Consider the following 115,343-nt stretch of genomic DNA (forward strand, 5'->3'; position numbering starts at 1 on the left):
ATCCTCGGGCAAGGGCCAGTTAAGATTTAGGGCATCGGCCCGGGACAGCAACTTCTGGATGGCCCCGACACTGGTCTTGGTGCTGGCGCTGATTTGCCGGATCGAGAGCCCGGCTTCCAGCCTCAGGCGAAGCACCTCTCTGATTTTACGCATTGGAATTCTCTTTGCTGGCACAACTCCGCTCCCCAGAAAAAGGAGTCAGAGTAGCAAACACTTGAATAAACAATGCGTTAAGAAAGATTCCGGTTGAACGTGAACACCGTTTCCGGGAACGTGAACGCGGATTCCGGCATCGTGAACACCGATTCCGGAAAATCCTGAAAAGTGTTCACCTTCGACCAGAATGGTTGTTCAAGTTGAACCAGAATCGGTGTTTACGTTCGTCCGGAATGAGTGTTCATGATGGGCCGGAATATGCAGAGTCAATATGTAGACTAGTAATTCTGCTCAAATCGGAAGGGGTGACCCATGTAATTGGGCCATCCCAATTACATGGGTCAGAGGTTGGGGTAGACCCACCTTGAATACTAAAAAATCTTTTAAGGGGCTGGACCGTCCAGTTTACCGGAACCTCTCCGAGCCACCCAACACCAGAGTCCTTATAATCGGGATACGCTGGATACTGCCCGCTCACGAATGCACCTCCGCCAACAACCCCATAATCTCCCGACTCACCGCATCCAGATCCGCGTCGATCTCTTTCAGTGACCGGGGTGGCTGGTACTGGTAGAAGTGGCGGTTGAAGGGGATCTCGTAGCCGACGATGCCCATCTGGCCGTCCTTGTCGTCGCACTTGCCTTCGTCGATCCAGGCGTCCGGTACGTGGGGCAGCACTTCGCGGGCGAAGTAGTCCTGGATGTTTTCATTCAGCGGTACGTTTTCGTTGTCCCGCAGGTCCGGGTTGGGTTCGGGTTTACCTTTTGACGTGCAGACTTCGGCGTCGTCGTCCTGCTCGCCGAGGTGCTTGCACAGCAGCTTGAACGCCGGGGCGGGGAGTTTGATGTCCCCCAGCCAGGCGGTGAGCTGTTTCTTGAAGGTGTTGCGGGACAGCAGTTTGCTTTCTCGGAAGTTGCCGAGCACGGTGAGGATGGCGTCTTGCAGATCTTCATCCAGCTTAGCCCAGGCCTTGTCCGCCTGCAGGGCGGCGAGGCGTTCCGGATCCTGCGGGTAGAACGCCAGCTTCAGGGGGCGCTCGACTGTGATGCGGCGGTAGCCGAAGTCGGTGGTGTTGAACACCTTGGCGATGCCGCTGGCTTCCAGTTCGGCGCGGTCGTAGCGGCTGTAGAGCTGGACGATCTTCGCCAGCGCCTCGTCGTTGAGGTATTTGCGTTTGGAGCCCAGGGACTTGCGCATGGGGCTGTGCAGGTCGGCGGCGTTGATCAGCAGCACCTTGCCCTTGCGTTCGCTGGGCTTGTGGTTGGACAGCACCCACACGTAGGTGGCGATGCCGGTGTTGTAGAACATGTCCGTGGGTAGGGCGACGATGGCGTCCAGCAGATCCTGCTCCAGGATGTAGCGGCGGATCTCGCTCTCGCCGCTGCCAGCGCCGCCGGTAAACAGGGGCGAGCCGTTGAGAATGATGCCGATGCGGGAGCCCGGGGTCTCGCTGGTGGGCGCCTGCATCTTGCTGATCAGGTGCATCAGGAACAGCAGCGAGCCGTCGGACACCCTTGGCAGGCCAGGGCCGAAGCGACCGTCGAAGCCCTGTTGCTGGTGTTCGTCCTTGACGATCTTCTCCACCTTCTTCCAGTCCACGCCGAAGGGCGGGTTGGAGAGGCAGTAGTCGAACCGGTTGCCCCGCAACTGGTCGTTGGAGAGAGTGTTGCCCAGCTTGAGGTTGGAAATGTCCTGGCCCTTGATCAGCATGTCCGCCTTGCAGATGGCGTAGGACTCGGGATTCAGCTCCTGGCCGAAGGTGCGCAGGGTCGCCTGGTCGTTGAGTTCGTGCAGGTATTCCATACCGCAGGAGAGAAAGCCGCCGGTGCCCGCTGTCGGGTCGTAGATGGTGCGAATGGCCCCCGGCCGGGTCAGTGCCTCGTCGTCGGCGGAGAACACCAGGGAGGTGGTCAGTCGCACGATGTCCCGCGGGGTGAAGTGTTCCCCGGCGGTTTCGTTGGAACTTTCGGCAAAGCGGCGGATCAGGTCTTCGAACACCAGGCCCATGTGGTAGTTGTCCACCGCCTGCGGCGACAGGTCGAAGTGGGCGAACTTCTGCACCACCTTGTAGAGCAGGTCGGCGTCGGCCAGCTTGGCCATGCTGGTGTCGAAGCTGAAGTACTCGAAGATCTCCCGGGCGTCGGCGGAAAAAGCCCGCACGTAGCTGTCCAGATTGTCGAGGATGTGGGTCTCGCCCAGCTTGGACAGATCCAGTTTGGAGGTGTTGTAGAACGACTGGCCGGCGGCGTTGAGCAGCAGCTTGTTGCGGGCTTCCTCCGGCATGGACCCGCTGGTTTCCACCATCGCCAGCACCTTGTCCTTCGAGTTGGCCAGCACGCATTCCAGACGGCGCAGCACCGTGAAGGGGAGAATGATGCGGCCATACTGGGATTGCTTGAAGTCGCCACGCAGCAAATCGGCCACCGACCAGATCAGCCCGGCCAGGGAGGAGGTGTTGGTGTTCATGATGGAATTTGAGTTCTCTAACAACATGCGGGGGCGTCCTTGCTGTTCGGAGGCTCGGCTAACCTGTTGAAAGATTTAGGGGGAGCATTTGCCGAGCATAATTTTGCCCGATACTACCGCAGTACGTCCATTGGGGCCAAGGCTTCAGGCCAGGTTCCTCGCCGCCGTCCTTGAGTGGGCGATTTCCCATGGAAGAGTGACAAGTGTGTTGCCAAAGTCCCAAATTGGGACTATTGTGTGGCGTATGAGAATCATCGCCTTGTCGACGCTGAAAGCCTTCTGGGAAGAAAACCCGGAATATCAGGATGCCAAAGAGCCAACCCTGGCCTGGCATCGTCATACCTTGCATGCGGATTGGAGTTCACCTGCCGAGTTAAAGCAGGACTTCGGGAATGCAAGCATCCTCAAGGATGGGCGGGTTGTATTCAATATTGCGGGGAACAAGTACCGGCTGGTTGTGTGGGTGAACTACGCATACCGAGTCGTATACGTCCGTTTTATTGGCACCCATGCGCAGTATGACAAGATTGATGTGCAAACCATTTAGTTGTCGGAGGATTCGTGATGAATATCAAGCCGATTAAGACCGATGCCGACTACCGTGCGGCATTAAAAGCCGTTGAAAGCCTGATGATGGCCGCGCCGGATACGCCAGAAGGCGAAAAACTGGATGTCATGGTTACCTTGATTGAGGCATATGAGGCCAAGCATTTCCCGATGGATTTGCCTGACCCGGTTGAGGCCATTAAGTTTGAAATGGAACGCAAGGGCCTAACCGTCAAAGATCTGGAACCCATGATCGGCAAAAGCAACCGCGTATACGAGATTCTGAATCACAAACGCTCGCTAACGTTGAAGATGGTCTGGAAACTCCACGAAGGTTTGGGCATTCCGGCGGAGTCGTTAATCAAGCCGCCACAAGCCCATGCCTGATTAATCTCGCAGCCGGGAATCAAGCCTCATTCCCCGCCGCCACCCCCGACGCCCAGGCCCACTGGAAGTTATGCCCGCCCAGATGACCGGTCACATCCACCACCTCGCCGATGAAGTAGAGGTTGGGGTGGTCGTTGGCGGCCATGGTCTTGGAGGATAGCTGGCGGGTGTCGACGCCGCCCAGGGTCACCTCGGCGGTGCGGTAGCCTTCGGTACCGCCGGGTTTGATGGTCCAGCGTTGCAGGGTGTTGGCGGCGGCCTCCAGATCGGCGTTCTTGTAGCTTTGCAGCGGACCCTGCCAGCCCTGCAGCTCATTGAAGGCCTGGGCGAAGCGTTTGGGCAGATGCTGGTTGAGATGCTTGGCCAGGGTGCCTTGCGGACTGCTCTTGCGCAGCCCGAACAGTTCTTCCTGTACATTCTGGCCGGGCAGCAGGTTGATGGCCAGCTCGTCGCCAGGTTGCCAGAAGCTGGAAATCTGCAGCATGGACGGTCCGCTCAGGCCGCGGTGGGTCACCAGCATCGGTTCGCGGAAGCTCATGTCATTACAGCTCACTTCCACCGGGCAGCTCACGCCGGACAGCGGCGCCAGTTGCTCCTTCAGCGCCGGCTGCAGGGTGAACGGCACCAGGCCGGCGCGGGTGGGCAGCACTTCCAGGCCGAACTGGCGGGCGATGTCGTAGCCAAAGCCGGTGGCCCCCATGGTGGGGATGGACAGGCCGCCACAGGCCACCACCAGGGATTGGCATGCCAGCGTGCCGCCACTGGTGGCTAGACGGTAGCCGTCCGCCGTGTCGCTGATGCTCCGGATTTCGGTATTCAGCCGTATCTCCGCACCGGCCCAGTCGCATTCCGTCAGCAGAAGATTGAGGATGTCCTTGCTGTTGTCGGCGCAGAACAACTGACCGGCCGCTTTTTCCACATGCTCCACGCCGTGCCGCTCCACCAGCTCCAGGAAATGCTGGGGGGTGTAGCGCTTGAGGGCGGAGATGCAGAAGTGCGGGTTATCGGACAGAAAATTGGCCGGAGTGCTGTTCAGGTTGGTGAAATTACAGCGGCCGCCCCCGGACATCAGAATCTTTTTGCCCGGCTTGTTGGCGTGGTCCAGCACCAGCACCCGGCGTCCCCGGTAGCCGGCGGTGGCGGCACACATGAGCCCGGCGGCGCCGGCGCCAATGATGATGACATCGTAATGTTGAGACTTGGAGAGTGAGGGTGTGGGTGTCATATCATGCCAGTCAGCTCGAGTAGCACGGAAGTATACCGGCCAGGCGGGGCATTTACATGGCCTATAGCGTCAGGGTTGGTTAGAATATGCACGCTTTTTGCCTGCCCATACCTATCTTGGAAAGAGATGTGTCCCGAATTTGTCTGACGGCCCTGCTGCTATTTTTACCGGCGTTCAGCTGGGCGTTTACCGTTACCTTTATAAACCCCGGCAAGCACGACGAACCCTACTGGGTGGATGCCGCCAACGGCATGAAAGCGGCGGCTCGTAGCCTGGACATCGAGCTGGAGATCCTGTTTGCGGAGCGAGATCCGCTGCGACAGATTCAGTTAACCCGCGAGGTGGCTGCCCGCTCCCCACTAACCCGACCGGATTACCTGCTGTTATCGGTGGAAAAAGGCACCTTTGGCGAGCAGATGAGCGTTGCCGTGGACGCCGGTATTCAGGTGTTTCTGGCCTATAACGGTTTGTTGCCGGCGGAGCGGGCTCGTTTTGGCGGCCCGCGGGAGCAATTCAGCGAATTGCTGGGTTCGTTGATCCCGGTGGCCGAAACCGCCGGCCAACTGACGGCGACGGCGCTGCTGGATGAAGCCCGCCGACGGCGGCTGCAGGCGGCGGACGGCAAGATCCACATGATCGCCATCTCCGGCGACCGCTCAACCGATAGCTCCATTCGTCGCAATCGCGGCATGCAGTCGGTGGTGGATGCCAACGATGACCTGGTCCTGCATCAGATCGTTCATGCGGACTGGCGGCGGGATATTGGCGAACTCAAGGCGGCTCAGCTGCTGGAGCGCTATCCCGAGGTGTCGGTGATCTGGTGTGGCAATGACCTGATTGCCTTTGGCGCTATTGAGGCCTTGAAGGCACGGCAGCAGCGCCCCGGCGTTGAGGTTCTGGTGTCCGGCGTCAATACCTCCGAAGAGGCGATGCAACGGCTGATTGCGGGCGAGCTGACCGCTTTGGCCGGGGGCCACTTCATGGCCGGCGCCTGGTCACTGGTGATGTTGTACGACTATCACCACGGCATCGATTTCGCCGGCAGCGAAGGCCTTGAACTGCAGCGCCCGATGTTTTCCCTGTTCACCCCGGTGCTGGCCCAGCGCTACCTGGAGCGTTTTGCCGAGCCGGTTCCCCGCATCGACTTTAGCCGTTACAGCAAGCACCGGAATCCGGGGTTGGACCGCTATCGCTTTGATTTCGGGCAGCTGTTGGAACCATGACCGTGCAAGCCGACGCGCGGCCGATCCAGTCCATTTCCCGGGACATCCTGCGGCGAATGGTGTCGATTGCGGCACTGTTCGTGGTGCTGGTCAGCGTGGTACAGAGCTGGGTTCAGTATCGCAGCGAGATCGAGCGGGTTGATGCCCTGGTGGCGACACTGGCGGGCAGTCATGTGCCCTTGCTGACGGTGGCGCTGTGGGACATCGAACCGGTGGTGGCCAGGCGCCAGGTGGCGATGATCGCCGCGCACCCGGAAATCGCTTCGGCCCGGTTGACGACGATGATCGGCATGACCTTCCGGACGGGGGCGGGCCGCGCCGGCGATGGCGCGGATTTTGCGGCCGCCATTCCCCACCCTCGGGGTGGCGAGGAGCCCCTGGGCGAACTGTCGGTGAGCTACAACTGGCAACAGATTCGTCAAAACATCCTGGTGTCGGTGGCGATGGCGACGGCGAAGCTGGCGCTGTTCATTCTGTTCATCTGCGTGCTGGTGTATCGGGTGATCGTCGCCCGGCTGAAAAAACCGTTGCGCCAGATTGCCCGGTACAGTTTGCGGCTGTCCCCGGATCGGGACAATCCGCCGTTGCGGATCCAGCGCCCCGAGCGCCCCTGGCGAGACGAGATCGACCTGATGTCGGAAGGCTTCGACACCCTGCGGGAAACCATTGCCCGTTACCGTTCGGAGCGGGACCGGGCCATGGCGGCGCTGGCCATGGAGCGGGATCAGCTGGAGCAACGGGTGCTGGCGCGTACCGCGGAACTGGAGGAACACCGGCGGGAACTGATTCGCCTGACCCGTACCGATCCGTTGACCGGCCTGGCCAATCGGCGTTACTTCGACGATGCCAAGCGACTGGAAGAGCGACGGGCCCGCCGTCAGGGCACGCCGATTTCTTTGGTGATGATCGACGTGGACCACTTCAAGGCCTATAACGACCGCTACGGACATGCCGCTGGCGATCGCTGTCTGGTCCGGCTGGCACAGTTGATGCGGGAGCATTGCCGGCGGGCGGGAGAACTGGCGGTTCGGCTGGGGGGCGAGGAGTTTGCCTTACTGCTGCCCGGTCAGGGCCGACTGGCGGCCATCGAGCTGGCGCAGAAACTGCGCCAGTCACTGTATGAAGTCAACCTGCTCCACGAAGGCTCGCCCATTGGCCGGGTGTCCGTCAGCATTGGCTGCGCCACCTGGGAGCCCGGCTGCGACCTGCCTTTGGATGACAAACTGTTCGACCGCCTGCTCAGCCTGGCGGACCGGCGGCTCTACCAGGCCAAGCATCACGGTCGCAACCGGGTGGTCGCGGAAGACCGGGACTCGCTCGGCGTACCTTGGTAGCGTCTTGATCGAACCTTGATAGCGTCTTGGCAGCGCCCCGCTAGCAGGGGGCAAGCCACTCAGTCCAGGCGCACCTGACCCTCCATGTAGAAGGCGGCCTGGCCGGCAATGCGCACCCGGTCGCCCGCCAACTGACACTCCAGCACCCCGCCACGGGCCGACAGTTGGCGGGCGGACAGCTGATTTTTACCCAGGCGCTGTGCCCAGTACGGCGTCAGCACGCTGTGGATGGAGCCGGTCACCGGATCTTCATCGATGCCCACCGCGGGCACGAAATATCGGCTCACGAAATCGCACGTGTCTCCCGGGGCGGTGATGATCACGCCCTGGCTGCCGATCTTCTTGAGCAGCCCCAGATCGGGTTCCGCCGCCCGCACCTCAGCCTCGTTATCCAGTATCACTAAGTAGTTATTGTCATTGGCGGCGTAGTACACCCGGTCGGAGGCTTGCGGCAGCGCCTGGCGCAGTAACTCCGGGGTGGCGCGTTGCTCGAAGGCGAGGTTCGGGAAGTCCAGCTCCAGCCAGCCGCCATCGCGACGGGTCACGCCGAGGGGGCCGCTTTTGGAGCGGAAGCGCACGGTGTCACGGTCGAAATCGAGCCGGTAGAACAGCACCCAGGCGGTGGCCAGCGTCGCGTGACCGCACAGCGGGACTTCCGCGCCGGGGGTAAACCAGCGGATGTGGTAGTCGCAGTCGCTGCCTGCCGGCTCCGGCACCAGGAAGGCGGTCTCGGAAAGGTGGTTTTCCAGCGCCAGGTTCTGCAGCAGTTCGTCCGGCAGCCAGTGCTCCAGCGGCATGACCGCCGCCGGATTGCCGCCAAAGACGTCGCTGGTGAAGGCATCCACCTGGTAGATCGGTAATGTGGTCATGCTGTCTCCTGAGGGTTAGGGTGAGGGAGGTTGAGTCGGCCCGCATAGTCGGTTGCCCGCAGGGTCAGGAAGCGGAACAGCTCTTCGGTACCATACAGGTGCAGTTCGGGCAGGCCGCCAAATGCGTTCAATACCCAGTGTTGTGGCGCCATCTCCGTGACTTTAAACCCCAGAGCCCGAAGTTGCCGGACCAGGCTCGCCTGAGTTCCTCCCAAGGGGAGGCTTGCGGGCGCGCTGCCGGCCAGTCCCAGCAGGTCCTTGCGGGATCCCCGGGGCGCGATGGCGCGGGGGCTCAACGGTTGTGATGCAAAGGCGGTCATGGCGGTCACTCCTGGTCCGTGGATCGTGAAACGATTATCACGCCCTGCCGCTCACCATCACAGATTCAGCTGGTATGGTTTTGAACCGGTACAGATGATTTAATGGGGCATCTGTACCGTGAAAGTCGGCGGGCAACTGTACCGCCCCCTGAGTCGGGGAATCTGGCAGGATAGGACTATGGGCATTCTCTACAATCGCGTGGCCGACCAGTTGCAAACCCTGATACTCGAAGGCGTGTATCGGGAAGGGGAGCGTTTGCCCGGCGTCCGGGTCCTGAGCCGCCAGTTTAGTGTCAGCGTATCGACCATTCTGCAGGCGCACCAGACGCTGGAGGGGCGGGGCTATCTGCAGGCCCGCGAACGCAGCGGCTACTATGTCCGACTTCCCAAACTGGACACTCCGGAACCGGTGATGAGCCAACCCCGCTCCGAGCCGCTGCCGGTCAGTGCCCGGGACATGGCGCTGGAGCTGTGCAGTGACGAGCAGAAACGAATGGTGCCCTTGGCGGCGGCGATTCCCCATCCCGACTTCCTGCCGGTGCGACAAATTCAACAGGCCACGCTGTGGGCGGCACGCCACGGTTACGAGACCCTCGACTACGCCTTTCCCGGCAAATCCATCTACCGTCGGCAGGTGGCCCAGCGCATGACCGCACTCGGGTGCCTGGTGACCCCGGACGACATTCTCGCCACCAATGGCGCCCAGGAGGCGATCATTCTGGCCCTGCGGGCGGTGACCCAGCCTGGGGACATCGTCGCGGTGGAGTCGCCGTCGTTCCCCGGCATCCTGCAGGCACTGGATGTGGTTGGTCTGCGGGTCATTGAGATTCCCACCCACCCGACCGAGGGGCTTAGCCTGGAGGGCCTTGAGCTGGCACTGGAACAGTGGCCCATCAAGGCCTGCGTGGTGGTCACCAACCACAGCAATCCGATGGGGGCCCGGCTTCCCGACGCGCGCAAGCAGGCGCTGGTCAACATGCTGGAACGGGCCCGGGTGCCATTGATTGAGGACGACATATACGGTGACCTGTACTTTGACGGCGAAAGGCCGCGCCCGGCGAAGGCGTTTGATCGTACCGGCAACGTGATCTATTGCAGCTCGTTCTCCAAGACCATCTCCCCCGGATTGCGGTTGGGCTGGATGATTCCCGGTCGTTACCAGGTTGAGGCACGGCAACAGAAGTATTTCAGCAACCTGGCCACCGCCAGTATTCCCCAGTTGGCGGTCGCCAGGTTCCTGGAGCAGGGGGGCTATGATCGCTACCTGCGCTCCGCCAGACAACGCTATCGCGAGGCCATCGAACGCATGCGTTCGGCCGTTGGCCGGGCCTTTCCCGAGGGTACCGCCGTCAGCCGGCCCAGTGGCGGCTTCGTGCTGTGGGTACAGCTGCCAGGAACCACATCGGGGACCCGGGTTTACCAACTGGCTCGTGAAGACAATATTAACGTCGCCCCAGGACGGATGTTCTCCACCACCGACAAGTATGAGAACTGTCTGCGACTCAACGGCGCCAACCCCTGGTGCCCGCGCATTGAGTCGGCGATACAGCGGCTGGGCGTGCTGGCCCAGCAGGTGGCCTCAGAATCCACATCAGGATGACGGGGTTTCCCGTAGGTTGAGCGGATTCACCAATCCGGCGGCGATTGCCAGACCGGTCACGTCTGGCAGCCGATCCGCCCCCAGTCGCTTCATCACCCGGCCCCGGTACAGGTCGATGGTTTTGACGCTGACGTTCAGCTGCTCCGCAATCTCCCGGCTGGTGTAACCCTGGGCCAGGGGCAGGAACACATCCCGCTCCCGGGGCGTCAGGCTGTCCAGCAGGGCCTGGGTTCCGGGCGCACCGGCTGTTGTCTGCGGGGACAGCCGCCGGTCCTGCATCGCCTGTTGCACGCTGTCCAGCAGCAGCTGTTCGTTGAACGGTTTCTCGATGAAGTCGAAGGCACCGGACTTGAAGGCCCGCACGGCGATTGGCACATCGGCATGTCCCGACACGAAAATGATCGGCAGGTTCAGTCCTTGTCGCTGCATTTCTTCCTGCACGTTCAAGCCACCAAGCCCCGGCATCCGCACATCCAACACCACGCAGCCGGCGGCGTCCGGGTCGACGGCGTCCAGAAACTGGCGTCCGTCCGCATAGCCCCGCACCGTCAGGCCGACGGATTCCAGCAGCCACTGGGTGGATTCGAGCATGCCGCTGTCGTCGTCCACGACGTAGACGATGGAAGATGGCGCGTGTGTCATGGCTTGGTTCTCTTGCGTTGGGGTTGGTGTGGATGATGCCTTGGTTGGCTTTGTGAATGGTGCTGCGAATGGTGCGTCCGGGCTGGCGTGCCGCCGTCAGGGAAGCGACAGGTCAGGCGCAGTCCGCCCGCTGCTGCCGGGCTGGCATCCAGGAAGCCGCCAAAGCCCTCGATGATGGAGCGACTCATGGACAAGCCCAGCCCGAGGCCATGGGGTTTGCGGGTATAGAATGGCGTGAACATCTGGTTCAGTCCGTCCTCATCCAGCCCCGGGCCCTGGTCTATGACGTCGATACAGATCTGGCCTTCGCCAGTGGTGGATGTTTCCCGGCCAGTGGCGATGGTGATTCGCGAGGGCTGCTCCGGGCGCTGCTCCCGGTTGGCGTCGATGGCGTTGCGAATCAGGTTGACCAGCACCTGCTCCAGCAACACTGGATCAGCGGCCAGCGTCGGCAGATGGTCCGACAGTCTCTGCTCGATGCCCACCTTATACTTGTCGGCCTCCCATTGGCACAGGCGAATCGCAGTCAGCACTGTGTCGTTGAGCTGGATCGTGGCACTGCGTTTCTGGCCCTTGCGGAGGAAGGCGCGAAGCCGTTTGATGACCTCCGCGGCATGGTTGGCGTGTTGGGTGATGCGTTTGAGGCCATCCTGGACCTTACCGAGCGCCGCCGGATTGTCCCCGGCCTGAGCCAGATAGCGCTGGCTGGCGCTGGCGTAGTTAACGATGGTGGCCAGGGGCTGGTTCATCTCATGGGCAATGCCGGAGGCCAGTTCACCGAGGGTCGCCAGGCGGGCGGCGTGGGCCAGTTCGTCCGCCAGCCGGCGGTTCTCTGCTTCCGACCGCACCCGGGCGCTAATGTCGCGGGAAACGCTGATCACCTCAATCACGGTTCCGGTGTAAGTTTCGCGAATAGCGCGGCTGGCAATCTCGAACCAACGCCGGCTACCGTCCCGGTGCAACACCTGTAGGGTCAGGGTGGCATAACCGGTGTCGCGAAGCTGGGTGCGGGCGGCGTCCATCTGGCTGTCGTGGGTATCCGGCAGTACGATCTCTTCCAGCCGCTTGCCCCGCAATTCCTCCGGCCAGTATCCCAGCAGTCGCCAGGACGCCGGCGAGGCATCGAGAAAGCGACCATCCGGGGCGTGACGGGAGATCAGGTCGGTGCTGTTTTCGGTGATCAGGCGGTAAAGCCGGTTGGACCGGGCGGCCTGATCGAGGGACGCCACGGTTGCCGTGGCATCCCGGCCACGAATCACCACACACTGGCTGCCAATGTTCGGGATAAAGGTCCACAGCAGGATGGTGTTGCCCAGGCGGCGCTCCACATCCTGTATGGTCCTGCGCTGCCGCAGGCTGGCCTTGACCAGCGCCTCTAGGTTGACGGGCAACAGGTCGAGGGGGCTTTTCAGCTGCAGGCGCTCACATAGCCGCTGGGTGGCCGGGTTGCTGGCGTTAATTCGGGCGTCAGCATCCACCAGCAGGCAGGCTTCCGGGTCGTGTTCGAGCAGGGCGGGGACCGATTCAGGGAGACTCATTGGCATGTTTTAAATTCGTATAGATAAATTACTATAATACCTTGGGGCTATTGCTAGATAATTTTGTCGAATTTAGTATGTCTTTAGTGAAGAGTATAGCTTTAGTAGCCAGCTCTCAGAAGCCATCACAAGAACAACCGAGTTCTGGAGAGGAAAACCACCATGACCTCTATCTTCGATGCCGGCCTGGATCCGGTTGCCGCCAACCAATCCGCCCTGTCGCCGATTGATTTCATAGCCCGCACCGCCAGCGTCTACCCGGAGTACCCCGCGGTGATCCACGGCGCTGTCCGCTACAACTGGGCAGAAACCTATGCCCGCTGTCGTCGCCTGGCCTCGGCTCTGGCTGGCCGAGGCATTGGCAAGGGCGATACGGTTGCAGCCATGTTGCCGAATATTCCAGCCATGGTGGAATGCCACTTTGGTGTGCCCATGATCGGCGCGGTGCTGAATGCCCTGAACGTCCGCCTGGACGCCGAAGCCATCGCGTTTATGCTGGAGCATGGCGAGGCCAAGGTTGTCATTGCCGACCGGGAGTTCGGCGTGGTGATCCGGGACGCGGTGAGTCGTCTGCAGCAGCCCCCGCTGGTTATTGATGTGGACGACCCGGAATACGGCGAGGGTAGCGCCGTCAGTGACCTGGACTATGAGGCCTTCCTGCAGGAAGGCGATCCGGCCTACGAGTGGCCGTTGCCCGCCGACGAGTGGGATGCCATTTCCCTCAATTACACGTCCGGCACCACCGGTAATCCCAAGGGGGTGGTGTATCACCACCGCGGTGCCTACGAGAACGCCTTGGGCAGTCAGGCGGTGTGGGGCATGGGGCAGCACCCCGTGTACCTGTGGACTTTGCCGATGTTCCATTGCAACGGCTGGTGTTTCCCCTGGACGGTGACCGCCATGGCGGGCACTCATATCTGTCTGCGCCGGGTCGACCCGGAGCGGATCCTGCAGATGATTCGCGAACACCGGGTGACGCACCTGTGTGGCGCGCCCATCGTGCTCAATGCGCTGCTGAATGTGCCGGAGTCCGCCAAGGGCGGTATCGATCACACCGTCAACGCCATGACCGCGGGAGCGGCGCCGCCGGCACAGGTCATAAGTGCCATTGAAGAGATGGGATTTCGCATTACCCACGTTTACGGCCTGACGGAAGTCTACGGCCCGGTGACCGTGTGTGCCTGGAAGTCGGAATGGGATGCGCTGTCGCTGGAAGAACGGGCGGTGATCAAGGCCCGGCAGGGCGTACGCTATCCGACCCTGGCGGGCATGATGGTGGGCGACCCCAGCACCCTGGAGCCGGTGCCTAAAGATGGCAAAACCATTGGCGAGATTTTCCTGCGGGGGAACACGGTGATGAAAGGGTATCTGAAGAACCCCAAAGCCACCGAGGAAGCCTTCCGTGGCGGCTGGTTCCACACCGGGGATCTGGCGGTATGGCATGAAGACGGTTACGCCGAGATCAAGGATCGCCTCAAGGACATCATTATATCCGGTGGAGAAAACATCTCCACCATCGAAGTGGAAGACGTCCTTTATCGTCATCCCGCCGTGCTGGAGGCCGCGGTGGTCGCCCGTCCCGACGACAAGTGGGGCGAAACCCCGTGCGCGTTTGTCACCCTCAAGCCGGAAGCGGACGCGTTGACCGAGGACGAGCTGATCGCCTTCTGCCGGGAGCGCTTGGCTCGCTTCAAGGTGCCCAAGACCGTGGTGTTTACCAAGCTGCCCAAGACATCCACCGGCAAGATCCAGAAGTTTGTGTTGCGTGACCAGGCCCGGGAACTCGGCTGAGCACGACTCTCCTCAAACCCTGACAAAAACAACATCAGGCGCTCCACCCGGAGCTGCCAGGAGGACTCTGTATGCAAATTTATCACCGTAACCAAGGGCAAGAGCAGCCGTTCTGGGCGGCGGGCCCCTTCAAGATTCGCTTGCCGTTCGTGCATTACCGCTGGGAAATGGCGGAGATGGTTCAGGCGCTGATCATGTTTGTGGTCAGCCTGGCGATGATTCCACTGCTGGAAACGTACCTCGGCGTTCCCTACGACGTGGCGCTGGCCTACGTGGTGGTGTGCGGCATCGGTTTCATGCTGCCGGCGCTGTTGGGCGTGCCCTTGGTGCCGGGCTGGATCACCCCGGGAATACCGGTGGTGCTGTTGTTCCTTGGGGATTTTGAGCCGGGGTCTGAGGCCATCCAGGCGCTGTTTGCCCTGCAGTTCCTGGTATTCCTGATCTTCCTGGCGTTGGGGCTGAGCGGCATGGGCAATAAGCTGGTGCAGCTGATCCCCCGATCAATGAAAGGCGGCATCATCATCGGCGCGGGTATTGCCGCCCTGATGGGTGAGATCGAGGCCGGTGGACGGCTGGCGGAGACCCCGATTTCGCTGGCCCTGGGCGGGCTGGTGTGTCTGTACCTGATGTTCTCGTTGTCGTTCAAGGGCTTCGTGGCCAGTAACCCGATCGCCCGCAAGATTGCCAACTACGGCATGGTGCCTGGCATGGTGGTGGCCATTCTGGTGGGCTTCGCGACCGGCGAGTACAACGTGCCGGAGGTACAGTGGGGCGTCACCCAGCCAGCATTTGGCGAGCTCTGGAACTATTTGCCCTTCACCGTTGGCTTTCCCGATGCCTCGGTATTCCTGCTGGCGATTCCAACCGCAGTGATTGCGTACATCATTGCCTTCGGCGACATTATCGTGGGCAAGTCGCTGATGGACCGAGTGGACCATCTGCGCAAAGACGAAGCCATCGACAGCAGCATCGACCGGGTGCACCTGGTGACCGCCATGCGCAACGGCATGCACGCCTTCTTCGCCCCATACCCGGGATTGGCCGGGCCGATCTGGACGGCGGTCACCGCCACCATGGCGGAGCGCTACAAGTATGGCCGCAAGGCCATGGACTCCATTTACAGCGGTGGCGGTACCTTCTGGATTACCGGATTCATCGCGTTGTTCATGCTGCCGCTGGTCAGCTTCTTTCAGCCTGTACTGCCCATCGCGCTGTCGCTGACCCTGCTGCTCACCGGCTACATATGCCTGATGGTGGGGCTGGAGCAGCTGGAGAACAACACCGAGCGGGGCATCGCCGGCACCATGGGAGTTGTTCTGGCGGTGTACGGAGCCGGCTGGGGGCTCGCCAGCGGTGCCATCCTGTATCTGCTGATCGAGCGGACTCAACGGCTGGAGTCGAGCTCCGAGCCGCGGGCCGTCGCTGGTCAGACGGTTGGGGAATCCTGACCCTGCCGACATTCTTCCCTAAATGTGTCCTTGGGAGCCTGACTTCGGTCGGCTCCTTTTTTTAGGCTTTCGAAAACTGACTCGACACCGCTCAGGGCATGATCTGTCCATTGATCTTGGGTTACAGGTAGAGGGAGGGGCGGCAGTCAGATCGGGACTAATTTCGATTAAATTGTGTACAAGGTGAAGCGGTTGCTTTAATTTGGCAGTAGCACACGCATTTCTGTGAACAACCAAAATAAGGCAGGAGGCAGTGATGACGATCAGCTCGACCCCCGAGGGCGTATCGGTTACCCCCCGTCACCTGGATTTCGACGTGTCGGCGGATCTGAAAACTGACTGGCACAGTAACGATGCGTTCCGTACCGCGTTCTTTAATGCACTCTCGCTGCAATTTCCCGAGGGCGAGCAGCAGTTTATCGATGCGGTTCGCCACTACCGTGACCGTATCGGCGATCCAAAGCTGCAAGCGGAAATTCGTGGCTTCATTGGTCAGGAGGGGCTGCACGGTCGCGAGCACCGGGCCTACAACGAGGCGCTGAAGGCTCGCGGCTACGATATTGATGCCATAGACGCCCGCTTCCATCGACATGTTGCCTGGGTGGGGCGGTTACCGGCCAGTCGACGCTTGGCCGGCACCTGCGGGGCGGAGCACTACACCGCGGTACTTGCCAATGCGCTGCTGTCCCATCCGGAGTGGATGGCGGGGGCAACACCGGCCATGCAGGCGCTGTGGCGCTGGCACGCCATAGAAGAAACCGAGCATAAGGCGGTGGCCTTCGACGTCTATCGTCATTGCATCGGTGATGAGCGCCTGCGGCGGATCGTGTTTTTGTACGTGACCTACAACTTTTTCAAATTCACCTTCCTCAACACCTGCAGCCTGCTCAAGGCCGATGGCAAGCTGTGGAGTCTGAAAACCTGGCTCGGGGGGCTGAATTTCCTGTGGGGACGACCGGGGATCATCCGCCGCTGTCTACCGGACTTTCTGGCCTATCTGAGAAAGGGCTTCCACCCCTGGCAACAGGATAATCGGGAGTTGCTTCGACACCAACTGGGGGCGTTGAGCCCAGGTTCGATGAGGGATGGCGTGGCACGCTGAAAATTCACAAATAGGCGGGATTGTCGATCAAAAATTCCTGACTATGTGAATTAATTCACGAACTGTGTTAAAAATGGCTGCCGATACAACAATGATAATAATGGCAGCCGGTAACGCGGCGCCAACACCTCGGAGACACCCCCATGCGAGTTGGTCTGATCGTAGACTCAGCCTGTGATTTGCCTTACGAATTTACCCGTAAACACAACCTCTTCATCCTGCCGGTCACCGCGCACATTGATCGGAAAACCTACATCGACGTACACGACCCGGTCCAAACCCAGGAGTTTTACCAACGGGGCCTGCTGCAAAAAGGCCTCCACGCCGAGACCGAAGCATTCACGACCCAGCAGATTCACGATCTGTTCATGGAAAAAATCGTGACCCAGTTTGACGTCGCCATCTGCGAGACCGTCACCCGCTCCCGTTCATTGATTTATCAGAACGCCACGTTGGCCATGAACAGCGTCATGGCGAACTACCATGAGGCGCGGGAGGCGGCGGGGCGCAGCGGCAAGTTTTCCATGCGGGTGATCGACAGCAAACAGATCTTTGCCGGTCAGGGCCTGTTGGCGGCCCATACCCTCAGACTGATCGAGCAGAAATTGTCAAAGAACGCCTTGCGGCAAGAGGTGGAGACCTTTGCTGACAAGATCCATACCTGCGTTATTCCCCGTGACCTGCATTACATCCGCGAACGTGCCCGGCGCCGGGGCGATAAGAGCGTATCGGCGCTGGTGGCCTTCCTTGGCAAGGCGCTGAACATCACGCCGGTGATCTTCGGCCAGGGCGCGGAAGGCCAGCCAGTGGCGAAAACCAGGCATTTTGACGTGGCGGTGGAGCGGGTGATGAACTATGCCATCGGTCGGGTCGAGGCCGGGTTGCTGACGCCCTACGTCAGTTTGTCCTGTGGCATGTCCTGGACCGAGATTGAAGCGCTGCCGGGCCTCAATCGGCTGCGGGATGCCTGCGAACAGCATGGCGTCGAGCTGCTGTTGTCGCAAATGGGGATTACCAGCAGTATTTACATCGGTCCGGGGAGTCTGTGTCTGGCGCTGGGAGCCGAGCCGCACGCCTTTAGCGACTTTCAGTAGTCCAGCGCGCAGTAGTCCAGCGCGACTGGGGCTTGGCCGACGGGCATAGTGAGCGGTGTGTCTTGGGCAAAGCCCCTGCCGCCACCACCGTGTTAGCCTCGCGGGTATAAGGCCTTGTTCATTGACCAAGGCTGCGACAATAATGGCCCAGACACCGTTTAGGAACACCGCTCATGACAAAGTTTCCCTCAGATCTCGCAGCTACGCTGCTGGAACAGCACGTTAAGCACGAAATGTCGTCCTTGAAAGGCGCCAAGCTTCGCAAAGCCATCGAGCGCGAAGTGGAAGAGCTGTTTGGGTACGGCGAAAAGCTCACCCTTAACCGGGTCTGTTCCGTCGATCAGGTGATGGGGGTGATCCGGCGTCTGGTGGTGGACATGGATCTGGATGCCGGTATTCCGGAGCTGGCGGCCGAAATGGCCACCGAGGTGCTGAACGCTGATGTGCAGTCCGGTACCTTGCTCAAAGACGTCCTCAGTCGGGAGCAGACCACCGCCTTCGTTGAAGAGATGCTGGAACTCAAGCATCACCGGGAACGCTTGATCAGCAGCATCATGTCACACCCGGTGTACCAGGAGCTGGTGTCCAACGTGGTCTATCAAGGGCTGGTGAACTACCTCTACGAGGACAATCTGATCACCAAGTCCGTACCCGCTGTCGGCTCGATGATGAAATTTGGCAAGCGAATGGCCAACAAGGCTGTGCCAGGATTGGATGAAACCTTCGAGCGCAGGCTCAAAGCCTGGTTGTCGGACAGCTTGCCGGGGTTGATCAGCCGCAGTGAGAAATTCTTGCACCAGGCCCTGACGGACGACGAACTGCGCGATACCGTGATGGCGGCGTGGTTGACCCTGGAGGATCGCAGCATTGCCGAACTCCAGGAAGGCCTGGGGGATATCCAGCTGCAGGAGTTCGTGGTGCTGGGGTATGAGTTCTGGCTGAGCTTCCGCCAAACCGAGTATTTTGATGGCTGTTGTCAGGCCGTGGTGGATCACCTGTTCGCCAAGTACGGCGATCGACCACTGGTTGATCTGCTGGCGGATGTGGGTGTCGACCAGGCGATGGTGATGGAGGAGGTCGATGCCTTCGCGTTACCCCTGGTGGACGTGCTACGGGAGGAAGGGTATCTTGAGGAGGCGTTGCGTCGGCGGCTGTCCGCTTTCTATAAGTCGGCGGCCGTCAAGAAAATTCTCCAGCCGGAAGCCTGACCCGACCCGCTTTATCTGGTCCCCAGGCCGCCGGAGGCGTTGTCTGGGGACATTATGCCTACCTTTGAGCTATTCTCCGCGTATTTGATCGCCATTGTCCTGCTGACCATCACTCCGGGCGTGGATACCCTGCTGGTGGTGCGTAACTCCGTCCGTTCCGGTGTGCGGGCCGGATCGGTGACCAGCCTGGGCATCTGCAGCGGCCTGTTTATTCATGCAACCCTGTCGGCGGTGGGGATTTCGCTCATCCTGGTACAAACCGCCTGGGCCTTCACCCTGTTAAAGTGGGCCGGGGCCTGTTATCTGCTGTGGTTGGGGCTGGCAAGCTTGAGGCTGGCTTGCGCTCGCTCCGGGAATGCCGGTCCTGGGATCACCCCAGCCCGGGTCCCGCCGCGGTTTGTTCGGGATTTCAGGGAAGGCCTGCTGTCCAACCTGCTCAACCCCAAGACCGCCTTGTTTTATATGGCGTTTTTACCCCAATTCATTGATCCGGCGGGGAATGTGTTCCTGCAGTCCATGGGGCTGGCGGCCATTCACTTCCTGTTGGCGATGGTTTGGCAGTGCGCGTTGGCGGCGATGGTGGCCCATTCCCACACACTGGCCTCTCCGGCCTGGCTCAAGCGGGCGCTGCATGGGGTGACCGGTGGCCTGTTTGTCGGCATTGGGGCCAAGGTGGCGTTGAGCCAGGGGTAGGTTGCGTTTGTCTGGTCCTGAGAAGAAAAAAGGCGAGAAAAAAGGGGTCAGAACCTAGGTTCTGACCCCTTTTTTCTCGCCTTTTTTCTTGCGCTGCAGGCCCAGCCTTAGCGCTCCAGGTACTGAAGCTTGTTGGGCTTGCCGTCCCATTCTTCGGCGTCCGGCAGCGGGTCTTTCTTCTCGGTGATGTTGTCCCACTTGGCGGCCAGGTCGGCGTTGATTTCGATGAACGGCTCCTGGCCGGCGGGTAGTTCATCCTCCGAGAAGATGGCTTCCGCTGGGCATTCCGGTTCACACAGGGCGCAGTCGATGCACTCGTCCGGGTCGATGACCAGGAAGTTGGGGCCTTCGTAAAAGCAGTCCACCGGACATACTTCAACACAGTCGGTGTATTTACACTTGATGCAGTTATCAGTAACGACAAATGTCATAGTTGGATTCCTGGGTCGGTGGTCAATCTCATCAGTACGGAGGTCGAGCAGGTTCAGGGCCGGCAGGGCGCGTCCGAACGAAAAAATCGTCACTCCTAATATTTGTAGCGCGATATTGTAGGGAGCGGCCCTTACGGTCGCAAGCACCTGGCCGCTATAACCATATACCTAGATCAAATTTTTGAGTTCGTAGAGCTGATTTAGCGCTTCCCTGGGGGTCAAATCGTCCAGATCCAGTGCCTTTAGGACCTGTTCCACCTCACTCGGTTCCAGGCTGGCGAACATATCACCCTGAACCACCGAAACTTCGGCTTGCCTGATAGCCGGGGCTGGGGCGTCGCCGGGTTGGCTCGGTGTCGGGCTGGCCGATCCTTCGAGTTGCCGGAGTTGGGACTTGGCATTGCCAATGACCCCCTGGGGCACGCCGGCCAGCTTGGCCACCTGCAGACCGTAACTCTGGCTGGCGGGGCCGTCGTGGACGCTGTGCAGGAACACGATGCTGTCATCATGTTCGGTGGCGGTCAGGTGCACATTGACCGCGTGTTCCAAGCTGTCCGCCAGCTGGGTCAGCTCGAAGTAGTGGGTGGCGAACAGGGTGTAGCAGCGAATCTCCCGGGCCAGATGCTCGGCGGTGGCCCAGGCCAGGGACAAGCCGTCGAAGGTGCTGGTGCCACGACCGACTTCGTCCATCAGTACCAGGCTATGCTCGGTGGCGTTGTGGAGGATGTTGGCGGTTTCGGTCATCTCCACCATAAAGGTGGAGCGGCCACCGGCGATGTCATCCGAAGAGCCCATGCGGGTGAAAATGCGGTCCAGCGGTCCCAGCACCGCCCGGTTGGCGGGCACAAACGAGCCGGTGTAGGCGAGCAGGGCGATCAGCGCGGCCTGGCGCATGTAGGTGGACTTACCGCCCATGTTGGGGCCGGTGATCACCAGCATTCGGCGCTGGTTGTCCATCAGCAGGTCGTTGGGTACATAAGGCTCGCTGAGCAGTTGCTCCACCACCGGGTGGCGGCCCTCCTCCACGTCGAAACCGGGCTCGTTGCGGAACTCCGGGGCACAGAACCGCAGGCTGGTGGCACGCTCGGCAAAGTTGGCCAGCACATCCAGTTCCGCCAGGGCCTGGGCGGTGTCTTGGAGCTGGGCGAGGTTGTCGGCCAGGGTTTCCAGGATCTGTTCATACAGCGCCTTTTCCCGCGCCAGCGCTCGGCTCTTGGCGCTCAGGGCCTTGTCTTCGAACTCCTTGAGCTCCGGGGTGATGAAACGCTCGGCGTTCTTCAGGGTCTGGCGGCGAATGTAGTCCACCGGCGCCTGATCGGATTGGGCCCGGCTGATTTCGATGTAGTAGCCATGCACCCGGTTATACCCCACTTTAAGCGTGCTAATTCCGGTGCGCTCCCGCTCCCGGGTTTCCACGTCCAGCAGGAACTGGCCGGCGTTTTCACTGATGTTGCGCAGCTCATCCAGCTCCGCGTCGAAGCCCTCGCAAATCACGCCGCCGTCCCGAATCACCACCGGTGGGTTGTCGAGGATGGCGCGCTCCAGCAGATCGGCCAGTTCCGGGTATTCGCCAATGGTGGTGGCCAGCGTGCCGATGTGCTGGGAAATCACCGCCGCCAGCGTCTGTTGCAGCGTCGGCAATGCCACGAAGGCGTCACGCAGCCGGGCCAGATCCCGGGGACGGGCGGATCTCAGTGCCACCCGGGCCAGAATGCGCTCCATATCCCCCACCGCTTTCAGAACATCGTGCACCGGCTCGTTATGGAAGCCCTCCAGCAGTGCGGCGACGGCGTGCTGGCGCAGCTCTACGGTGTGGACATCCCGCAGGGGGCGGTTGAGCCAGCGCCGCAGCAGGCGGCCGCCCATGGCGGTGGCAGTGCGGTCCATCACCCAGGCCAGGGTGTGTTGGTGTCCGCCCATCAGGTTGGTGTCGATCTCCAGATTACGACGGCTGGTGGCGTCCAGAATCACCGCCTCGTCCCGGGTCTCGCGGGTCAGCTTGCGAATGTGGGGCAGGGCGGTGCGCTGGGTTTCCCGGGCGTATTGCAGCAGGCAGCCGGCAGCGCAGATCGCCAGTTGCTGGTCCTCGCAGCCGAAACCGGTGAGATCCCGTACCTGCAGCTGCTGGGTCAGGGTACGCAGCGCGGTGTCCGCCTCGAACAGCCAGGGACCCTGACGACGCACACCGGTAAAGCCCTCCAGCACTTCTTCATAGGGGAAATCCTCACTGATCAGGATTTCCGCTGGCCGCAGCCGCTGCAATTCGCTGCGCAGATCTTCCAGCTCGTCCAGTTCCGCAACCGCGAAGCGACCGCTGGAAATGTCCAGCGAGGCGAACCCGAACCGTTCCTTGTGGCTGTAGATGGCTGACAGCAGGTTATCCCGCCGGTCCTCCAGGAAGGCTTCATCACTGAGGGTGCCCGGAGTGACGATTCGAACCACTTGCCGCTCCACCGGTCCCTTGCTGGTCGCCGGGTCGCCGATCTGCTCGCAGATGGCGATGGACCGGCCGGTGCGCACCAGTCGGGCGATGTAGTTCTCGGCGGCGTGGTAGGGAATGCCGGCCATGGGAATCGGCTGGCCACCGGACTGGCCGCGGGCGGTCAGGGTGATGTCGAGAATGTTCGCCGCTTGCTTGGCGTCGTCATAGAACAGCTCGTAGAAATCCCCCATGCGGTAGAACACAAGCTCATTGGGGTGCTCGCCCTTGATCTTCAGGTATTGCTGCATCATCGGGGTGTGCTTGGGGATGTCTTTCTGGGCTGCTGACATGAAGGCTTCCGCAATCGGTGGCTGCTGTTGGGGGGTGAATTGTAAAAAATTAACGCTCCGGATGAAACGTAGCCTGCATGGCTAATTTCCCTCCCGAGCCGGAAAACTGATAGCCGACAACCGCTTCCGTTCATTTACCCGTCGCCGGATATTTCGGCACTGCAAGATAGTCCTATAGCCCTGCAACAGAGTCCAAGAATTACTCCGGTGTGGGGACCATGCTGAACGTGGGATGCGATCCCGAGGGCGGTGAGAGTAGCCCTGACTCGTAAAACATGACGGAGAACCAACCATGAAAAATCTACAAGCAGCTGTAAAGCGCTTCCTGCGCGAAGAAGAAGGTACCGAAGTTGTTGAATGGGCACTGCTGGCTGGTTTGGTGGTAGCAGTCGGCGCTGCCGTTCTGGCAACCATTGGTACGGAAGCCAAGGCAAAATTGGACGAGCTGCTTGCGTTGCTGCAGTCCTGAAACGGAGGCAATGCAGCTCGATGCTCGAACTCAGGCAGTCGGGGACACCGGGCCCGCTCGGTGTCCTTCCCAACACAGGACGTAGTATCCAATGAACCCCGAGTTACTCCCCATAAGTCTTCCGGTGTTTGCCCTGATCTGGAGCGCCGCCTGCTGGGATCTGCGCTGCCGGCGTATTCCCAACGGCTTGGTGCTGACCGGTGTGGTCGTGGGCATGGCAGTACACCTCGGACTTGGCGGGTTCGCCGGTTTGCTGGATGCCCTGGCGGGTTTGGGAGTGGGGCTGGCGATTCTGCTACCCGGCTATCTGGTAGGAACAACCGGTGCTGGCGACGTCAAGCTGATGGCAGCCGTTGGCACTTTTCTCGGGCCCTTCTACGCAATGCTCGCCGGTCTGGCGAGTATTGCCGTGGGTGGTCTGATTGGATTGGGCTTTCTGGCCTTGGCCGGCCTTTCTAGCCGTGCTCCGGCACCCTGGTCGCGCTACGGGCTGATGCTAAAAACCCTCTTTGTTACTGGTCGGCCGGTTTACCTTGCGCCCGAAAAGGGCGAGGTGATGGGCCGCAAGTTTCCTTTCGCCGTGTCCATCGCGGTGGGAACCAGTTCACTGGTGATCTGGCAGTTCTGGCTGTCGTCGCAGATTGGAGTGAACGCTTAATTACAGCGGTCCGCCGCGGGATGGTGGCAAGATGAACAATAACATCCAGAGTTCCGGCGCAGTGGCTGATCTGGCCCAGGTGACGGAATCATCACTCCCGAACAGCCCCGACGTGGCTGTCTCCGGGGGCAGCATCCCGGCCTTGCGTCCTCGCACGTTGGAGGAGTGTGGCCTGACTGAAACCTACGCTGCCGATTTAGTGTCCAAGCACCTGTTCGAACGGGGTGTGCTGGACCTGGAACAGATAACCCGTTACACCGCACTGCCCGGCAGTCAGGTGGAACGGGTTTTTTACTTTTTACGGGAAGAAGGCCGTGCCGAGATCCGCGGTACGGCGGCCAATGGCCTACTGCGTTTTGCCCTGACCGACCGGGGCCGGGCGGCCGCCCAGGAGGCCCTGTCTCGGGACGGCTACATCGGCCCGGCGCCGGTGCCTTTGGAGCAGTATACCGGGATGGTGGCTCGCCAGACCCTGCAGTCCCGGGGCTTGAGTGGCGCCGAGGTGCATGCGGCGTTTCAGGATATTGTCGTTCGTCCCGATGTGTTGGACCGGCTGGGGCCGGCGATGCACTCCGGCCGCGCCCTGTTTATCTACGGTGACTCGGGCACAGGCAAGACCTACATCGCCCGCAAGCTGTCCCGATTGATGCTCGGCGAGGTGTTGATTCCTTACGCAGTGTTGGTTGCGGACAAAGCCGTGCGGCTCTACGACCCGGAAGTCCATGAAAAGCTGGATCCGCATCCCGGTGAGCAGGCGGTATTTCTGGACCGTGGCCACGACCCACGCTACGCGCTGTGCAAACGGCCAGTGGTGATGGTCGGTGGTGAGCTGACCATGGACATGCTGGAGGTGCAGTTCGACGCGGCGACCCGTATTCATCACGCTCCGGCGCAAATGCGGGCCAATAACGGCATGCTGGTGATTGACGATCTGGGACGCCAGCGCATGCGCCCGGACGAGCTGTTCAACCGCTGGATCGTGCCCATGGAGGAGGGGCAGGATTTTCTCAGCCTGTCCACCGGGCAACATTTTCAGGTTCCGTTCAAGGTGGCGCTGCTGTTCTCTAGCAATCTCCATCCCCTCGAGTTGGCCGACGAGGCTTTCTTGCGGCGTATTGGCTACAAAATCCGTTTTGAACCCCTGACCCCGGAAGAATACCGCGCCATCTGGCACCAGGAGTGCCAGCGCCAGGGAATTACTGCGGACCCCGCCCATGTGGCGTTCATGCTCGAACAGATGCATGGCCCGTCCGGTGTGCCTCTGCTGCCCTGTCATCCACGTGACCTGATCGGCCTGGCGACGGATTACCTGCGCTATCGGGGTGAGGCAGAGCTCACCCGCAAGGCCTTGATTCGGGCCTGGCAGAACTACTTCGTAGAGTCCGGCGGTGCCGGAGAGGAGAGTGCGTCATGAAGAAGAAGGGGATAGTCGCAATGCTTGGGGTTTCGCTGTTGCTGGCGATCGGTGCCGCCGGTATGGCGAACAGCTGGGTACAGGAACGCATCGGTACGACCGATAGTGAGGAGCTGACCAGTGCGGTCGTGGTGGCGGCGGTGGAAATTCCATTCGGCCGCACGGTGGAAACCACCGATTTACGGATGATGGAACTGCCGCCCCATGCCGTCCCGAAAGGCAGTTTCAATAGCATCGACCAGGTCGTGGGACGGATCAGCTCGCAAGCCATTTATGCGGATGAAGTGATTCTGGAGCGCCGGGTGGCAGAGCACATGGCCGGCAGTGCCCTGGCGGCGGTGCTGGAGCCCGGTATGCGGGCGATCACCGTACGGGTGGATGACGTGGCGGGCGTCGCGGGATTCCTGCTGCCGGGCAACCAGGTGGACGTGGTGTCCAGCAAGCGCAGCGGCAGCAGCCGGGACTTCGAATCCACCACCATTCTGCGGGGGATAACCGTGCTGGCGGTGGATCAGCACGCTACCCAGGAGCGTGATCGCCCGATGATTGTACGGGCCGTCACCCTGGCGGTGACCCCCCCTCAAGCCGAGCGTCTGCTGGAGGCCACCGAGGAAGGCAAGGTTCAGCTGACACTGCGAAACCCGCTTGAAGAGGTGGAAGAGCCGGTGGAAGTGGCAAGCGAGCCAGAACCGGTAGCGGCGCCGGCGCCAGCACCGGCACCAAGACGGGTTTATCGGCCGCAACATGTACGCGTCAGTGTGATTCGGGGTACCGATCTGAGTTCAACCACTGTTAACAAGTAAGTCGCTACGGCTGTCTGCCAGCCCAGTGCGGCAATAACGTGAAAAATGGGGAAGCATCATGGAAAAGGTCACGTTGAAAGGGCTAACCGGCGTCGTGGTAGTGCTACTGAGCCTGGGTTGGCCACTGAACGCATTCGCCCAGTCGAATGAGGGCGCCATGCTCGCCATGCCTTACGGGGGCGAGCCGATATCGGTCAATGTACCGATGAATCAATCCCAGGTGTTGGACTTTCCCAATCCGGTCAAGCGACTGTCGGTGGGAAATCCTGAGATTGCCGATGTGGTGGTGGTTCGTTCGCGGCAGGTCTATGTCTTGGGCAAGTCCCGAGGGACCACCAATGTCATGCTGTGGGACAACAACGATCAGTTGCAGGGGGTGCTGAACATCGCGGTGACTCACGATCTGCAAACCCTGAAGGCCAACCTGCATGACTTGCTGCCGTCGGAGAGCATACAGGTGCGTTCTGCCAACGACACTATTGTGCTCAGTGGTGAAGTGACCAACGCGTCCAGCGTCGATGCCGCCATGCGCCTGGCCAGCAGCTTCTCCGGGGTTAACGAGGATGGCCAGGGCTGGCCGATTCTCAACATGATGCAGGTGGGTGGTGCCCAGCAAGTGATGCTGGACGTCAAGGTGGCTGAGGTGTCCCGCTCGCTGGTGAAACGTCTGGACGTGCAGTTCGATGTGCTGAACATGGCCAGTTCCTCCCTCAAGGTGGGGGCGGTCAAGGGCGGCGCGCTGTTCCCGGACGCCTTTTTCCAGCAACCCGGCGTGGGCGAGGTTCGCATTCCTGCGCTCCCTGGCATCCGCACGCCCATCGGTCCGATGATTGACGAGTTCGCTCCGGTGACCAAGTCCATTGAGGATGCCGGCATCTTCGCCAGCTACCAGAATGGCGACTACCTGCTCAATTCGGTTATTGATGCGGCCAACCGGGAGGGCACCGCCAAGATTCTGGCCGAACCCAACCTGACCACCCTGACCGGGGAAGAAGCCAGGTTCCTGGCCGGTGGTGAATTCCCCATTCCGGTACCGCAGGGTGACGGCGGAATCACCATCGACCATAAGGAATTCGGGGTCAGCTTGGGCTTCTTGCCAGTGGTGCTGGACTCCGGCGCCATCAATCTGAAGGTGGATGTCGCGGTGTCCGACCTGGTCAATGACAACAGTATCGTCGTTGGCGTTGGAGAGGCCGGGCAGGTTTCGGCCCAGTTCTTCGTGCCCGCCCTGGTCAAGCGCAGTGCCAGCTCCACCCTGGAGTTGGGCAACGGTCAAACCATCGCAATTGCCGGCATGTTGAATGAGAGCCTGCGGGAGAACGTCAGCAAGTTCCCCGGGCTGGGTGATATCCCGATCCTTGGGGCGCTCTTCCGCAGCCAGGAATTCATCAAGGATCAGACCGAGCTGGTGATTTTCGTCACCGCCCGTCTGGCCCGTCCCATCACCCCCGAGGAAATCCGGCTGCCGACTGGCAATTTTGTGGAGCCGAGCGACATCGGGTTTTACCTGCTGGGCCGGCTTCACGGTGAGCCCGAAGAACAGCCCCGGCGCGAGACCGTTGATCCGCTCCTGAACCGTAACGACGGCGGCACGGAAGGACGTTTCGGCCATGACCTTTAACCGTTGCTCATCGAAATTCCTAGGCGGGAGAAAAAACATGTTTATTTCACGAATCGCTCTGATGGTCGCCGCAGGTGCTCTGCTCACAGGTTGTGCTTCATCGCCCGGTGACGACCTGGGCCCGTTTGGCGCCAGTGTTCGGCACGCCATGGCGTCCCAGACCTACCGCGAAGGTGACCCCATCCGCCCCATGGCTGGGGAACAGGCTGTCAAGGCCATGAAAGCCTACCGTGGCCCGTCTGAGACGCCGCCAATAGTCCTGGATGCCACGGCTATGGGCATGGAATGAGTAGGGAGGGGCAGCTATGCGTTATCGACTGGAAATATTACTGGCGGGCCGTTCCCCAGAGGGGTTGGAGCTCCTGAAAGCCCAGCTGGGCGATCGCAGCGATGTCCATGTGACCACCCGGCTCATGGTGAATGGCACGACCGATCCACTGAGTGACACAGCCCAAATGCCCGATGCTCTGGTGCTGATGGTTAGTCAGAATTGGCGAGCCGAATTGCAGGCCCTGATTGACCGCCCGGCCAAAGTCCGTCCCCCGGTGTTGGTGATTGGTGAAAAGGATAACGCCGAGGTTATTCGGGTGGCGCTGCGTGCCGGCGCCAGGGACTTCCTGTCCTTGCCGCTGGAGGACGGTGAAGTCGCAGCATTTGTCGGCCAGTTGCTGCGAGACAAGTGTGCCGAATCCAGCCGCAAAGCTGCCCGCATGACCGCGGTCATCAACGCCAAGGGGGGATCTGGCGCCAGCATGGTGGCGGCCAATTTGTCGCACATCCTGGCGGACTCTCTCAACCAGCGTACGGCACTGATCGATATGGATCTGCAGTTTGGTGCCCTACCCATCTATTTCAACCTGTCTCCCCATCACGGGCTGGTGAGAGCGTTGGAGCTGGTCGACAGCCTGGACCTGTTGGCATTGGAGGGTTATGTGCTGTCCCACGCCAGCGGTCTGGACTTGTTGGCCTCAACACCCGAGGACCGGGTCACCATCGCTGAGGTGCCGGAAGAGCGCATGGAAATGCTGCTTAAAATCCTTGGTGAGGCTTACGACGACATTGTTGTGGATTTGCCAAGGTGGGTCAGCGGCGCCACCGCCATGACCCTGGAAAGTGCCGATCATGTGCTGGTGGTGATGGAGTTAGGCGTGGCTCACCTGCGGGATGCCCAACGTCTGGTCTCCATTTTGCGTAAGGAACTGGGGGTGGCGGATTCGCAGATCACCGTGGTGGTGAATCGCTTCAGCAAGAACAGTCCGGTGTCCCTCAAAGACATCAACAATGCACTCACCGGTCTCCGGGTGGTCACGCTGCCCAACGATTACGGCCGGGTCAGTGACAGCATCAATATGGGCAGCCCATTGTTTGAGTCGGCGCCCAAGGCTCCGATCACCCGAGACCTGGTCACCTTGGCCCAGTCGTTGAGTGACCAGGAATTGCCGTCGCCAAGCGTGGGGTCCCGCTGGAACCCGCTTGAATGGGTCCGGCAGACCCGAGGAGTATGAACATGAACCTACGTCATAAATTGGGTAGCAGTAACGGAAATGGGAGTGCCGGCTCGGTCGGTTGGAGTGCCCCGGTCGCCAGGGAACCCGAGGACTTCGGGAACCTGTCCGACGAAGAACAGGCGTTCAAGGAGTCGCTCTTCGATCGGATGGTCAAGACTCTGGATCTGTCCCTGCTCGGCGGCTTGGGCGACCGAGAGGCCCGCAGCCAGATCCAGCAAGTCTGCGAAGCGATGATGCGGGAGGAAAGTCTGCCGTTCAACGCCAGCGTACGCCAGCGCATCATTGCCGATCTGCAGGATGAAGTGCTGGGCCTGGGACCTCTGGAAGCCCTGCTCGCAGACAAGACGGTCGCCGATATCCTGGTCAACGGCACCGCCCCCATCTACGTGGAGCGGTTCGGCAAGCTGGAGCAAACCAAACTGAGTTTCAGCAGCGACCGGCACTTGCTGACCATCATTGACCGAATTGTTTCTGGTGTCGGGCGACGGATCGACGAATCCTCGCCCATGGTCGATGCCCGCCTCAAAGATGGTTCCCGGGTCAACGCGGTGATTCCGCCGCTGGCGATTGACGGTCCGATGCTGTCCATTCGCCGGTTCTCGGTCGATAAACTGACCGCCCAGAACCTGGTGGAAATCGGCGCAATGTCCGCCGAAGTCGCGAGTCTGCTTGAGGCCGTGGTCCGCGCCCGGCTCAATGTGCTGGTCTCCGGAGGGACCGGCGCGGGCAAGACCACCATGCTCAATGTGCTATCCAGTTTTATTCCCCACAGCGAGCGGATCGTCACCATCGAGGATTCCGCGGAACTGCAGCTGCAGCAGCCCCACGTGGTGCGTTTGGAAACCCGGCCTCCCAACATCGAGAACCGGGGTGAGGTGAGTCAGCGCGACCTGCTCCGCAACAGCCTCAGGATGCGTCCAGACCGGATCATTATTGGCGAGGTTCGTGCCGGCGAGGCGTTGGACATGCTGCAGGCCATGAACACCGGTCATGATGGCTCGCTGACCACCATCCATGCCAACAGCCCGCGAGATGCCCTGACCCGGATCGAAAGTATGGTGGCGATGAGTGGCGTGAACCTTCCCGTGAGCCCGCTGAGGGCGCAGATTTCCTCCGCCATCGACATAGTCCTGCAACTGGAGCGGCAGGAGGACGGGCGGCGGCGTCTGGTCAGTGTGCAGGAGGTCAACGGCCAGGAAGGCGATGTCATCACCATGTCGGAAATCTTCAGCTTCCGTCGTGAGGGGGTTGATGAGCAGGGCAACATTATCGGCAAGTTCTCGGCAACGGGCGTGGTGCCTAATTTTTACGACCACCTCAAGCGCCGTGGCATGGACCCGGGACTGGAGATCTTTCAGGCAGAGCGGGGGATATGGTGATGAACTGGAACATATCAGATGAAGTCATCTTTGTTGGCATGGTCTTCGTGGCTGTCTTCCTGCTGGTTCAGAGTTTTATCATCCCGGTTTTTGGAGAAAACCGACAAGCCCAGAAACGGCTGAGAAAGCGCCTGCAGGCGGTGGCTCGAAGTGCAGACCAGGACGAGCCCATTTCGCTGGTGCGACGCAAGCACTTGAGCCAGTTGTCCAGCTTCGAACGGGCCCTGGAATCGCTGCCGGGTATGGAGCGCCTGGAACACCTGATCGAGCAGGCGGGTCAGAAAACCCTGGCCTACCGCTTGGTACTCAAGGCCCTGATTTTTGGGGGGGCAATCGGCGTGCTGGTTGGCCTTTTGCTGTCGTCGATGTTGGTGGGCCTGGTGGTCGGTGTTGCCATGACTACGCTGCCGGTATTTCGCCTGCGCCGGGCCCGGGCAAATCGATTGGCGAAGTTTGAAGAGCAGCTGCCGGAGGCGCTGGTGGTGATGTCCAGAGCCCTGCGGGCTGGTCATCCATTCGTCGATGCCATGCAACTGGTGGCGGATGAGATGCCGGATCCTATCGGAGCGGAGTTCCGTACCACATTCATGGAAATCAATTATGGCGGTGATGTCCGGAACGCCCTCAACGGCCTATTGGGAAGGATTGGCAGCATTACGGTCATGGTGTTTGTCAGCTCGGTACTTATCCAGAAGGAGACTGGGGGCAATCTGGCCGAACTGCTGGAAAACCTTGCCTCGATCATCCGTTCCCGCTTCCGTTTCCACCGCAAGCTGCGGACGCTGTCCGCTCCGGGGCGTCTCGCCGCTTGGATTCTGTCGTTGCAGCCGTTTGCGATGGCCGGTCTGTTGACCGTGGTAAGCCCAAACTTCTTGCCCATGCTGACGGACAATCCCATCGGCCGCCAGCTGATTGTGGTGGCCTTTGTCCTGACGGTCGCTGGTATTTTCTGGATGCGGCGTATTGTTCGCATCGATGTATAGGGGGAAGCCGAGATGGAATTCCTGAGTCGGTTACAGGTGTTACTGAATGAGTTGATCAAAGATCCGCAACTGGCGCAGTTGAGCTTTATGGTCTTGCTGGGGGCTGCCGCCTTTGCGCTGATGCTGGCTTTGATTCTGATTTACCTTGGGCTGAGCGACCCGATCCGGCGGCGAGTCCAGCAGCTCGACACCCAGGCGGCAGGCGGCGGCACGATTGCCACCGAGAAGGGCGAAGCCGGGAAGCCAGCCGGGCAGGCCCTGCGTCTGGCGGAATCTATGGGATACCGGCTCCTGCCAGCCGACAAGAAGGTGCGCAATCGAACCTATAACCAGCTGCGGCACGCAGGAATCTACACACCGGGCGCGGTGAACACCTTCTATGGTGCCAAGCTCGGCTTGACCCTGTTGTTGCCCACGGTGGCCATGTTCTCGGTACAACTGCTTGGGGCTTCGTTTGCCACCGTCATGCTGGTTGCTGCCTCAGCGGGCATTGTGGGCTATGTGCTGCCCAGCTACTGGCTGAATCGGGCGGTTCGGCGGCGCAGCACCAGCTTGCGGCGGGGATTGCCGGATACCCTGGATTTACTGGTGGTATGTACCGAGGCCGGGCTGGGTTTGGTGGCCGCCATACAGCGGGTGGCGCGGGATCAGGAAATCAGTCAGCCGGAACTGGCCGAAGAGCTGAACCTGTTTGGCATGCAAACCCGGGCCGGGATGGATGTCCGATCAGCCCTGCGGGATATGGAAGAGCGCACGGGGGTTGAGGAGGTTCGCGGGCTGGTGACCAGTCTGATTCAGAGCATGCGCTTCGGCACCAGCATCGGCACCACCCTGAGGATCTATGCCGACGAATTGCGGGACAAGCGCACCCAGGACGCCGAGGAACGGGCCGCCAAGGTCAGTACAAAAATGCTGTTTCCGCTAGTGTTCTGCGTACTACCGAGCTTCTTCGTGGTGGCCCTTGGGCCACCATTGCTCGGGGCGATGGAAGCCATGGCAGGTAAATAATGACGCGGTGTGTGACCCAGGGGAGAAGACAATGATCAGACAAAAGGCAGTACTTCCGATTTTGCTGGCCGCTGGCATGCTGGCTGGCTGCGCGAGCACACCGTCAACCGGCGGTGGGGACGAATACGGGGTGTTTTACGAAGGGGAATCGGAGGCAACCTATTCCACCGCTTTCCCGGTCAGTTCGCCCGAAGAAGCCTATCGCAATGGCGACTCGGCCGCCCAGACCGGCGACTACGACCGGGCCTTGTACGAATACATTCGGGGACTGAGGCTGGAAGAGGCGCCACCCACCGAGGTCTTATACAAGATCGGCAGCATCCATCACGCCAGGGAGAACTACCGCCTGGCCAGTCTGGCCTATCGCTGGGCGCTGGAAATCGAGCCCAATCATGCGGCGGCGGGTACCGGCCTGGGCGTGCTCTATCTGGAAGCTCGTCAGTACGAGGCCGCCAAGGCGCAGTTGGAGCCCGTGGTGAACGCGACCGAAGCAGCGCCCTGGCGTGCCTATAACGCCCTGGGCATCCTGGCGGACATGGACGGCGATCCGGTCAGCGCCGAGCAATACTATCAGCAAGCGCTGACCGCAAACCCCCGTTCGCCTCAGATTCTTAATAATCTGGGTTACTCCCGCTACCTGGTGGGGGACTGGGTCGGTGCTCGTAACGCCTTGCAACAGGCCCTGAACGCCGATGCCGGTTACGAGCTTGCCTGGCGTAACCTGGGGTTGGTGCATGCCCGCGAGAAAAACTACCGCTCCGCGCTGGAGGCCCTGGGCCGCACCGGCGAGGAGTCCGAAGCCTATAACGACGTTGGCTATGTTTCGATGATGTCGGGCGACTACGCCCAGGCCCTGGCATTCTTCAATAAGGCCATGCACCTGTCGCCGGCTTATTACGTCACAGCGAGCGAAAACGCGCGTAATGCGGAACGCATGATGCAGCGCGGTCCGGCTATTCAGTAGGGGGGAATGTCATGAGGATGAAATCACTGCGACATCAGCAAGGCACGGAGGTAGTGGAGTTCGCCATTACCGCCAGTCTGCTGTTCCTGATTCTTTTCGGCATCATCGAAACGAGCGTGGTGTTGTTCGACAAGGCAACGCTGACCAATGCCAGTCGTGAAGGTTCTCGTACCGGCATCCTCTGGCGCCCGGACCCAAGAAATCTGGCGACGGAAGATAACGAAATCACCCAGGCCATTGACGATTATGCCTCCGATTACCTCATCTCTTTGGGGGGCGCGGCGAGCATGTCCACGGACGTCCAGCGGGTGGATGTGGACGGCGACGGCACCTTCAACAGCGGCGATCAAGTGGTGGTCACCATCACCTATCCCTACCAATTCCTATTGCTGCCAGAATTCCTCGACACTTCGTTCGGGAATTTTGAGCTGTCTGCGACCACCGTGATGCGAGCGGAATGACCATGAACACATCAAATACAAACGCACGAAGCCGGTTTGCACAGATGCGTTACGCTCGACCGGGACCCTACCGGCAGCGGGGCGTCTCCTTGATCCTGGTGTCTATTTCCTTGCTCATGCTGTTGGCGTTCGCTGCCCTGGCGGTGGATGGAGGTAATCTCTACGTGGCCAAAAATGAACTGCACAATGCCGCCGATGCCGGCGCCCTGGCCGGCGCAAGCGAGCTGTACCTCAACGATGGCAGCGCCGTCAATCCGGGAGCCGATGCCACAGCGCAGCAGGTTGCCATGGCGAACGCCAGCCAAGGCGATGCGGTGGAAGTGGCGAGCGTGCGACGGGGCCACTGGAGCTTTACCACCCGAACCTTTACCCCCAACGACTCCCTGGAGCCGGTCGACCTGTTTTCCAGTTCGGCGGCGGAATTGGACCTGAACACCGATTTCATCAACGCTGTCGAGGTTGTGACCCAGCGCGAGACAACCCCTGTCGAAGCTTTCTTTGGCACCGTGCTGGGCTTTGATCATTACGATGTGTCGGCGCGGGCGGTCGCGTATATCGGCTTTGCCGGGACGTTACTGCCAACGGAGGTGGACCAGCCCATCGCAATCTGCGAGGACGCTTTGTTGAATGCCTCTGGCGAGTACGAGTGCAGCGTCGGTCGGTTTATTCCGGCCAACGGAGACACCGGCGGCTGGACCAACTTCCAGCAAAACGGAGAGGGGGGTGCCAACGCCAGTGAAATCAGAGACGTCACCTGCGCCGGTGGAAATCCCGAAACGCTACACTACGGCCAGGATATGCAGACCTCCAATGGTCAGGTCGAGTCGGCATTCCAGAAGCTTTACGATTGTTGGGAGGAGGCCACCAATAAAATCGAACCGTGGAACCTGACATTACCGGTAATCGAATGCCCGGCGGGCGGCGTCGGTCCGAGCAATAAGCTGATTGGGGCCGTGAACCTGAATGTGATCTGGATTGTTGATCAGGCCAACCAAATTGATAATCGGGCCCCCAGTGAAATGGCGCTGCCAGCCGAGGACAGCGGTGGTGGGTCGCCGGGAACCTGGAGCAACAGCAGTACCGATGGAATCACCCGTTGGAACGATTTCGTCGACACACTGGACGTTGAAAAGCCGGATTTCACCCCGGCCCACTGGGATGATAATCCCCAGGAGAACGGTTGGCGCCAGAAAACCATCTACTTCTCGCCGGACTGTTCCTTTCATGACCCGGAGGGGCTGACCGGGGGCGATAATTATGGCGTATTGGCCAGGATCCCGGTGCTGGTGGACTGAGCCATACCCGTCATGTCTGGAGATCGGCCCGGGCCTGACGGGGCTGTCATAGGGTAAGCCACTGAAAACACCCGCAGTGCCTTTGTCGGCAAGGCTCTGCGGGTGTTTTCAGTTGTTCCCCGGAGGCTGTGAATGCCACAGGTGAGTCAGGTTTGAGGCAAAGGCTCCCTAGCTCTTGGCGGTGACGAATTCGGAAATACGACGCGATTCCTTGGCACTGGCAGCCGCTTCTGCAGCCGCAACCTGCTCGGCCTGGGCCAAACGGTATCGTGACGGTGGCAGCCCCACGTGGCGCTGGAAGATCCGGGTAAAGTACGACAGGTCATGAAAGCCGACGGTAAAGCAGACATCGGTGACCGACACCTTGGGGTTAGCGAGCAGCCGTTTGGCTTCCTCGATCCTGCGGGTGAGCAGGTAGGCCTGGAAGGTGACATCGCCGAGGCGCTTGAACAGCCGGCTGAACTGGAACGGGCTGAGGCCAAAGCGTTCCGCCACTTCCGCCTGGACTATTTTCTTGTGCAGATTGGCATTCAGGAAGGTGAGGATCTGGTCCATGATGGCGCGTTCTTCACCACCACCGTTGCAGCGTAGCCTGGCTTCGGGAGGAATGGCGTTGTTGGCGTCGAGCGCCGCACGGGCGGCCTCGGCAGGCTGGCCGTGGCGGATCGCGCTCAGCGTATCAATGACATCGATATAGCGCGCGGTGTCCACCGGCTGGACGAAGTAATCCCAGACGTGGGAACGAAACGCCCAAACCGCCAGTTGCTCGGAATGGGACTGGGTAATCATCAGCAACGGCACCGAAGGCAGCAGTTGCTTGGTCAGCCGCAGTTCGACCAAGCCGGACTGGTCCGGGTAATCGAATTGAAAACAGACGGCAACCGGAGCATGCTGCTTGATGGCCGGAATGGGATCCTGGCCAACCGCGACATACCTGACCTGATAGCCATGGGTTTTGAGAGTTTCAGTGTATTCGTTGGTGGTGCATGCTTCCAGGTTCCTGATGACAATAACAACACAGCCAGGGTGATCCATCTCACTGCCTCTACGGTTACTCTGGCACTGGATACTACTGGGTCTGCGGGGTTGTATGGATACTGATACACCGCGACCTAACTTGCCAGAAACTGCGCCTGCCCGCTGAATGGATCTACTTCGCACTTAATGCTAACTATTGATCTTCCATGATCTTTTATTGTCATCGGAACAAGGCAAAATGCAGGCCAGGCCGTATAACTTTATGATTTATCAAAAGTACATCATTTTGATGTTACATTAAAAACAATTAATGTAATTTTTTCTGACAGTTTGAGAGGGGCTTATGACCATTTCCGATCAGCAGCTGGCCGATGCGGGTGCCGATCTGGGGGCGCAGTTGGTGAGCCGGGGAATGACGATTGCCACGGCAGAGAGCTGTACTGGCGGTTGGTTGGCCAAGGTGCTGACCGATCGTGCCGGTTCATCCGCTTATGTGGCGGGCGGACTGGTCACCTACAGTAATCGCGCCAAGCAGCTCCTGCTGGGTGTTACAGAACTGACACTTCAGCAGCATGGCGCTGTCAGTGAACAGGTTGTCCGCGACATGGTCGCCGGCGCCCTGAGGGCAACCGGGGCGGAGGTGGCCGTGGCCATCAGCGGTGTGGCGGGGCCAGGGGGCGGCAGTGCCGAGAAGCCGGTGGGCACCGTCTGGTTTGCCTGGGGCGCTCATTGTAAGGACACCGTAGCCCGGCACAGACGCTTTGAGGGCGACCGGGAGGCAGTGCGGCGACAGGCGGTAATGGTTGCATTGCAAGGGGTTAGCGACTTTCTGGATTCCTGATCAGAAGCAGGGGTTGGTCTGTTGTGCGGCTTGTGTTTTAATACTGGTCAAATATACAGTTCGGTTCCTGTGGGAACTTGACCCGGGCAAGACCATTCAGATAAAGCGAATAGCGAATAGCTTGCAGCAAATAGCTAAACGCTGAAAGTTAGAAACTTATAAGCAAAGAGGGCATGGCAGCAATGGAAGACAACCGCAAGAAGGCACTCGGTGCAGCTCTGAGTCAGATTGAGCGTCAGTTCGGTAAAGGCGCGGTGATGAAAATGGGCGATCAGCCGCGAGAAGCCATTCCGGCGGTGTCTACCGGCTCGCTGGGGCTGGACGTGGCGTTGGGTATTGGCGGTTTGCCTTACGGCCGGATTGTTGAAATCTACGGCCCGGAAAGTTCCGGTAAGACCACGCTGACGCTGCAGGTGATCGCCGAAGCCCAAAAGCAGGGCAAGACCTGTGCCTTTGTCGATGCCGAGCACGCCCTGGACCCGATCTACGCCGAGAAGCTGGGCGTGAACGTGGATGAACTACTGGTGTCCCAGCCGGATACCGGCGAGCAGGCGCTGGAAATCGCCGACATGCTGGTGCGTTCCAACGCGGTGGACGTCATTATCGTCGATTCGGTAGCCGCGCTGACTCCGAAGGCGGAAATCGAGGGCGAGATGGGGGACTCCCACGTCGGGCTTCAGGCGCGACTGATGTCCCAGGCGCTGCGTAAGCTGACCGGCAGTGTCAAGCAGGCCAACTGTTTGATGGTGTTCATCAACCAGATCCGAATGAAGATCGGGGTGATGTTCGGGAGCCCGGAAACCACCACCGGTGGCAATGCGCTCAAGTTCTACGCCTCCGTCCGTTTGGACATCCGCCGCATTGGCTCGGTCAAGGACGGTGACGAGGTGGTGGGTAACGAAACCCGGGTCAAGGTCGTGAAAAACAAGGTCTCGCCGCCTTTCCGTCAGGCTGAATTCCAGATCATGTACGGCAAGGGCATTTACCACATGGCCGAAGTGCTGGACATGGGGGTCAAGGAAGGTTTCGTAGACAAGTCCGGTGCCTGGTACGCCTATAATGGCGACAAGATTGGCCAGGGTAAGGCCAATGCCTGCAAGTTCCTCGAAGAAAACATGGACATGGCGAATGAAATCGAAGCCAAGGTTCGTGACAAGCTGATGCCGAAACCGACCAGCAAGAACGCCGAAGCTGCCCAGCCGGCAGAGACCAACGGCGAGTTGATCTAAGCCGCCGCCGGTCACCCGGCCGGGGGGATGAAGCCCCCGGCCATGGGTGTCTTTCCGCAGGAGTCAGTCATGCCTGAAGCTAAGCGTTTACTGATTGTTGCCCACGCCCCCTCTCCCAATACCCTGACTCTCCGTAACGCCGTTGCCGACGGTGCCCGTCACCCGGAAATCGAGCAAGTGGATGTGACCGTGCTGGCACCGCTGGACGCCGGTCCGCAGGACGTTCTAGCCTGCGATGCCATTATCCTCGGGACCACTGAAAACCTCGGCTACATGAGTGGTGCCCTCAAGGATTTTTTCGACCGCAGCTATTACCCCTGCCTGGAGAAAACCCAGGGCCTGCCTTTCGCGTTCTACATCCGCGCCGGCCACGACGGCACCGGCACCCGGCGGGCTATCGAATCCATCACCACCGGGCTGCGTTGGCGCCTGGTTCATGAGCCGTTAGTGTGTCGGGGCGAATACCACGCTGAATTTGAAGAGCAGTGCCGCGAGTTGGGTATGTACGTTGCCGCGAGCCTGGAGGCCGGACTGCTTTAGGCCGTCATTTGGCCAGGAAGTCTGAGGCACGGACCAGCGCTCAGCCGTCTTGCCCCCGCAGCTCTGACAGCGAACCGCCGCTGGACAGCCGGTCGATGGCTCCGGCCAGCAGCGGCGCGACGGACAGTACGATCAGCTTGTCATCCGCAGCCGGCGAAAACCGGGCAGGTAGGATACTGTCTGTAATCACCAGGCCATCCAGCTCCGGCGATGTCAGGAACTGCTCTGTATTTCCGGAAAACAGACCGTGGGTTGCCGCACCATGAATGGCCCGGGCGCCATGCCTGCGACAGGCCTTTGCAGCCTGTAACAGAGTGCCGCCGGTACTGATCAGATCATCCAGGATGATCACCGTCTTGTGCTCGACATCGCCGACCAGGGTTCCCCCGGTGATGTGTCCCGAGCTGCGGTACTTTTCAACGTAGGCATTGGATACGTTTCGGCCCAACTGGTGTGTCAGTTGCTGGCGAAACCGTTCCGCGCGTTTGATGCCGCCGATGTCGGGGGAGACCACGGCCACGTCCTGGTCGCGGAGGCTTGAGGCGAAATGGTCGGCCATGAGTTGGCAGCCTTCCAGGTGCTCCCGGGGGCAGCGGAAGGCGTTCTGGTAGGCGGCGGGGTTATGGGCGTCCAGGGTCAGCACCCGCGACACGCCGACGGCCTCGAACAACTGGGCGACGTAGCGGGTGATGACCGGATCTCTTGATTGGGTTTGCCGGTCTTTGCGGCCATAGCAGAGATAGGGCAGCACTGCGGTAATGCGGTAGGCCGAGGCATCGGCCAGGGTGGCGATAAAGAACAGCAGCCGGCAGAGCCGGTCGTCCACGCTCAGGTGGTGATCGCTCACCAGCGATTGCACAATGTACACATCTTTGTCGCGGACGCTTTCAAGCGGGCGACATTTGTGCTCGCCATCATCGAACCTGCGTTCTTCGTGCGGGCTCAGAGGGAGGCCCAGGTACCGGGCAATCCCGATAGGCAGTGGATCGTCCTCGTCGAGGGCAAAGAGGCAAAGACCCTTGTTGATCATGTCGCCTTCCTTATTGAAGTCAATGAATGATCGGGTGGGGACTCAGGCCTGTTGAGCGCAAAACGGCGAAAGGCTCGCCCCTGTATGGCAGGGTTCCCGGATAACCACGCGTCCTTACCAATATGGTGGGTAACCTGGCTATTGGTCAAAGTTTGATGTGCCCGGACTGTTGCGTGGGTATCGACGTCAGCGGAGTTCCTTGAGCAGCCAGTCCCGGGCCAGGCCGGCGACGGTTTCAAGCTTACCGGGCTCTTCAAACAGATGGCTGGCGCCGGGAACGATGACCAGCTCGTGGCGTGCGCTCAGGCTCTGTGCGGCCTGGCGATTGAGTTCAATCACCACGGTATCGTCACCACCCACGAGCAGCAAGGTCGGAGCCTGAACCTGCGCCAGGGCGCTCTGTGCCAGGTCTGGTCGGCCGCCGCGGGAGACCACCGAGCGAATCAGTTCGGGTCTGGCCGCAGCGGTGTTGAGGGCCGCCGCAGCTCCGGTGCTGGCGCCGAACAGGCCGAGTAAAAGCCCGTGGAGGTCGGGTTGTTGTCGCACCCAATCCACCGTGGCCACCATGCGCTTACTGAGCAGCTCGATGTCGAAGCGCAAGGCGCCAGAGCGCTGGTCTCGCACCTCTTCTTCTGGTGTCAGCAGATCGAACAGCAGTGTCGCCAGACCCGCACGATGGAGCACTTCCGCCACGTACCGGTTGCGTGGACTGAACCGGCTGCTGCCGCTGCCGTGAACGAATATCACCACAGCGGAGGCGAATTCCGGCAGAGTCAGGGTGCCGTTGAGTTCGGCGCCTACCGCGCTGATCAACAGGTCTCGCGATGGGCATGAGCGGGCTTGGGCCATGACCTTACCTCCCAAAATCGAGGTGCTATCCCCATTATCCCCGCTTGTCAGGGGAGGGGGAAGTCAGCAGGAACGTTGGTGATGGTCGTTATCCTCGGCCTGAGTGCTAAGCTGTTAGATACCCCCAAAGCGCAGGATGAAACCGCCCAACACCGGTAGCAAACCAGAGGATTAGCCATCATGGACGAGGATGAACAGTCTTTGTACGCAGGATTGCAGGCCCTCTCTAACGACGCATTTCCCAAGAAATGTAACAACTGCGGGCGTAGTTTTGACTCACCGGACGCCTTTATCCGCCAGTCGGAGGCCGTGTTCTCTGGCAGCGGACTACAGAAATCGACGGACGATGACGATCAGCCCGTCGTCATGTTGTTCCGCAATTGCCTGTGTGGATCGACCCTGATGGATCTCTTTTCCGACCGGCGGGTGACCACCCAGGCTGGTGCTAAACGCAGGGCGCTGTTTGACCGGTTGGTGCAGGTGCTGCAGCACCGGGGGCTGGAGCTTGAGCCGGCGCGCATAGAGCTGCGCCGGTTAATCAAGGGAGAACGAAGCACCCGGTTGGAAGCGATGGGTATTCATCTGGAACTGAAGAAGTGAACACCGGCGACCGGTCACAGAATGTCATCGGCCTCATCGCTGAGGTCGATCAAACCATCGGCATCCCGCTCGATGTGGGTGATTCCCGGCATCTCCTGCTCCAGCCGGATCAGCTCCGCCTGCTGCCGCTTCAGCCGGTCGCGCTGAATCCGAACTGTTTCCGCCAGCTCGGCGTTCTCCCGTAGCAGGTCGTTATACCTGAGGGCGGTTTTCAGCGTGTGCAGCAGCTCCTCATCCTCCCAGGGTTTGAGCATGTAACGGTAGACCTCCGACTGGTTGACGGCGTTCAGTACGCCTTGCATGTCCGCCTGACCGCTGAGGATGATTCTCAGGGTGTCCGGATGATGCTCCTTGAAGCGGTTGAGAAACTCCACACCGGTCATCTGGGGCATGCGGTAGTCCGAGACCACGATATCGATCGCCCGGTCCGCGAGCCTCTCCAGGGCGTCCGCGGGATCGGCGAAGGGGAGTACTTCCCAGTCTGTTTTGCGCAGTAGCCGGTTCAGTGACTTTAGAATCAGTTCTTCATCATCGATCAGGGCTATGGTAGGCATGGGGTGGCTACTCCTCGTGCTTGGGCTTGGCCACGTAGACCGTGACCCGACGGCTATCGATCTGTTCCAGTTCACGCAATCTGTTGATCATCTGTTCATTCAGACTGGCGCCGGCGACCATCAACAAAATGCCGCAGCGGTTGACCAGGTCGCGGGTCAGCACCATGCCGGGCTGGAGTTCGGACGGCTGGCAGATCTTTTCGTGGTCCTGGGTGAGGGCGATCGCAAAGTCGTGGATCAGCGGATGCAGGCGCCCAACGATGTCCGGGTCGTAGCGCCGACCGGTGTACTCTTCGATGTAGCGGTAGGCTCGTTCCGCGTCATAGGGCGTGGTGGTCAGCAGGCCACTTTGAAGACCGACGAAATCATGGGCGACCCTGAGTATGCGGGCGCCCAGCTCAATGCCGTGACCCTTGAGCTGATCTGGATAGCCGCTGCCATCGTACAGCTCCATGTGCTGGCGAATGATCTTGGCGGTGGGGGCCAGCGCGGGAATGGAACTGAGGAACATCTCACCCATTTGCGGGTATTTCTGGTACGCGTCCCGGTCCCGGTAGGTGAGGTGAGCTTCGGCCCGGGTGAGGATGTCGTCAGGTAGGTTCAGTTTGCCGATTTCGTGCAGCAGGGCGGCATAGTAGACATGGGCCGTCTGGGCCTTGTCCAGTGATAACTGGTGGGCCAGCGCCTTGGCCAGGTCGGCGACCTGGCGGGATTGGCCTTTCTGCAATTGCGGCCGGCTGCTGATGACGGTGGAGAACACACGAACGAAGGCGTCATAACTGCTTTCGATCTGCTGAATGGCCTTCTTCAGCATGTCCGATTTTTCCCGGGTTTCGCGGGTTCGTTCGCTGACCCGCGCTTCCAGTTCCTCGTTCAGTTGCCGCAGCTCTTCATTCTGGCGGCGACTTTTATCAATCAGGCGTTTCTTCTCCCGCTCCAGGCGACGTATGCGCAGGCCTTCTTCTATGGCTTCGAGTAGGGCGTCCTCGTCCCAGGGCTTGTTGATGTAGCGGTTGATACCGCCTTTATTAAGCGCATTGATGGCGGCGTTCATGTCGGCGTATCCGGTCATCAGGAAACGGACGCTGAACGGCCAGCGTTTCTTGACCTCGGCGAGGAACGCCGCGCCGTCGATTTCCGGCATCCGCATGTCGGAGACGATCAGGTCGATGGGAGACGAGGCCAGCACCTCCAGACCCTGGCGAGCACCCTCGGCAAAGAAACATTCGTAGGGGTGCTTGCGCATCAGCCGACGCAAGGCGGTCAAGATTGAGGGCTCGTCGTCCACAAACAGAATGCGGAACATCGGTGGGGATTCCGGCGGCTTTGACTCCACGGCGGCGTTGGTCATGGTGTGCTCCTTAGGGCGGAAATCGCCGGATCAGGGCTAGTCATGAGAGGGCTCTGGCTGCTCGGTTTGGCCTACCGACTGGTGTATGAACGCCTCGCGGATGTTTTGCCGGAGTTGGTCGTCCTCCCAGGGCTTGGTAAGGAATTTGTAGATGGCCCCCTCGTTGATGGCGTCAGTCACCGACTCCAGATCGGTGAAGCCGGATAGCACGATGCGGATGGTGCCCGGGTATATGTCCTTGACCTGGCTGAAGAACTCGGTGCCGGAGATTTCTGGCATGCGCTGGTCTGAAATGATGACCTGAACGTCGTTTTCGGCAAGCAGTTGAAAGGCTTCCTGCGCCTCGGTGGTGGCCAGGATGCGGTAGCCATCGCGTCGCAGCAGACGGCTGAGGGCCCGAATGATGTTGGGCTCATCATCGAGGATGAGCAGCGTGGGCCGAGCCTGGGGGTCCTTCGGCGTTGACAGGCTGGGTGGCCCTGAGCGTAGCACGCCAGTCAGATCCGACAAGGGCAGGGGGTGACTGAAGAACTGGCCCTGCAGCACATCGCACTGGTTGCGCTTGAGGAAGATGGCCTGGGCTTCGGATTCCACGCCTACAATCACCACCGGCAGCCCGAGGTGATGGGCCAGTGAGATAATACCCTTGGTGATGGAGGCATCTTTCCGGTCGCTGATCACACTCTTGATGAATTCACGGGTGATTTTCAGTTTGGTGGCGGGCAGCTCTTTAAGATAGCTCAGGCTGGAATAGCCCTTGCCAAAATCATCGATAACGATGCCGACCCCCAGCTGCCGCAATGTCTGCAGATTTTTAATGCCCAAGCTGGAGTCTCCCAGCAGCACGGATTCCGTCACTTCCAGAATCAGGTTGCCGGCTGGCATCTCCGATGCCTCAAGTGCGGCTTGGACCATGTCCGGGAATCCGCTCTGCTGGAGCTGGATGGAGGACACATTCACTGACACGGTGTGATCACGCAGGCCGGATTCGATCAGAACCCGATTGTCGTGGCAGGCTCGCTCAAGAATCCATTGGCCCAGCCGGATGATCTGGCCGGTTTCCTCCAGCACCGGGATAAACTCGGCTGGTAGCATCAGACCCTGGTCTGGATCCTGCCAGCGGATCAGCGCCTCTGAGCCGATGTACTTACCGGTCTGGCAGCTAACCTGGGGCTGATACAGCAATTGCAGGTGTTGGGCCGCGATGGCCCGTTCCAGATTGTTTCTTAAGGCCGCCCGCTTGTTGGCTTCCTGGCGCAGATGGGCGCTAAACCAATGGTAGGTGTTCTTGCCGGATTGCTTGGCCCCCAACATGGCCATGTCCGCTTGCTGCACCAGATCCATGGCGTTGGCGAGCCGCTTGTGGGACACCGCGATGCCGATACTGGTGGTGATGTGCAAGGTGTGTTCTTCGATCTGATAGGGCTGGGCGAGGGCGCTGAGTATTTTGTCCACCATGGTTACGGCGTCTTTGGCCGCGGCAAGGTCCGGTAACAGAATGGCGAATTCGTCGCCGCCCAGGCGGGCCACGGTATCGCCCGGGCGGACCACCGATTGCAGACGTTCCGCCACCGCTTTAAGCAGTTGGTCTCCCACCCGGAGGCCGAAGGAATCGTTGACCAATTTGAAATGATCGAGATTGAGCAGTAGCACGGCCAGAGTCAGCCGGTGGCGCTCTATCAGATTGAGTGCCTGCTCGATCCGGTCCGCCAGTGGGGAACGGTTGGGGAGGCCGGTGAGGACATCGTGGCTTGCGTTGAAGGCAATGTCGGACTGCGCCTGCTTATGCTCGGAAATGTCGTTGATGATGCCAACGTAATGGCTGGCTTGGCCCGTCTCATCCGGCACGGGGGCAAGGTAGAATTCGTTCCAGAAGGGAGAGCCATCACGCCGGAAGTTCCGCAGTACACCTCTGAATTCGCTGTTGGTCGACAGCGCCTCCAGAATCCGTTTGCGGTTGGGGGATTCCGAATCGGTGTCCAGCAATGTCCGGCAGTCGCGGCCGATGGCTTCTGCCACCGTATAACCGGTGATCCGTTCGAAGGCAGGGTTGCCGTAGATTATGCCGTAATCCTTGTCCTGGCCGGTGGCAATGACTACCCCGTTGGAGCAAACGTCAATGCTGCGTTGGAGTAGCTGCAGTTGTTCGTCGGTCCGCTTGCGCTCGCTGATGTCTCTGAGGGACAGCAGGGTTCTGGTGAAGCCTCGCCAGTGGATCGGTGTCGACAGTATTTCAAGCCATCGCGGGCTTTGGTGGTCCTGATCCAGCTTGACCTCCAGCGCATGGCCGGGCTGGATCGCGGACAGGTGTTGGACCAGCCGGTAGAAGTCCTTCAGTTCCGGCCCGAGCAAGGTCTCCGAGGCTGGATTGGAGTAACAGAGGCGTTGATGGCCATCCACCACCAGCGCACCGTCTCGCATATCGCCCAACAGGTTCAGATAGGCCTGCTCACTGCTGCGGGCTTTGTTCAGGGCCATGATCCGGTCGGAGACATCGGTCATCATTAACAGGGTGAGGCTGCCCCGCGCCACTGGGATGGCCTGACTGAATACCTCTACGTACAGCAAGGCGCCATCTCTGCGCCGGTGTCGCTCAAGTTCACAATCTTCCGGGGGGCGGTAACCGGCGAGCAGGGCATCGGCAACAGGAGTCTTGGCATCATTGTCGATGCGCAGATTTCCCAAATAAAGGTCGGCGGCGTGCAGCGACGGCAGCCAGTATAGGGCCTTGGCGGCTTGATTCAGGGCGACGATCCTCTCGCTCTGCGTTTCCATCAGGCACATGGGCTGCGGATTGGCCTCAAACAGTGTGCGAAAACAGGCCTCGCTGTGAATCAGCTGATCCACATAGCGGCGGCGCCCCTGCAGACGGTTCAGGCACTGGGTCAGAGCGTCTTCGGTGAGCTGATTGGCGGACAACTGGGCCATGTGTTCCAGCGGCGGCAAATGGGGCGTGAGTTCGCCGCTGCTTTGATGGGTGACTAATACCGCCGGGGTGGTGTCACCGTTTGCTCGCGCCTGCCTGACCAGTCGCAGCGCCTGACCGGGGTCGTTCAATCCCACCAGCATGGCGTCAAAGGTGGACGCGTTCAGCGCCTGCAGTCCGGCCTCGGGGCCGCGACAGACGGTCCATACCTCCTCGGAGTAGCCGTCCAGCCGGCCCTTGATCTGGAGGATCGTGTGCTCGCACTCGCTGACCAGAAGCAATCGCTGCAAGGTCTGAGAGTGTCCGGGATCGGATTGCATGGGCCTTTTACCTCCGTCCTGGCTGGTGGTAGCTGGCAAAGCGTGATCAACTCGCGGTGGCGACTCAGAGCACTTCTGAGTCGAACCGGGCGAGCCCGAACACCGACTGGAAATGGATTGCCGGTACTGCCAGGACAGACCCGTACACGTGGTCTTCCATTACCTTGGCTTTTCCCTGTCCGGTTGTTACCAGCATAGTCGATAACCGAGGATTCAGCGGGGAAGCTCCTGGGGGCCGAGCACCCGCAGGATCTCCGCCGGTGTGGTGAGGCCGGCCTGAACCTTTTCCACGGCGTCATCGATGAGCAGCTTCATGCCGTGCTCCCGGGCGATCGCTTCCAGTCGCAGTTCGCTGGCCCGGTCGGTAATGGCTTGTCGCAAGTCTTCGTTGACCGTCAGTACCTCATGCAAGGCAATGCGTCCCTGGTAGCCGTTGTGGCACTGCTCGCATCCCCGGCCGTGATAGAACGTCTGGTGATGGCCCAGAAATGGCGGGCCCAGTTGCTGCAGCAGTTCCGCTGATGGCGTGTGTTCTTCTTTACAGTTGGTGCAGATGCAACGCACCAGCCGTTGCGCAATGATGGCTTCCAGAGCCGAGGCCAGCACATAGGGTTTGAGATCGAGGTCCAGTAGCCGTGCGATGGTGGCGGCGGCGGAGCTGGTGTGCAGAGTGGAATACACCAGATGCCCGGTCATTGCGGCGTGAAAGGCAACGTCTGCCGTTTCCTCGTCGCGGATTTCCCCCAGCAGGATGACATCCGGGTCCTGGCGCAGGATCGCCCGCAGGACACTGGCAAAGTCCAGACCAATTCGCTCCCGGACGGGCACCTGGCCAGCCATGTCGACGTAGTATTCCACCGGATCTTCGATGGTGATGTAGTTTCGTTCCGAGGTGGCATTGTGCTGCAGCAGGGCATAGAGCGAGGTGGTTTTGCCACTGCCGGTGGGGCCGGTGGCAAGAATGATGCCCTGGGGTTTGCTGATCACCCGCTTGAGGCTGGCGAGGTTGTACTGGGACAGCCCCAGGTCTTCCAGGGACTGGACCGAGGACTGGCGCTCCAGCACCCGCATTACCACCTTCTCGCCATTGATGGTGGGCAGGGTGGAGATTCGCAGGTCGACGATCCGCAGCGGTGTCTTGACGGTGATACGACCATCCTGGGGGCGCCGGCGTTCGGTGATATCCAGCTCGGCCATGACCTTGATGCGGGATACCACCGACATCAGCAGCTCCGCCGGGATCTGGATCTTGTCCTGCAAGACGCCGTCGATGCGATAGCGCACCACCACGGCCTTGGTGCGGGGATGGATGTGGATATCGCTGGCGCCCAGGCGCAGGGCCTCCAGGATGACGCCGTTCACCAGGCGGATGGCGGGTGGCTCCTCCGAGCTGCCCAGTAGCTGCTCCAGACTCTCCGAATCCTGTTCCTCATCCAGCAGGATCTCGATGCCTTCATAGGGGGAGTCCAGTCCGACCCGGGTGGCCAGGTCCTCCAGTTCATCATTGTTGGCCTCGCCAAATATCTCCGCCAGCTTGCGCTCCATCTGATCGAGGCTGCACACCAGGGGTTGAATGGTGTACCCGGACACAAACGCCAATTCATCGATCAGCGAGATCTCCAGGGGGTCCACCATGGCCAGGTTCAGGCGCTTGTTCACCACATTCAAAGGCAGCAGCAGGTGGCGGTTGCAAATGTTTTGGGGAATCAGCGACAGCAGGCTGGAGCCGATCTGGGCGTCGCGGATATCCACCTCGTCAAACATCATGTCGGCTTTCAGAAGTTCGAATACCTTGTCCGGATTGACCCAGCTGTGTTCCATTAACAGCTTAATGACCGGAGCCTTGCGGGTTTGCATCTCGCGGTGCAGTTGCTGGATCTGGCGGGCGTTCAGCCAGCCTTTCTTGTGCAGCATGATGGCGAGTTGACTGCGGTTGGAGACCCCCAGCTTGGCGATGGTTTCCAGGTCCTTGCTCTGTTGTTGGTTCTGTGCTTTCAGGGCAAGATTTTTCTGGATCAGCTCGTACTGCTCCAGAGCCAGGGCGATGGTTAGCCGCAGGTCGTCTTCGTTCCAGGGCTTGAGCAGGAATCGGTACACCGCGCCGGCCTTGATGGAGCCCATCACCGCGTCGGTGTTGGCATGGCCGGTGAGCATCAAACGGATGGTCTGTGGCCAGCCTTCGCGGACCTCCTTCAGCAATTCGGCGCCGTTCATGCCCGGCATCATGAAATCGGTCATGATCAGCTCCACCGGCTGCTGTTTCAGCATCGCAAGCGCTTCTTGCCCGGAGGTGGCGAAATGGAGTTTGTAATTCTCCCGGGCAAACACCCGTTTCAGGGCCGACAGGATATTGGGCTCGTCATCCACAAACAGTAAATGATAGGGCGGTCTGGTCGGAGCTTCCTCCATCGGAGCCGACGGGGTTGCTGCCGGGTCGTGTTGTTCGAGAAACAGGGCGCCGTATTTTCCACTCATGGCTCACTCCGACCGGTTGGCAGGACGATGCTGACCCGCGTGCCTTTACCTGGCGCACTCTCCAGACGAATGCGGCCCTGGTGGGCCTGGACGGTGTCCCGGGCGACGGTCAGCCCCAGTCCCGTGCCTGAGCCCACTGGCCGGGTGGTGAAAAACGGGTCGAATACTCGATCCTGAATGTCACCGGGAACGCCACCGCCCGTATCCATCACGTGAATGAGGATCTGGCCATGCTCGTCCGACCCGCTTTCGACGCGAATCACCCCGGCCGTGTCGATGGCCTTGGCGGCATTGTCGAGCACGTTGTAGATCGCCTGCGACAGTCGGGCAGCGTGCCCGTGCAGCGGGGGCAGCGACGTCAGCCGGGTCTCGATCGGCAGGGGCGTAGCCTGGTTGGTCTGGACCAGGTGAATGGTCGCCTCGATCAGGGCATTGACCGAGCAATCCGAGTAGTCCGCCTGGTCGATGCTGGAGAAGGTCTTGAGATCGGCGACGATGGCCGCGATGCGCTGAGCGCCGGTCAAGGATTCTTGCAACAACGCCTGGAAGTCGGTCAGGGTGCTGTCAAGCCGGTGATCTGCGGGCAGGGCCTCGGCCAGTTCCGCCACGTAATCCCGGGCCACGCCAAGGTTACTGCGGATAAAGCCAATGGGGTTGTTGATTTCGTGGGCGACCCCGGCCGCGAGCTGGCCGACTGCCCGCAGGCGCGCGCTTTCGTAGAGCTCCTGTTGCGCGGCCTGGATCACTTCCACCTGTTGGTTGACCCGTTGCTGCAGGGAGTCTGCCAGGACCTGCAGTTGTTTCTCGGAGTGCCTGAGCGCGATGTTTTGCTGCTGCAGGGCCTGGTAGGTTGTTTCGGTGGTGTTGCGGTGAAGGTTCGCCGCCCAGCGATACTTGGTGACGAAGTAGGTCAGGAATGCCGCGAGGTCGGCCGCTGCCGATCTGGTCGCGGCCGGGGCCGAGCCCTGGACCCAGCCCACGGTATCGAGGTTGAAGTCAACGGGCGTGGCTTGTTCTTCCACGGTGGGCGCGCTGACCAGGGACAGTTCGCACCCCGCCAGGGTTGAGAGCAGGTTTTCGAGCCTGTCGAGCTGGTCGGGCGTCAGCAGTTCCGTCAGGGCCACCTCCTCGTCAAAGTCCAACATCGCCTGTCTCCGTGTCGGCACGACTCAGCAAGGCAACGAAGGTCGCCTCGTCTATCTGGAATCGATCGGCAAGGCCGTACCGTGGGTTGATCTGGACATACAGTCGCCGCAACAGCAGCTGGAAGGTTTCCAGAACGCCTTGCCCACGGATGGCGCTGGCCATGATCACCGGCGGCCAGGGGGTGGCCTGCCAGCGCTGGTGGAGGGCGGCCTCTTCGATAATGTCAGTGAGATCCCGTTTGTTGAACTGGATGGCGAGCGGGATCTGGGCAATGTCGATCCCCACCTTCTGCAGGTTCTGGTCGAGGTTTTCAAAGGTGGACGCGTTGTTGTGCTGCTGGCTGTGCTGGGAGTCCGCGACGAACACCACGCCGTCGGCTCGTGAGAGCACCGCCTTGCGCGTACTGTCGTGCTGAACCTGGCCGGGCACGGTATAGAGCTTGAGCCGCAGGTCCAGTCCGGAACCACTGCGAAAACCGATGGGCAGCAGGTCGAAGAACAGGGTACGGTCATCCTTGGTTTCCAGAACCATGAGCTCACCCTTGCGCTCGGGAGCCAGCAGGGTATGCAACTGCATCAGATTGGTGGTTTTGCCACTCAAAGCGGGCCCATAGAACACAATTTTGAAAACCAGTTTTAGATGCTGCTTGTCGAACTCGGCCATGGTGTCGCCTGCGTTCCTTGCGAGTAGGTGAGCGATCCTTCGGTTGTGGTCGGCGGTTGGAGGCTAGTCGTCCTCGCCTTCGGGTTGCTGGATCGGCAAGCAGACCCTGAAGCAGGTGCCTTGCCCCGGCTGCGAGCGGACTTCGATCGTCCCCCGATGCTTGTCGATGATGTTCTTGGACAGCGCCAGCCCCAAACCAGTCCCCTTGCCTACAGGTTTGGTGGTGAAGAAAGGATCAAACAGGTGCTGCAGGTGGTCCGGATCGATACCCGCACCATTGTCCTCCACTTCGAACCAGACCCCAGTGTCGGTGGTGCCGGTGCGGATATCGATGCGACCAAAGTGCTCCATGGCATGGGCGGCATTGACCAGCAGGTTCATGATGACTTGATTGATCTGGGGTAGGTTGCACTCCAGCAAGGGCACCTGGCCCAGACTGAGGTTCACCTGGGCCCGGTATTTCAGTTCATTGCTGACCACATTCAGTGTGGACTGGATACCCTGATGCAGGTCGTCCGGCTTGAAACCATCGTCATCCTTACGGGAGAAGTCCTTGAGGGCGGCAATGATCTTCTCGATCCGGGCGATGCCCTCAAGGGACTCGCCGAGCAGGTCATGAATATCGGACTTGAGGAAGTCGTACTCCACCTCCTCGCGGCGACTTTTCAGGGTGGCAAGCGAGTCCGCCTGATCGATCGCGTCCATTACCCCAAACAAGTCAAGTAGATAGGTGCGGAGGGTTTTCAGATTGGAATGGATGTATCCGATGGGGTTGTTGATCTCGTGGGCAACGCCAGCGGCCAGTTGGCCGATGGTCGCCAGTTTCTCCGACTGGAGCAGTTGCTTGTTCGCCTGGCTGAGCTGCTTCTCCAGCTCAGCTGCATGATCGTCCTGAGTTAGCATCGCGGCGGCCTTCATCCTAAAGTGGCTATAGACACCAGTGTAGACTACCCCGGATGAATGGTGGGGCGCCCAGGGCGTAAAGCCGCCACTCAGGGCGCCGGCCGGTGGAGAGAGATGACTAGCGAAATTACCTATCATATTGAACTTCACGATGGCGCCGTCTGGAGCCATTCGGTGCCGATGGCGGAGCAATCGGCAAGCGCATTGGCCGCCGAGGACGATAGCGGCGAAGACTGGACCCGTCTGGATCATCATCAATGCGAGCACTGCCCCCTGAGCACTGACCAGTACCGCGACTGCCCATTGGCGCTGGCGCTCAAGCCGGTATTGGCCAAAGCCGGGGCCGCCGCGTCTCACGACCAGGTGCGGGTTCGGGTGTCGACCGAAGCGCGGGATTACGCCAAGGAGTGCAGCATGCAGCGGGCTGTGGGCTCGTTATTTGGCGTGGTCAGCGCTTTTTCCGGATGTCCGCATACTCGCTTACTGCGCCCTTTGGCCCGTTTCCACCTTCCATTCAGCGTCGCCGAAGAAACCACGGCCAGAGTGCTAGGGATGTACCTGGCTGGGCAGTTCGTGCGGGCTCAGCATGGGCGGACGGCGGACTGGTCGCTCGCTGGCCTGAGAACGCAATATCAGAACCTTCGCAAGGTTAACCGGGGGATCAGTGCGCGGCTCAAGGAGATCACGATGCAGGACGCCGCGCCTAACAGCATGGTCTTGCTGGATGTGTTGGCGGCGGACGTCGAGTATGCGCTGGACATGTACGAGGGGGAGCTGGATCGCCTGTTCCGGGAATTTCTGGATGAGCCCGAGGCTTCCTAGCGCTTGCGACGACTGTAGAGGCCCTCAATTCGGGACAGGGCATTATCCACCGTACGGCAGTAGCTTCTTTTATCGCTGCAATAGCTGAATCGGATGCCAACCCTGAAGCCGGTCTGGAAGGGCCGGCAGTTCACAGCGCGTGCCGCCACACCGGAATGGGAAATGTACTTGCCGTCAAAATCCAGAAGGAGGCGAGCACCGGGATCGAGCGGCCTGGGAGAGAGTAGCGCCATGCCGTAGCGGTTCATGTCCAGGCAGCAGACGGTGGTTGGCTTCCGGCGGGTGCCAAAGAACGCCTGTTCCCGGACGTTGACGCTCAGACAGCGGGCTGAATAGCGGGTTTTGATTCGGCGATCCGCGACGACCGGCAACATTGGCGAATCCATGCTTATGATTGTTGTTGTGCGGTATTCGGTGCCTGGCCGTCAAGTTGGCATTCGATCCGCCCCCAGCCAGGACAGCAAGTCTAGGTCCTGGCTGGGGGCGGTGAAAGGGGCGATCGCAAGATTGTGATATCGGTCTCAGTTTACCGGCCGGTGGCGTCAGGCACTGGCATCCACCAGGCGACCGCGACGGTCCTCCAGCGGTGCGGATTCCCCGGTCTTCGGGTCGAGCAGTACTGGCCGACGCCGACTCTTGCGCTTGCGGCGGTCCGGGCCCTCGAACGGGTCCTGACGCCGGCGGCGGTCGGGTTGCAATCGTCGGTCCGTGACCCGGTCCGGTGGTGGAGCGCTGGCGCCATCGGCAGGGGGGGGGCGCTTGCCGGTGTCAACTCGGGGGCGATCAACAGTGCTTACGGGTTGGTAGGTGTTTCGATAGATGTCCAACTGCGGTGGTCCTCTGTACTGCCGGAATCCGGGCGGAGCCCGCGACCCGTGGCCGTTGTCTGATCATATCAGCTTGCTGATCAATTTATCGGCAATTCGCGGCAAAACTTGAGCCTGGGCGAGACAGCGGGGCGGGCAACTTCTACAATGTCGGGCCGGTTGCGTGGCCTTCGCTGTAAACCTTTGATAGACACGCTATTCTTTAGGGAGTTGTTCGAGACTTCCTGATTAACCAACCAACGCTCCAAACAGGACCGCACCTTGAAGGCATTGTCCCTGCATCAGCTTTACAAAGCCTGCGTACTTAAAGAATTTCCGTTTCGATCCACTCGCCAGCTTGAACCGTTGGCGGAAATCGTAGGCCAAAACCGTGCCCAGGAAGCGGTCCGCTTTGCCCTGGCCATGCCCCATGGCGGCTATAACGTTTATGCCGTGGGCAGGAACGGGCTTGGTAAGCGCACCATGATGCTGCGCTACCTGGAGCACCATGTGGATACCCGGCAGCAATGCCACGACTGGTGCTATGTCGCCAATTTTGAAGAGCCAAGGGTTCCCCGGGTTCTGAAATTGCCGCCGGGGCGGGGTAATCAATTGCGCCAGGATATGGAGCGGCTGATGGGGCGGTTGATGAAAATGGTGCCCCAGACGTTCGACAGTGATGCTTTTCTGGAGCGGGCGGAACAGCTGAAGGACGAGTTTGGTAAGAAGCAGGAAGAGGCGCTGGAAAAGGTCGCCAGTCAGGCTCGTCGTCACAATATCAGCCTGACCGTCACCACACCGGGCGGTTATCGGTTGGTGGCGATGAACGGTGAAGAGCCCCATACCGCTGAGAGCTTTGCGGCACTGCCTGAGGACAAGCGCGATAAGTTCGAGGAGCAGATCGACAAGCTCGAGAAAAAGCTGCGTCAGGTGTTGCGCAAGGTGGCCGATTGGGAACAGGAGTACGCCGAACGACAGCATGCGCTCAATCAGGAGACCCTGAATAGCATCTCCGGTCACCAGCTCGATGAACTGATCGAGAAGTATCGGGATCTTGAAGACGTGGTACGTTACCTGGAGTCGGTGCGGGAGGATTTGGCTGACAATCTCGACATCTTCCTGGAAGAGAACGACGAGCAGGCGGCCATTGCCTATGCGTCTCTGGACAAGAAGTTGCCACGGCGCTATCTGGTGAACCTGCTGGTGCATCAGAAGACCAATGAAGTGCCTGTGGTGGTGGAGGACAATCCCACCTATCACAACCTGTTTGGCTATGTGGAGAACGTCACCTTCAAGGGTTCGGTGTTCACCGATTTTTCCCTGGTTCGCCCCGGCAGCCTGCATCGGGCCAACGGTGGCTACCTGTTGATGGATGCCATCAAGGTGCTTGAGCAGCCATTTGTCTGGGACGGGTTGAAGCGGTCGTTGCGCGCCCGCTCCATGCAGATCAACTCCCTGGAACGGGAAATGACGCTGTCCGGCACCATCTCGCTGGAGCCGGAACCGATCCCGTTGGACGTGAAGATTGTTTTGTTCGGCGATCGGGAAACCTGGATGCTGCTGCAGGAGTACGATCCCGAGTTTTCCGAGCTGTTCCGGGTCACGGCGGACTTCGAGAACGAGATGGACCGCACCGCGGATAGCCAGCTGTTGTATGCCAAGTTCATTGCCAGCCTGTCCATCGACAAGCAGCTGCTGCACTGTGATCGCCGGGCGGTGGGGCGGATCATTGAACACAGTTCCCGGATGGCCGAACATCAGGACCGGTTGTCTCTACATGCCGCGGATATTGCCAACCTGCTCCGGGAATCAGACTATTGGGCCCGGCAGGCGGGCGGCACCATGATCGGAGCGGAACATGTGGAACAGGCCCTGGCCAGCGCCCGGTATCGCAGCAGCCGGATCCGGGACCAGTTTTACGAGTCATTGCGGGACGGCAGCACCCTGATCTCCACCACCGGCAAGCAGGTCGGGCAGATCAATGCGCTGTCGGTGGTGTCCACCGGCGGCTTCGAATTTGGCTTACCCAACCGCATTACCGCCACCACCTATTACGGCGGTGGCGATGTCATCGACATTGAGCGGGACGTCAAACTGGGGGGGAATATTCACTCCAAGGGCGTCATGATCCTCAGCGCCTGGCTGGCCTCCCGATTTGCGGTAACCGACCCCATGCATTTGTCAGCCAGCATCACCTTTGAGCAGAACTACGGTGAGGTGGATGGCGACAGTGCCTCGCTGGCGGAACTGTGCGCGTTGATCTCGGCGATTTCCGGGATTCCGATAAGGCAGGACCTGGCGATGACCGGGTCGGTCAACCAGTTTGGGCAGGTACAGCCAATCGGTGGCGCGAATGAGAAGGTGGAAGGGTTCTATCAAACCTGCCAGCTGATACAGAGCGTATCGACGCAGGGTGTGATTCTGCCCGCTGCCAATGTGCAAAACCTGATGCTCGACAAAGAGGTGCTGCAGGCGGTTCGGGAACGGCGGTTTTCGGTTTATGCGGTATCGACTGTCGAGGATGCGGTCGCCCTGTTGATGGGCAGACAGGCGGGGGAGCCGGACAAAAAGGGGCGCTTCCCGAAGAATTCCGTCTACGGCGCCATCCAGCAGCGGCTGGACAAGTTGCGGGAGCATGAGCGGCAGGAGCAGGCCGCCGTTCATGACAGCAAAGAATCAACGGTTCACTAGCGAGCCCGGGTATCAGACACACCCGACGGAACTCAATAATTGGAGACAAATCCATGAGCGACATCCAGCAAATCGTATACGTGGTGGAAGACGACGAGGCGGTCCGGGACTCGCTGGAGCTGCTTCTGAAATCGGATGGTAAGGCGGTGGCTACTTACGAGGGGGCAGCGGCCTTTCTGGCGGATTACTCGGAGGACATGGCTGGTTGCATCGTGCTGGACATCCGAATGCCAGGTATGGACGGCATGGAGTTGCAGAAAAAACTGAATGAACTGCACGCGCTATTGCCGATCATCTTTGTCACCGGGCATGGCGACGTACCCATGGCGGTGGATGCCATGAAAGAGGGGGCGGTGGATTTCATCCAGAAGCCTTACCGGGAAGAAGCCTTGCTGGAGAAAATCGAGGCGGCGCTGACGCAAGACCGGGAGCAGCGCCAGACGCTTGGCGAGCAGCAGGAAATTCTGCGCCGGGTTAAGACTCTAACGCCACGAGAATCGGAAATCATGGCGCGAATGATCGCCGGGCAAGCCAACAAGGTCATCGCCATTGAGCTGGAGATCAGCCAGCGCACGGTGGAAATCCATCGTTCCCGGGTCATGCACAAGATGGGCACCCATTCGCTGGCGCACCTGGTCCGAATGGTGCTGTCCGTAAAGGACCGTATCGACGTCGGCTGAATTCGCCGTCATGATGCGTCCATCTTCTCGACTGGTTGTGGTTTTATGAGTGAACAGGTGAGTGCCAGCACAGGTGCGACAGTGCTGCTGGTCGATGACAACCCCCAAAACCTCAAGGTGCTGTACGAGACCTTGAAGGACAAGGGCTATCGGCTGCTGATCGCCAATGACGGTGCCAAGGCGCTAACCCTGGCCCGGCGGGACAAGCCGGAAGTCATTCTGCTGGATATCATGATGCCAGAACTGGATGGTTACCAGGTGTGCCAGCGCCTGAAAGCCCATCCCGCCACGGCCGACTGCGCCGTGGTTTTCCTGTCGGCGCTGGACGATGTGGACGCCAAGGTCAAGGGCTTCAGCCTGGGCGGGGCGGATTATATCTCCAAGCCGTTCCAGGCCCAGGAGGTGATCGCCCGGGTAGGCACCCACGCCCGGGTCATCCGCCTGGAACGCGAACTGCAACAACGCAATCGTCAACTGGAAAATGATCAGAGCCGGATTCTCAATGCCATCAGTGAAGGCATCTATGGCCTCGATGCCTCTGGCGACATCATCTTTGCCAATCCCGCCGCGGAGCAGATTGCCGGCAGCAGCGCCGAAGCGCTGGTGGGGCGCAACTTCTTCAAGCTGCATTTCGGTTACGATTGCCAGTGCCCGGAGGTCTTGCAGAATGGAGACGTTCCGGTGAAGGCGACCTGCGACCTGGGGGTGCCGGAGCATCGTCGTGGCATCGAGATGTTGCGAGCCGATGGTTCCCGGTTCCGCGCAGAATATCGCTCATCGCCCAAGCTGGAACGCGAAGCGCTGTTGGGAGCCGTCGTGGTGTTCCGGGATATTTCCGACGAACTGGAGCGCGAGCGGGAACTTGAGTCGGCCCGCGAACTGGTGTCCCAGCAGCGCGAGCAACTGGCGCACGCGTCCCGCCTCACCGTGGTGGGGGAGATGGCTGCCGGCTTTGCCCATGAAGTTAACCAACCCCTGACCGCCATCACAAACTACGCCCGTGTTGCCAATCGCATTATGTCCGGCGAGCATGCGGATGAGGTCTTGTTGCAGGAAACTCTGGCAAAAATTGAAGCGCAGTCCCATCGGGCCAGCGAGGTCATAAGGCGCATTCGCCAGTTTGTTAAGAAACCGGTGACCGGAAAAGAGGTGGTGTCCATTGCCACCCTGCTGGAGGACACCCGTCAGTTTGCCGAGGTGGACGTGCGCAACAACGAAGGCGGTATTGAGATTGAGGTCGAAGAACCGGTGCCGGAGGTGTCCGCTGATCCGGTCCAGGTCCAACAGGTTGCCCTCAACCTGATCCGCAATGCGCTGGAAGCGACCCGCGCCGCGGGGTCATCGCAACCGGTCATGGTCTCCGCCAGATTGACCGGGCAAGGGTGTGTTCGAGTGGAGGTCACCGATCACGGTATCGGTCTGCCGGAAGACGCCGAGGATCAGCTGTTCCTGCCGTTTTTTACCACCAAGCCCGATGGCATGGGCATTGGCTTGCCGATGTGTCGCTCGCTGATTCAGGCCCAGGGGGGCGATATCGGCTTTGAGCGTCCCGCCCAGGGCGGAGCACGCTTCTTTTTCACCCTCCCGTTGGCCGTCAACAGCGCGCGGGCGGTCTCAGGGGCCTCGTGAGAGAGGCCCCGGTGTTCCTTAAGCTTTAATCCTTCAGCCAAATGATCTCGCCGCTCAGGTGCGGAGCGTTGCCTTGGCTGTCCAGCAGCTGGTAGTCCCACTGGCCTTCCGCCTGGCGCCAATTCAGTTGCGCATTCCCCGGCAAAAAGAACGGCTTCTTGAAGTTACAGGTCACGGTGACCGGCCCTTTCTGCCAGCCCGGTTGTTGTTCCAGTTGCGCCACCGCGTGGGCCTTGCTCCACATACCATGGGCGATGGCTCTTGGGAAGCCGAAGGCCTTGGCGGTCAGGGCGTGAAGGTGAATCAGATTAAGATCGCCCGAGACCTTGCCATAGCGGCGTCCCAGATTTTCCGCAGCAGAGACGCTCAGGGTGTTGGGGTAGCGCTCCAGCTCCGGTTTCTTGTCTGCCGGTTTCCGAGCGGCCCCGGCTGAGGCCTGGCGGAACAGGTTGGTGCTCACTTCTTCCCACACCAGGGTGCCGCCCGAACGGGCTTCGGTAACCAGATCGAACTCCAATCCGCGACTGGTGTGGTTTTCGCCATCAAGCCGAACATGAATATCCAGGCGCTCTCCCACGCCAATGGGGCGATACTGGGTGATTCGGTTGCGCAGGTGCACCAAACCAAGCAGTGGCAGCGGGAACTGTTTATCCGTTAACAGTTTCAACTGCAGCGGGAACGCCAGAATGTGGGGCCAGGTGAGCGGTACGGAAGTATGGGGGGCGAAGCCGCAGACCGCGGTGTAGCGTGCCAGGTTGGCGTTGTTGGTGGCGACGCCAATCAGATCCGCGGTCAGGGCGGGTAGCGCCTTGCCGCCGGTTGGGCCGGATTTTGGCATGACGGCCCGGCTGTACATCGGCCACAGCCCTGGTGGTTGGTTCTTGAAGGTGTAGGTGTTTGTCATCCTGTCCCGTCTCCTGGGTTGAGAAGCATTGGAAATCTGGTACAACTGTGCGAATGTGGCCTGATATGCGCTAAGATACTTGTGAAAGCGCCTGAGTCTGGCAAACTCGTTTTTACTGGGCAATGACTTGGCGTACTGACCCCAGAGTCGGAAAGGCCAAACGATTTAACCAAGGAGCCTCTGAGCACGACCAGACAAGCCTCTGGCGACGCGTCGGAAAGACGCTCTAAACCTGCCAGGCGCTCGCTGTAGCGCCTGGCAGGGGGCAAGGGTTTTCCTGCGGGATCGCCGGCGCTTACGGGCTAAGGCCACGTAAAGGCGCTCCAGAGGATGACAGAGACTCCATAACAACTACAAGCGGGATAATATGCAGGAACTTCGCGATGCGGGTGTGATGTTGCGCCTGATTTACGAGGCGATGAAGAAACAGGGAATTGATACGGATGCCATATTTACCCGGCTGGGTGTGGATGAGGAATACGTATACACCGAGCAACTTCGAACACCGCACAACGCGCAGCTGTATTTTTGGCAGGTTGTTGAAGATGTTTCCGGCGATCCGGATGTCGGTCTGACGCTGGGTCAGTTACTGCCGCCTTATAAGGGCCAGGTGCTGGAATATCTTTTTCTGAGCAGTCCCACCTTTGGTGAGGGGCTACGGAGGGCCTTGAACTACCAACGTCTGTTGAGCGACGCAGCCAACACGGCATTCCTGATTGAGGGCGACGAAGCCTGCCTGGTACTGGATACCGCATCCGAGGAGGTCCGACGGCTCAGGCATTTCAACGAATGTTTCGTGCAAGGCATGGTGACTTCCTTCAAGTCCATCACCGATAACCGCTTCCACCCCTCCCGTATTGAGTTTGAGCATGAGCGGCAAGGTGGCCACTCTAAGGTTCGCGATACCCTGGGTTGCGACGTGGTGTTTGGCGCCGAAGAGAATCGGCTGTATTTCCCGGTTGAAATGCTGTCCTACGCCTCGCCTCATGCCGAGCCGGAGCTGCTGGATCTGCACGATCGTTTCGCCAGCGAGCAAGTGGCCCGGCTGGAAAAGAAGGACATCGTCGGGCAAGTGGAGCGTATCGTTGCCGAGCTGCTGGACAGTGGCGAGGTCACGCTGGACGCGGTGGCCGAACGGTTGGAAATCAAGCCACGAACTTTGCGCACCCGCCTGACGGAAGCGGAAACCAGCTTCAACCAGGTGCTGGCGGACTTCCGTTACCGGCTGGCGAGGCAATTGCTGGCCACCACCGACGAGTCCATCGATGAGATTGTCTACCTGACAGGCTTTTCTGAGCCCAGCACCTTCTACCGCGCCTTCAAGCGTTGGTCTGGGATGACGCCAATCGAGTATCGCAAGACCGCACAGGGTAAGGATGCGATGGTTGACACCATGTGATGGTGGCGACCGTTGGCGGTGAGGGCGAGGAGGGATTTCGGTTCTGCAAAGCCTGATTTTTGAGGTGCGAAGCCGGGTTATTAAAGTGCGAAGTGGGTTTTCTAAAGCGCGAAGTGAGTTTTCTAAAGAAAGTTGCTAAAAAACGTTGACACTTTGGGAGCCGGCTTTATAATGCGCCCTCGTTGTCACCAAACAGTCATCGCCAGATGGCTTGCGATCCAGACGGATTGCAGTAGCAGAGGTGGCAGCACAGCGCGGAGCGGTAGTTCAGCTGGTTAGAATACCGGCCTGTCACGCCGGGGGTCGCGGGTTCGAGTCCCGTCCGCTCCGCCATTTTTTCCTTCTTCCCGTGTTCCCATTCCTGTACTAAATTCCCATATCAGCTTCTCGTTATTAAAACTCCTGAACTGTTCTGGTCGTGTGTTGTCGGTCGGGCGTTGTCATTGAATTGTCATGCAGATGTCATAGTCTTGGTAGTGTCTGATGCCGGCGAGCCATTCGGGCTCCATGGCGACACAAGGAGGATCTCCGTGATGCTGGACTACGAAGAAGAGCTCATCGAGCGTTGCAACGAAGAATACGACGATGATGATCTGCCCGATGACGCCACGGAATTGTAAACGGCCGCAGTGACTTTACTCTGAGCCGGTTTGGCGGACTGCGCGCCGGTGCTCCCCGGGTGGGGTGTTGAACCAGCGTCGATAGGCCTTGTGAAAGGCTGCCGGCCCTGAAAAGCCCAAGAGCCAGGCGATTTCCGCCAGTGACAGGTGGGTTTCGCGAATGTAATCCAACGCCAGTTCCCGCCGGGTCTCATCAAGCAGTTCGCGGTATCCGCTGTGCTGCTCCGCCAGTTGCCGCTGCAAGGTCCAGGGCGTCAACCCCAGTTCTGCGGCAATCGCACCCAACGTTGGTGGCGCACTCTCCAGCAGTGGGGGCAGCTTCTCTTTCACCCGGTCCTTGATGGACCAGCCCTCACGTATTCGTTTCAAGCTCTGTTCACATTCCGCTATCCGCTGCCTGTGAGTTGCCGGCTGCGCTTGCAGCGACCTCAGCGCACTGATGCCTGGGGCCAGCTGGAGAGCATTCTCGCTGGCGCCAAAGAGCACCGGGCAATCGAACCAGGTCTCGAAGGTGGATTCCAGCCCTTGAGAAGGGTATTCAATCGTTACCCGTTCCAGCACCCGGCGCTGCCCACTGAGTTCGCGTAGCAGCTGAGTCCAGCTGGCCAGCACCGAATCCACGACAAAGTAATTAAAGGCGTTGTAAGGGCGAATCGAATAAAACTGTGCCCGGGCGTCGGCCAGGTCCATGCTGGGGTGGCCCCGGCTGTTCCGGCTGTTGAGCAGGGAGAAGCGGATCAGCGTTGCCAGGGCCTGGCCCGTGGTGGCTGCAGTCATCGCCGCAAACCCGGCGTTGCCGGCATCAACAGCGCGTGTCATGGCGCCCATGGTCAGGCCCAGGGCCGGATTTCCAGTCAGTTCGATGGCCGCGTGCCCCAGGCGCATATAACGCGGGATGCTGATTCGCGCGTCCGCTGAGGTCATCAGTGTGTCACCCAGACCGAACTGCTGTTGCAGCAGGCTGGCGTCCTGGCCTTCGGCCTGTACCGCCCGCAATAGCACGGAAACGTAAAGGGTGCTGATATCGCCCAGGGTATTGCGGCGTTTTGGGTTGGGAAGGCTGGGAGTCATCTTGTCCGACAAGTCGTATTTGGATAATAAAATGTTATTTCAGGATATTGAGCGGGGCAAGTATGCGGGGTTAACGTATCTCCTCTAACGATAACGGGCCAGGCCCAGCAAGTGGAGAACACGATGAGCGAGATCAAGCCAACCCCCGGATTGACCAAGTACCCGAACCTGCTGGAGCCTCTGGATCTGGGCTTCACCAAACTGCGCAACCGGGTGCTGATGGGGTCGATGCACACCAATCTGGAAGAAGCCAACAACGGTTTCGAGCGTTTGGCGGCGTTCTACGCGGAGCGCGCCCGCGGTGGAGTCGGCCTCATCGTGACCGGTGGTATCTCGCCCAACGAAGAAGGCGCGGTGTTCCAGCACGCCGCCAAGATGGAGACCGAGGCCGAATCCGATCAGCATCGGGCGATCACCGAGGCGGTCCACCAGGAGGGCGGCAAGATCTGCATGCAGATTCTGCACGCTGGGCGTTACGCCTATGCGCCGACGCTGGTCGCGCCATCGGCGATCCAGGCCCCCATTAACCCCTTTACCCCCAAGGAGTTGGACGAGGCCGGCATCGAGAAGCAGATTTCCGACTACGTGAACTGCGCCGCACTGGCCCAGCGCGCCGGCTACGACGGTGTCGAGATCATGGGCTCGGAAGGCTACTTCATCAACCAGTTTATCGTCTCCCACACCAACCATCGGACCGACGGCTGGGGCGGCAGTTATGAGAACCGGATTCGCTTGCCGCTGGACATTGTTCGCCGGGTCCGTGAGCGGGTCGGTGAGGAATTCATCATCATCTACCGCCTGTCGATGCTGGACCTGATTGAGAACGGCAGCACCTGGGAGGAAGTGGTTCACCTGGGCAAGGCCATTGAGCAGGCCGGAGCCACCATCATCAATACCGGCATCGGCTGGCATGAGGCCCGGGTGCCCACGATTGCAACCTCGGTGCCCCGTGGTGCCTTCAGCGAAGTGACCGCGCGTCTTAAAGGCGAAGTCAGCGTTCCGTTAATCACCACCAATCGCATCAACATGCCGGACGTGGCAGAGCAGATTCTGGCTGAGGGCCATGCCGACATGGTCTCCATGGCGCGGCCGTTCCTGGCCGACCCTGAGTTGGTGAACAAGGCCGCCGAAGGTCGGGTGGAAGAGATCAATACCTGCATTGGCTGCAACCAGGCCTGTCTGGATCATACTTTCGAGGGCAAACTGACGTCTTGTCTGGTGAACCCCCGGGCCTGCCACGAGACGGAGCTGGCCTACATCAAGACTGCCCAGCCCAAGTCCCTGGCCGTAGTGGGTGCGGGACCGGCCGGTCTGGCGTTTGCCACCGTTGCCGCGGAGCGCGGCCATCGGGTCACCCTGTTCGACGCTGGTAGTGAGGTGGGCGGACAGTTCAACGTTGCCAAGCGCATTCCTGGCAAAGAGGAGTTCTATGAAACCCTGCGTTATTTCCGGGTGATGCTGGAAAAGCATGGCGTGGATGTTCGCCTGAATACCCGGGTGGATGTCGACGATCTGCTGGCCGCGGGTTTTGACGAGGTGGTGTTGGCCACCGGTGTGGCGCCACGGACTCCCGAGATCGAGGGTATCGATCATCCCAAGGTGATCGGCTATCTGGATGCGATCCTGGGCCGCAAGCCCGTTGGCCAGAAGGTCGCGGTGATTGGTGCCGGCGGCATCGGCTTCGATGTGTCGGAGTTTCTGGCGCACCAGGGGCCGTCCCCGTCGCTGGATACGGCTCACTTCATGAAGGAGTGGGGGGTGGATCTGAGCGTAGCGGCCCGCGGGGGCGTCAACGGGGTCGCCCCGCAGCTGCCGGAAACGGCGCGCGAGATCTATTTGCTGCAGCGTAAGGCGTCCAAGGTCGGTAAGGGGCTCGGCAAAACCACGGGCTGGATTCATCGTACGTCGCTCAAGCACCGCGACGTTCAGATGGTTCCCGGAGTGAGCTATCGCAAGATCGACGATCAGGGCCTTCACATCACGATTACACCGAAGGGCGCCGAGCAGGGACAGGAGCGAGTGCTCGATGTGGACAGTATCGTTATCTGTGCCGGTCAGGAGCCACTGCGGGAGCTTCAACAGGGGCTTCAGGACGCCGGCGTTCCAGTCCACCTGATAGGTGGCGCGGATGTCGCGGCGGAACTTGATGCCAAGCGCGCCATCAATCAGGGCAGCCGTCTGGCCGCGGAAATCTGACGGCAGCGTCGGCGAGCTTTGCGTTAACGCCCTGAAAAGCCCGGGGGAGCGATGGTTCCTTCCGGGTTTTTTGTTTTTCAGAGGCTGCTTGGTGCCAGTTACTAAAATACACTTTCCCAATGCAACATTTTTCCAATTGTCTGCCAGAATAGGGGCAGCGTAGTATTGAACCCCGGAGGGCCGGCAACCTGCCGCGCTGGTACCGGCCTCCATCCCCGAGTTTGGCGAGTTGTCTGGCAAGTGGCTTTCCCTGTGGCAAGTGTTTGCCGGGAAGTCTGCTCTTTACCAGGCGGCCATAGGTTCAGTGAAAGACAACCGGCGTCAGACCGGTTTCGACGATTCTGTTGGGAGTAGGCAATGGGCTCTGCCGACCAGGCAAGCGAAGGGTATGCAGCGGTCTTTTTCATGAGTGGCGCCCAGGTTTCCCGTCAAATGCGGGATTCCGAGTTCGGTGCCTTCCTGGATGGCTATGTGGGGTTGTCCGACCTGGCGGATACCGATGTCAAGGCGGTCTACGTCACCCTCAGTGATGAGCTGTTGATTCAGGCCATGGTGTTTTTCCGCATCTACTTCGATGAAGAAGGGCGAGCGGACAGTCACTGGAATTTGCCCATTGAAGAGATGGCCAAGGCAGGCGCCAAGGGGCCGGACCTTGGGGGCGGTCCCATCCGTCTGGTGTGTCGCAGTCAGTGCCCGGCCAAAGGGGTGGCGGACGATCTCTGGGACCCTGATATGTCACCGGGGCAGAATCAGTTTAACGCGATCCGCAAGGCGGTTGAGGCGAATTCGCTGAAGTTTCAGAAAAAGGTTGAGGTGGTACCGGAGGTGGATATCCCGGTGCTGCAGGCAGAGCCGGCGGCGCCTCCCGCGGCCCCAGACCAGAACGCCGAACGGACACGCCTGGCGCAGCTGCTGCGGGAACATCGGCTGCGAATCAAAACGCTGCAGAGCGTGCACCGGGATGCCCTTGCCGACACCCGGCGGGAGCATCGGCTGGATCTGAAGGCGGCCCAGAACGAAATCGCCGAACTGGAACAGAAAGATGAACGGCTGCGGTTGAGTAACGAGCAGTTGAAGAAGCGGTTGGCCGAGCGCAATGAGCAGTACCTGATCCTGCAGGAGCAGCTTGCCCATAGCAATGAAGTCGCCGAGCAGGATACCCAGACCCGCAGTGCCGAAGCCGTGTTGCTGGCGGAACAATTGGAGCGGAAGCAGCGTGAGCTGGAAATGCGCGACGAAAAAATTGTGGCTCTGGAGCAGGAGCTGCATGAGCTTCGTAACCGCGAGCCGCCGGAACAGACCGTGTTGAAGGAGCTGCAAGAGCAATCCGTGTTCCTCGTGGCCTACCACGCCGGCATGGGCCATATGACGCTGCCGTACGAAGATATCGAGGCTTACTTCCAGAACCCCACCGCGTACGCCGCAGACAAGTGTGGGTTGAACGAACCCGCCTATTTGGAGTGGCTACAGCACTACGAAAATCCCGTGTGCCGGCACCAGAACGAGAACGGTGATGATTGTGGCGAACCTGTCATGCGGGTGAGCCAACCGTCCGAGTTTCAGCCGGGGCGGGATGATCGTTGCGAGTCGCACCGGCCCGTGAGCTAAGGGCAGCGAACCTGGGGCACCCTTCGATGATCATGGCAAACCTGGCCATGAGTCCGGCACCACAAACCAGCGACTGACCTCCTCATACCCCAGGCCATCGTGACGAGGCTGCATGCGGGCGAACAACGTCGGCCGGAGCTGGGCGGCGATGGCCGCCAGGGCTTCTTTCGTCCGCCGTCTGTCCGGGGCCTGTCGGGACTGGTAGGCGCCAAGCCAATGGGGCTTGTGCAAAGGGGTCCATTGGGACGTGTCGTAGTCCTTCAGCTGGCTGTGATGCAGCCAATATCCGAAGTCATGGGCCGGGTTGATCCAGCCGGGCAGGGTCGGCGGGCTCGCGCCTGGCTGGGCGAACAGATTGCCCAGCATCACCAGCGCCGGCGCCACCGGCTCCCGGAAACCGTGCTCCTGCAATTGCCTGAGGGTTTCCGGACGTTCGGTCATGGTGCACTGGTGCTCCAGCATACGGTCGGTCTTGAGGTCCAGGCGGTCACGGGCGTTGGGGCCGTACCAGAGCAGGCTATTGCCGTCATCGTGGGACAAGTAGAATTTGACGGCGATCTCATGGTGTTCCAGCCCGCCGGTATGGGGGTTGCGGACGAGGAAATCCAGCTCGCCCAGGGTGCGTCCCTGGTCGTTTCTGATGGCGTGATTGCGCAGCAGCACCGGCCAGCCCAGGAGGTCGGCCAGCAGGAAATGGTATAGTTGTTCGAAGTAGTGGCCCAATCGATGGCTCTGGCTGCTGTCCAGGTGACTCAGCAGAGGTTCGGGCGCCAGATCCAGTCGCTTCAAGCGCTCAGGGGTCTTTGCTGGTAACCAGTTGCCAACATGGAATACCGGGCCGCGGCGTATCAGTGTGGGCGCCCGGCACAGCCATGCCAGATGGCGAACGGCTGGTGTATGCCAGAAATGATCGTTGTCGAGGCGCATGTTGTTTGTGCGATTCTCCGGCTACGGGTTGAGGCAACGGTTTTCAGAAATCCCCGGATTTTCGTTAAGATGATGATAACAGCAGCCTCCGTTCGGCGCCGAGGCTGGAATCGATGTCACCCACAGGACTCTACATGGACCAATTCAGAAATATCGGCGTGATCGGGCGGATGGGCAGTGTGAAGGTTGTCGAATCCCTGCGCCAGCTCAAGCAGTATCTGATGAGAGAGAACTATCACGTCATCATGGAGGAAGATACCGCCAGCATGCTGCCCGGCCATGGCCTTCAGGTAGCGAGCAAGAAGCTGATCGGCGAAATTTGTGACCTGGTGATAGTGGTGGGTGGCGATGGCAGCCTGTTGGGGGCAGCCCGTGAGCTGGCGAAATCCAACGTTCCCTTGCTAGGGGTCAACCGGGGTCGGCTGGGCTTCCTCACCGACATTTCCCCGTCAGACCTGGAGGAGCGACTCAGTCAGGTGCTGGCCGGCGATTACATCGAGGAAAAGCGTTTCCTGCTGGATGGCAGTGTCGAGCGCAACGGCCAGTCCCTGGGCTTTGGTGCGGCACTGAACGACGTGGTTCTGCACCCGGGTAAATCCACCCGTATGATCGGATTCGATCTGTTCATAGATGGCCATTTCGTCTACAGCCAGCGCTCAGACGGTTTGATCGTGTCGACCCCCACCGGTTCCACCGCTTACTCCCTCTCGGCGGGTGGTCCCATCATGCACCCAAAACTGGACGCCATCGTGCTGGTGCCGATGTTCCCCCATACCCTCAGCAGCCGGCCAATCGTTGTCGATGGCAAGAGCGAAATCAAACTGGTCATCGGGGAGACCAACGAGGCTTATCCGCAAGTCAGTTTCGACGGACAGATGAACATTGCGTGTGCTCCGGGTGACATCATCCGGATCACCAAAAAGCCCTTTAAGATCCGCCTGATTCATCCGACGGACCATAACTTCTACGCCACATGCCGGAACAAACTGGGATGGGCCAGCGAAATAGCAGCGAGTTGATCATGGCAGTACAACACTCCTCCGCCAGTCGCGGATACGACATCATCGGTGATGTGCACGGGTGCGCCCATACCCTGATCCGGTTGCTCGAACAGATGGGTTATCGGAAAATCAATGGGGTCTACCAGCATGACCGGCGTCAGGCCATTTTCCTGGGCGACATCGTCGATCGCGGTCCCCGCATTCGCGAGGCTCTGCACCTGGTTCGGGACATGGTGGAGCACGGTTCGGCCCGTATCGTCATGGGCAACCACGAATACAATGCGCTCGGCTACTGTACCCGGGCGCGTTCCGGCAGTGGCAAGAAGTGGTTGCGGGATCACAACCCACGCCACGACCGGCTGATCCAGGAGACCCTGGACCAGTTCGAACACTACCCACAGGAATGGACCGATTTTCTTGAATGGTTCTACACCCTGCCGCTGTTTATCGAGGAAGATCATTTCCGGGTTGTGCATGCCTGCTGGGATGACCGGTTGATCCGCCAGTTCCATCAGGCCCAGGGTGGCGCCTGCATCGACGAGGATTTTCTGCATGCCTCCTCGGCCATCGAGTCGTTCGCCGGTCAGGTGATGGATACCCTGCTGCGGGGCACCGATCTGCGCCTGCCGGAAGGTATTTCCATTACCGGTAAAGATGGCTATGTCCGGGAATTCTTCCGCACCAAATTCTGGGCGGACAAACCGCGTACATACCAGGACGTGGTCTTCCAGCCGGACCCCCTGCCGGCAGCGGTGGCGGACCGTGAGCTGGTGTCGGCTGAACTCAAGCAGCTGATTTGCTACCCGCAAACCGACCGCCCGGTGTTTGTTGGTCATTACTGGATGGAGGGCATGCCTGCGCCCATCCGGTCCAACGTCGCCTGCCTGGACTACAGCGCGGTGAAATACGGCAAGCTGGTGGCTTATCGAATGGACGATGAGCGCGAACTGTCAAAGGACAAGTTTGTCTATGTGGAAGTGGAGAAGCCGGAGCAGACCGACGATCCCTACACCGAAGACAGTGTCGCGAGGTAGTTTTGTACCGGATCAAGCAACTCGATACTGATATCAATCTGGCGGGCTTCAGCCAATGGCTGCGGCATCAGGGGGTCAATCACCGGATCACCGCGGAAGGGGATTGCCAGGTGCTCTGGCTGGAGAACCCGGATTACACCGAGCCGGTGCTGGACGCCCTGAACCGGTTTTTGAACGAGCCCCAATTGCGCGACAAGATCAATCAACAGGGTGCCGCGCCGGTGTTCCGGGAAGGGCGGTGGCAGCCGTCCCCACGTCATGCGCCGTTGGTGCTCGGTGTGATTGTGATTGCGGTAGTGCTTGCCTGGGCCACCGGTCTCGGTTCCGGCTTGTTGTCTGCTTCTCTGATGATAGTGGACCCCCGGCTGTATGGATGGGGGACGCTGGCGGAGCGGGTGGCGGCGCTGTCCGATACCTTGATGGCTGGGCAGATCTGGCGCCTGTTGACACCGGATTTTCTGCATTTCAGCTGGCCCCACGTTATTTTTAATTCGGTGATACTCTGGTTTCTCGGCAGTCAGGTGGAATGGTTCGACGGCCGCAGCCGCATGCTTGTGCTGTTCGTGGTCACCAGTCTGGTCGCCAACAGCCTGCAGTATTTCAGTTCCGGGCCGTTGTTTGGCGGCTTGTCCGGCGTCGTCTATGGAGTGCTTGGGTATTGTTGGCTGAGCCAGCGTCGATTACCCCGGTTCCAGTTTCCACCCGCGCTCATTGTTGTGGCGGTGGTCTGGATGGCGATCGGGTTTACACCTCTGCCAGAATGGTTGGGTATTGGTCGTATGGCCAACGAGGCCCACCTTGGCGGTTTTGTGGCAGGTCTGGCAATGGCCGGGCTGTGGCCGCCACGCCCTCAGCGACGCGTTTGAGGCGTTGCTGCATAAAAAAAGCCCCACCAAAAGGTGGGGCATAAATGAGCTGAATTAGCTCCTGATGAGAGAGACCAAATGCTAACGACCGTTGTCATTTGGTGAGATAATGATAATTGTTATCATTTAGTTTGGTCAACCCCAATTTTGGTTTTAATTCACAAAACCGGAATCGAGCAGGAAAATGTGATGACTTACGAAGACCTGATTGCACGAATGGACCCGACGGTATACCGCAGCCTGCGCCAGGCCGTCGAACTTGGCAAGTGGCCGGATGGCCGGGTGCTGAGCAAGGAACAGCGGGCCATCTGCATGGAAGCGGTCATCTATTATGAGAACACCCGAGAGGTGCCGGAAGCGGAGCGGGTTGGCTTCCTTGACCGCAGCAAGAACGACGGCAGTAGCTGCGGGCCGGACAGTGATGCAGCCCCCATTCGTATCCTGAACTGAGGTGTGGTTTGACTGCTGTTGTTGATGTGACCGGCCGACTACGGAAGATGCCGGCAGAGCCGGACCAGCCGATACAATATACCCTGAAAGTGGGCGACACCCGTTTACCGCTGAATGACTTGATTGGTCGTGCGATCCAAATCGATTACGACGGTGTCATTCGCTGTATTCACTGCGACCGCAAGACCAAGAAAAGTTTTGGTCAGGGTTACTGCTTTCCCTGCTTCCGTAAACTGGCGGCTTGCGACAGCTGCATCGTCAGTCCAGAGAAGTGCCACTACCACGAAGGCACCTGCCGGGAGCCGGAGTGGGGCGAAACCCACTGCATGATCGAGCACGTGGTCTATCTCGCCAACTCGTCCGGGCTCAAGGTAGGGATAACCCGCGGCACACAGATTCCCACCCGCTGGATTGACCAGGGCGCGGTGGCGGCACTGCCGATAGTGCGGGTGTCCACTCGCCAGCTGGCGGGATTTGTCGAGGTGATCTGCAAGCAACATGTGGCGGATCGGACCAATTGGCGGGCCATGCTCAAGGGCGGTGTGGCCGAGCTTGATCTGGCGGCAGAGCGGGATCGTCTACTTGACCTGATTCGCCCGGAATTGGATGCGCTGCGCCAGGCCCATGGCGAGGTGGCGATTCGCGAGGTGGACGAAGCCGGACTGAGTCTCAGTTATCCGGTGCAGGTCTGGCCGGACAAGGTCAAAAGCCATAACCTTGATAAAACACCTTCGGTGACCGGTGTCCTGCAGGGCATCAAGGGTCAGTATCTGATGCTGGATACCGGAGTGATCAATATTCGAAAATTCACAGCCTATGAGGTTCGATTCCAGGTGCTTGCCTGATCGCTCCTCTCGGTGAGTGTCCCCTCTGTCATCCGTGCGGCGGAGTATCCGCCGCCCCTGTCTTCTGGAGAATGTGATGCGCACAAATCAGCCACGGACTGTTTACCTGAGTGAATACCGGGTACCGGCGTTTCTGGTGGATCATGTCGACCTGCGATTCGAGCTGTTTGAAGAGGGTGCCCGCGTGCACAGTACGCTGGCGGTACGCCGCAACCCGGAATTCCCGGGGCGTGCCGATGCCCTGGAACTGGACGGCGACCGTCTGCACCTGGAAGCCGTGCGACTCGACGGCGAGTCGCTGACTGCGGCGGCCTATGACGACCAGGGCGACAAACTGGTCGTGCCAGGTGTTCCCGACCGCTTCGCGCTGGATGTGGTGACCTGGATCGAGCCCCAGAACAATACCCGGTTGGAAGGTCTGTACAAATCGTCCGGCATGTTCTGTACCCAATGCGAGGCGGAGGGGTTCCGCAGCATTACGTTCTTCCCCGACCGACCGGATGTCATGGCCCGGTTCCGAACCCGGATCGAGGCCGACAAGTCCGCCTATCCCATCCTGCTGTCCAACGGCAACGACGTTGATCGTGGAGATCTGGATAACGGCCGTCATTATGTCACCTGGGAGGACCCGTTTCCCAAGCCCTGTTACCTGTTCGCCCTGGTAGCCGGTGATCTGGTGGAGAAAAACGATCGCTTCACCACCTGTTCCGGGCGCGACATTGACCTGCGCATTTACGTCGAGCCGCGCAATGCCAGCAAGTGCGATCACGCCCTGGATTCACTGAAGCGTTCCATGCGCTGGGACGAAGAGGTCTATGGCAGGGAGTACGATCTGGATATTTTCATGATCGTGGCGGTGGACGACTTCAATATGGGCGCCATGGAGAACAAGGGGCTGAATATCTTCAATTCCTCCTGTGTTCTGGCCAGTCCGGATACCGCGACAGACCTGGCATTTCAGCGCATAGAGGCCATCGTCGCCCACGAATATTTCCACAATTGGTCGGGTAACCGGGTCACCTGCCGGGACTGGTTTCAGCTCAGTCTCAAGGAAGGGTTCACCGTTTTCCGCGATGCAGAATTTTCTGCCGATATGGGATCTGCCACAGTCAAGCGGATTGAAGACGCCACCTTGTTACGGACCTCTCAGTTTGCCGAGGATGCCGGCCCCATGGCGCATCCGGTACGTCCGGCCTCGTACATGGAGATTTCCAACTTCTACACCCTGACCATTTACGAGAAAGGCGCGGAAGTGGTGCGGATGATTCATACCTTGCTGGGGCCTGAACTGTTCCGCAAAGGCAGTGATCTCTACTTTGATCGCCATGACGGTCAGGCGGTCACCACCGATGATTTTGTGACCGCGATGGAAGACGCCAGCGGCCGGGATTTGCGGCAGTTCCGACTGTGGTATGAGCAGGCTGGCACACCGGTGGTCACCGTGCGTGACGAATACGAAGCCAGCACCCAAACCTACCGCCTGACACTGGCCCAGTCGATTCCGGACACTCCGGGGCAGAGTGGCAAGCAGCCGCAACACCTTCCGTTCACCCTGGGCTTGCTGGATGCCCTGGGCGAGTCGTTACCCCTGCGGCTGTCCGCGGACGAGTCCGACGCGCCCACTGAGCGGGTGCTGGAGCTGACTGAGTCTGAACATCGCTTCGAATTCCACGGCATCGCCGAGCGGCCGGTGCCGTCGTTGCTCAGAGGTTTCTCCGCGCCGGTGCGAGTGGTGTATCCGTGGACACGGGACCAGTTGATGTTTCTGATCAGCGGTGACAGCGACGGTTTCAACCGCTGGGACGCAGGTCAGCGCCTGGCCGTGGACATCATTCAGGAGTTGATCGAAAAACCGGAGGCAGACATAGATTCCCGGTTGTTGACCGCCTATCGGAACCTGCTGGCGGACACCGAGCCTGATCAGGCGTTGGTGGCCAAGATGCTGCAGCTCCCCTCGGAAGCCTATCTGATCGAGTTGTCCGCTCAGCCGGACGTGCAGGCGATCCATCGGGCCCGCACCCGGGTGCTGGAATATCTGGCAACCGCCCTGCGGAGCGAATTGCTCAATTGCTACCGTCGCAACACCGACAACGGCCCCTACCAGTTGTCGCCGCAAGCCATAGCCCGCCGTAGCCTGAGAAATACCGCGCTGGCCTGGTTGCTGCACATCAATGATCACGAAGCCTGCGAGCTGGCCTTGGCGCAATACCGGGAAGCGAGCAATATGACCGATGGCCTGGGGGCCATGAAGGCGCTGGTCAACTCGGAGTTTGCCGAGGAACGGGAGCAGGTGCTGGTCGATTTCTATCAACGCTGGCAGCAGGATCCTCAAGTCGTGGAGCAGTGGTTCTCGGTGCAGGCAGCCAGTGTTCAGGCGGGTTCTCTGGAGCGAGTTCGCGCCTTGATGACGCATCCGGCGTTCGATTTACGGAACCCGAACAAGGTGCGCAGCGTTATCGGCGTATACGCCGGCCAAAACCTGTCGGAATTCCACCGCCCGGACGGGGCGGGGTATCGCTTTCTGGCCGAGCAGGTCTGCCAGCTGGACGATCTCAATCCACAGATTGCGGCGCGTCTGGTGATGCCGTTGACGCGATGGCGCAAGTTCGCGGCCAGTCACGGCCAGGCCATGAAGCAGGCGCTGGAGCAGGTGCGCGAAAAAACCGGCTTGTCCCGGGATGTGTACGAAGTGGTGCACAAGAGCCTGGTTGGTGAATAACCGTTGACGAATCACAGTGCAACGGCGCGACAACAAAATCGCACTTTCGGTCGATGGACTTGGCAAGACGTTGGTTTAGTCTGGTAACTTTGAAAAGACCCATAATAATACGTTGGCCAGCATGGCTTTCAGACACAGCTAAGGTTAATAACAATGAAATACAATAAGAACGTCCTCCTGGGTGGCCTGGTTGCGCTGTCCATGGCGGCCACTCCCGTACTCGCGGCGGTCTCCGCGAGCGAAGCGGCTCGGCTTGGTAAGGACCTGACCCCCTTTGGCTCCGAGAAGGCGGGTAACGCCGCCGGTACCATACCGGCGTGGACTGGTGGTTTGACCACGCCTCCGGCGGGCTATGAAGGTTCCGGCCAGCACCATATCAATCCTTTTCCCGATGACCAGCCGCTGTTGACGATCAACGCCAGTAACGCCAATGAGCACGCCGAGCAGCTGAGTGAGGGCGTCCGCGCCATGCTGGAGACGTATCCCACCACGTTCCGGCTACCGGTCTACCAATCCCGGCGCACCCACGCGGTGCCCCAATGGGTGGCAGAAAACACCCGCAAGAATGCCGTCAATGCCACGATTGTGGGTGACGGCGAGGGGCTTGATGGCGCCTTTGGTGGCTATCCGTTCCCGATTCTGAGTGGCGACAGCGAAGAGAAAGCCTGGCAGGTAATCTGGAATCATCTGACCCGCTGGCGTGGGGTGTCGGTCACTCGCCGAGCCAGTGAAGTGGCCGTGCAGTCAAACGGTGACTACTCCCTGGTGACTTCCCAGCAGGAAGCCTTCTTCAATTTCTATAATCCCGAGGGTGGCGAAGAGGATCTCGATAACGTGATCTTCTACTACCTGTCCTTCACCCAGTCTCCGCCCCGCCTCGCTGGCGGTGCCATCCTGATCCATGAAACCCTGAACCAGATCGTTAACCCGCGAAATGGTTGGGGCTATAACGCCGGGCAGCGTCGAGTACGTCGGGCGCCGAACCTGGGCTATGATTCCCCCATTGCGGCAGCGGATAATCTGCGCACCGCCGACGACACCGATATCTTCAACGGTGCCCTGGACCGCTACAACTGGCGTTACGAGGGGATGCGGGAGATCTACGTCCCTTATAACAACTACCTGTTGGGCGAGTCGGGTCGCGAGTATTCCGAGATTCTGGGGGGCTCCCACCTCAATCCGGACCTGACTCGCTGGGAGCTTCACCGTGTACACATCGTGGAAGCGACCCTGAAAGCCGGCGAACGTCACATTTATGGCAAACGCCGCTTCTATGTCGACGCCGATAGCTGGAACACCCTGCTGGTGGATCAGTTTGACGGCCGTGGTGAGTTGTGGCGAGTCACCATGGGTATGGCCAAGAATTACTACGAACTGCCTGGCGTGTGGACTGCGCTGGATGTTTTTCACGACCTGCAGGCGCGCCGTTACCATGTTCAGGGGCTGGACACGGAAGAGCCCGGGACTCGGGTCTTCACCAATGATGTACCCAATCGCCGTTATTTCTCTCCCGCCTCGTTGCGCCGCCGCAGCGTGCGCTAGGGAGGAAGATGATGGCGCGATGATCCGCCGTCGCGGATAGCGGATAAAAAAAATAACCGGCAGCCGACAGGCTGCCGGTCTACGTTGGTTATAGGCGGCTCGATGCTGGGCCAACACAGAGACACTTTCAACTCAAAAAAATAGGCACACTGAATGGCTACAGGTTTAATGTGCAAAACCCTTGGATCGGCCTGCCTTGGCATAGCCTTGGCGTCCGCCAGTCCAGCGGCTTTTGCCCTTGCGGACATTATCGAGACACCGGCCAGGGAAACCTCTCTGGCTCCTTCCCAGCTGCTAACGGATGCGGCCAAGGCCGGAGACCGGATTGTGGCGGTCGGTGAGCGTGGTCACATCATTTTCTCCGACAACGAAGGTCAGAGCTGGACTCAGGGTAAGGTGCCGGTCTCGGTGACGCTCACCGGCATTTCGTTCCCGACTGCAACCGAAGGCTGGGTCGTGGGGCACAGCGGCGTCGTCCTGCACAGCCAGGACGCAGGCGCGACCTGGGCCCTGCAACTCGACGGAGTTGCTGCCGCCGAGTTGGCGATCGCAGGCAAGGAAGCGCGAGCGGCCGAGCTGGAAGAGCAAATCGAGCAGGCGCCCGAGGAAGAAAAAGGCGATCTCGAATGGGCCCTGGATGACCTGTTCTTCTCCCTGGAGAACATGCGCGCGGACCTGGAAGTCGGGCCGGTAAACCCGTTGCTGGACGTGTGGTTCGAAAATCAGCAACACGGCTTCGTGGTGGGCGCCTACGGCATGATCTTGCGCACCCAGGATGGCGGTGAAAGCTGGCAGGACTGGTCCGGTCGCCTGGAAAACCCCTCGGGCTATCACCTCAACGCCATCACCCGTGTGAACGGCGGAGCCCTGGCCGTGGTTGGCGAGGCTGGCCAGATTCATGTCTCGGTCGACAATGGCGATACCTGGGAGCTGCGTGACACCCCTTACGATGGCTCTCTGTTTGGCGTACTTGGCACCGGCCATGTCAACGAACTCCTCGTGTTTGGTCTGCGGGGTAATGTGTTCCTCTCAACCGATCTCGGAAAATCCTGGAAGATGGTTCCCAGCAACGCTACGGCAACGCTCAATGACGGTGCCGTCGCCGACGACGGTCGCATTACCCTGGTGGGCAATGGCGGTGCAGTGCTGGTCAGCAGTAATGGTGCCGAGAACTTCCGTGAGTACTTCCGCACTGACCGCGAAGCCGTGATGAGCGTCATTCCGGTGTCGGAGACCCGGCTCCTGCTCATCGGAGCGGGCGGTGCCAAGCGCGCCGACGCTCGCGGAAAGAACCTTTAATCACGCCCTGGTGCGGCAGAACAGAACGAATCAAAGAGGGGCTATTTAATGTCGAACCCGAAGCATGACAAGGGTGACCATTACCTGACTACGCCAAAGGCGGAGCCATTTTTGGAGCGGTTGATTTTCAATAACAGGGCCTTGATCCTGTTTGGCTTCCTGATCCTGACGCTATTTCTCGGCTACAACGCCATCAAGATTCAGCCGGATGCCAGTTTTGAGCGAATGATTCCGCTGGAGCATCCCTACATTGTCAATATGCTCAATCACCGGAATGATCTGGAGAACCTGGGTAACTTCGTTCGTATCGCGGTCGAAGCCAAGGAAGGAGACATATTCGACAAGGAGTACATGGAGACGCTCAAGCAGATCACCGATGAGGTGTTCTACCTGAACGGCGTCGACCGATCTGGACTCAAATCGCTGTGGACGCCAAATGTCCGCTGGGTGGAAGTGACCGAGCAGGGTTTCCAGGGCGGTAAGGTCATTCCAGATGGCTATGACGGTTCGCCGGCGAGCCTGGAAAGCCTGCGTCAAAACGTCTTGCGGTCCAATGAAGTGGGGCGCCTGGTGTCGGACAACTTCCGTTCCACCATCGTCTATGCGCCTTTGTATGAGAAAAACCCGGACACCGGCGAACCGCTCAACTACGCGACCTTCTCTCGCGAGCTGGAAGCAAAGATCCGCGCCAAGTACGAACAGCAAAACGCCAATGTGGAGATCCATATTGTTGGCTTCGCCAAGAAAGTGGGGGATCTGATCGAGGGCATTGGTTCCATTGCCTGGTTTGCAGGCATCACCATTATCCTCACCACGCTGCTGCTGTTTGGCTATTCCCGTTGCGTTTCGGGCACCCTGGTGCCGGTGTTCGCCTCCATCGTGGCGGTGTTCTGGCAGTTGGGTGCACTGCGCCTGTTGGGCTACGGACTTGATCCCTATTCGGTACTGGTGCCGTTCCTGGTATTCGCCATTGGCATCAGTCACGGGGTTCAGGTGGTCAACGCCATGGCTCTGGAAGCCGCCAAGGGCTTCGATCCTGTCACAGCAGCCCGTCTGGCATTCCGGGCCCTGTATATTCCCGGCATGCTGGCGTTGATTTCGGATGCCTTCGGCTTCCTGACGCTATTGTTCATCGAGGTGGACGTCATCAAGGATCTTGCCGTGGCGGCGGGTCTCGGGGTGGCCATCGTGATCATTACCAACCTGGTTCTGCATCCGCTGATCATGTCCTACATCGGTATCACCAAGGGTGGTATTCGCCATGTCCAGAATCATGGCGAGAAGCAGGATCGCAAGTGGCGGGTGATGTCCTACTTTGCCCATCCTGGGGTGGCGCCGATCTCTGTGCTGATCGCGATTTTGGGTCTGGGCTTGGGGGTTTACTACAAGCAAGGCCTGAAGGTGGGCGACCTGGATCAGGGCGCGCCGGAACTGCGTAAGGACTCGGTGTATAACCAGGACAACGCCTACATCATCAACAATTACTCCACCAGTGCCGATGTGTTGGTGGTGATGGTTAAGACTCCGGCTGAACAGTGTACTCAGTACAACGTACTTCGAGCGATGGACTCGTTGCAGTGGGAGCTGCAGAACACCCCGGGTGTCCAGTCCTCGGTCTCGCTGGCGGACGTTTCCAAAATCGTAACCAAGGCACTGAACGAGGCCAATTGGAACTGGTTCGAGATTTCCCGTAACCAGACCATCATCAACGCCTCCATTCGCGAGGCCCCGGCTGGCCTGATCAATACCGATTGCAGTTTGACGCCGGTGCTGGTGTTCCTCGAAGACCACAAGGCGGAAACCCTCAACACGGTGGTTGCCGCGGTCGAGGAATTTGCGGCGGACAACAGCAATAATGAGCATACCTTCCTGCTGGCGGCTGGTAATGCCGGGGTCGAGGCTGCTACCAACGAAGTGATTTCCGGCGCCAAGAACATGATGCTGGCCTTCGTATACGGTGTGGTCAGTTTCCTCTGCTTGCTGACCTTCCGCTCGATCCGCGCGGTGTTGTGTATCGTGGTTCCGCTCGGTCTTACCTCCATCCTGTGTGAGGCGATCATGGCGGTCTCCGGAATCGGCATTAAGGTGGCGACACTGCCGGTGATTGCGCTGGGTGTGGGTATCGGTGTGGACTACGGTATCTATATCTACACCAAGTTGGAGAAGTTCCTGCTGGAAGGCAAGTCGCTTCAGGAGGCGTACTACGAAACCCTGCGCTCTACTGGTAAGGCGGTTATCTTTACCGGTATCACGCTGGGTATCGGGGTGGTGACCTGGATCTTCTCGCCGATCAAGTTCCAGGCGGATATGGGCTTCCTGTTGTTCTTCATGTTCCTCTGGAACATGGTGGGAGCAATTTGGCTGTTGCCGGCGCTGGCCCGTTTCCTGTTGCGTCCCGAGCGCATGCTGGAGAAAGCCCGGGCATCGAAATAGCCCGATAGCAACCTCAAAAAAGCCCGTCTCGACGGGCTTTTTTGTTTTCCGCTCAAAAGGTTAGCTCGGAAATTGCCCCTTTATTTACCGAAAAAACTGGGCTATGTTCTAAGGTGTAGCGGAATTCTGCCTGCAGCGCATTGTAGGTAGTTGTTGATAATGATGAAGAAAAAGGATGAGCTCATGGCACTTCGAAAAAGTTTCTCAGCTATAGCAATGGCAGCTGCTGTTGGAATTGGTGCGGCTTCGACAACGGCCACGGCTGCGGAGCAGCGGTTCGTTACAATTGGTACCGGCGGGGTGACCGGCGTGTACTACCCCGCCGGTGGTGCTATCTGTCGCCTGGTGAACATGGATCGCAAGGAACACGGCATCCGCTGCTCGGTGGAAAGCACCGGTGGTTCGGTGTACAACCTCAATGCGATCCGTCAGGGCGAGCTGGATCTGGCGGTCGCCCAGTCCGACTGGCAATACCACGCCTACAACGGCACCAGCAGCTTTGGGGAAGACGGAGCCAACAAGGATCTGCGGGCGGTATTCTCCTTGCACCCTGAGCCGTTCACCGTCGTTGCCAGCAAAGGCTCCAACATCAACAGTTTTGAAGATCTGGCGGGTAAGCGGGTATCGGTCGGTAACCCGGGCTCCGGTCAGCGGGCTACGGCCGAGGTGCTGTTGGACGCGATGGGCTGGGGCCTGGACAAGTTCTCCCTGGCCGCTGAGCTGAAGGCGGCCGAGCAGTCCCAGGCGCTGTGTGACGGCAATATCGATGCATTCTTCTACACCGTTGGTCACCCGTCCGGAGCGATCAAGGAAGCCACCACATCCTGTGACAGCGTGCTGGTCAATGTGGATAACGAGGCAACCCAGAGTCTGGTCGATGACAACCCTTACTACCGGGTTGCCACCATTCCCGGAGGTATGTACCGCGGTAATGACGAAGATGTGACCACCTTCGGTGTGGCCGCAACGTTTGTGACCTCCACTTCGGTTCCGGACGATGTGGTTTACGAGGTGGTCAAGGCCGTTTTCGAGAACTTTGACAGCTTCAAACGCTTGCACCCTGCGTTCGCCAACCTGCAGAAAGCAGAGATGGTTAGCGATGCCCTGAGTGCACCGCTGCACCCGGGAGCCCTGAAGTACTACAAGGAAGTAGGTCTGATTAACTGATCAGAGCTATACCAGCAGTGGGCGCCTTGGTGTCTGCTGCTGGCTTCGCTTTTCTAATTGCTTTGACAGGATGTAACTATGGCCAACGGTGAGCCCAAAGCCAGCGACAGCAGGGACCATGCTAGCGTCGATCAGTTTTTGCAGACCGAGTCCGGGGGACGGGCGGCAACCGGTCCTGCGGCGACCATTCTCTTTGTCGTGCCGCTTTGCTGGTCGCTTTTTCAGCTTTGGATCGCATCTCCGCTGCCCTATATCTTCGAGTTCGGTATTCTAAATTCCACCGAGGCTCGTTCGATCCATCTGGCATTCGCCACCTTCCTGGCGTTTACGGCCTTTCCCATGATCAAGGGAAAGCACGTTGACCATGTCCCGATCTACGATTGGGTGCTGGCCCTGGCGGCCTCCTTTGCCGCGGCCTATCTCTTTGTCTTTTACGAACAATTATCAACCCGGCCTGGTGCGCCAATCCTGCAGGATATGATCGTGGCCCTGGGTGGGCTGGTCTTGTTGCTGGAAGCGACACGACGTGCGCTGGGGTTGCCGCTGACGATCGTGGCGACCGTGTTCATCGTCTATTCCCTGGCAGGCCCCTATATGCCGGAAGTGATTTCCCATAAAGGGGCCAGCCTTGAAAAACTGGCGGCCCATCAATGGCTGGGCACCGAGGGGGTGTTCGGGGTGGCCCTTGGTGTATCCACCAGCTTTGTGTTCCTGTTTGTACTGTTTGGGGCCCTGCTGGAGCGCGCCGGGGCCGGTAACTATTTCATCAAGGTTGCCTATGCGTTGCTTGGGCACATGAAAGGCGGCCCAGCCAAGGCCGCGGTGGTTTCCAGCGGGCTCAGTGGCGTGATTTCAGGTTCATCCATCGCCAATGTGGTGACCACCGGTACCTTCACCATACCGCTGATGAAGCGGGTCGGCTTTCCGGCCACCAAGGCGGGGGCGGTGGAAGTCGCCGCATCCACCAATGGTCAGCTCACCCCGCCGATCATGGGGGCGGCGGCGTTCTTGATGGTTGAGTATGTGGGCATTTCCTACCTGGAGGTGATCAAGCACGCCATCCTGCCGGCACTCATTTCCTACGTCGCGCTGATCTACATCGTGCATCTGGAGGCCTGTAAGCTGAAAATGCACGGCATCGAACGCCTGGACCGGCCGACCCTGGCCCAGCGCATGCTCAACTGGGTTGTGCTGTTGCTGGGGCTGTGCATCCTCACCTTTGCCGTGTATTACGGGATAGGCTGGAGCAAGGAGCTGCTGGGAGCGGCCGCGGTCTGGGTGCTGGCGCCCATTGTGCTGGCGGTGTACGTCGGCTTGGTGGCCTACGCCACCCGCTTCCCGGAGTTGGAGGAAGACGATCCCGAGGCGGCGTTGGCGGAACTGCCGCCGGTGGGTTCTACGGTAAAGACCGGGCTGTACTACCTGTTGCCGGTAGTGGTGTTGGTCTGGTGTTTGACGGTTGAACGCTTCTCGCCCCAGTTGTCCGCGTTCTGGGCAACGGTGTTCATGATATTCATCGTGATCACCCAGCGACCCTTGAAGGCATTTTTCCATAGGAACGTCCCGGTCTTTGAGGCTTGCAGGCACGGTTTCAGTGACCTGGTTCATTCGCTGGCAGCGGGCGCCAGAAATATGGTGGGCATTGGTGTGGCGACGGCGACGGCTGGCATTGTCGTGGGCACGGTGACGCTGACCGGCATCGGGCTGGTGATGACCCAGTTCGTCGAGTTCATATCCGGTGGCAACCTGTTGCTGATGCTGATCTTCACCGCCATCATCAGCCTGATCCTGGGCATGGGGCTGCCGACCACGGCGAACTACATTGTGGTCTCTACCTTGATGGCGCCGGTCATTGTCACACTGGGAGCGCAGAATGGTCTGATTGTGCCATTGATCGCCGTACACCTGTTTGTGTTCTACTTCGGCATTCTCGCGGACGATACGCCGCCCGTCGGGCTGGCGGCTTATGCCGCAGCGGCGATATCCGGGGGCGACCCCATACGTACCGGTATCCAGGGTTTTACCTACGATATCCGCACCGCCATCCTGCCGTTTATGTTCATTTTCAACAACCAATTGCTGCTGATCGGGCTGTCGGGCTGGTTTGATCTGCTGGTGACGGTGTTCAGCGCTGTGACGGCGATGCTGGTGTTTTCGGCGGCCACCCAGGGCTACTGGTTCACCCGCAGCCGTAAATGGGAATCGGCCCTGTTGTTGCTGATTACCTTCACGCTGTTCCGGCCAGGGTTCTGGTGGGACATGATTTATCCGCCCACCGAAAACCGGCCGGGCACCGAGATTATGCGCCATGTGGAACAGGTGGCGGTCGATGACAGTCTCCTGATTCAGGCCTCAGGGATGTCCCTTGACGGGAGCGAGGTGTCCACGTTTGTGGAATTGCCATTACCCGAGGGTGAGACGCCGGAGCACCGGTTAATGCAAGCGGGATTGGAGCTGCGGCAGGATGGCGATCGCATGGTGGTTGACTTTGTCGGGTTCGGTAGCGTGGCGGAGGATGCCGGCATTTACTTTGACTGGACCGTCGACGCGGTTCAGATTCAGCTGGAACGTCCACCCAAGGAGTTGATGATTATCCCGGCCCTGCTGTTGCTGGTGGTCGTGGCATTTGGCCAACTCCGCCGCCGGGAACGGGAGCAGGGCGGAGCGACCGCTTGATCGGTTTCGGTTTGCAGCCGGGCTCCGCTGCACGGGGAGCTTTTTTGTACCGACGCGGTCCCGCCAAGGCTCGTTCAGGAAGGCGCTGGGTACTGCGCAAGGCCTCTCCTGGCTGCCGCACCGCTGTGAATGTGGTCGCAGTTCCGCTGATTTGCATGACACCGCTGTTGACGCCCTGTTAAAATCCCGAGCCGAACCGGACCGCGTCTTGTATCGCGGCGTACCGATAACATGTGGTCTTTCGTAGGGATCACCGCTGACTGGAGTCAACCATGCCCGTAGTAACCCTGCCTGATGGCAGCCACCGCAGTTTTGCGGAGCCTGTATCCGTTCACGACGTCGCCGCCGATATCGGTGCCGGCTTGGCCAAAGCGGCCCTGGCCGGGCGTGTCAACGGCAAGCTGGTGGATACCAGCTACCGTATCGAGGATGATTCAGAGCTGGCAATCATTACCGAGCGCGACGAAGACGGCGTAGACATCATCCGCCATTCCACCGCGCATCTATTGGCCATGGCCGTCAAGGAGCTGTTTCCTGCCGCTCAGGTAACCATCGGGCCAGTGGTCGATAACGGGTTCTACTACGACTTCAGGTTCGAGCGCCCGTTTACCAACGAAGATTTGGCGCGCATCGAAAAGCGGATGGACGAGCTCGCCAAGCAGGATATTCTGGTGTCCCGCTCGGTGTTATCACGGGATGAGGCCATCAAGCTCTTCGACGAAATGGGCGAGGAGTACAAGGTTCGCATCATCGAAGATATTCCCGGAGAGGAAGATCTGTCCTTCTACCGTCAGGGCGATTTTATTGACCTGTGCCGAGGCCCGCACGTGCCCAGCACCGGCAAGCTAAAGGCGTTCAAGCTGACCAAGGTGGCCGGGGCCTACTGGCGCGGCGACACCAACAACGAGCAGCTGCAGCGGGTCTATGGCACCGCCTGGGGTAACAAGAAGGAGCTCAAGGCCTATCTGCACCGTTTGGAAGAGGCCGAAAAGCGGGACCATCGCAAGATCGGCAAGAAGCTCGACCTGTTCCACATGCAGGAAGAAGCGCCGGGCATGGTGTTCTGGCACCCCAACGGCTGGACCGTCTACCAGCAGATTGAGCAGTACATGCGCGACAAGTTGCGCAATCACGGTTACCAGGAAATCAAGACACCACAGGTGGTTTCCAGGAGCTTGTGGGAAAAATCCGGTCATTGGGACAAGTTCCACGACGATATGTTCACTACGGAGTCGGAGAAACACGACTTCGCCATCAAGCCGATGAACTGTCCCTGTCACATTCAGGTGTTCAATCAGGGCCTGAAAAGCTACAAGGACTTGCCGTTGCGGTTGGCGGAATTCGGCTCCTGTCACCGCAATGAGGCCTCCGGGGCGCTGCACGGCATCATGCGAGTGCGCGGGTTTACCCAGGATGATGCCCACATCTTCTGCGAAGAGAACGCGATCCAGCAGGAAGTGTCCCGCTTTATCGATTTGCTGCACGAAGTCTACAAGGACTTTGGCTTTGAACAGATTCTCTACAAATTGTCGACCCGTCCGGAAAAGCGGGTCGGATCGGATGAGGTCTGGGACAAGGCCGAGGCGGCGCTGGAAGAGGCGCTCAACCGTGAGGGTGTTGACTGGGAACTGTTGCCCGGAGAAGGGGCGTTCTACGGACCCAAGATCGAGTTCTCGCTGCAAGACTGTATTGGCCGGGTTTGGCAGTGCGGCACCATTCAGGTGGATTTCTCCATGCCGGGCCGCCTGGGGGCTCAGTATGTGGCCGACAACTCAGAGCGTCGCACGCCGGTAATGCTGCACCGGGCGGTACTGGGGTCATTCGAGCGGTTCATCGGTATCCTGATCGAGGAGTACGAAGGCGCGTTCCCGACCTGGCTGGCGCCAACCCAGGTGGCGGTGCTAAATATTACCGATAACCAGGGCAAGTATTGCCGAAATTTGGCAGAAAAATGGCAATCCAAGGGTTATAGGGTTAATGCCGACTTGAGAAACGAGAAGATCGGCTTTAAAATCCGCGAGCATACTCTTAACAAGGTTCCCTATCTGGTCGTGGTCGGCGATAAAGAAGTCGAGGCCGGTGCGGTTGCGGTGAGAACCCGCAAGGGCGAAGACCTGGGTACCATGACGCTGGAGGCGTTTGAGGCTTTGTTGGCTGAAGCCGTTGAACGCAAAGGCAAAATTTAAACGGAGATCTGATTATTAAACAGCGAGCGAATCGGGGTGGACGTGCTCCACGAGCACCTATCAACGAGAACATTCAGGCTACCGAGGTTCGGCTGATCGACGCCGAAGGCGAGCAGGTGGGTATTGTACCGTTTGAGGATGCACTCAAACGGGCCGAAGAAGCGTCTCTTGATCTGGTTCAGGTTACGGATTCCGATCCGATCGTCTGTAAGATAATGGACTACGGCAAGAAGGTCTTCGAAGAGAAAAAGGCCAAGGCGGCTGCCAAGAAGAAGCAGAAGCAGACGCAGGTCAAAGAGCTGAAGTTCCGTCCAGGAACTGAAGAGGGGGATTATCAGGTCAAACTACGCAACCTGATACGTTTCCTTGAAAACGGGGACCGCGGCAAAATCACGATCCGCTTCCGTGGCCGTGAGATGGCACACCAGGAAATTGGTATGAAGCTCATGAACCGCATTGAAGCCGATCTTGAGGAGCTGGGCCAGGTAGAACAGCGGCCGAAAATGGAAGGCCGCCAGATGACCATGGTCGTGGCGCCCCGTAAGAAGAAGTGATTCTGGACAGCATGATCTATCCCCTGCTGATGCGGGGGATTTGTCGTTCAGAACCACATGCGTTTTTAAAAAATAGAATGCGGAGTTTTAGAAATGCCTAAGATGAAAACCAAGAGCGGGGCCGCCAAACGGTTCAAGAAAACCGCGAACGGCTTCAAGCATAAGCAATCCTTCACCAGTCACATCCTGACCAAAAAGAGTCCCAAGCGTAAGCGTCAGCTCCGTGGTACCAAGCTGATCGCCAAGTCTGACGTGGCCTCTATCAATCGCATGCTCGGTCAGTAAGCGTTTAACTGGATAACAGAAGGATTAAAATATGCCTCGCGTAAAACGTGGCGTGGTTGCACGTCGTCGTCATAAGAAGATTCTGAATCAGGCCAAGGGTTACTACGGCGCTCGTAGCCGTGTATTCCGTGTTGCCAAGCAGGCGGTTATCAAAGCGGGTCAGTACGCTTACCGTGACCGTCGCAACCGCAAACGTCAGTTCCGCGCACTGTGGATCGCCCGTATCAATGCTGGCGCCCGTGCCAATGGTCTGTCCTACAGCCGCCTGATTGCTGGCCTGAAGAAGGCGAATGTAGAAATCGATCGTAAGGTTCTGGCTGATCTGGCCATGAACGAGCAGCAAGCATTCGCGGCTGTTGTTGAGAAGGCAAAAGCGTCTCTGTGATCGCTTAGCTCTTTCATCGATTGATGATCGATTGTGGTGCCCTTCGGAGCACCCGATGATAGGGGAAGAGCACGCTCTTCCCCTATTTTTTGTTTAGGGGGCCTTTGAATGCGTCGAATGCCTCGGTCCGACGTATTCACAGGCTCCTTCAGAACTTCCATTTTTTTGGTTTTGGAGCAGGGTCAATGGAAAACCTGGAGCAACTTGTTCAGGGCGGGCTGGCTGCGGTAGAGCAGGCCGACGGTCTGCAGGCACTGGATCAGATTCGCGTCGATTACCTCGGTAAGAAAGGCGTACTCACTCAACAGTTAAAGTCCCTGGGTAAGTTGTCCCCGGAAGAACGTCCTGCAGCGGGCCAGAAAATCAACGACGCCAAGGTCCAGGTACAACAGGCCATCAACGCCCGGCGAGATGCTCTGGAGCAGGCCGCCCTGGATACCAAACTGGCCAGCGAATCCATCGATGTGACCCTGCCCGGTCGTGGCCAGGATCTTGGCGGCTTGCACCCGGTGACCCGCACGCTGCAACGCATTGAGCAGTTCTTTGCCCGAGCCGGCTACACCGTAGAACAGGGTCCGGAAATCGAAGACGACTACCACAACTTCGAGGCGCTGAATATTCCGGGCCACCATCCGGCGCGGGCCATGCACGATACGTTCTATTTCAATCCAGGCACGCTGCTTCGCACGCACACCTCGCCGGTGCAGATTCGGACCATGGAAGATGGCAAGCCGCCGTTTCGGATGATCTGTCCTGGTCGGGTGTACCGCTGCGATTCCGACATGACCCACACTCCCATGTTCCACCAGGTGGAAGGCCTGTTGGTGGAGAAGGACGTGAGCTTTGCCGATCTCAAGAGTACCGTTGAGGAGTTCTTGCGGGTGTTCTTCGAGAAGGATCTGGCGGTTCGGTTCCGGCCATCCTACTTCCCGTTCACCGAGCCGTCGGCGGAAGTGGACATCGAATGGGGGCGTGAAGAAGACGGTAGCATCAAATGGCTGGAAGTGATGGGCTGCGGCATGGTTCATCCCAAGGTGTTCGAGTACTGCGGAATTGATCCCGAAGAGTATCGGGGATTTGCGTTTGGTTTAGGGGTGGAGCGCCTGGCGATGTTGCGCTACGGCGTGAATGACTTGCGCATGTTCTTTGAGAACGATCTGCGCTTTCTCCGTCAGTTCCGATAACAGCACTCCTGGGTATTGAATTACTTCCGCATACCGGATTCAGAACAAGGCAGACACCATGAAATTTAGTGAACAGTGGCTACGCGAATGGGTTAACCCCGACATCGACACCCAGGCTCTGGTGGATCAGATCACCATGGCGGGGCTTGAAGTGGACGGCTTTGAAATGGTGGCTGGGTCATTCTCCGGCGTCATCGTGGGTGAGGTCACCAATGTGGTTCCCCACCCGGACGCCGACAAGCTGCGTGTCTGTCAGGTGGCTGGCGGCGAAGAAGTGGTTCAGGTGGTGTGTGGCGCGCCTAACGTGCGCGAGGGGCTGAAGGTGCCATTTGCGGTGGTCGGCGCGGTGCTGCCCGGGAATTTCAAGATCAAGAAGGCCAAACTGCGTGGGCAACCCTCGCAGGGCATGTTGTGCTCAGAATCCGAGTTGGGCCTGTCGGACAGCCACGAAGGCCTGATGGAACTGCCCGCGGACGCGACGGTGGGACAGGATCTGCGCACCTACCTGCAGCTCGACGATGTCACCATTGACGTCGACCTGACACCCAATCGCAGCGATTGCCTCTCCATTCGCGGCATCGCCCGGGAAGTGGGCGTACTGAACAGCCTCCCGGTCGAAGGGCCGGAAATCGACGCCGTTGCGCCGGTGCACTCGGACCTCATCGATGTCGCTGTGACAGCGCCAGAAGCGTGCCCTCGCTACCTGGCCCGGATTCTGCGCAACGTGGATCTGAGCGCGCAGACGCCGCTGTGGATGCAAGAAAGGCTGCGTCGGTCCGGGATTCGCTCCATCGATCCGGCGGTGGACGTCACCAACTACGTCATGCTTGAGCAGGGGCAGCCGTTGCACGCGTTCGACCGTGAAGAGCTCATTGGCGGCATTGTGGTGCGTCTGGCCGAGAAGGGCGAAAAGCTGGTCCTTCTGGATGGCCAGGAAGTGGAGCTGACGCCGGATACGCTGGTGATTGCCGACCGCCAGAAGCCGGTGGCCATCGCCGGGGTGATGGGGGGTGAGCATTCCGGGGTCAGCGAGAACACCCGGGATCTGGTGCTGGAGGCGGCCTATTTTGAGCCCATTGCCCTGGCCGGAAAAGCCCGTCACTACGGTTTGCATACCGATGCCTCACACCGCTTCGAGCGGGGCGTGGACTGCCAGTTGCCGCGCGAGGCGATGGAGCGGGCAACGCAGCTGCTGATGGACATTGTGGGTGGCGAGCCGGGTAACATTGTGGAAGTTACCAGTAAATCGAAGCTGCCGTTGGATCGCACGATTGACCTGCGCGAGCAACAGGTGGCGGATGTGCTGGGCCTTGAAATAGACGGCAACATCGTGGAAGAAATCCTGACCCGTCTGGGGCTGCATATCGACAAGTTGCTCAAGGATGGCTGGCGGGTTCATGTGCCCAGCTTCCGGCCGGATCTGGCCATTGAAGTGGACCTGATCGAGGAGATCGGGCGTATCTTTGGCTATAACAACCTGCCTGTAACCGAGCCTGTAGGATCGCTGGGCCTGCGTCCGCAGCCGGAAGCCATCCGTCCGCTCACTACGGTCCAGAACTATTTTGTTGCCCGTGGATACCAGGAGGCAGTGACCTACAGCTTTGTTGATCCCAAGGTGCAGGCGCTGCTGGATCCCGAGCATGAAGGCATTCCGCTGGCCAACCCGATTTCCGCCGATCTGTCGGTGATGCGGACGACCTTGTGGAGCGGACTGGTCAAGACCGTTGCCTACAACCTGAATCGCCAGCAGCCTCGGGTGCGTCTGTTCGAGACCGGTCTGCGCTTTGTCCAGAACGGAGACGTCATCGATCAGCAGCCGATGCTGGCAGGCGTTGTGGCTGGGCCCCAGGTGCCCGAGAATTGGGCCAACGGTCGCCGCGACGCTGATTTCTTTGATGTTAAAGGCGAGCTGGAAAGCCTGTTCCAACTGCTGGGCGTGACTGTTGAGTATGCGCCGGGTATCCATCCGGCGCTGCACCCGGGGCAGACCGCAGAACTCAGAATTGGCGGCCAGTCGGTCGGCTGGCTGGGCGCCTTACATCCGCAAGTTCAGAAAAAACTTGAACTTAATGGCACGATTCTGATGTTTGAGCTATTCTTGAACTCAATCGTTACCGGTTATGTGCCTAATTTCAAAGAAATTTCAAAATTCCCTGAAGTTCGGCGGGATTTGGCTATTATTATCGGCAACGAAACAGCGTTTTCGGATGTAGAGCGCGTCGTTAAACAGACGGCGGGCGAGCACCTCACCTCGCTGAGAGCGTTTGACGTTTACGAAGGAGAGAGCCTGGGCGCGGGCAATCGCAGCCTGGCCCTAAGCCTGTTCTGGCAGCATCCGGAAAGGACCCTTAACGAAGAAGAAGTGCACGCGCTCTTCGACGGTGTGATAGCGGCATTGAAGGAAGAGCTGGGGGCAACACTGAGGAGTTAATGCATGGCGGCTTTGACAAAAGCGGAAATGGCAGAACGATTGTACGAGGAATTAGGGCTCAACAAGCGCGAAGCCAAGGAAATGGTAGAAGCTTTTTTCGATGAAATCAGAGGCGCTCTCAGCCACAATGAGCAGGTCAAGCTTTCCGGATTCGGCAACTTTGACCTGCGTGACAAAAAACAGCGACCGGGACGCAATCCCAAGACCGGTGAAGAAATTCCGATCAGTGCGCGGCGTGTGGTGACATTCCGGCCAGGCCAGAAACTGAAGCAGAAAGTAGAAGCTTATGTTGGAACCCAGTCATAACAACGAATTACCGGCCATACCGGGAAAGCGCTACTTTACCATCGGGGAAGTGGCCGACTTGTGTGCGGTCAAGGCGCACGTGCTGCGCTACTGGGAGCAAGAATTTCCGCAGCTGTCGCCGGTAAAGCGTCGCGGCAATCGCCGCTATTACCAGCGCTCCGATGTGCTCACCATTCGTCAGATCCGCAGCCTGCTGTATGACCAGGGCTACACCATTGGTGGCGCCAAGCAGAAGCTCAGTAGCCATGAGATCAAAGACGACACCTCCCAGTACAAGCAGCTGATCCGGCAAATGATTACCGAGCTGGAAGAAGTGCTCGAGGTGCTCAGCGCCCCCGTCAAGTGATGCTCGTTTTGCAAAAAAAAAACCGGAGGCGTTGCCTTCGGTTTTTTTATATCTGTTCTTTCTTGTCCTGGCTCATCATTTCTATCCTTTGTGCAGAGATGACTTAGGCGATCCGTGTACTAAGGTGCTGTGGTGTTACTCACCGATTTTTCGGACAATTTGTCTCCTAAAACTTTGAACTGCAGATGAGGTTGAATCCATGCGAGTCGGAAACCGTAGTTTGGAGGCGTCCAGGCTACTGCTCAGGCGTCGCCTGTTCAGTGTGGCGCTGGCGGTAGCCAGTCTGTTTCTGTTGGTCGCCAGTGGTGTCGCCAGTGCGGCGCAGGGGGGCGCGCTGAGCATGACCAGCCACCCGATCGGCTACCTTGTGATTGCCATCTTCGTGCTGGCCTACGCCTTCGTGATGCTTGAAGAAAAGCTTCACATGCGCAAATCCAAGCCGGTGTTGTTGGCGGCAGGGCTGATCTGGTTCCTGGTGGCGGGGCTGGCAGCGAGTTATGGGGAGAGCGAGAGCGCCACTGAGGCGCTGAGGCACAATCTGTTGGAATACTCTGAGCTGTTACTGTTCCTGCTGGTGGCGATGACCTACATCAATGCCATGGAGGAGCGCCAGCTGTTCGATGCATTACGGGCCTGGTTGGTGAGCAAGGGCTTTGGTTATAACGGGCTGTTCTGGATCACTGGAATCCTCGCGTTCTTTATCTCCCCCGTGGCCGACAACCTTACCACGGCGCTGCTGATGTGTGCCGTGGTGATGAAGGTGGGAGAAAACAGTCCCCGATTTATCGGCTTGGCGTGTATCAACATCGTGGTCGCCGCCAATGCGGGCGGCGCTTTCTCGCCCTTTGGCGACATCACGACCTTGATGGTTTGGCAAAAAGGTGTGGTGGATTTCACCGAGTTTTTTGCGCTGTTCGTGCCGTCACTGGTGAACTTCCTGGTGCCTGCGGCCATCATGCATTTCTTCATCCCCAACGAGCCGCCAAAGCAGGCGGTAGAGCAAGTCATCATGAAGCGGGGCGCCCGCAGGACGGTGGCGTTGTTCCTGCTGACCATCGCCACCGCGGTTTTGGGTCACAACTTCCTGCACTTGCCGCCGGTAGTCGGCATGATGATGGGGCTGGGCTACTTGCAGGTGTTGGGTTACTACCTGCGACTGAGCTTCGAGCGTAGTGTGGTTAAAGAGCGCGCCCAGGCCATCCGCGAAAATAATGAGCGCCTGCTGGCGCGGCTGGACAATGCCATTCCCTTTGATGTGTTCAACCCCATTGCCCGGGCCGAATGGGATACCTTGTTGTTCTTCTACGGCGTGGTGCTGTGTGTGGGCGGACTGGGTTATCTGGGGTACCTCAGCGAAGCATCCACCCTGATGTACACCAACTGGAACCAAACTGCCGCCAATACGGCGGTCGGGGTGCTGTCTGCCATCGTGGACAACATACCGGTGATGTTTGCCGTTCTCGCCATGGAGCCGGACATGTCCCACGGCCAATGGCTGCTGGTAACCCTGACTGCGGGTGTCGGCGGCTCCATGCTGTCCATCGGCTCCGCGGCGGGAGTCGCCCTGATGGGGCAGGCAAGGGGTTATTACACCATGATGACTCACCTGCGTTGGACGCCGGTGATCGCGCTGGGCTACGCTGCCTCCATTCTGACCCACCTGTGGTTGAATGCGGATCTTTTTTGATGGTCCTTGATTGGGGCTTTGGCCCGTAAACAGGTGTGGGCCGCAGGGAAGCGGTCCGGCCAGAGCCGATTCAATCAGAGTCGATTCAACCCTGGATAGAGCGCCAGGCCGCACTTGCGAGCTGCTCGCCGTAGGCCTTCGGCGAGGTCTGCACCCTTCCTGACAACCAGGCTCTGCAATAATTCTCTGAAGCACCAATGATCAGTGACGGCAGCAGTTCAAAAGGTGGGGCGATTTTCTGGGCGCTGCCAACTGCCGCAAACTTCTCCTTCAGCTCCCGGTAAGTCTTGGTGTTTCTCTCTTTAAGCTCTTGATAGTGAGGTCCTTTTACAATAGAGGATCGTGCCTGAAACTGAAAGCGCGCCCAGTCTGGGTGCTTTACAACCCAGTCCACATAGCTCAAGACCACTGAGAAAACGACTTCCTCCAGCGTGCCTGCCCTCTCCAGATAATGTACGAAGTGTTCGTGCTGATCGTCCAGAGCGGTGAAGAAAAGGGCGCCGAGAATCCCCTCCTTATTGCCAAAATGGTGGTAAATGGCGCCAACACTGGTCTCGCAGCGCGCCTTGATGGCATCGATGGTGGTCGCCTCGATCCCGGACTCATTGAAGCAGGCCAATGCCTGCAGAAGTATTTCCCGCTTTAAGCCTGCTCTGCGGCCTGGAAAGCGTCGCTCCAAGATACTGATTTCACTCATAAGATCTTCACTTGTTCAGATGTCCATCGGGAGATTCCGCGGTGGCTCCACATTTTAACCCTTGACACCCGCTTCAAAAACAGAATATTTTTCGCAAACAGAATAGTATTCTGTTAAGAAATTTCTGTTCATTTACAGTTAATACGGAGTGGTGATTTATGAGCCAAGCCCTTGCCGCCTTCGGCGCCTTCGGTCCTGAGAGTTTCTCGAACATGGTGTGCCAGCAGGCGCCTTATTTCAGCACGATCAACCCGCAACTTACTGAACTTAAGCCAGGTTTGGCTGAAGCCCGGGTTCCTTTCCGAAAGGAGATCACCAATCACCTGGGGACTGTCCACGCCATTGCGATGTGTAATGTGGCTGAACTGGTCGCCGGCTTGATGACTGATGTTTCCATTCCCAGTGGTGGCAGATGGATCCCCCAGGGGATGACGGTTAACTATCTGGCGAAAGCGAAGACCGACCTCAGGGCAGTAGCCTGCGGCGAGGCGGTCGACTGGGACACGGCGGGCGAAAAAGTGGTACCGGTCGAGGTCTTCAATGAAGAAGGCGAGAAGGTATTTACCGCAGAGATCACGATGAACGTAAAGATCGCCTAGTGATGATGAGCGCGACGGCCTGATAGAGCGCTAGGTAGCTCTATCAGGCCTTCTGCGAAAGGAAAGTTGAATGAAAACATCGTTGAGCACGCTCCAAATATGGGAAAACCTGGCCTCCAAACCCGGAGGTAAATGGGCTTTCTCCAAGTTTCTGTGTCTGAAGGCGCCGTACTTTGGCAGCATTTCCCCGAGCTTCAAAGAACTGAAGCCCAGCTATTGTGAAGTGCATGTCGCCAAGCGCAGATCTGTTCTCAATCATCTGGGAACCATGCATGCCATTGCCATGTGCAACATGGCAGAGCTCGCGGGCGGAACAATGACCGAGGTCACCGTTCCCTCGACTCATCGCTGGATTCCACAGGGCATGACCGTTGAATACCTGAAGAAGGCCAGTACAGACCTGGTTGCGGTGGCCCGGCCGTCGGAAAAGGCGGATTGGAGTGAACCGGGAGTCTATCTGGTGGATGTCGAGATCAAAGACACCAAGGATGCCCCGGTATTCCGGGCCAGGATTTCCATGTGGGTCTCGCCAAAGAAGGCGTCGTAATGGGTCTTGCCCAGTAACAACAAAGCCCGGGTCTTTCGACACCGGGCTTTGTTGTTGATCGATATGGTCGGGACGGCAGGATTTGAACCTGCGACCACCTGCACCCCATACAGGTGCGCTACCAGGCTGCGCTACGCCCCGAGACGCTACCGGAGGCCCGTGATGCAAGCCAGGCTTGCTGGGTTCCGTGTTACTGCTGCGAATGCCTTCAGTAACTTAGCGGGAGCGAAGTCTACACTAGCCATTGCCAAAAGGAAACAGCTTTTTGGCAATGGTGACGTCGCCGTGGCCAATGCCGGGGAGTTGGTGAATGCCGGCGTTTTTCTGGTGGGTTTGCGTGGTGGGGCGAAAGGGCGATGCGCGCCGGTGACGAGCCAGTTTGTGTCGGGTGGGCAGGTGATATTTGTTTAGTGATGTAAAAATGATCGATGGCCGGGCGCTGCTATTGTGAAGTCGTTGTTTGGGGTGAATGGCGACCAACACAAGGGGCCGTGTGAAGTGTAGAGTGCAGTCGATCCATAGGTGGCCCGGCGGCTTGGCCGTTTTGAACTTTTGAGGTCAAACCAATAAACTGGTTCGAGTATTTCCAAAGCAAAGGCTATGGCCTTTCCTTGAAGTTGACTCGAATACAGGAGGCTCTGTCTGTGGGCAACGTTGTCAAAGACGAGTATCAAACCGATTACGTGGTCGGTCAGGATAATATCAATCCGTTCGGCCTGGATCTTCATCAACCCGTGTTTCCCATTGCGGCGGTGCTGGTTGTGCTGTTCGTGGCTGGCACCATGATCTTCCCGGCAGCGTCCAAGGAATTGCTGGACGGTGCCAAGTGGGGGGCGATCAATACGTTCGACTGGTTTTTCCTGATCAGTGCGAACATCTTTGTTGTGGTCTGTCTGGCGCTGATCTTTATGCCGGTGGGTCGCATCCGGTTGGGAGGCCAGGACGCCCGCCCAGAGTTCTCCACCGTGTCCTGGTTTGCCATGCTGTTTGCCGCAGGCATGGGCATTGGCCTGATGTTCTGGGCGGTGGCGGAGCCGGTTGCCTACTACACGGACTGGTATGGAACCCCATTGGGTGCCGAGCCCAACTCGGACGAAGGCGCGCGTATGGCAATGGGGGCGACCATGTACCACTGGGGACTGCACCCCTGGGCGATCTATGCGGTTGTGGCACTGTCTTTGGCGTTCTTCGCCTTCAACAAAGGCATGCCGCTGACAATCCGCTCGGCGTTCTTCCCCTTATTGCGAGACCGGGTCTGGGGCTGGCCGGGACACATCATTGATATCCTGGCGGTACTGGCCACCATCTTTGGCCTGGCCACCTCGCTGGGCTTTGGCGCGCAGCAGGCCGCTTCCGGGATTGACTACCTGTTTGGCACCTCCAGCGGCATCAGTACCCAGATGACCATCATTACCGGCGTTACCCTGGTGGCCCTGATATCCGTCCTGCGGGGCCTGGATGGCGGGGTCAAGGTCCTGAGTAACATCAACATGGTGTTGGCGGGGTTGCTGCTGTTCTTCATAGTGTTCGCCGGCCCTACCATGACCGTGCTGGACACGATGTGGGTCACCTCGTCGGCGTATGTGGCCAACATCGTACCGCTGAGTAACCCGTTCGGTCGGGAGGATGAGGCCTGGTTCCATGGCTGGACCGTGTTCTACTGGGCCTGGTGGATTTCCTGGTCACCGTTTGTGGGAATGTTCATTGCCCGGGTGTCCAAGGGCCGTACCGTGCGGGAATTCATCACCGCGGTGCTGGTGGTTCCAACCCTGATTACGGTGCTGTGGATGAGTGCGTTCGGTGGCACGGCACTGGAGCAGATCCAGGAGGGCATCGGTGCGCTCGCGGCCAACGGCCTGACCGAGGTGCCGCTGGCGATGTTCCAGATGCTGGAAAACCTGCCTCTGGTCACCGTGACCTCGTTCATTGGTATCGTGCTGGTGCTGGTGTTCTTCGTGACTTCCTCGGATTCCGGTTCCCTGGTGATTGACAGCATCACCGCCGGGGGCAAGACCGATGCGCCCACGGCCCAACGGGTGTTCTGGGTGATCATGGAAGGTGCGATAGCGGCGGCCCTGATCTTTGGCGGTGGAGACGACGCGCTGGGGGCGATCCAGGCCTCGGCGATAACCGCCGGTCTGCCGTTCACTGCCATTCTGCTGGCCATGACCTGGGGTTTGTTGAAAGGGCTAAGTCATGAGCGCAAGCTGTTGATGGCCGAGGGGAAACTGTAAGAATTGTGCCGCGATTCAACAAACTCGGAGGCTCGCTTCGTTTTTCATTGTTTCGTTGCACAATGTTTCATTGCCGTAATGGCGCGACATCGCCCCATGGTCGTAGGTGTTCACGGACGCCGAGTCCTTCGTAGGATGTGGTGAGCAAAGCGAACCGCATCGTGCTCACGTCTGCATGGTCTTGGCGCTGATGCGGTTCGCTTTGCTCACCGCATCCTACGGGGTTATTGAGGTCAAAGATCAAAGTAGCCGTTGCCAACCCAGTTAGACAAGCCTTGGGATGGAGAAATCGGGGGGCTGTGGGCGTGTTCTGGAACAGCTACTGGCCAAACATCTCCATGGCGTAGGACACCCGGCCTTCCGGGGTAAAGTGGGGGCGCTTCAGTTTCTCAATGGTGCGCAGCCGGGTCAGCAGCCCACGGCCGTTGGCCATCTGGATCGCCAGCCCGGGGCGGGCGTTCAGTTCCAACAACAGGGGTCCGGCTTTGGCATCCACCACCAGATCCACGCCCATGTAGCCCAGGCCGGTCGCCTCGTAGCACCGGGACGCCATCACCAACATGTGGTTCCAGTCGTCGATCCTGAGGTCGCTCAAGGGCAATCCGGTGTCCGGGTGCAGGGTAATGGTGCGGTTGAACTGCACCGCATTCAGGCTGTGCCCGGTGCCAATGTCCAGCCCGACACCCACGGCGCCCTGGTGAAGATTCGCCTTACCGTCCGAATCGGTGGTGGCCAATCGCAGCATCGCCATCACCGGGTAGCCCTGGAACACCACGATGCGAATGTCGGGTACGCCCTGGAAAGAATATTTGGCCAGCGATGCCGATGGTTGCACTAAGTCCTCGACAATGGCCACATCGGGGGTGCCGCCCAGGGAGTAGAGGCCGGCGAGGATGTTGGACAAGTGGCGCTCGAGAAAACCAAGGCTGACCGAGGCGCCAGAGGCCTTGATGTAGCGGTCTTCCTCCCGGCGGGTAATCACCGTAATGCCTTTGCCGCCGGAGCCCTTGGCCGGTTTGATGGCGAAGCCGTCAAGCTCCTCGACCAGTTCGCGGAAATGGCTAATCTCGTGCTGCTGCCGTACGACCTGCAGTAGCTTGGGCGTCTGCACCTCATACTCTGCTGCCAGCAGCTTGGTCTTCAGCTTGTTGTCCACCAGAGGGTAGGACGACCGGTCATTGTAACGGCCGATGTAGTCCACGTTGCGCCGGTTCATGCTGAGAATGCCTGCCCGGTGAAGGCGCAGGGGCGAGATCCAGTTCATTGATCATAGGCCTTCATCGGGTGAAAGCGGCGCAGCTCACTCAGTTTGTAGCCAGTGTACTGGCCCATCAGCAGGATCAGGCCGAGGATGACCAGGTGCAGTTCGGGGAAGTTGAAAGTCAGGTGGCCGGCCAGTGGGGCGCTCATTGCCAGATAGGCGCACACGGCCACAAACAGACTGCCAAAGCCCTGTATGACCACTTCCCGGGGACCTTCTTCCTCCCACAGAATGGACATCCGTTCGATGGTCCAGGCCAGAATAATCATCGGGAAGAAGGTCACTGTCATGCCGGTATTGAAACCCATTTGATAGCCGACAATGCTGATGCCGGTGGTAATGAAGATAACCAGGATGATCAGCGCGGATATCCGCGAGACCAGCAACAGGTTCAACGCGGATAGGTAGCCGCGCATCAACAGGCCCAGGGAAACCACGGAAATGAACGCCACCAGGCCCGGGATCAGGGAGGTTTGCACAAAGGCGACGGCAATCAGCACCGGCATGAATGTGCCGGATGTCCGAATGCCGATCACGATCCGCATAAAGGCAACGATCATGGCGCCGAGTGGCAGCAGTAACAGCATGCGAAACATGCCTTGTTCTTCAATCGGTAGCTGGTAGAGGCTGATAAAGCCCAAACCATTCTCGTTGGCCTGCGCCCTTGCCAACTCAAGCGCCGGGACCGTTTGCCTGAGCATGGAGAAGGTCACCTGGGATTCGCTGCCACCGACCACGTCAAGCAGGGAAACGGCGGCTTGCCGCCACAGCACGACGTTCTCAGGCAGTCCCTGGGTGCCTGTGTGAGGGTTGAAGGTGAGCCATTGTTCGCCGTCGTAGATCTGCAGGAAGGGCTTCAGCCGTTGTCGGCGGCGAGCATCCTCCAGCTGAAGGCCGTCGGCAATGCGGGCGGGAATGCCGGCGTGATTGAGCATGCGGGTGAGCAGTTCTACATAATTGGTGCCCGAGACCAGCAGGGTGGTGTTCTGCTGCGGGTTCTCCGGTTGCATCAGCTTGATCAGCTCGCGGGTCAGGCTCTCGGGGCTGCTGGACCTTTCCCGTGCCTGCTGCAGCACCTCGCGGACAGCCGTAGCCTGGGGCTCCTCCCAGAACATTCGCTCCGCCTCGGGTGGTCGTTTGGGGATGGGGCCTCCGACGCTGTCATCCGACACCAGCTGAACCTTGAAGTACAGGGTTTGTGCGCCGGACGCATAGCGCTTGGACCACTCGGCGCGACGATTGCCGCTTTCTTCAATGATTGAAAAACCGTAACCAGGGGAGGCGGCTTGCTCGGTCAGCAACTGAAATCCGGGTGGCTGGTCCGGAATGTTCAGGCTGGCCATCACCGGTCGGTTCTCGGCCTGGAAATCGATACGGGCCTCGACCAGCCAGACCGGGTGTTGTTCCCCTTCAAACCAGGGAATGCCGAGTTCGACATGACGCAAAACCGCCAGGGCGAGCCCGGCGGTGATCAGCAGGAAGATGGCAAAGAAAAACGGCGAGCGGGAGGTCACTGGCTTGAATCCTTACCCGACAGCAGGGACGCCGGCAGTTCGGTAGCGAACTCCTTGCCGACATCGATCAACATGACGTCCCGGAGGATGTTGCGGCCGATCAGGACGGTATTGGAGAGGTGTTCTCGATCTGTCAGGGTGAACTCCGCTTTTTGCCGGTGATTGCCAATGGCAAACTGCAATTCGATCACCGCCCTGCGTTCGTATTCCTCGACGTTGGACTGGATAATACGAACATTCCTGACGATCTCGCGTTCGAGCGTCCGATACTGCCCGTCCGAATTGGGAACCGGCACGTCAAAGCGGACCCAGTTCTGGCCATTCCGTTCGAAACGGCGGATATTGCGTGCATCCAACGACGATGTCTCGGCGCCGCTGTCGATACGCGCAACGTACACGAAGCCTGGGCCAACAAGATAGAAACGCTCGCGTTCACCGACCACCAGCTTACCGGCCAGCCGATTGGCATAGCCTTCGCGCTCGGTGTTTTCGGGCGTTTGGGTGATGGCCTCGCAGACCACCGGTGCCGGTAACCGCGGGCAGCTGGGTTTTTCCACTTTCTCCTCGATGGCAGCGAGGATCAGATCGGTGTCAGACCGGCTTTGCCGAATCAGGGTGTCGTGGCGTTCCACCGAGGTGGACAGCAGTGAGTTCAGGCCCAAACGCTGCTCGGACATGGCGGAGTCCAGTTGCCGGATGTCCTCCTTGGGAATCAAGAAAAAGCGATCGCTGGCGCAGCCTGACAACGCGATGACCGCGAGCAGTAGAGCGGCGATTGAATACCCCGGTTGAAACCATCGAAAAAACATTCAGAACCTCTGGATTTGCAGTGGGAAGACTTCTTCAGGTCTTTTTCCAAACTGCCAACAAAACGCAGGCACCTACCTGATTCCCTGGCGATTCCTCGGTGCGCACAGTATTGCGCGTGAGTATACAACACTCGGCCTGATCGATGCTTTACCGAAGATTAAGGAAGGCCGGAAATTGCTCAACGACGTCTTAATCGAGTCCGTTCGGGTCTGCGGAAGGGGGGTGGCGTCTGCTCAGGAAGTGGTCGTTGCCGAAAATATCCCCGGATCGCAGGTAATCCTGAATGACCGGAGAGCAGTTGAGGTAAAACAGCAGCAGCTCGCGCTGAACGTCCTTGTCCTGGACCCGGGCCGCATACTGAATCAGCTGGCGGATGGCGTCGTCTCCGCTGGATTCCAGGGATAGGCTATAACGGTCGGTGAGTAATCGGGTCAGGCGGTCGAGATGGAACTCACCAGTGTGGGTGAGGTGGGGGAGCAGGCGAACCTGGCGCTCCCTGGCCTCGTTGCGGGTGCTGAGGGCGGGATGATCCAAGGTCTTTCGCCAGAGTCGTTTCAGCATCTGAATGTCCTGTGGTTTTTGAATACCTGTCCCTGGGTGGTGCCCCGCGCTGGGCTTCCCAGTCCAGGTGGCAGAACATTGCTTGTATTTTTGCCCATCACATAACTCACTTTCTAGCCCATAGAGACTGCGCAGTCCAGTTTGAAAACGCTCGGGCCCTGGTTTCAGCGGCTTCCAGCGGCTGAATTTCGCTGTTTTACCAACGCTTCGGCTATGAACAGCCGCGACTTGAGAGGGGACGGGTTATTCAGCAGCGTACCGGATACGTTAAACTTGCAGCGAAGGATGATATCCACCATTTTCCAGGAGTGTTACGTGCCCGACTTTACCCAACGGCTTTTGTCCGATCCGCCTGTGGCGGTGGCCCTGCTGATTACCCTGCTGGCCGGCTTGATGTTGATGTCTTTTCTGTATTTGAGGGGCCGCCGTCAGGTTCAGTGGTTGACGCAGTCCCTGGATGAGGCCCAACAGCAAGTGCGCGACCAGGATTACCAGCAGGCGTTGCAAGCCCAACAGGCGGAACAGATCGCCAGTCAACGGGACGAGCTGAAAGACCGGTTGGCGGAGCTGGAAGGCGAGCGGGCATCCATCCGGGACCAGGTGGGCGGGCTGGAAAGCAGAAACGCCGCGCTGGATGCCGAGGGCCGGGCCCGGGCGGAGCGGCTCCAGCAGCTGGAATCTGAACGGGCGGCATTGCAGGCCAAGGCGGATCAGCTGGCACAGGAACTCCATGACCATCGCGCCCGGCTGCGGGAAAGTGAGGCGGTGATGGCGAAGGAACAGCGCGTCGCGAACGAGAAGCTGGAGCTGCTGGAGCGCAATCGTGACGCATTGAAACAAGAGTTCGAAAACCTGGCCAACAAGATCTTCGAGCAGAAGAACGAGCGTTTCAGCCAGCAAACCCGCTCCAGTCTGGACACCTTGCTCAACCCGTTCCGGGACCAGCTCCAGGACTTCCGCAAGCGGGTCGAGGATGTCTACACCACCGAGACCAAGGACCGCCAGGCGCTGCGTTCCGAAATCAAATCTCTGCAGGAGCTCAATCGTCAGATTACCGAAGAGGCGGCGAATCTGACCAAGGCGCTGAAGGGCGACAAGAAAATTCAGGGCAACTGGGGCGAACTGATCCTTGAGCGGGTATTGGAACGTTCCGGACTGCGCAAGGGCATCGAGTACGAAACCCAGGGCAGTTACCGGGACGGCGACGGCAACCTATTGCGCCCGGATGTCATCGTCCATTTGCCGGACAGTCGCAACCTGGTCGTCGACTCCAAGGTCTCCCTGGTGGCGTACCAGCAGTGGGTGACGGAAGAGGACGAGGGCTTGCGGGCCGATGCACTGAAGACCCACGTCGAGGCGGTGCGCGCCCATATCCGCGCCCTGAGCGAGAAGGACTACAGTCAGCTCAACGGCCTGCACTCGCCGGATTTTGTGCTGCTGTTCATGCCCATCGAGCCGGCCTTTGTGGCGGCATTCCAGCAGGACGAGAACCTGTTCGCAGAAGCCTTTGAGCGAAAGATTATCGTGGTCACTCCCACCACCTTGCTGGCGACACTGCGCACCATCGAGAACATCTGGCGCTACGAGCGCCAGAGCCAGAACGCCCGGCGCATAGCCGACCGGGCCGGTGCGGTGTATGACAAGCTGCGGGTGTTTGTGGAAGCCATGGAAAAATTGGGCGGTCAGTTGCAGACGGCGCAGGGCACATACGATGGGGCGATGAACACGTTAACCCGCGGTCGTGGCAACCTGGTGTCCCAGGCCAATCGCTTTGTCGAGTTGGGGGTTCGTGTTAAAAAAGAGCTGCCGAAGTCCATTCTCGACCAGGCCGAAGTCGATGTTGATGCCGGCGACGACGAAGCGCCGTTACGCCGTGATGAAGCCAGTTCCATGGAACGCGAGCAACCGGAAGCCGTCGAAGAAAAATAACCTGCAAGATTCAATGGAGAAAGCCGTATGTCGGTGACCAACAATGCAGTCCGAACTTTCTTCCAGGGGGCGGTGCTGGCGTCGGTTCTCTGGGTGACCGGCGTGGCGGCGCTGCCTCCGGAACATGAGGTGCGACGGTTGATGCTGGCGACCGAGGCCGCGGTGTCGGAGCAAAAGTGGGGCGAGGCGGGTGAGTACCTGAATCGCCTGCAGGCGCTGGAAGCTGACAAGCCGGCGGATTATCTCTACTATCGCGGCCGTGTGATGTTTGAAGCCGGGCATTACAACGAAGCCCGTTCCGCGTTGGAGCAGTACATCGCAGCCAGTGGTGCCGAGGCGCGGCACTACAACGCGGCCCTCCAGCTAATTACCGAACTTGAGAAAGCGCAGCGGGCGACCAGCAACGGTATCGATGCGTCTGCAAGCGGTGAACCAGTGGCGGTGATTGAACCCGCCGGTGACGAGTCCCTGCAGAGTTTGCGCCGGCTGTACCTGACCAATTCCGATGCCAGTGCCTTGACCATTCATATCAACAGCCTGTTGGAACTGAACGGCTGGCGGCAGAGTCGAGGCGCGGTGTTGGACGGCTCCCCTCCGGATATTCAATACAAGGTGGCCGCGGGCAATGGCGAGATTCGGATACAGCAATCCGCAGCCCCGCGCTCTGCCGGACCTCGCCAGGTGTCCACCGAGGCATTGCCCGTGTACGGGGTGAACCCCGTGGTGCACTGGGACTGCGAGCCGGCGACCCAGACCTGCTGGATCTACGATCCCCGGGACGGGTCGCGGCTGATCCAGCTAGGTCATGACCGCGAGAAGACCCGGGACGCAGCCCGTACCTTGGGTCGGCTGATCAAGACTCTGCAGAATCCGGGGTAACGCTTCAGCCCCGGTCGCCGTCCCGATAAGCGCCGGGGGTGACGCCCGTCCATTTCTTGAACGCCCGGTGGAAGGTGGAGGGCTCCGTGAAGCCGACCCGGTGGGCGATGTCGTTGATGGGCAGGTCCTGGCGGCTGAGCAGGTAGATTGCCAGGTCTCGCCGGAGCAGGTCCTTGATTTCCTGAAACGAGGTGTTTTCCTGCTTCAGCCTGCGCCGCAGGGTTTGCGGGCTGGTGTGAAGCTCTGCTGCAATCCACTCGAAATCCGGCAACGGCTTGGAAAAGTCCCGACCAATCAGCGTCCGTATCCGCCCTGTGTAGGTGTTGCTTTCATCCGGTCTTGAGAGCAGATCGGCGGGTGACGTCTTCAGAAACTGCACCATTTCGGCCTTGTCCCGAATCACTGGAGCCGACAGGAAGCGTTTGTCGAAGCTCAGGCTGGTTTCCTCGGCCTCAAAGGTCAGCGGGCAGTGAAAGATGTGCCGGTACTCGTCGCCATGCTCGGGCCGAGGGTAGTTGAACGACGCCTTCTCCAGTTCCACCGGCTGACCGATAAGCCAGCAGCCCAGCCGGTGCCAGATCACCAGAATGCTTTCCCGCAGGAAATACATCGGGTCGTGGATATCGCCTTCGATCAGAGTGACCAGGCGAGCCTGTTTGCCGGACGAATCCAGTCCCATGCACACCGTGGGTTCGAACAGTCGCGAGAATTGGTAGGCCCGTTCATAGACTGCTTCCAGCGTAGCGCAGTCGATCACCAGGGCGCACATGGTGGCAAAGGTGCCGGGCCAGCAGCGGCGAGGGCCCATGCCCATGAACTCGTCTTGCATTCCTGCCCAGATCGCCTGCATCAGCCGGCTATACTGGGTGCTGTTGACGCGGGCCTTTTCAATGCGTAGCAGGTCCGGCGAAATACCGGCCTGACGTAGCATGTCGCCGGTATCGAATCCGGCCCGTTCGGCACCGGACAGGGCGGCCTGGACAAAGTGTCGGGATACGGTCAGCTCTGACATTTTGGGGTCCGAATGGAGTGACGAAGCCCATCATAAGGCGGTGTAGGTACATTGCAACTGGCAAGGCTGGCAGAAATGGCTAATTGAAATGGCGTTCGCCACCGTTGGCCTGGAAGGCAAAACCGGTCAGCATCGCAGGGACCACTGATCCCGCCTGACAACAATTCGAGGAGATTTTATGCCCGGCCCCCTTCAGCAACTCAAGGTGCTGGATTTCAGCACCCTCCTGCCTGGTCCCTATGCCACCATGATGTTGGCGGACATGGGGGCTGATGTCTTGCGCGTGGAGGCACCCGACCGCCTGGATCTGACCCGGGTGATGCCGCCTCACGACGACGGCGTCAGTACCGCCCACACTTACCTCAATCGGGGCAAACGCTCTCTGGGCCTGAATCTGAAGGCTCCGGGCAGCGCTGAGATCGTCAAGAAGCTGGTCCTGGAGTACGACATCGTTATCGAACAGTTCCGGCCCGGGGTCATGGACCGTCTGGGGATTGGCTATGACGTCCTGAAAGCCATCAACCCGCGGCTGATTTACTGCGCCATCACCGGTTATGGCCAGACCGGCCCTTATAAGGACCGGGCCGGACATGACATCAATTACCTCTCCATTGCCGGCGTCAGCAGTCACTGTGGACGCCAGGACGGTGGGCCGCCGCCGCTTGGCATTCAGGTGGCGGACGTGGCCGGCGGCTCCCACCATGCGGTGATGGGAATTCTGGCGGCGGTCATCCATCGCCAGCACACCGGGGAAGGGCAGTATGTGGACATCAGCATGACCGACGCCGCCTTCGCCCTCAACGCCATGGCCGGAGCGGCCTGCCTGGCCGGTGGGGCGGAACAGCAACCGGAGGGGGCGCTGCTCAATGGCGGTAGCTTCTACGATTACTACCAGACTGCGGATGGCCGCTGGCTGTCGGTGGGAAGTCTCGAACCGCAATTCCTCGCCCGGCTCTGTGCCGTGATCGAGCGCCCGGACCTGCAAAGCTACGGTCTGAGCCAGAACCCGGAGCATCAGCAAGCGCTGAAAGAGGCCCTGAAAACCGCCATTGGCCAAAAGTCCCTGGCACAATGGCAGGCCATCTTCGCCGAGCAGGACGCCTGTGTGGAGCCCGTACTAACCATCACGGAAGCGGCTCAGCATCCCCAGCTGAAAGCCCGGGACATGGTGATCGACGTGGCCAAGCCGGATGGGCGGACCCAAAAACAGATCGGCCACCCCATCAAGTTTGAAAAAACGCCGTGTGAGAGTGGGTACATCGGTCGCACCCTGGGAGCTGACAATGAAGACCTGGAGGGCGAGCAGATTCCGTAGGATACGGTTCGCGTTGCGAACCGCATCGGTCAACCGAAGGGGGTTTGCGGCCGTGTCATGCGAATCTGAAAAAAAAACCAACAAAAAACCCCGGCGAGGCCGGGGTTTTTTGTTGGTTTTTAGGCAAGCCTTAGGGGTTGGTCATGAACAGCGTAATGGTCTCGGTGACCATCTGGCCAAATGCCGAAGCCGGATCAGCAGACACCGGGGTGCCATGGTTGCCATCCGCGTACTCGGTGATGTTGGTCAGCCCAAGAGTCAGCGGCTGGGTACCCGCCAGCGGTGCGTTGAAGCTGTCAATCGACACCGGCACTACCACGCCACCCACTTCCGCGTTGAACACGCCAGACAGCGCCGGGACGCCCCAGGCGTCGTCGTCAGCAGCGTTGGGCAGTACCGTATCACCATTGACCTGAGACAGCAGGATCTGGTCGCTCTGGCCACTGAGGTTGTCCACGAAATTGATCGGATCGGCGGTGTCGAGGGCACCCTGGAACACATTGAAGTAGGTTTCCAGACTGGCATCACCCTGTTCCAGACCGGCGGCTTGCTGCAGGCCGAGGAAGATGGCCGGTGCAAAGGCCGGTGAATTTTGTGCCATACCGGCGATGTTACCACCGGGCGTTAACAGGCTGGCGGCATTGATGTCGTTTACGCCCACCGTAGTATCCAGTCCGGCCAGCTGGTTGGCATTAACCGCAGCGACGAATGGGGTGCCGGTGATGGTGCCGAATGAGTGGCCGACGAAGTAGGTGGACGGCGCCGCATCGATGGCGAATGATGGGTTGCCGGTGATGTCCGGCAGAGTAAGGCCCGGCAAGCTGGCCCTGAGGTTCATCAGATCCACGGAGCCCTGGCGGATGTTGTCACGGGTGTTTAGGAAATTACTGAGGTTTAGGAACAGGCTGCCGGAATCTCCTGCGCCGTTTTCGTAGTCAATCGGCGCGACAGTGCCCGGTACCGGAGCATAGAAGCCAAAGTGGCGTTCGCTTTCCACCTGAGCCGAGATGCCTGGAACCGTGCTTCCAGCATTTACTGCTGTGCTCTCAATAGAAAGGAGTCCTCCCATGCTGGTTGCCGCTTCGGCCCCACATGCGCCTCCAAGTACTTCAGATATGGCGGTCGCGTCATCTGCACTGAGTGGGCAAGGAGCGGCTCGCAGTTGGGCTAGCAAACCAAGAGACAGCTGGGCATTGATCAGGGCTTGTCGATTCGTGTCATTTACTTCTAAGCCCGCCCCAGCCAGCAGTTGGTCGGCCAAAGCTAGTTGTTCGCTCTCGGTAAAGGCGCCGATCCCGTGCAGTGGCAGATCAATACCAAAGACCGCGTAGCCGTTTGCAGCCAGCGCGGTGCCGAAGGTCAACATGGCGCTGCGATCCGTGGTGATGCCGTGTTGATAGACGACAACGCCGGAAATATCGCCATCTGAAGGGTACAGCGCCAGCAAGGGCACGGCTTCTTCAGACCGCTGTTTCGGGAACGGGAATACATAGTTTACGGCAGTGGATACGCTGGGGTCGGCTTGCGGAATGGCGAGTCCCAGCCCCGCAAACGCGGTATTCAGTGCCGTTGCCAGGTCATCATCCGCCACCCAGGAGTTGGTCAGTACCGTGGATGACGAGTTGCCCAGATAGTAGGGCAGGTTGATCGTGCCCTCGACGGCCAGGACGTCGGTTGAGCTCGCGCCAACGGCGGTCAGTACGCTGCTGGTCGGAGCTGACAGCAGGGTCACCGGTTTGGTGGATGCCAGATCCAGGGTGATGTCGGAAGCGTTCCGGTTGGACTGATTCGGCAGCAAGGCATCGAAGTTACCGGCCAGCGCAATGCCCACACAGTTGATGGCCGTTTGGCCAGTCAGGCTCGCACAACCGGCGGGCGGTGCGGCATCAAAGATTGGAGACAGCGCTGCCTGAAGTTCTGCGGACGGGAAACCATCCACGGTTGCGGTGACGGCGACATTGACGGTGGCGAAGTCGCCCGCGCCAGCCTCAACGGCTGCGCTGGCGGCACTGACCTTCAGGAAGGTGCCCAATTGGTCGGCAAACCACGCCGCCGGTTCCGCAATATACTGCAGCACCTTCTCGTCATTGGAGGTGGTGAAGCTGTAACTGATGGCGATCTGGTCGTCGGTCAGCCCCAGTGCGGCGCCAGCCACGGCTTCCCAAAGATTGTTGATGATGGAGCGAACCGGCGCCAGGGCTGAGCTGGCCAGCGGCTGGGTTTCGTCGGTGAGGCCGGCGTAGGTGGGCGACTGGATAATGGCGTCGCCGTTGATGTCGGTGACGTCGGTGGTCACCACCACAATGTAGCGCTTACGCGGATTCAGGGGCTCCAGCGGCAGCAGACGAATGGCTGATGTGCCGTCCAGGGTTTCCACGTCGGCGCGAACAGAAGGCAGGCCGCCTACGGTGGGGGGTTCGCTATTGGCCAGACCCTGCACAGGATCGCCACTGGCGTATTCCAGTTCCAGAAGGAACACGGTCTGACCCGCAACCACCGTGCTGGCATCAATCTGGCCGTTGAACTGGATCACCGCCGGCGCCACGGTGGAGGCACCACTTAGCTCGTTGAGTGCGGTGGTTACAGGTGGTGAGCTGTCGGGCACACCGAAGGTTCCGTCACCCTGCTCTGAGTCAAAGATCAAATCATTCGGGATCGGTAGCTCACTGGTGATCGGATTGAAGATCGGCCAGGTTTTGCCATCGATCGCGGGGTTGTTGATCTTGTAGTCCGGATCTGCGTTCGCCCCAGTTTGGGCATCGCCGAAACAACCGGTCAGCCCAACGGTGGAGGCCACGGCAAGACTTAGAAGGTTTTTTTTGAACATGGGTGGAACCTTTTCCTGTTGTTGTGTCGTTATAGTCGATCGCTAACGGGGCCGGTGGAGACCGGTAAGCCGAATGTCAGCAATCGGTTTTGTCTGATTCTTTGGGTCAGCGCTAACTGCCACTTTCTGTCAGTCTGACTATATCGAAAGTGGGCGGATACTGTTGATCGCTCTAAAGTGTGATTCTTCCCAATCCGGTAATCGAGACTTACATTCATGGAAAATAGATGGCGGGCGGGGGTTTGTCGAGCCCGCAGCTAGCTCTGCAGGCTCCTCGTAACAAACCGTTGCAATTGGATCAGTCGAAGTGGGTAAAGTCCGGTTTCCGCTTTTCCCTGAACGCCATGAAGGCTTCGGCGGCTTCTGGCGACTGCAACCGTTCGCTGAACAGGGCGCCCTCGGCTTTCAGGGTGTCGAGCAGGGTTTCCTTATTAGGGCGGTTAAGCAGTGCCTTGGTGGCCCGGATGGCCGCCGGTGCCTGGGCGGCAAGCCGATTGCAGGTGTCCAGCGCCTCGGCTTCGGTCTGCTCCGGATCGCAGATGCGATTGATCAAGCCGAGCCGGTCGGCATCCTCTGCCGAGAAGGCGCCGCCGAGCATCAGCAGTTCCGCTGCCCGGGCACGACCAATCCAGGTTGGCAGCAGGAGACTGGAGCCGCCCTCGGGGCAGAGTCCCAGGTTGACGAACGGCATCTGGAAGCGGGCGTTGGCGCCGGCATACACGAAATCACAATGCAGCAGCATGGTGGTGCCGATGCCAACCGCCGGGCCATTGACCGCTGCAACCACCGGCTTGGTAGCGCTGGCCAGCAGGATCAGGAAGCGGCCAACCGGGGTGTGCTCAAAGGCTTCCGGGAGACCCTCGGCAAAATCGCTCAGGTCATTGCCGGCGGTGAAGCAATCGTTGCTGCCGGTAAACAGTACGCAGCGAATTGAACTGTCCTGTTCAGCGGCGGTCAGGGCGTCGCCCAGGGCCGTGTACATGTCGTGAGTGAGGGCGTTTTTACGGTCCAGACGGTTGATGCGAACAATCAGCACTTGGCCTTGCTGTTCGGTGAGAACGAGGTTGGTCACGGGGGCACTCCTGTTGTCGGTTATGTTGGGATTTAACCTTAAACGGGTGTTTGAATGCAAAATTGATAGCTGGCTAATCGCCATTCGTCCCTGGTCGCGTTTTGTGCATCTGTTTAAAGCCGCGGCTGGCTGGTAAACTTGGAGCCCGTTTTTTCCGGACGCCGCCAAAGATGGCGCGGGTCCTCTCTTCTCCTACTCAAATCATTCAATCCGATGAGACGCCTATGACGACCGTAATCCGCCAGGACGACTTGATTGAGAGCGTAGCGGACGCGCTGCAATACATCTCTTATTACCATCCGAAAGACTTCATCCAGGCCGTCTACGAGGCTTATAAGAAGGAAGAGTCCCAGGCGGCGAAAGATGCCATGGCGCAAATCCTGATCAATTCCCGGATGTGTGCCATGGGCCACCGTCCGATCTGTCAGGATACCGGCATCGTTACCGTTTTCGTGAATGTGGGTATGAATGTGCAGTGGGACTGCAGCCTGCCGCTGGACGACGTCATCAACGAGGGCGTACGTCGCGCCTACACCCACCCCGACAACGTGCTGCGGGCGTCCGTGCTGGCGGACCCGGATGGTGCGCGAGCCAACACCAAGGACAACACTCCGGCCATCATCCACTACAAGCTGGTCCCTGGCGACAAGGTGGAAGTACACGTGGCGGCCAAGGGCGGCGGCTCCGAAGCCAAGTCCAAGTTTGCGATGCTGAATCCGTCCGATTCCATTGTGGACTGGGTGCTGAAAATGGTGCCGCAGATGGGCGCGGGCTGGTGCCCGCCGGGCATGCTGGGTATCGGCATCGGCGGGACCGCGGAGAAGGCGATGGAATTGGCGAAGGAAGCCCTGCTGGACCCGATCGACATTCAGGATCTGCAGGAGCGCGGTGCGTCCAACCGTGCCGAAGAGCTGCGCCTGGAGCTGTTCGAGAAGGTCAACGATCTTGGCATCGGTGCTCAGGGCCTGGGCGGCCTGACCACGGTTCTGGATGTTAAGGTGAAAGACTACCCGACCCACGCGGCCAACAAGCCGGTGGCCATTATCCCGAACTGTGCCGCTACCCGCCACGCCCATTTCGTGCTGGATGGTTCCGGCCCGTCCCTGCAAACCCCACCGAGCCTGGAAGACTGGCCGGAAATTACCTGGGAAGTGGGCGACAGCGTGCGTCGTGTCAACCTGGACACGGTAACTCCGGAAGACGTGAAGGAATGGCAGCCGGGTGAAACCGTGCTGCTGTCCGGCAAGATGCTCACCGGCCGTGACGCCGCCCACAAGAAGATGGTGGACATGATCGCCCAGGGCGAAGAACTGCCGGTGGATCTGAAAGGCCGTTTCATCTATTACGTGGGCCCGGTGGATCCGGTGCGTGAAGAAGTGGTTGGCCCGGCCGGTCCCACCACCGCCACCCGCATGGACAAGTTCACCCACACCATGCTGGAGAAAACCGGCCTGACCGGCATGATCGGTAAAGCCGAGCGTGGCCAGATCGCCATCGACGCCATCAAGGAATTCGGGGCGGTCTACCTGATGGCGGTGGGCGGTTCCGCCTACCTGGTGTCCAAGGCCATCAAGCAGGCCGAAGTAGTGGCCTTCCCGGAACTGGGTATGGAAGCCATCTACGAGTTTGAAGTGGAAGACATGCCGGTCACTGTAGCGGTGGACTCCAACGGTACTTCCGTGCACCAGACCGGTCCGCAGGAGTGGCAGGAAAAGATCATCGCGGCCAAGGCGGTGTAATTTCTTTTAAATGCCGGCGATGAAGCAAAAAGGGTCGGCGAATAAAAAGGGGTCAGAACTGAAGTTCTGACCCCTTTTTATTCGGAGGTTCTGACTCCTTTTTATTCGCCTTTTGTTTCTCTTTAGATTCGTCTAGGACGAACAACTGATATTCAAATGCTTGCCCCAATCCGGCGGTAACGCCGCGTACTCCTCGTGCTCCGGCTGCTCATCGAACGGCCGCTTCAAGACTTTCAGCAGCTTTTGCATGGGCTCGTAGTCGCCATTCTGGGCTTCCTGAATCACCTGTTGCGCCAGGTAGTTGCGCAGCACGTACTTGGGGTTCACCCGGCACATGGCCGCCTCCCGTTCATCATCCGACCTTGTCTCGCGGCTCAACCGGGTCTGATAGCGGGCCAGCCAGGCGTCGGCCACGCTGCGATCCACGAACAGATCCCGTACCGGGGCTTCGCCTCTGGAGGGCAGGGTGGACAGGCCGCGGAAGAAGCGGGTGAAGTCGACGCGGAATTCGTGGAGCAGGTTGAAGGTCTCCATGATCAGCTCAATGTCGTCGTGCTCGGCAATGGCCAGGCCGAGTTTGGCGCGCATATTGGCCAGGAAGCTGTCGTTATAGGCGGTTTCGTAGCGTCGCAGGGCCCGGCGCAGGTCGTCCTCGTCCATGACCGGCGCCAGCGCCCTGGCCAGGTACTGGCAGTTAATGAAGCCTATTTGCGGTTGCTGGTTGTAGGCGTAGCGGCCACCCTGGTCGGAATGGTTGCAGATGTGGCCGGCGTCGAAATCGTCCAGGAAGGCGTAAGGGCCGTAGTCGAAGGTATCGCCGATGATGGACATGTTGTCGCTGTTCATCACGCCATGGCAGAAGCCTACCGCCTGCCACTGGGCGATCAGGCGACCGGTGCGGGCAACCACCTCTTCCAGCCACAGCCTGTAACGGTCGTCGTCCGGCACCGGGATCAACTCGGGGAAGTGCAGGGCGATGGTGTGGTCGATCAGGGTACGCAGTGCCTCCTCGCCTTCGTGATAGGCGGCAAACTCGAAGTGGCCGAAACGGATGTGGGTCTGGGCGACGCGCACCAGTGTGGCGGCGGTTTCGATGCTTTCCCGTTGCACCGGGTCCCTGGCGCTGATCATGAACAGTGCCCGGGTGGTGGGAATGCCCAGGGCCTGCATGGCCTCGCTGCAGAGGTATTCCCTCACGGTTGAGCGAAGCACGGCGCGACCATCGCCAAAGCGGGAATAGGGCGTGGTGCCGGCGCCTTTGAGGTGCCAGTCCCAGTGCTGGCCGTCCGGCCCCACCGTTTCCCACAGCAACAGCCCGCGGCCATCCCCCAGCTCGGGATTGTAGACCCCGAATTGATGGCCGGTGTATTTCATCGCCACCGGGTCCATGCCCTCCAGCAGCTCCCGCCCCTCACCGACTGCGGTCCAGTCCTCGGGGGACTCGGTGTGAAAGCCCATGATCTCAGCCAATTCATGGTTAAAGCAGACCAGTTTGCCATCCCGTAACGGCGTTGGTTTCACCCGGGTGTAAAAGCTGTCCGGCAGCTCCAGGTAGCGATGTTCGATGCGGACGGAATCTTGGTGCATAGACGGCGATTGGAACCTTGTAAACGGGCGGCGTAGCGGCTGTCACGGCGCTGTGGATGGGTTATTAGTCTCTCAAAGGTGCCCAAGGGGCACAAACATTTCATGTTCGCGGTCTTTTTTATCCTTCTGAATTTCTACCAGAAGGTACGGATTCTGCTGTAATGACTGAGGCAGCCTGCCTACCTTCCATCAGAAGCTGGAGCCAATGACGTGTCAGACCGGGCTATCTCCGCCGTGATCGACGAGCTGCTTGCCCAAGAGCGGCTGCCGTCGACCTATCGGGACACAGCGATGACCATTATCCTGCCGCTGGCCCGGGAACTTCAGCGCCGCCAGCGGGCAGCCGGAAGGACGCTGCTGGTAGGCATCCATGGCGCCCAGGGAACCGGGAAATCCACCTTGACCCTGTTCCTGCAGAGCCTGCTCACTGAGCATCTGAATTGCGCCTGCTCAAGCTTCTCACTGGATGATATTTACCTGACCCAGGCCGAGCGCCAGCGCCTGGCGGAGACGGTACACCCGCTGCTGAGGACCCGGGGCGTGCCGGGCACCCACGATCTGGACCTGGGCCAGCGGCTCATTGATCAACTGGTCAAGGCGTCTGCGGACAGCGAGGTGGCAATTCCCTTCTTTGACAAGGCCCGAGATGATCGGGTTCCTGAGGCGCAATGGCCCCGGTTCTCTGGAGTCGCTGCCATTGTCCTGGTGGAAGGCTGGTGCCTGGGCGCGCGGCCTGAAACCGACCCCCAAAAACTGATGGCGCCGCAGAATGAGCTGGAACGCCGGGATGACCCGGATGGGGTCTGGCGACGGTATGTGAATCACCGACTGGACACCGACTACGCCCAGTTTTTCAGCCAGCTGGACCGGCTGATCATGTTACGGGCGCCGTCGATGGCGTGCGTCCTGCGCTGGCGAACCTTGCAGGAGCACAAGCTGGCTCGCCGACTCGACGACGCACCAGAGCGGAGCGATGAGCCAGTGGTGGAAGCCAAGCCCCCGCGGATCATGACCGACGACCAGGTGGCGTGGTTCATCATGCACTACGAGCGCATCACCCGGCGAACGCTGATCGAGATGCCCAGCCGCGCCGATTGGGTGATCGACGTCAACGAAAACCATGGGTTGACCCTGGCGAAGGGGGAGTCGCTGTTGTGAGTTGGCTGCGGCCAGTGGTGTTCTCGGATCTGGACGGCGCCGTATCAGTAACGAACTACGGCAGCCGGCCTTGGATGATATCAACCTCATCGGCACCGATCAGTGGGTGGACCTGACCGGCAAGCTGACCCTGAGGCGGTACCAGAGCGTCTGGCTTTCCAATAACGAATAAGGGAGGATAGCGCCCCATGTGCGCGTCCCCCCGTCCCCGCATCCTGATCCTGTCCGCCTACGATGTTGGTAGCCACCGTCGTTGGCGGGAGCAGTTGGTGGCCAGTCAACCCCAGTACGACTGGCAGGTGGTGAGCCTGCCGCCGCGTTACTTCCGTTGGCGCATCCGTGGCAATGCCCTGAGTTGGCTGAATACACCGGAGTTGCGGCAACCCTGGGATCTACTGGTGGTGACCTCCATGGTGGATCTGGCCACGCTCAAGGGCTGCCATCCCCAGCTGGCGTCGGTACCGGTGCTGCTGTATATGCACGAAAACCAGTTTGCCTATCCCCGCTCTCGCCAGCAGCACGACAGCATCGATCCGCAGCTGGTCAATGTGTACAGCGCCATCGCCGCGAACCGAATCGCCTTCAACAGTCATTGGAATCGGCAAAGCTTTCTGGAGGCCACCTCGGCGTTGCTGGCCAAGTTGCCGGACGCCGTGCCAGCCGGGGTGGTGGACGCCTTGCGGGCCAAATCCACCGTACTGCCGGTGCCCATTGAGGATCGCTTGTTCCAGGCCCGAACGGTGCCGCTGAATCGGGCGGTTCCCCATCTGGTGTGGAACCATCGCTGGGAGTACGACAAGGGCCCAGAACGGCTGCTGGCACTGCTCCGGCAGCTGCGCTACGAGGGCCAGCGCTTCCGGCTCAGTGTGGTGGGGGAGCAGTTCCGTCGGCAGCCACCGGAATTTGCACGGATCCGCGAGGAATTTGCCGCGCAGATTGAGCAATGGGGTTTCCTGGACAATCGGGACGGCTACGACCGCCTGCTCAACCAGGCGGACGTGGTGGTTTCCACCGCACTTCATGACTTTCAGGGATTGTCG

The 115,343-nt window shown here is 59.5% G+C and carries 98 protein-coding genes and 2 tRNA genes (1 of these 100 running past the window's edge); 66 read left to right on the forward strand and 34 right to left on the reverse strand.

The features are described from left to right. Nucleotides 1–174: helix-turn-helix domain-containing protein (locus N6L25_RS14275; RefSeq protein ID WP_271981818.1), on the reverse strand; the 174-nt coding region annotated here is incomplete at its 3' end. A 456-nt stretch (nt 175–630) separates the two neighbouring features. Continuing rightward, nucleotides 631–2,622, reverse strand: coding sequence for a type I restriction-modification system subunit M (locus N6L25_RS14280; RefSeq protein WP_271981820.1), 1,992 nt, complete (start codon nt 2,620–2,622; stop codon nt 631–633). A 244-nt stretch (nt 2,623–2,866) separates the two neighbouring features. Between N6L25_RS14280 and N6L25_RS14285 the strand changes: the two genes are divergently transcribed. Together N6L25_RS14285 and N6L25_RS14290 are read left to right on the forward strand one after the other, a co-directional pair. Continuing rightward, nucleotides 2,867–3,169: a type II toxin-antitoxin system HigB family toxin gene (locus N6L25_RS14285; protein WP_271981559.1), complete on the forward strand. Its 303-nt coding sequence runs from the start codon at nt 2,867–2,869 to the stop codon at nt 3,167–3,169. Nucleotides 3,170–3,186: 17 nt separating this feature from the next. After that, a complete protein-coding gene (locus tag N6L25_RS14290) occupies nt 3,187–3,555 on the forward strand; it encodes a helix-turn-helix domain-containing protein (RefSeq protein WP_271981822.1) in 369 nt (122 codons plus the stop codon). Nucleotides 3,556–3,574: 19 nt separating this feature from the next. On the opposite strand, the gene N6L25_RS14295 is transcribed toward N6L25_RS14290, so the two are convergent. Next, nucleotides 3,575–4,780 (reverse strand): NAD(P)/FAD-dependent oxidoreductase, encoded by a 1,206-nt coding sequence (locus tag N6L25_RS14295; RefSeq protein WP_271981561.1) that lies wholly within the window; start codon nt 4,778–4,780, stop codon nt 3,575–3,577. A gap of 128 nt (nt 4,781–4,908) precedes the next feature. Between N6L25_RS14295 and N6L25_RS14300 the strand changes: the two genes are divergently transcribed. Together N6L25_RS14300 and N6L25_RS14305 are read left to right on the forward strand one after the other, a co-directional pair. Next, nucleotides 4,909–6,003, forward strand: a complete 1,095-nt coding sequence (locus N6L25_RS14300; RefSeq protein ID WP_271981563.1) for an ABC transporter substrate-binding protein — start codon at nt 4,909–4,911, stop codon at nt 6,001–6,003. Further along, nucleotides 6,000–7,337 carry a GGDEF domain-containing protein gene (locus N6L25_RS14305; protein ID WP_271981565.1) on the forward strand — a complete coding sequence of 446 codons (1,338 nt, stop codon included), beginning with the start codon at nt 6,000–6,002 and terminating at the stop codon, nt 7,335–7,337. The genes N6L25_RS14300 and N6L25_RS14305 overlap by 4 nt, the downstream gene beginning before the upstream one ends. Before the next feature lie 59 nt (nt 7,338–7,396). Here N6L25_RS14305 and N6L25_RS14310 read toward each other — a convergent pair whose 3' ends face one another. Both N6L25_RS14310 and N6L25_RS14315 read right to left on the reverse strand, forming a co-directional pair. Continuing rightward, entirely contained in the window at nt 7,397–8,206 is an 810-nt protein-coding gene (locus N6L25_RS14310; RefSeq protein WP_271981567.1) for a PhzF family phenazine biosynthesis protein, read from the reverse strand. Next, nucleotides 8,203–8,526 (reverse strand): hypothetical protein, encoded by a 324-nt coding sequence (locus tag N6L25_RS14315; protein ID WP_271981569.1) that lies wholly within the window; start codon nt 8,524–8,526, stop codon nt 8,203–8,205. Before N6L25_RS14315 ends, N6L25_RS14310 begins: the two co-directional genes overlap by 4 nt. Nucleotides 8,527–8,704: 178 nt before the next feature. Here N6L25_RS14315 and N6L25_RS14320 point away from each other — a divergent pair, with 178 nt between their 5' ends. Then, entirely contained in the window at nt 8,705–10,126 is a 1,422-nt protein-coding gene (locus tag N6L25_RS14320) for an aminotransferase-like domain-containing protein (protein WP_271981571.1), read from the forward strand. Here N6L25_RS14320 and N6L25_RS14325 read toward each other — a convergent pair. Together N6L25_RS14325 and N6L25_RS14330 are read right to left on the reverse strand one after the other, a co-directional pair. After that, a complete protein-coding gene (locus N6L25_RS14325; protein WP_271981573.1) occupies nt 10,118–10,768 on the reverse strand; it encodes a response regulator transcription factor in 651 nt (216 codons plus the stop codon). The two genes, N6L25_RS14320 and N6L25_RS14325, sit on opposite strands and share 9 nt — an antisense overlap. Next, nucleotides 10,765–12,312 (reverse strand): PAS domain-containing sensor histidine kinase, encoded by a 1,548-nt coding sequence (locus N6L25_RS14330; RefSeq protein WP_442915252.1) that lies wholly within the window; start codon nt 12,310–12,312, stop codon nt 10,765–10,767. The genes N6L25_RS14325 and N6L25_RS14330 overlap by 4 nt, the downstream gene beginning before the upstream one ends. 156 nt (nt 12,313–12,468) lie before the next feature. Here N6L25_RS14330 and N6L25_RS14335 point away from each other — a divergent pair, with 156 nt between their 5' ends. From N6L25_RS14335 to N6L25_RS14360, 6 genes are all read left to right on the forward strand, one after another. After that, nucleotides 12,469–14,097, forward strand: a complete 1,629-nt coding sequence (locus N6L25_RS14335) for an acyl-CoA synthetase (protein ID WP_271981575.1) — start codon at nt 12,469–12,471, stop codon at nt 14,095–14,097. Between the two features lie 71 nt (nt 14,098–14,168). After that, nucleotides 14,169–15,545 (forward strand): solute carrier family 23 protein, encoded by a 1,377-nt coding sequence (locus N6L25_RS14340; RefSeq protein WP_271981577.1) that lies wholly within the window; start codon nt 14,169–14,171, stop codon nt 15,543–15,545. Between the two features lie 256 nt (nt 15,546–15,801). Further along, on the forward strand, nt 15,802–16,647 hold the full coding sequence (locus tag N6L25_RS14345) for a metal-dependent hydrolase (RefSeq protein WP_271981579.1): 846 nt from the start codon (nt 15,802–15,804) through the stop codon (nt 16,645–16,647). A gap of 143 nt (nt 16,648–16,790) precedes the next feature. Beyond that, on the forward strand, nt 16,791–17,741 hold the full coding sequence (locus tag N6L25_RS14350; RefSeq protein ID WP_271981581.1) for a DegV family protein: 951 nt from the start codon (nt 16,791–16,793) through the stop codon (nt 17,739–17,741). Nucleotides 17,742–17,914: 173 nt separating this feature from the next. Next, nucleotides 17,915–18,949, forward strand: a complete 1,035-nt coding sequence (locus N6L25_RS14355) for a hypothetical protein (protein ID WP_271981583.1) — start codon at nt 17,915–17,917, stop codon at nt 18,947–18,949. A 54-nt stretch (nt 18,950–19,003) separates the two neighbouring features. Next, a complete protein-coding gene (locus N6L25_RS14360; protein WP_271981586.1) occupies nt 19,004–19,642 on the forward strand; it encodes a LysE family translocator in 639 nt (212 codons plus the stop codon). Between the two features lie 107 nt (nt 19,643–19,749). Here N6L25_RS14360 and fdxA read toward each other — a convergent pair whose 3' ends face one another. Further along, nucleotides 19,750–20,073 (reverse strand): ferredoxin FdxA, encoded by a 324-nt coding sequence (gene fdxA / locus N6L25_RS14365; protein ID WP_271981588.1) that lies wholly within the window; start codon nt 20,071–20,073, stop codon nt 19,750–19,752. 168 nt (nt 20,074–20,241) lie between these two features. Beyond that, a complete protein-coding gene (gene mutS, locus N6L25_RS14370; protein WP_271981590.1) occupies nt 20,242–22,845 on the reverse strand; it encodes a DNA mismatch repair protein MutS in 2,604 nt (867 codons plus the stop codon). A 292-nt stretch (nt 22,846–23,137) separates the two neighbouring features. Between mutS and N6L25_RS14375 the strand changes: the two genes are divergently transcribed. The 13 genes from N6L25_RS14375 to N6L25_RS14435 all read left to right on the forward strand — a co-directional run bounded on the left by N6L25_RS14375 (nt 23,138) and on the right by N6L25_RS14435 (nt 35,408). Beyond that, complete coding sequence (locus N6L25_RS14375; RefSeq protein ID WP_271981592.1) at nt 23,138–23,314, forward strand: hypothetical protein; 177 nt, start codon at nt 23,138–23,140, stop codon at nt 23,312–23,314. A gap of 91 nt (nt 23,315–23,405) precedes the next feature. Beyond that, the gene (locus tag N6L25_RS14380; protein WP_271981594.1) at nt 23,406–23,972 is read left to right on the forward strand and encodes an A24 family peptidase; all 567 of its coding nucleotides are present in this window, start codon (nt 23,406–23,408) and stop codon (nt 23,970–23,972) included. A gap of 31 nt (nt 23,973–24,003) precedes the next feature. Then, entirely contained in the window at nt 24,004–25,386 is a 1,383-nt protein-coding gene (locus N6L25_RS14385) for an AAA family ATPase (RefSeq protein WP_271981596.1), read from the forward strand. Next, on the forward strand, nt 25,383–26,189 hold the full coding sequence (gene cpaB / locus N6L25_RS14390; RefSeq protein WP_271981597.1) for a Flp pilus assembly protein CpaB: 807 nt from the start codon (nt 25,383–25,385) through the stop codon (nt 26,187–26,189). The genes N6L25_RS14385 and cpaB overlap by 4 nt, the downstream gene beginning before the upstream one ends. A gap of 58 nt (nt 26,190–26,247) precedes the next feature. Next, nucleotides 26,248–27,810, forward strand: coding sequence for a type II and III secretion system protein family protein (locus N6L25_RS14395; protein ID WP_271981600.1), 1,563 nt, complete (start codon nt 26,248–26,250; stop codon nt 27,808–27,810). 37 nt (nt 27,811–27,847) lie between these two features. After that, a complete protein-coding gene (locus N6L25_RS14400; protein WP_271981602.1) occupies nt 27,848–28,099 on the forward strand; it encodes a hypothetical protein in 252 nt (83 codons plus the stop codon). Nucleotides 28,100–28,115: 16 nt separating this feature from the next. Further along, on the forward strand, nt 28,116–29,315 hold the full coding sequence (locus tag N6L25_RS14405) for an AAA family ATPase (RefSeq protein ID WP_271981603.1): 1,200 nt from the start codon (nt 28,116–28,118) through the stop codon (nt 29,313–29,315). Between the two features lie 2 nt (nt 29,316–29,317). Beyond that, nucleotides 29,318–30,697 carry a CpaF family protein gene (locus N6L25_RS14410; protein WP_271981605.1) on the forward strand — a complete coding sequence of 460 codons (1,380 nt, stop codon included), beginning with the start codon at nt 29,318–29,320 and terminating at the stop codon, nt 30,695–30,697. Continuing rightward, nucleotides 30,697–31,680, forward strand: coding sequence for a type II secretion system F family protein (locus tag N6L25_RS14415; protein WP_271981607.1), 984 nt, complete (start codon nt 30,697–30,699; stop codon nt 31,678–31,680). Before N6L25_RS14410 ends, N6L25_RS14415 begins: the two co-directional genes overlap by 1 nt. 12 nt (nt 31,681–31,692) lie before the next feature. After that, on the forward strand, nt 31,693–32,688 hold the full coding sequence (locus tag N6L25_RS14420) for a type II secretion system F family protein (protein ID WP_271981610.1): 996 nt from the start codon (nt 31,693–31,695) through the stop codon (nt 32,686–32,688). A 31-nt stretch (nt 32,689–32,719) separates the two neighbouring features. Beyond that, nucleotides 32,720–33,652, forward strand: a complete 933-nt coding sequence (locus N6L25_RS14425; RefSeq protein ID WP_271981612.1) for a tetratricopeptide repeat protein — start codon at nt 32,720–32,722, stop codon at nt 33,650–33,652. An 11-nt stretch (nt 33,653–33,663) separates the two neighbouring features. After that, complete coding sequence (locus N6L25_RS14430) at nt 33,664–34,113, forward strand: TadE/TadG family type IV pilus assembly protein (RefSeq protein ID WP_271981614.1); 450 nt, start codon at nt 33,664–33,666, stop codon at nt 34,111–34,113. A 44-nt stretch (nt 34,114–34,157) separates the two neighbouring features. Then, nucleotides 34,158–35,408 carry a TadG family pilus assembly protein gene (locus tag N6L25_RS14435; protein ID WP_271981616.1) on the forward strand — a complete coding sequence of 417 codons (1,251 nt, stop codon included), beginning with the start codon at nt 34,158–34,160 and terminating at the stop codon, nt 35,406–35,408. 168 nt (nt 35,409–35,576) lie between these two features. Here the strand turns inward: N6L25_RS14435 and N6L25_RS14440 are convergent, their stop codons facing one another. Then, nucleotides 35,577–36,443 carry a helix-turn-helix transcriptional regulator gene (locus N6L25_RS14440; RefSeq protein WP_271981618.1) on the reverse strand — a complete coding sequence of 289 codons (867 nt, stop codon included), beginning with the start codon at nt 36,441–36,443 and terminating at the stop codon, nt 35,577–35,579. 286 nt (nt 36,444–36,729) lie between these two features. On the opposite strand from N6L25_RS14440, the gene pncC reads away from it, so the two are divergent. The 3 genes from pncC to N6L25_RS14455 all read left to right on the forward strand — a co-directional run bounded on the left by pncC (nt 36,730) and on the right by N6L25_RS14455 (nt 38,996). After that, entirely contained in the window at nt 36,730–37,227 is a 498-nt protein-coding gene (gene pncC / locus N6L25_RS14445) for a nicotinamide-nucleotide amidase (protein WP_271981620.1), read from the forward strand. A 182-nt stretch (nt 37,228–37,409) separates the two neighbouring features. Continuing rightward, nucleotides 37,410–38,456, forward strand: coding sequence for a recombinase RecA (gene recA / locus N6L25_RS14450; protein WP_271981826.1), 1,047 nt, complete (start codon nt 37,410–37,412; stop codon nt 38,454–38,456). 69 nt (nt 38,457–38,525) lie between these two features. Beyond that, nucleotides 38,526–38,996, forward strand: coding sequence for a flavodoxin family protein (locus N6L25_RS14455; protein WP_271981622.1), 471 nt, complete (start codon nt 38,526–38,528; stop codon nt 38,994–38,996). 40 nt (nt 38,997–39,036) lie between these two features. On the opposite strand, the gene N6L25_RS14460 is transcribed toward N6L25_RS14455, so the two are convergent. Then, nucleotides 39,037–40,026 (reverse strand): ribose-phosphate diphosphokinase, encoded by a 990-nt coding sequence (locus tag N6L25_RS14460; RefSeq protein ID WP_271981624.1) that lies wholly within the window; start codon nt 40,024–40,026, stop codon nt 39,037–39,039. A 186-nt stretch (nt 40,027–40,212) separates the two neighbouring features. After that, nucleotides 40,213–40,875, reverse strand: a complete 663-nt coding sequence (locus tag N6L25_RS14465) for a dienelactone hydrolase family protein (protein WP_271981626.1) — start codon at nt 40,873–40,875, stop codon at nt 40,213–40,215. A 180-nt stretch (nt 40,876–41,055) separates the two neighbouring features. Here N6L25_RS14465 and N6L25_RS14470 point away from each other — a divergent pair, with 180 nt between their 5' ends. Further along, nucleotides 41,056–41,475 carry a hypothetical protein gene (locus N6L25_RS14470; RefSeq protein ID WP_271981628.1) on the forward strand — a complete coding sequence of 140 codons (420 nt, stop codon included), beginning with the start codon at nt 41,056–41,058 and terminating at the stop codon, nt 41,473–41,475. 14 nt (nt 41,476–41,489) lie between these two features. Here the strand turns inward: N6L25_RS14470 and N6L25_RS14475 are convergent, their stop codons facing one another. The 7 genes from N6L25_RS14475 to N6L25_RS14505 all read right to left on the reverse strand — a co-directional run bounded on the left by N6L25_RS14475 (nt 41,490) and on the right by N6L25_RS14505 (nt 51,813). After that, the gene (locus N6L25_RS14475) at nt 41,490–42,029 is read right to left on the reverse strand and encodes a response regulator (RefSeq protein WP_271981630.1); all 540 of its coding nucleotides are present in this window, start codon (nt 42,027–42,029) and stop codon (nt 41,490–41,492) included. A gap of 7 nt (nt 42,030–42,036) precedes the next feature. Further along, nucleotides 42,037–43,380 carry an HD domain-containing phosphohydrolase gene (locus tag N6L25_RS14480; protein WP_271981632.1) on the reverse strand — a complete coding sequence of 448 codons (1,344 nt, stop codon included), beginning with the start codon at nt 43,378–43,380 and terminating at the stop codon, nt 42,037–42,039. 36 nt (nt 43,381–43,416) lie between these two features. Beyond that, complete coding sequence (locus N6L25_RS14485; RefSeq protein WP_271981634.1) at nt 43,417–46,626, reverse strand: EAL domain-containing protein; 3,210 nt, start codon at nt 46,624–46,626, stop codon at nt 43,417–43,419. Nucleotides 46,627–46,839: 213 nt separating this feature from the next. Continuing rightward, nucleotides 46,840–49,101 carry an ATPase, T2SS/T4P/T4SS family gene (locus N6L25_RS14490; RefSeq protein WP_271981636.1) on the reverse strand — a complete coding sequence of 754 codons (2,262 nt, stop codon included), beginning with the start codon at nt 49,099–49,101 and terminating at the stop codon, nt 46,840–46,842. Then, on the reverse strand, nt 49,098–50,246 hold the full coding sequence (locus N6L25_RS14495) for a sensor histidine kinase (protein WP_271981638.1): 1,149 nt from the start codon (nt 50,244–50,246) through the stop codon (nt 49,098–49,100). The genes N6L25_RS14490 and N6L25_RS14495 overlap by 4 nt, the downstream gene beginning before the upstream one ends. Beyond that, nucleotides 50,233–50,910, reverse strand: coding sequence for a GTP-binding protein (locus tag N6L25_RS14500; RefSeq protein WP_271981640.1), 678 nt, complete (start codon nt 50,908–50,910; stop codon nt 50,233–50,235). Before N6L25_RS14500 ends, N6L25_RS14495 begins: the two co-directional genes overlap by 14 nt. 63 nt (nt 50,911–50,973) lie before the next feature. Then, a complete protein-coding gene (locus N6L25_RS14505; RefSeq protein WP_271981642.1) occupies nt 50,974–51,813 on the reverse strand; it encodes a sensor histidine kinase in 840 nt (279 codons plus the stop codon). 114 nt (nt 51,814–51,927) lie between these two features. Between N6L25_RS14505 and N6L25_RS14510 the strand changes: the two genes are divergently transcribed. After that, the gene (locus N6L25_RS14510) at nt 51,928–52,635 is read left to right on the forward strand and encodes a DUF6901 family protein (RefSeq protein WP_271981644.1); all 708 of its coding nucleotides are present in this window, start codon (nt 51,928–51,930) and stop codon (nt 52,633–52,635) included. Here the strand turns inward: N6L25_RS14510 and N6L25_RS14515 are convergent. Then, nucleotides 52,632–53,009: a PilZ domain-containing protein gene (locus tag N6L25_RS14515; RefSeq protein WP_271981646.1), complete on the reverse strand. Its 378-nt coding sequence runs from the start codon at nt 53,007–53,009 to the stop codon at nt 52,632–52,634. The genes N6L25_RS14510 and N6L25_RS14515 overlap by 4 nt on opposite strands. 168 nt (nt 53,010–53,177) lie before the next feature. Beyond that, the gene (locus tag N6L25_RS14520) at nt 53,178–53,462 is read right to left on the reverse strand and encodes a hypothetical protein (protein ID WP_271981648.1); all 285 of its coding nucleotides are present in this window, start codon (nt 53,460–53,462) and stop codon (nt 53,178–53,180) included. A 261-nt stretch (nt 53,463–53,723) separates the two neighbouring features. Between N6L25_RS14520 and N6L25_RS14525 the strand changes: the two genes are divergently transcribed. The 3 genes from N6L25_RS14525 to N6L25_RS14535 are packed head-to-tail and all read left to right on the forward strand — an operon-like array spanning nt 53,724 to nt 58,441. Beyond that, entirely contained in the window at nt 53,724–56,132 is a 2,409-nt protein-coding gene (locus N6L25_RS14525) for a Lon protease family protein (protein WP_271981650.1), read from the forward strand. A gap of 53 nt (nt 56,133–56,185) precedes the next feature. Further along, nucleotides 56,186–56,812: a response regulator FixJ gene (fixJ, locus tag N6L25_RS14530; protein ID WP_271981652.1), complete on the forward strand. Its 627-nt coding sequence runs from the start codon at nt 56,186–56,188 to the stop codon at nt 56,810–56,812. A 45-nt stretch (nt 56,813–56,857) separates the two neighbouring features. Then, entirely contained in the window at nt 56,858–58,441 is a 1,584-nt protein-coding gene (locus N6L25_RS14535) for an ATP-binding response regulator (RefSeq protein WP_271981654.1), read from the forward strand. Nucleotides 58,442–58,466: 25 nt separating this feature from the next. Here the strand turns inward: N6L25_RS14535 and N6L25_RS14540 are convergent, their stop codons facing one another. Next, the gene (locus N6L25_RS14540) at nt 58,467–59,345 is read right to left on the reverse strand and encodes a MaoC/PaaZ C-terminal domain-containing protein (protein ID WP_271981656.1); all 879 of its coding nucleotides are present in this window, start codon (nt 59,343–59,345) and stop codon (nt 58,467–58,469) included. 367 nt (nt 59,346–59,712) lie between these two features. On the opposite strand from N6L25_RS14540, the gene N6L25_RS14545 reads away from it, so the two are divergent. Further along, nucleotides 59,713–60,744: an AraC family transcriptional regulator gene (locus N6L25_RS14545; protein ID WP_271981658.1), complete on the forward strand. Its 1,032-nt coding sequence runs from the start codon at nt 59,713–59,715 to the stop codon at nt 60,742–60,744. A 256-nt stretch (nt 60,745–61,000) separates the two neighbouring features. Then, nucleotides 61,001–61,077 (forward strand) — tRNA-Asp (locus N6L25_RS14550). Nucleotides 61,078–61,379: 302 nt separating this feature from the next. On the opposite strand, the gene N6L25_RS14555 is transcribed toward N6L25_RS14550, so the two are convergent. Further along, on the reverse strand, nt 61,380–62,435 hold the full coding sequence (locus tag N6L25_RS14555; RefSeq protein WP_271981660.1) for an AraC family transcriptional regulator: 1,056 nt from the start codon (nt 62,433–62,435) through the stop codon (nt 61,380–61,382). A gap of 123 nt (nt 62,436–62,558) precedes the next feature. Between N6L25_RS14555 and N6L25_RS14560 the strand changes: the two genes are divergently transcribed. Together N6L25_RS14560 and N6L25_RS14565 are read left to right on the forward strand one after the other, a co-directional pair. Continuing rightward, nucleotides 62,559–64,631, forward strand: a complete 2,073-nt coding sequence (locus tag N6L25_RS14560; RefSeq protein WP_271981662.1) for an oxidoreductase — start codon at nt 62,559–62,561, stop codon at nt 64,629–64,631. 357 nt (nt 64,632–64,988) lie between these two features. Continuing rightward, complete coding sequence (locus N6L25_RS14565) at nt 64,989–66,239, forward strand: DNA repair protein (RefSeq protein ID WP_271981664.1); 1,251 nt, start codon at nt 64,989–64,991, stop codon at nt 66,237–66,239. A gap of 30 nt (nt 66,240–66,269) precedes the next feature. Here N6L25_RS14565 and N6L25_RS14570 read toward each other — a convergent pair whose 3' ends face one another. Then, a complete protein-coding gene (locus N6L25_RS14570; protein ID WP_271981666.1) occupies nt 66,270–67,166 on the reverse strand; it encodes a DUF1853 family protein in 897 nt (298 codons plus the stop codon). Nucleotides 67,167–67,300: 134 nt separating this feature from the next. Between N6L25_RS14570 and N6L25_RS14575 the strand changes: the two genes are divergently transcribed. From N6L25_RS14575 to nhaD, 20 genes are all read left to right on the forward strand, one after another. Further along, nucleotides 67,301–68,185 (forward strand): NAD(+) kinase, encoded by an 885-nt coding sequence (locus tag N6L25_RS14575; RefSeq protein ID WP_271981668.1) that lies wholly within the window; start codon nt 67,301–67,303, stop codon nt 68,183–68,185. 2 nt (nt 68,186–68,187) lie between these two features. Further along, a complete protein-coding gene (locus N6L25_RS14580; protein ID WP_271981670.1) occupies nt 68,188–69,201 on the forward strand; it encodes a metallophosphoesterase in 1,014 nt (337 codons plus the stop codon). 2 nt (nt 69,202–69,203) lie between these two features. Beyond that, entirely contained in the window at nt 69,204–70,067 is an 864-nt protein-coding gene (locus N6L25_RS14585; protein WP_271981672.1) for a rhomboid family intramembrane serine protease, read from the forward strand. Between the two features lie 189 nt (nt 70,068–70,256). Then, complete coding sequence (locus tag N6L25_RS14590) at nt 70,257–70,517, forward strand: YeaC family protein (RefSeq protein WP_271981674.1); 261 nt, start codon at nt 70,257–70,259, stop codon at nt 70,515–70,517. A gap of 47 nt (nt 70,518–70,564) precedes the next feature. After that, the gene (locus N6L25_RS14595; RefSeq protein WP_442915255.1) at nt 70,565–71,362 is read left to right on the forward strand and encodes a DUF2797 domain-containing protein; all 798 of its coding nucleotides are present in this window, start codon (nt 70,565–70,567) and stop codon (nt 71,360–71,362) included. A gap of 76 nt (nt 71,363–71,438) precedes the next feature. Beyond that, nucleotides 71,439–74,081: an aminopeptidase N gene (gene pepN, locus N6L25_RS14600; protein ID WP_271981678.1), complete on the forward strand. Its 2,643-nt coding sequence runs from the start codon at nt 71,439–71,441 to the stop codon at nt 74,079–74,081. A gap of 153 nt (nt 74,082–74,234) precedes the next feature. Next, nucleotides 74,235–75,623: a DUF1329 domain-containing protein gene (locus tag N6L25_RS14605; RefSeq protein ID WP_271981680.1), complete on the forward strand. Its 1,389-nt coding sequence runs from the start codon at nt 74,235–74,237 to the stop codon at nt 75,621–75,623. A 153-nt stretch (nt 75,624–75,776) separates the two neighbouring features. Next, nucleotides 75,777–76,922 carry a WD40/YVTN/BNR-like repeat-containing protein gene (locus tag N6L25_RS14610; RefSeq protein ID WP_271981682.1) on the forward strand — a complete coding sequence of 382 codons (1,146 nt, stop codon included), beginning with the start codon at nt 75,777–75,779 and terminating at the stop codon, nt 76,920–76,922. A 48-nt stretch (nt 76,923–76,970) separates the two neighbouring features. Then, complete coding sequence (locus N6L25_RS14615; protein WP_271981684.1) at nt 76,971–79,355, forward strand: efflux RND transporter permease subunit; 2,385 nt, start codon at nt 76,971–76,973, stop codon at nt 79,353–79,355. A gap of 183 nt (nt 79,356–79,538) precedes the next feature. Beyond that, entirely contained in the window at nt 79,539–80,522 is a 984-nt protein-coding gene (locus N6L25_RS14620; protein ID WP_271981686.1) for a TAXI family TRAP transporter solute-binding subunit, read from the forward strand. Between the two features lie 78 nt (nt 80,523–80,600). Continuing rightward, nucleotides 80,601–83,198: a TRAP transporter permease gene (locus N6L25_RS14625; RefSeq protein ID WP_271981688.1), complete on the forward strand. Its 2,598-nt coding sequence runs from the start codon at nt 80,601–80,603 to the stop codon at nt 83,196–83,198. Nucleotides 83,199–83,470: 272 nt separating this feature from the next. Beyond that, a complete protein-coding gene (thrS, locus tag N6L25_RS14630) occupies nt 83,471–85,384 on the forward strand; it encodes a threonine--tRNA ligase (protein WP_271981691.1) in 1,914 nt (637 codons plus the stop codon). A gap of 8 nt (nt 85,385–85,392) precedes the next feature. Then, nucleotides 85,393–85,938, forward strand: coding sequence for a translation initiation factor IF-3 (gene infC, locus N6L25_RS14635; protein ID WP_271981828.1), 546 nt, complete (start codon nt 85,393–85,395; stop codon nt 85,936–85,938). A gap of 93 nt (nt 85,939–86,031) precedes the next feature. After that, nucleotides 86,032–86,223: a 50S ribosomal protein L35 gene (gene rpmI, locus N6L25_RS14640; protein ID WP_271981693.1), complete on the forward strand. Its 192-nt coding sequence runs from the start codon at nt 86,032–86,034 to the stop codon at nt 86,221–86,223. 31 nt (nt 86,224–86,254) lie between these two features. Next, complete coding sequence (gene rplT, locus N6L25_RS14645) at nt 86,255–86,608, forward strand: 50S ribosomal protein L20 (protein ID WP_091814168.1); 354 nt, start codon at nt 86,255–86,257, stop codon at nt 86,606–86,608. A gap of 185 nt (nt 86,609–86,793) precedes the next feature. After that, nucleotides 86,794–87,792 (forward strand): phenylalanine--tRNA ligase subunit alpha, encoded by a 999-nt coding sequence (gene pheS, locus N6L25_RS14650; RefSeq protein ID WP_271981698.1) that lies wholly within the window; start codon nt 86,794–86,796, stop codon nt 87,790–87,792. A 58-nt stretch (nt 87,793–87,850) separates the two neighbouring features. Continuing rightward, complete coding sequence (gene pheT, locus N6L25_RS14655; RefSeq protein ID WP_271981700.1) at nt 87,851–90,223, forward strand: phenylalanine--tRNA ligase subunit beta; 2,373 nt, start codon at nt 87,851–87,853, stop codon at nt 90,221–90,223. Nucleotides 90,224–90,226: 3 nt separating this feature from the next. Continuing rightward, complete coding sequence (ihfA, locus tag N6L25_RS14660) at nt 90,227–90,529, forward strand: integration host factor subunit alpha (RefSeq protein ID WP_071264800.1); 303 nt, start codon at nt 90,227–90,229, stop codon at nt 90,527–90,529. Further along, nucleotides 90,510–90,875, forward strand: a complete 366-nt coding sequence (locus tag N6L25_RS14665) for a MerR family transcriptional regulator (protein ID WP_271981704.1) — start codon at nt 90,510–90,512, stop codon at nt 90,873–90,875. The genes ihfA and N6L25_RS14665 overlap by 20 nt, the downstream gene beginning before the upstream one ends. 199 nt (nt 90,876–91,074) lie before the next feature. Beyond that, entirely contained in the window at nt 91,075–92,562 is a 1,488-nt protein-coding gene (gene nhaD, locus N6L25_RS14670) for a sodium:proton antiporter NhaD (protein WP_271981706.1), read from the forward strand. An 85-nt stretch (nt 92,563–92,647) separates the two neighbouring features. On the opposite strand, the gene N6L25_RS14675 is transcribed toward nhaD, so the two are convergent. Beyond that, nucleotides 92,648–93,259: a TetR/AcrR family transcriptional regulator gene (locus N6L25_RS14675; protein WP_271981708.1), complete on the reverse strand. Its 612-nt coding sequence runs from the start codon at nt 93,257–93,259 to the stop codon at nt 92,648–92,650. Between the two features lie 158 nt (nt 93,260–93,417). On the opposite strand from N6L25_RS14675, the gene N6L25_RS14680 reads away from it, so the two are divergent. Beyond that, a complete protein-coding gene (locus N6L25_RS14680; RefSeq protein WP_271981711.1) occupies nt 93,418–93,858 on the forward strand; it encodes a hotdog fold domain-containing protein in 441 nt (146 codons plus the stop codon). A gap of 70 nt (nt 93,859–93,928) precedes the next feature. Beyond that, nucleotides 93,929–94,405, forward strand: a complete 477-nt coding sequence (locus N6L25_RS14685) for a hotdog fold domain-containing protein (protein ID WP_271981713.1) — start codon at nt 93,929–93,931, stop codon at nt 94,403–94,405. A 64-nt stretch (nt 94,406–94,469) separates the two neighbouring features. Here the strand turns inward: N6L25_RS14685 and N6L25_RS14690 are convergent. Then, nucleotides 94,470–94,546 (reverse strand) — tRNA-Pro (locus N6L25_RS14690). A 21-nt stretch (nt 94,547–94,567) separates the two neighbouring features. Here N6L25_RS14690 and N6L25_RS14695 point away from each other — a divergent pair. Further along, nucleotides 94,568–94,816: a hypothetical protein gene (locus tag N6L25_RS14695; RefSeq protein ID WP_271981715.1), complete on the forward strand. Its 249-nt coding sequence runs from the start codon at nt 94,568–94,570 to the stop codon at nt 94,814–94,816. A 233-nt stretch (nt 94,817–95,049) separates the two neighbouring features. Then, a complete protein-coding gene (locus N6L25_RS14700) occupies nt 95,050–96,639 on the forward strand; it encodes a BCCT family transporter (RefSeq protein WP_271981717.1) in 1,590 nt (529 codons plus the stop codon). 319 nt (nt 96,640–96,958) lie between these two features. Here N6L25_RS14700 and N6L25_RS14705 read toward each other — a convergent pair whose 3' ends face one another. The 4 genes from N6L25_RS14705 to N6L25_RS14720 all read right to left on the reverse strand — a co-directional run bounded on the left by N6L25_RS14705 (nt 96,959) and on the right by N6L25_RS14720 (nt 100,785). Further along, on the reverse strand, nt 96,959–97,903 hold the full coding sequence (locus tag N6L25_RS14705) for an alpha-L-glutamate ligase-like protein (protein ID WP_271981719.1): 945 nt from the start codon (nt 97,901–97,903) through the stop codon (nt 96,959–96,961). Then, nucleotides 97,900–99,414, reverse strand: coding sequence for an inactive transglutaminase family protein (locus N6L25_RS14710; RefSeq protein ID WP_271981721.1), 1,515 nt, complete (start codon nt 99,412–99,414; stop codon nt 97,900–97,902). The genes N6L25_RS14705 and N6L25_RS14710 overlap by 4 nt, the downstream gene beginning before the upstream one ends. Beyond that, nucleotides 99,411–100,223, reverse strand: a complete 813-nt coding sequence (locus tag N6L25_RS14715) for an ATP-dependent zinc protease family protein (protein ID WP_271981723.1) — start codon at nt 100,221–100,223, stop codon at nt 99,411–99,413. Before N6L25_RS14715 ends, N6L25_RS14710 begins: the two co-directional genes overlap by 4 nt. Before the next feature lie 190 nt (nt 100,224–100,413). Continuing rightward, complete coding sequence (locus N6L25_RS14720; RefSeq protein WP_271981725.1) at nt 100,414–100,785, reverse strand: hypothetical protein; 372 nt, start codon at nt 100,783–100,785, stop codon at nt 100,414–100,416. A 315-nt stretch (nt 100,786–101,100) separates the two neighbouring features. On the opposite strand from N6L25_RS14720, the gene rmuC reads away from it, so the two are divergent. Next, a complete protein-coding gene (gene rmuC / locus N6L25_RS14725; protein ID WP_271981727.1) occupies nt 101,101–102,714 on the forward strand; it encodes a DNA recombination protein RmuC in 1,614 nt (537 codons plus the stop codon). A 27-nt stretch (nt 102,715–102,741) separates the two neighbouring features. Then, complete coding sequence (locus tag N6L25_RS14730) at nt 102,742–103,593, forward strand: tetratricopeptide repeat protein (protein ID WP_271981729.1); 852 nt, start codon at nt 102,742–102,744, stop codon at nt 103,591–103,593. 4 nt (nt 103,594–103,597) lie between these two features. On the opposite strand, the gene N6L25_RS14735 is transcribed toward N6L25_RS14730, so the two are convergent. Beyond that, nucleotides 103,598–104,605, reverse strand: coding sequence for an AraC family transcriptional regulator (locus N6L25_RS14735; RefSeq protein WP_271981731.1), 1,008 nt, complete (start codon nt 104,603–104,605; stop codon nt 103,598–103,600). A 178-nt stretch (nt 104,606–104,783) separates the two neighbouring features. Between N6L25_RS14735 and N6L25_RS14740 the strand changes: the two genes are divergently transcribed. Continuing rightward, nucleotides 104,784–105,920, forward strand: coding sequence for a CaiB/BaiF CoA transferase family protein (locus tag N6L25_RS14740; RefSeq protein ID WP_271981734.1), 1,137 nt, complete (start codon nt 104,784–104,786; stop codon nt 105,918–105,920). A 130-nt stretch (nt 105,921–106,050) separates the two neighbouring features. Here the strand turns inward: N6L25_RS14740 and N6L25_RS14745 are convergent, their stop codons facing one another. Together N6L25_RS14745 and N6L25_RS14750 are read right to left on the reverse strand one after the other, a co-directional pair. Next, nucleotides 106,051–108,747, reverse strand: coding sequence for a hypothetical protein (locus N6L25_RS14745; RefSeq protein WP_271981735.1), 2,697 nt, complete (start codon nt 108,745–108,747; stop codon nt 106,051–106,053). Nucleotides 108,748–109,045: 298 nt separating this feature from the next. After that, nucleotides 109,046–109,819 carry an enoyl-CoA hydratase gene (locus N6L25_RS14750; RefSeq protein ID WP_271981737.1) on the reverse strand — a complete coding sequence of 258 codons (774 nt, stop codon included), beginning with the start codon at nt 109,817–109,819 and terminating at the stop codon, nt 109,046–109,048. Between the two features lie 224 nt (nt 109,820–110,043). On the opposite strand from N6L25_RS14750, the gene N6L25_RS14755 reads away from it, so the two are divergent. Then, complete coding sequence (locus N6L25_RS14755) at nt 110,044–111,558, forward strand: fumarate hydratase (protein ID WP_271981738.1); 1,515 nt, start codon at nt 110,044–110,046, stop codon at nt 111,556–111,558. 132 nt (nt 111,559–111,690) lie between these two features. Here the strand turns inward: N6L25_RS14755 and N6L25_RS14760 are convergent, their stop codons facing one another. After that, nucleotides 111,691–113,145, reverse strand: coding sequence for a protein adenylyltransferase SelO (locus tag N6L25_RS14760; RefSeq protein ID WP_271981740.1), 1,455 nt, complete (start codon nt 113,143–113,145; stop codon nt 111,691–111,693). 210 nt (nt 113,146–113,355) lie between these two features. Here N6L25_RS14760 and N6L25_RS14765 point away from each other — a divergent pair, with 210 nt between their 5' ends. Both N6L25_RS14765 and N6L25_RS14770 read left to right on the forward strand, forming a co-directional pair. Beyond that, nucleotides 113,356–114,303: a hypothetical protein gene (locus N6L25_RS14765; RefSeq protein ID WP_271981742.1), complete on the forward strand. Its 948-nt coding sequence runs from the start codon at nt 113,356–113,358 to the stop codon at nt 114,301–114,303. A 188-nt stretch (nt 114,304–114,491) separates the two neighbouring features. Continuing rightward, nucleotides 114,492–115,343: the 5' portion of a tRNA-queuosine alpha-mannosyltransferase domain-containing protein gene (locus N6L25_RS14770; RefSeq protein WP_271981744.1), read on the forward strand. It continues 246 nt past the right edge of the window; the window shows 852 of its 1,098 coding nt (coding positions 1–852); the start codon lies at nt 114,492–114,494; its stop codon lies off the right edge, out of view.

The sequence above is a fragment of the Marinobacter sp. SS21 genome (assembly GCF_028369065.1).
In the GTDB taxonomy this organism is placed as follows: Bacteria; Pseudomonadota; Gammaproteobacteria; order Pseudomonadales; family Oleiphilaceae; genus Marinobacter.

What these genes read in the sequence shown, in the direction of transcription:
- N6L25_RS14435 (WP_271981616.1), top strand. Translation starts at nt 34,158, where the DNA reads ATGCGTTACGCTCGACCGGGACCCTACCGGCAGCGGGGCGTCTCCTTG.
- N6L25_RS14415 (WP_271981607.1), top strand. Translation starts at nt 30,697, where the DNA reads ATGAACTGGAACATATCAGATGAAGTCATCTTTGTTGGCATGGTCTTC.
- N6L25_RS14540 (WP_271981656.1), bottom strand. Translation starts at nt 59,345, where the DNA reads ATGACAAACACCTACACCTTCAAGAACCAACCACCAGGGCTGTGGCCG.
- N6L25_RS14475 (WP_271981630.1), bottom strand. Translation starts at nt 42,029, where the DNA reads ATGCCTACCATAGCCCTGATCGATGATGAAGAACTGATTCTAAAGTCA.
- N6L25_RS14375 (WP_271981592.1), top strand. Translation starts at nt 23,138, where the DNA reads ATGAAAAATCTACAAGCAGCTGTAAAGCGCTTCCTGCGCGAAGAAGAA.
- N6L25_RS14695 (WP_271981715.1), top strand. Translation starts at nt 94,568, where the DNA reads ATGCAAGCCAGGCTTGCTGGGTTCCGTGTTACTGCTGCGAATGCCTTC.
- N6L25_RS14360 (WP_271981586.1), top strand. Translation starts at nt 19,004, where the DNA reads ATGCCTACCTTTGAGCTATTCTCCGCGTATTTGATCGCCATTGTCCTG.
- pheS (WP_271981698.1), top strand. Translation starts at nt 86,794, where the DNA reads ATGGAAAACCTGGAGCAACTTGTTCAGGGCGGGCTGGCTGCGGTAGAG.
- fixJ (WP_271981652.1), top strand. Translation starts at nt 56,186, where the DNA reads ATGAGCGACATCCAGCAAATCGTATACGTGGTGGAAGACGACGAGGCG.
- N6L25_RS14330 (WP_442915252.1), bottom strand. Translation starts at nt 12,312, where the DNA reads ATGCCAATGAGTCTCCCTGAATCGGTCCCCGCCCTGCTCGAACACGAC.
- N6L25_RS14685 (WP_271981713.1), top strand. Translation starts at nt 93,929, where the DNA reads ATGAAAACATCGTTGAGCACGCTCCAAATATGGGAAAACCTGGCCTCC.
- ihfA (WP_071264800.1), top strand. Translation starts at nt 90,227, where the DNA reads ATGGCGGCTTTGACAAAAGCGGAAATGGCAGAACGATTGTACGAGGAA.
- N6L25_RS14610 (WP_271981682.1), top strand. Translation starts at nt 75,777, where the DNA reads ATGGCTACAGGTTTAATGTGCAAAACCCTTGGATCGGCCTGCCTTGGC.
- N6L25_RS14410 (WP_271981605.1), top strand. Translation starts at nt 29,318, where the DNA reads ATGAACCTACGTCATAAATTGGGTAGCAGTAACGGAAATGGGAGTGCC.
- N6L25_RS14460 (WP_271981624.1), bottom strand. Translation starts at nt 40,026, where the DNA reads ATGATCAACAAGGGTCTTTGCCTCTTTGCCCTCGACGAGGACGATCCA.
- fdxA (WP_271981588.1), bottom strand. Translation starts at nt 20,073, where the DNA reads ATGACATTTGTCGTTACTGATAACTGCATCAAGTGTAAATACACCGAC.
- N6L25_RS14295 (WP_271981561.1), bottom strand. Translation starts at nt 4,780, where the DNA reads ATGACACCCACACCCTCACTCTCCAAGTCTCAACATTACGATGTCATC.
- N6L25_RS14605 (WP_271981680.1), top strand. Translation starts at nt 74,235, where the DNA reads ATGAAATACAATAAGAACGTCCTCCTGGGTGGCCTGGTTGCGCTGTCC.
- N6L25_RS14430 (WP_271981614.1), top strand. Translation starts at nt 33,664, where the DNA reads ATGAGGATGAAATCACTGCGACATCAGCAAGGCACGGAGGTAGTGGAG.
- nhaD (WP_271981706.1), top strand. Translation starts at nt 91,075, where the DNA reads ATGCGAGTCGGAAACCGTAGTTTGGAGGCGTCCAGGCTACTGCTCAGG.
- N6L25_RS14305 (WP_271981565.1), top strand. Translation starts at nt 6,000, where the DNA reads ATGACCGTGCAAGCCGACGCGCGGCCGATCCAGTCCATTTCCCGGGAC.
- N6L25_RS14280 (WP_271981820.1), bottom strand. Translation starts at nt 2,622, where the DNA reads ATGAACACCAACACCTCCTCCCTGGCCGGGCTGATCTGGTCGGTGGCC.
- N6L25_RS14440 (WP_271981618.1), bottom strand. Translation starts at nt 36,443, where the DNA reads ATGGATCACCCTGGCTGTGTTGTTATTGTCATCAGGAACCTGGAAGCA.
- thrS (WP_271981691.1), top strand. Translation starts at nt 83,471, where the DNA reads ATGCCCGTAGTAACCCTGCCTGATGGCAGCCACCGCAGTTTTGCGGAG.
- N6L25_RS14745 (WP_271981735.1), bottom strand. Translation starts at nt 108,747, where the DNA reads ATGTTCAAAAAAAACCTTCTAAGTCTTGCCGTGGCCTCCACCGTTGGG.
- N6L25_RS14560 (WP_271981662.1), top strand. Translation starts at nt 62,559, where the DNA reads ATGAGCGAGATCAAGCCAACCCCCGGATTGACCAAGTACCCGAACCTG.
- N6L25_RS14385 (WP_271981596.1), top strand. Translation starts at nt 24,004, where the DNA reads ATGAACAATAACATCCAGAGTTCCGGCGCAGTGGCTGATCTGGCCCAG.
- N6L25_RS14495 (WP_271981638.1), bottom strand. Translation starts at nt 50,246, where the DNA reads ATGTTGGACTTTGACGAGGAGGTGGCCCTGACGGAACTGCTGACGCCC.
- N6L25_RS14285 (WP_271981559.1), top strand. Translation starts at nt 2,867, where the DNA reads ATGAGAATCATCGCCTTGTCGACGCTGAAAGCCTTCTGGGAAGAAAAC.
- N6L25_RS14315 (WP_271981569.1), bottom strand. Translation starts at nt 8,526, where the DNA reads ATGACCGCCTTTGCATCACAACCGTTGAGCCCCCGCGCCATCGCGCCC.
- N6L25_RS14465 (WP_271981626.1), bottom strand. Translation starts at nt 40,875, where the DNA reads ATGGCCCAAGCCCGCTCATGCCCATCGCGAGACCTGTTGATCAGCGCG.
- N6L25_RS14380 (WP_271981594.1), top strand. Translation starts at nt 23,406, where the DNA reads ATGAACCCCGAGTTACTCCCCATAAGTCTTCCGGTGTTTGCCCTGATC.
- mutS (WP_271981590.1), bottom strand. Translation starts at nt 22,845, where the DNA reads ATGTCAGCAGCCCAGAAAGACATCCCCAAGCACACCCCGATGATGCAG.
- N6L25_RS14715 (WP_271981723.1), bottom strand. Translation starts at nt 100,223, where the DNA reads ATGTTTTTTCGATGGTTTCAACCGGGGTATTCAATCGCCGCTCTACTG.
- N6L25_RS14345 (WP_271981579.1), top strand. Translation starts at nt 15,802, where the DNA reads ATGACGATCAGCTCGACCCCCGAGGGCGTATCGGTTACCCCCCGTCAC.
- N6L25_RS14490 (WP_271981636.1), bottom strand. Translation starts at nt 49,101, where the DNA reads ATGAGTGGAAAATACGGCGCCCTGTTTCTCGAACAACACGACCCGGCA.
- rpmI (WP_271981693.1), top strand. Translation starts at nt 86,032, where the DNA reads ATGCCTAAGATGAAAACCAAGAGCGGGGCCGCCAAACGGTTCAAGAAA.
- N6L25_RS14310 (WP_271981567.1), bottom strand. Translation starts at nt 8,206, where the DNA reads ATGACCACATTACCGATCTACCAGGTGGATGCCTTCACCAGCGACGTC.
- N6L25_RS14325 (WP_271981573.1), bottom strand. Translation starts at nt 10,768, where the DNA reads ATGACACACGCGCCATCTTCCATCGTCTACGTCGTGGACGACGACAGC.
- N6L25_RS14350 (WP_271981581.1), top strand. Translation starts at nt 16,791, where the DNA reads ATGCGAGTTGGTCTGATCGTAGACTCAGCCTGTGATTTGCCTTACGAA.
- N6L25_RS14470 (WP_271981628.1), top strand. Translation starts at nt 41,056, where the DNA reads ATGGACGAGGATGAACAGTCTTTGTACGCAGGATTGCAGGCCCTCTCT.
- N6L25_RS14420 (WP_271981610.1), top strand. Translation starts at nt 31,693, where the DNA reads ATGGAATTCCTGAGTCGGTTACAGGTGTTACTGAATGAGTTGATCAAA.
- N6L25_RS14545 (WP_271981658.1), top strand. Translation starts at nt 59,713, where the DNA reads ATGCAGGAACTTCGCGATGCGGGTGTGATGTTGCGCCTGATTTACGAG.
- N6L25_RS14740 (WP_271981734.1), top strand. Translation starts at nt 104,784, where the DNA reads ATGCCCGGCCCCCTTCAGCAACTCAAGGTGCTGGATTTCAGCACCCTC.
- N6L25_RS14405 (WP_271981603.1), top strand. Translation starts at nt 28,116, where the DNA reads ATGCGTTATCGACTGGAAATATTACTGGCGGGCCGTTCCCCAGAGGGG.
- N6L25_RS14675 (WP_271981708.1), bottom strand. Translation starts at nt 93,259, where the DNA reads ATGAGTGAAATCAGTATCTTGGAGCGACGCTTTCCAGGCCGCAGAGCA.
- N6L25_RS14485 (WP_271981634.1), bottom strand. Translation starts at nt 46,626, where the DNA reads ATGCAATCCGATCCCGGACACTCTCAGACCTTGCAGCGATTGCTTCTG.
- N6L25_RS14425 (WP_271981612.1), top strand. Translation starts at nt 32,720, where the DNA reads ATGATCAGACAAAAGGCAGTACTTCCGATTTTGCTGGCCGCTGGCATG.
- N6L25_RS14555 (WP_271981660.1), bottom strand. Translation starts at nt 62,435, where the DNA reads ATGACTCCCAGCCTTCCCAACCCAAAACGCCGCAATACCCTGGGCGAT.
- N6L25_RS14340 (WP_271981577.1), top strand. Translation starts at nt 14,169, where the DNA reads ATGCAAATTTATCACCGTAACCAAGGGCAAGAGCAGCCGTTCTGGGCG.
- N6L25_RS14760 (WP_271981740.1), bottom strand. Translation starts at nt 113,145, where the DNA reads ATGCACCAAGATTCCGTCCGCATCGAACATCGCTACCTGGAGCTGCCG.
- recA (WP_271981826.1), top strand. Translation starts at nt 37,410, where the DNA reads ATGGAAGACAACCGCAAGAAGGCACTCGGTGCAGCTCTGAGTCAGATT.
- N6L25_RS14320 (WP_271981571.1), top strand. Translation starts at nt 8,705, where the DNA reads ATGGGCATTCTCTACAATCGCGTGGCCGACCAGTTGCAAACCCTGATA.
- N6L25_RS14615 (WP_271981684.1), top strand. Translation starts at nt 76,971, where the DNA reads ATGTCGAACCCGAAGCATGACAAGGGTGACCATTACCTGACTACGCCA.
- N6L25_RS14400 (WP_271981602.1), top strand. Translation starts at nt 27,848, where the DNA reads ATGTTTATTTCACGAATCGCTCTGATGGTCGCCGCAGGTGCTCTGCTC.
- N6L25_RS14395 (WP_271981600.1), top strand. Translation starts at nt 26,248, where the DNA reads ATGGAAAAGGTCACGTTGAAAGGGCTAACCGGCGTCGTGGTAGTGCTA.
- N6L25_RS14580 (WP_271981670.1), top strand. Translation starts at nt 68,188, where the DNA reads ATGGCAGTACAACACTCCTCCGCCAGTCGCGGATACGACATCATCGGT.
- N6L25_RS14680 (WP_271981711.1), top strand. Translation starts at nt 93,418, where the DNA reads ATGAGCCAAGCCCTTGCCGCCTTCGGCGCCTTCGGTCCTGAGAGTTTC.
- N6L25_RS14755 (WP_271981738.1), top strand. Translation starts at nt 110,044, where the DNA reads ATGACGACCGTAATCCGCCAGGACGACTTGATTGAGAGCGTAGCGGAC.
- N6L25_RS14620 (WP_271981686.1), top strand. Translation starts at nt 79,539, where the DNA reads ATGGCACTTCGAAAAAGTTTCTCAGCTATAGCAATGGCAGCTGCTGTT.
- pncC (WP_271981620.1), top strand. Translation starts at nt 36,730, where the DNA reads ATGACCATTTCCGATCAGCAGCTGGCCGATGCGGGTGCCGATCTGGGG.
- N6L25_RS14735 (WP_271981731.1), bottom strand. Translation starts at nt 104,605, where the DNA reads ATGTCAGAGCTGACCGTATCCCGACACTTTGTCCAGGCCGCCCTGTCC.
- N6L25_RS14355 (WP_271981583.1), top strand. Translation starts at nt 17,915, where the DNA reads ATGACAAAGTTTCCCTCAGATCTCGCAGCTACGCTGCTGGAACAGCAC.
- pheT (WP_271981700.1), top strand. Translation starts at nt 87,851, where the DNA reads ATGAAATTTAGTGAACAGTGGCTACGCGAATGGGTTAACCCCGACATC.
- N6L25_RS14510 (WP_271981644.1), top strand. Translation starts at nt 51,928, where the DNA reads ATGACTAGCGAAATTACCTATCATATTGAACTTCACGATGGCGCCGTC.
- N6L25_RS14505 (WP_271981642.1), bottom strand. Translation starts at nt 51,813, where the DNA reads ATGCTAACTCAGGACGATCATGCAGCTGAGCTGGAGAAGCAGCTCAGC.
- N6L25_RS14335 (WP_271981575.1), top strand. Translation starts at nt 12,469, where the DNA reads ATGACCTCTATCTTCGATGCCGGCCTGGATCCGGTTGCCGCCAACCAA.
- N6L25_RS14500 (WP_271981640.1), bottom strand. Translation starts at nt 50,910, where the DNA reads ATGGCCGAGTTCGACAAGCAGCATCTAAAACTGGTTTTCAAAATTGTG.
- N6L25_RS14595 (WP_442915255.1), top strand. Translation starts at nt 70,565, where the DNA reads ATGCCGGCAGAGCCGGACCAGCCGATACAATATACCCTGAAAGTGGGC.
- N6L25_RS14290 (WP_271981822.1), top strand. Translation starts at nt 3,187, where the DNA reads ATGAATATCAAGCCGATTAAGACCGATGCCGACTACCGTGCGGCATTA.
- N6L25_RS14515 (WP_271981646.1), bottom strand. Translation starts at nt 53,009, where the DNA reads ATGTTGCCGGTCGTCGCGGATCGCCGAATCAAAACCCGCTATTCAGCC.
- N6L25_RS14535 (WP_271981654.1), top strand. Translation starts at nt 56,858, where the DNA reads ATGAGTGAACAGGTGAGTGCCAGCACAGGTGCGACAGTGCTGCTGGTC.
- rplT (WP_091814168.1), top strand. Translation starts at nt 86,255, where the DNA reads ATGCCTCGCGTAAAACGTGGCGTGGTTGCACGTCGTCGTCATAAGAAG.
- N6L25_RS14575 (WP_271981668.1), top strand. Translation starts at nt 67,301, where the DNA reads ATGGACCAATTCAGAAATATCGGCGTGATCGGGCGGATGGGCAGTGTG.
- N6L25_RS14665 (WP_271981704.1), top strand. Translation starts at nt 90,510, where the DNA reads ATGTTGGAACCCAGTCATAACAACGAATTACCGGCCATACCGGGAAAG.
- N6L25_RS14570 (WP_271981666.1), bottom strand. Translation starts at nt 67,166, where the DNA reads ATGCGCCTCGACAACGATCATTTCTGGCATACACCAGCCGTTCGCCAT.
- cpaB (WP_271981597.1), top strand. Translation starts at nt 25,383, where the DNA reads ATGAAGAAGAAGGGGATAGTCGCAATGCTTGGGGTTTCGCTGTTGCTG.
- N6L25_RS14590 (WP_271981674.1), top strand. Translation starts at nt 70,257, where the DNA reads ATGACTTACGAAGACCTGATTGCACGAATGGACCCGACGGTATACCGC.
- N6L25_RS14565 (WP_271981664.1), top strand. Translation starts at nt 64,989, where the DNA reads ATGGGCTCTGCCGACCAGGCAAGCGAAGGGTATGCAGCGGTCTTTTTC.
- pepN (WP_271981678.1), top strand. Translation starts at nt 71,439, where the DNA reads ATGCGCACAAATCAGCCACGGACTGTTTACCTGAGTGAATACCGGGTA.
- N6L25_RS14705 (WP_271981719.1), bottom strand. Translation starts at nt 97,903, where the DNA reads ATGAACTGGATCTCGCCCCTGCGCCTTCACCGGGCAGGCATTCTCAGC.
- N6L25_RS14480 (WP_271981632.1), bottom strand. Translation starts at nt 43,380, where the DNA reads ATGACCAACGCCGCCGTGGAGTCAAAGCCGCCGGAATCCCCACCGATG.
- N6L25_RS14455 (WP_271981622.1), top strand. Translation starts at nt 38,526, where the DNA reads ATGCCTGAAGCTAAGCGTTTACTGATTGTTGCCCACGCCCCCTCTCCC.
- N6L25_RS14720 (WP_271981725.1), bottom strand. Translation starts at nt 100,785, where the DNA reads ATGCTGAAACGACTCTGGCGAAAGACCTTGGATCATCCCGCCCTCAGC.
- N6L25_RS14625 (WP_271981688.1), top strand. Translation starts at nt 80,601, where the DNA reads ATGGCCAACGGTGAGCCCAAAGCCAGCGACAGCAGGGACCATGCTAGC.
- N6L25_RS14730 (WP_271981729.1), top strand. Translation starts at nt 102,742, where the DNA reads ATGTCGGTGACCAACAATGCAGTCCGAACTTTCTTCCAGGGGGCGGTG.